Here is a 113,919-nt window from a genome sequence, read left to right on the forward strand (position 1 = left end):
CCGGCCGCGGCTGGAAGTGAACGACACCCCGAACGTGCGCTCGATCTCGGCCCAATCGATCAACTCGGCCAGCTTGACCAGCGGGTGTTTCATGTTGATCTGCTCGTCCAGCCGTGGACGGAACAGCTCTGCCGTTTGCGGTTGCGAAGGGTTCGGGGCCATCGGACTCCTCGGAGGAATTTGCAAGAAAACAGGTACTGACAAAACCATACCTTGCAAATCCGGCGCCCATCAATCAGCAAAACTGCGCACCAGATCAATGACTTGCGGGTTGTTCAGGGCGGACTCCATAAGATCGTCGTTCAATTGGCTCACCAACCGTCGCAGCACGCTCTGCTCAATGCGCAGATTCCTAGCGATGTGCGACCATCGCCCCAGGCTTTTTGACCAGCCTCACCGCCTCCCGCTTGAACTCGTCCGTAACCGTTCTGCTTCTCCTTGGCATGTCCGTCTCCTAAACACATCATGTCATTCGATGTATGCGGGAGGCACACCACCCCAGCAGATGAACAGAACCGAGCGCAGGTGCCAAGCTTTGCAAAGCAATACAAAGACTACGGTTCATCCGGTGGACACGACGGCTTTAGCGTAAGCGTCTTCTCAGTACCCTCTGTTTTTGCTGAGGGCTGATGTGCAGGATCGGTGGTCCATGTACGCTGCGATGGTGTGCATGAAGAACCGCTAATGCACATCAATGAACGATCAAGACACCCCGAGCAAGCGCCGTCGGCGCGAGCACAGCCCGATGTTCAAGCGCGAGCTGGTCGCACGAAGCCTGGTGCCCGGCGCGTCAGTGGCCGCCGTCGCGCTGGAGGCCGGCATCGAACCTGCTGTTCGCATGGCGCCGGATGCACCTGAGCACGCAAGAGCAGCCCAGACGCCAGCGCCGCCGCAGCCCTCGCCGATGTTGCTGCCCGTCACCATCGAAGCTGCTCCGGTTGCGCCATGCCCTTCACCCACGGCGGCGGCGCCTCGTCAGCCTGGCGGGATCATCGAGATCGATGTCGGCGGGGCGAGGGTGCGATTGCGCGGTGCAGTCGACGGAGCCAGCATGCGCCATGTCCTGCAGACGCTCAAGGCGCTGGCGTGATCGGCCTTCCCACGAGCACCCGCGTCTGGATCGTTGCCGACCACACCGACATGAGGAAGGGCTTCAACGGCCTGTCTGCGATGGTGCAGACGGCGCTGGCGGCCAACCCCTTCTGCGGTCACGTCTTCGTCTTCCGCGGCCGGCGCGGCGACATGCTCAAGGTGCTGTGGTTGGATGGCCAGGGATTGCTTCTGCTGGCCAAGCGCCTGGAGCGCGGCCGATTCGTCTGGCCGCAGGCGCAAGGCGGCAAGGTCTCGCTCACGCCAGCACAGCTCTCGATGCTGCTCTAAGGCATCGACTGGCGCATGCCGATGCGCACAGATCAGCCTGCGCTCGCAGCTTGAACTGGGCTCAAGAATTCGTCTTCTGAACGCGCTGGTCGCGGTCGATTCCGGGTAGGTCCGATGGCATAGTAGCGGGCGTGCCGAACACCGCCAACGCACCCCACACCGTCGACTCGCTGCTGCGTGTCGTGCAGGCCCGTGACGCGGAAGTCGCCCTGCTCAAACTGCTCGTCGACAAGCTCAAGGTGCAGTTGCTGCGCCAGGTCCGCGCCCGCTTCGGCGTCTCCAGCGAGCAGTTGGACGATCCGCAGATCGCATTGATCGAAGGTCTGCCGCTGCATGAACTCGCACCGGTCGGCAAGACACCGAAGGCGCAAGCGGCCAACAGCGAAGGCTTCGACCGCAGCCTGCCCACACACCTGCCGCGGGAGAACCATCTGTACCGGCCCGAGACATCGGATGCGCGGCGCGATGCCGCCGGCCAGACCTGCGGCTGCAGCGCATGTGGTGGTCGGCTGCGGCAGATCGGCCAGGACGTCTCGGAACAACTGGAGTACGTGCCCTCGCGCTTCAAGGTGATCCGCCACGTGCGCCCCAAGCTCGCCTGCATGGCGTGCGAAACGATCTTCCAGGCGCCAGCGCCCAGCCGGCCTATCGCACGCGGCGTGGCCGGCCCCGGGCTGCTGGCCCACGTGCTGGTCGCCAAGTATTGCGACCACCAACCGCTGTACCGCCAGAGCCGGATCTACGCACGCGAGGGCGTCCTGATCGAGCGCTCCACGATGGCTGGCTGGGTCGGCCAGAGCGAGGAGCTCTTGCACTCACTGGTCGCAGCGCTCGGGCGCTACGTGCTGGCGGGCTCCAAGCTTCACGCCGACGACACGCCAGTGGCGGTGCTCTCGCCCGGGCGGGGCAAGACCAAGACCGGGCGGCTCTGGGTCTACGTGCGTGACGATCGGTCATCTGCGAGTGCAGACGCGCCCGCGGCGTGGTTGCGTTACTCGCCCGACCGCAAGGGTGAACATCCTCAGGCGCACCTGAAGAACTTCAAGGGCGTGTTGCAGGCCGATGCGTATGCCGGCTTCGCCAAGCTCTATGCAAACGGCAACGTCATCGAGGCTTCGTGCTGGGCGCATGCGCGCAGACCATTCTGGGATCTGCACGAGAGCCAGGGGCGGGCGCAGGGCTCGGTTGCAGAACAGGCCCTTCGGCGCATCGGTGCGCTGTATGCGATCGAATCCGACATCCGCGGCCGCCCACCGGATGAGCGCTGCCGGGAGCGGCAGGCGCGAGCCGGGCCGTTGCTCGAGGAACTGTTCGCCTGGTTGCGAGGGATGCTCGGGCAGGTGTCTGCCAAGTCGGAACTCGCACGCGCCATCGGCTACACGCTCACACGGCTCCGGTCGTTGACGCGCTACCGTGACGACGGTCGCATCGAGATCGACAACAACGCCGCCGAGCGCGCGCTGCGCGGCGTGAGCCTGGGCCGCAAGAACTTCATGTTCATGGGCTCGGACGCTGGGGGCGAGCGCGCCGCGGCCATCTACAGCCTGGTGGAGACGGCCAAGCTGAACGGGCTCGACCCCGAGGCTTACCTGCGCGATGTGCTCGGGCGCATTGCGGACCATCCGATCAATCGCATCGACGAGTTGCTGCCGTGGAACATCGGCCGACACGCCGAAGACCAACGACAAGCAGCTTGAGCATGGCGAGCAAGGTCCAACGGATCAAGGCACCAGCGGCGATCCTGCAACTGCACATTGAATTGCGCGGCACCAAGCCCAAGGTCTGGCGCCGCGTCCTGGTGCCAGAGACGATCACCCTGGCCAAGTTGCATCTTGTGATCCAGGCTGCCTTCGGCTGGGGCCACTCGCATCTGCACGAGTTCATCGCTGGCGACGGCGAGCGCTATGGCACGCCAGACCCGATACACGACGAGCCTGGCTCGATCACCAGCGAAAGCACGCGACTGACCACTGCCCTGAACCGGTCGACGCTGAGCTACGTCTACGACTTCGGGGACTACTGGGACCACCGCATCAAGGTCGAGAAGAAGATCGCACCGATGCCGGAGTTCGTGCTCCCGTTCTGTGCCGGCGGTGCCTGTGCAACGCCGCCGGAGGATTGCGGAGGCGCACCGGGCTATGCGGAGTTCGTGCGGGCCATGGCGAACCCTGACGATCCCGAGCATGACAACCTGGTCGAATGGATCGGTGCCGATACCTGGGACCCGTTGGCCTTCGACAGCATCGAGATCAACGACCGCCTCGCCGCGATCAAGGTCTGAGCGACGATGTCTCGGACGAACTACATCGAGGCCCTGATCGAGGACGGCGGCGACATCACGATCGGTGCGCTGCCACCGCACGAGTGCGTCGCCACGGCCGCCAGTGGCAGCAACTGCCTGGCCATGCTCGTGCGTCGCGACGGTGAGAGCCTCAACGTCCTGCTCAAACGCTTGAACAAGGCCATCGGCCTGGCTTGGTCAAACGACACGTTCGTTGACGAGGTCAACGACGGCGAGAGCGACCTGCTGTAGTTCTTCCGTCGATCCCGCGTCAAGAGGGGTGCTGAGACGGCGCTTACGCTTTAGCAGACCAAAACTATAGCAGAGCAAGCGCGATAGGCAGCTGAGAGCAGGGGCATCGATCTGCAATCGTAAAGCTGCCTGAGGCGAAAAAAGGGCCAGCGCTGTTAACTCGGCACTGGGTTGTGAAGCGAAGCTTCAGTTTGTTGGCGATTTCGCCGTGTATCGCGAAACTATGAACGCCTAAACGAAGTAGTGAGCGGCCTGCATTTCCTAAAGCGGGTTATGAACTTTGCTCATTGAGAGCAAAGCCGCGATTAGAGTTTGCGCATGCCCCGCAAGCTCTGCCGAACGGACGTCAGCGATGAAGAGTGGAGCTTCGCTGCCCCCTATCTGACCCTAATGGACCGGCGCGCTCCCGCGAGAGCACGATCTGCGGGAAGTCTCAACGCCCTGCGCTGGCTGGTGCGCTCGGGAGCGCCATGGCGGATGCTTCCCAATTATCTGCCGCCCTGGTAGGCGGTCTTTATGTTTGAACCTGAACTATCACCAATTATAAACGCCACTTATCCATTAATTTCTCAGGACTCAAGTTGTCATAGCCTTCGAAAGGCTGATGAATCCAAGGATTCGTTGCTAAGAATTCAACAGAATAATCACATGTGAATTGGGAAATTGCTTTTGTCCAAATTACGGCACTACGCAACTCCGTGATAGGAGCGTATTGGCTCTTCAACAAGGAAATAACAGCATTTAGCGTGTAACCGGAATCCGCCAAATCGTCAACCAAAAGCACTTTTCCGGCGATCTCACCCTTTGGAGTAGTGATAAATCGAGCTATATCCAAATGCCCCTGCACCGTCCCTGCCTCTGCGCGGTAGGAACTCGTCGACATTATTGCGAGCGGCTTACCGAAAATTCTGCTTAGAATATCTCCTGGACGCAATCCTCCACGCGCCAAGCAAAGAATAGTATCAAATTCCCAACCTGACTGATGGATTTTCAGGGCCAGCTTCTCAATGAGACTATGATACTCATCATAACTCACATATAAATGTTTACCGTCTTCTGTCAGCATACAAAACTCCTGATACCAAACAACACCCCCATAACAAGAAACGTAAAAATCTACGCCAAATAAGGATGTCGTATGGTTATCGTGTGGTCACGATCAGGGCTAGTTGAAATCATGGCTATGGGAACTCCAGTTACCTCTTCAATTCGCTCCAAATATTTTCTTGCGTTGGTTGGCAATTTTTCATAACTTGTTATACCAACCGTAGCATCAGACCATCCTGGAATTGATTCATAGATTGGAACGCATCGAGCAATCTCTTCAGCCCCCATTGGCAGAATGTCAATTTTTGCGCCATCGAGTTCATATCCCGTGCACAGGAGTAATTCCGAAAGGCCATCTAGTACGTCAAGCTTTGTTATGCAAAGTCCAGACAATCCATTGACCTGCGCGCTCCGCTTTAGTAAAGCTGCGTCAAACCAACCGCAGCGTCTGCTGCGACCAGTAGTAACGCCCTTTTCAGCACCAACCGTACTCATGTGATAGCCCGGTGTATTCGGGACCTCCCAATCCAGCTCCGTGGGAAACGGGCCCCCTCCAACACGTGTACAGTAAGCCTTTGTGATTCCTAAAATATAGTGAAGCAATCCTGGGCCAACGCCAGATCCAGCGGCGGCGTTCCCTGCTACACAATTACTGGATGTGACATAGGGATAAGTTCCATGATCGACATCCAGAAGCGTGCCTTGTGCACCTTCAAAAAGTAAATTCAAACCCTCCTGATGCGCCAAATTCAATTCACTCGACACATCAGCAATCATGGGCAGAAGCAATTTCGCATGGTTCATTGCTTCGTCATATACTTTATCAAACTGCACTTCTCCATTAACCAAATAAGGAGCAAGCAAGTCACCAAACACAAAACTATCGGACCCCAAAAATGTTTTTAGAACATGGTTATGCAGAGACAATAACTCCTGCAGCTTTTCGGCGAATCTCTCTGGATATTTCAAATCCTGAACACGAAGAGCCCGTCGAGCGATTTTGTCTTCATAGGCCGGTCCGATACCACGCCCGGTCGTTCCAATTTTTTCGCTACCTTTATCCTGTCTGGCTGCTTCTCGAGCCACATCAAGTGCGACATGAAAGGGCAAAATAAGTGGGCATGCTTCGCTGACGCGCAGACGCGATCTCACTTCAACGCCTGCTTTTTCCAAACCTTCAATTTCTTCAAAGAGCTTAGGAACTGACAATACAACCCCATTGCCGATATAGCATTTAACCCCGGGGCGCATTATTCCACTCGGAATCAGATGCAATGCTGTTTTCACACCATTAATGACTAATGTATGACCTGCATTGTGTCCACCTTGAAACCTGACAACCCCCTGGGCACTCTCGGTAAGCCAATCCACCAGCTTGCCCTTACCTTCATCACCCCACTGGGTTCCCACAACGACAACGTTTCGACCTTTAGTTGCTTTCATTTCAAACCCGATTCAATGTATCTAATGGTTCAGATTGCTTGCACGACCCAATGGCCGGCAACCTTGGTCAATTCACGATCACAACGAAATTCATCGACTTCGCTTTCATGACCAGGCAGTACACAAATAACCGTCTCGCCCTGACTCCGCAACGTTGCAATAGCGGTACTAACCTCAGGATCTTGTTGCCAAGGTGCCCGAATAGCCGCCTTCAAAACCCGGGGCGAGGCTAAGCCGACCAGCTGTTTGATGTCTAGGCTAAAGCCAGCGGCTGGACGATTACGCCCAAAAACAGCTCCGACTTCGTCATACCGTCCTCCACGAACCACAGCATCGCTGGCCCCCTTCACATAAATCGTGAATCGAGCACCACTGTAGTACGCGTACCCTCTCAAATCTGCAAGATCAAAAGTCGCCTTGGCCTCTGATAAATGCGATGCTAAAAGCCGCAGATTCGACAATATTTCTTCTACGCCTGGCACATCACTCAGCACTTTGCGCGCTTCGTCCAGTACGGAAACGTCACCATATAGCTGCAGCAGCGCTTGCAAGCCTTCGCGGGAAGCCTTCGGAAATGAATGGGTGACACGCGCCAATTCGCTGGCATCTTTTGCAGCTAGCGCGGCATTCACTTTACGAGTGGTCTGCAGATCTAGAGGCAAGCCGGCGAGAAGACGACGCACAATACGCACATCAGTCAAGTCCACACTGATGTCATGAACCTCCGACACATTTAAGCATTGCAGCGCCAACAAAGCCGCCTCCAAATCTGCCTCAATGCCCGCGTGGCCATAGATTTCCGCGCCGAATTGAAGAGGCTCTCGCGTAGCGTGAGGTCGGTCTGGTTTCGTATGAAGAACAGGACCGCAATAGCAAAGCCGAGTAACCCCTTTGCGGTTTAAAAGATGGGCATCGATGCGAGCGACTTGCTGAGTCATGTCAGCGCGAAGTCCCATCGACCGTCCCGACAATTGATCGACCAGTTTGAAAGTTTGCAGATCAAGCGCTTCTCCAGCGCCTGTCAACAAAGACTCCAAATGCTCCATCAAGGGAGGCATCACAAGCTCATAGCCGTAGCTCTGAGCTTTGTCGATCAGCCTACGGCGCAATTCTTCGATATGCCGAGCCTCAGAGGGCAAGACATCGGCAATGTGATCCGGCAGGACCCAGGCAGACATGAGAAAGTAGGAGGCTGTTAAAAACGCGATTCTACCGGCACGGCTGTCTTGTACAGAGCCATTGACGCTGAAGAAGGGAAGAGGGACTCATTGAAAAGACAAGCAATCAAAACTGAGCACCTCTCGCCCACCACAGCCCTATCAAGGTGAACTTTCCTGCTTATGCAAGCAAAGCAGTTCACGCGCTCACGTTACTTGCGAACTGCAGAGGAAGGAGCAATCGTAGAGCTGCTACCGCTACTACCGCGGAAAGCTTTGAAAAACTCAGTGGTCGAGGGATCAACCAACATCACGTCACTCTTCTTATTGAAACTCGCCTTGTAAGCCTCAAGACTGCGATAAAACTGGGCAAACTGGGGGTCTCTTCCGAAGGCCTCTGCGTAAATTCGCGCAGCTTCGGCATCTCCTTCACCCTTGATCTTCTGGGCATCGCGATACGCATTGGCAATCGCTACTTCACGCTGGCGATCAGCATCCGCGCGGATCTTTTCACCTTCGGCAGCGCCGGTCGAGCGCAACTCATTCGCGACCCGCTTACGTTCAGCCTCCATACGTCGATAAACCGATTCGGTGATGGCTTCTACATAGTCGACTCGGGTGATGCGGACGTCAACAACATCAACGCCCCACGGCTTACCGCCTTGGACAACCTCCAAGACCTCCCGCTTGACATCAGACATCAGGGCGTCACGTTTGAGAGAGAGAAGCTCCTTCACGGTCCTTTTGTTGACTTCTTCTTGAAAGGCGTTGCGCACAACGCGATTCAACTGCAATGCCCCAGCATTCTCATCAAGACCAACATTGCGGATGTACGCTGACGGATCAGAAATTCTCCAGCGCACATACCAGTCGATCACAACGCGCTGCTTCTCTGCGGTGAGCATCGACTCGGTGTCTGTACTGTCCAGCGTGAGCAAGCGCTTATCGATATAACGGACGTTCTGGAATGGAGGCGGCATCTTGAAGTTCAACCCAGGTTCGGTGATCACATCTTTGATTTGACCCAACTGATACACCACACCAAACTGACGTTGGTCCACCACAAACAACGTCGAACTCAACAATGCAAGCACCACTAGTACGGTGGAAACAATAAATCCAACTCTATTCACAAAGGTCTCCTAGCGTGACTCGCGCTCACGCGTACGGCTGGAATCCCTAGCGCGGGAATCAGCAGGAAATGTCGAAGCGGTTCCAACTGGAGGAACAGCGGAGGATGTGGTGGGAGGCAATGCATCTGGTCCAGCAGATACGCCGCCTTGCGCGACCCCTTGCATGATCTTGTCCAATGGCAAGTACAGCAGATTCGAGCCCTGCCGTGACTCCACGAGCACCTTGGTAACGCTGGTGTAGATCTGCTGCATAGATTCGATATACAAGCGATCGCGGGTCACTTGAGGTGCCTTCTGGTACTCAGCAAGTAACGAGTTGAAGCGCTGAGCATCACCTTGCGACTGCGCAACAATTCTCGATTTGTAGGCGGCTGCCTCCTCGGCAAGACGGGATGCAGAGCCCACTGCCCGGGGAATAACATCATTGGCGTAGGCTTGAGCTTCGTTCTTTGCGCGCTCGCGCTCCTGACCAGCTTTCAAAACATCATCAAAAGCCGATTGAACCTGCTCAGGAGGCCGTACTCCTCCTTGTTGCAGGTTGATGCCGACCACTTCAACACCAACCTTATAGCGGTCGAGGATTGTCTGCATCAAGGTGCGCACCCTCGGTGCAATCTGATCACGCTCTTCAGCCAGAGCGGTGTCCATACGCATCTTGCCAACAATTTCCCTGACGGCAGTTTCCGCAGCCTGAACCACTGCATCTGCAGGATTTCTGCTCTCAAACAACCACGCTCGCGCATCATTGAGACGATATTGCACAGCGAATTTGATTTCTACAATATTTTCGTCTTCAGTCAGCATCGCCGACTCGCGCAGGCCAGTGCTCTTGATCACGACATCACGCCCCACATCGGCGGATCGGATCTGCGTGACAAAAACTAGCTCATGGCGCTGTATCGGATAAGGCAAACGCCAGTTGAAACCAGCATTCACCGTACTCTTGTACTTGCCGAATTGAGTGATGACGGCTTGCTGTCCTTCTTGGACGATGAAAAATCCTGTACCCAACCAGATCAGCACCGCGATAGCAGCGATGAGTCCAACGCCAAAACCGGCATTCTTCATGTCCGGCTGAAAACCGCCACCCGCAGGCGGACGTCCCCCTCCCTGCTTTCCCCCAAACAGTCCCCCCAGCTTACGGTTGAGATCACGCCAAAGTTCATCCAAATCCGGAGGTTGCCCAGAGGCATTTTTGTCGCGGCCCCTATTGCCTGCAGGAGGGTTGGCAGAGGGTCGATCAGGCTCTGAACCAGACCCGTCGCTTTTGTCTTCGCCGCGGCCCCAGCGAGGGTCATTCAGATTGAACATTCCCCGGATGCGCTCAGGCAACGCGGCCCAGCGCGAGGTACGACTGTGAGGATTCATTCGCAAAATCTCTGTTTCTCTGAATACGTGGACGAAGCGGCATTGTGCCCAATCAGACACCGTCCGACGGCAATTCAGCATCGTCCGCTAGGGGCATGGATGATGACTGTACCCTCGGCACTAAGCTTGATAAAGCTTGCCGCAGAGATGCCAAACCTTCGCCAGATCTAGCACTCAGAAAGAATCGTTGAACGGGGGTGCCGGCGAGATCGTAAATGTCCTGCAGAACGAGAGGCCGCTGCTCTGACGCCACCATATCCAGCTTATTGAAAACCAATAGTTGCGGCACATCAGAAGCTCCAATTTCTGCAAGAACTCGCTGGACCTCTGCAATTTGCTCGGGAAAGCTGGGGTTCGAGGCATCCACAACGTGCAGCAGTAAATCCGCATCTACAGCCTCTTGCAGCGTCGCTTGAAAAGCATCGATCAATCCGTGAGGAAGATCGCGGATGAAGCCTACAGTGTCTGACAGGGAAACAGACCTCCCCGCTTCAGCCAGATAAAGCTGCCGCGTCGTCGTATCCAATGTCGCAAACAACTGATCTGCAGCATAAGCCCTCGCCTTAACCAAGGCGTTGAACAGGGTAGATTTTCCGGCATTGGTGTATCCCACCAACGAGATATTGAAAGTATCGCGCCGCTCGCGTTGCCTTCGCTGCGTGGACCTTTGACGCTTGACCTTCGTGAGCCTCTCACGGGTACGCTTGATAGACTCGCCAATCATTCGGCGGTCAAGTTCGATCTGAGTTTCACCAGGCCCCCCGCGGGCACCGATCCCGCCACGCTGCCGCTCCAAGTGAGACCACCTTCGCACAAGGCGTGTACTCAGGTACTGCAGTCTTGCCAATTCAACCTGCAGCTTACCTTCATGACTTCTTGCGCGTTGCGCGAAAATTTCAAGAATTAGAAGTGTGCGATCGTTGACGGGCAAATCCAAATGCCGCTCTAAGTTGCGCTGCTGAGCGGGACTTAAGGCTTGGTCGAACAAAACCTCGACTGCATGGTGCATTTGCGCCAGAGTACGGATTTCATCAGCCTTGCCGCTCCCCACGAACAGAGCAGCGTCCGGAGCCTTGCGTTTGCAAGTGATTCGAGCAACGGGGTTTAACCCAGCAGTCTGCGCGAGCAAACCGAGCTCTTCCAACTCTGCATCGAAATGCGGCAATCCAAAATCAACACCCACCAAGATCACAGGTGTTGCAGACAGCCCGGCCGTATCATGCGTGCTCAAGACAGGCTGCCTATCGGCATGTAATGCACATGCCCAAAAGGCACTTCACCCGTGATCAAGAATTGCCGGCCTCAGCTTCTGGGGCTTCAGCTGTAGAAAAATTGACCGCACGGCCTGGAACAATAGTAGAGATGGCGTGTTTGTAGACCATCTGAGTGACTGTGTTGCGCAAGAGAACCACGTACTGGTCGAAGGACTCAATTTGCCCCTGAAGCTTGATGCCGTTTACGAGATAAATCGATACGGGTACATGCTCGCGACGAAGCGCGTTCAGGAACGGATCTTGAAGAAGTTGGCCTTTGTTGCTCACGATATTCTCCGTGTTCAGGAATATTGTTGTAAAGCTGCACCTTACCACAGGCTGCAGTGGTACCGACATAAAACCCAGGAAAGCCCTGCCAAGGCAGGCTAGTGATCGCTCTTGTCCGAAAAGGGATTGTGAGACGTCTTCAGTTCGATGCGAAGAGGCGTTCCAACCAGATCGAACTCCTTGCGGAACCGACCTTCCAGGAACCGCTTGTACGATTCCGTGACGTGCTCCAGGGAATTGCCATGGATCACGATGACAGGAGGATTCATGCCCCCCTGGTGCGCGTACCGCAATTTGGGCCTGAACATGCCCGAACGCTTTGGCGTCTGGAACTGAACCGCTTCCAGCAGCAATCGTGTCAACACAGGCGTAGACATTTTGCACATTGCCGCTTTGTGCGCTTGAACGATAGAGCTCCAAAGAGGCCCCAAGCCTTGGCGTTTTTTTGCGGAAATGAAGTGCAGAGACGCAAATTTAAGGAACGACAAGCGCGTTTCGATGGAGCGTTCCAACAGCTGACGTCCGTAGTCATCAATAGCGTCCCATTTATTGATCGCTAAGACAACGGCACGGCCGCTTTCAAGGATGTACCCCGCAATGTGCGCATCTTGATCGGTCACGCCTTGCGTGGCATCCAAGAGAAGCAATACGACATTGGCGGATTCAATGGCCTGCAGCGTCTTCACAACCGAGAACTTCTCGATGGCTTCAAATACTTTGCCTTTGCGGCGCAGACCTGCCGTGTCTACCAATTCGAAGCGCTGACCATTGCGTTCAAACGGCACAGAGATGGCGTCACGCGTAGTTCCCGGCATGTCGAACGCGACGAGGCGCTCTTCACCCAGCCAAGTGTTGATGAGCGTAGACTTGCCGACATTGGGCCTTCCAGCGACTGCCAATTTGATGACGCTCTTGTCTTCGGCATCAGCATCTTCGTCGGGATCGGGCAGGTTCAGCGGCTCCAACGCCAATTCGACCAAGCTGCGAATACCCTGTCCGTGTGCCGCCGAAATGGGGTAAATCTCACCGAGCCCCAACTCGTAGAACTCGACCAACTGCACGCCTTCACGCATTCCTTCGGCTTTATTGCCGACCAGAAGGCAAGGCTTGCCTAGACGCCGCAAGTAATTGGCGATGTCGTGGTCCTGTGCAGAGAGCCCTGCTCGGGCGTCGACCACAAATATGACAACGTCGGCCTCAGCGACTGCTTGTTGCGTCTGTTTGGCCATTTCGCGGTAAATCCCGCTAGCGGCATCCGGCTCAAACCCTCCAGTGTCGATCACGATGTACTCGTGCTTACCCTGCTTCCCGTTTCCGTAATGCCGATCCCGCGTCAATCCGGCGAAGTCGGCAACGATCGCATCTCTCGATTTCGTGAGCCGGTTGAAGAGCGTGGACTTGCCCACATTCGGGCGGCCGACCAAAGCAATGACAGGTTTCATCCAGATCGACCCATCAATCCGGACGGAAGCCGTACACGCCGCCATTGCGCGTGACGACCACCAAGGTATCTCCCGCAGCCACGGGGGCTGCAGCAATACCAGAACCATCAGTCGCCATGCGATTCAACGGGGCCCCGTCCTCTCGTGAAAGTAAGTGGACCAAGCCAGTATCGTCGCCCACGACGACAGAGCGGCCCAGCAGCAACGGCGCCGTCAACCTGCGGTATTGCAACCGGTCCGACGACCAGGCACGAGAGCCGTCGGTACGGCGCCAAGCCATAACCACTCCATTGCTTTCAGTACCAAAAATGGTCATGTCATCGCCATGGATGCCCTCGGTCCCGTTGGCCGGCTGCGTCCATGCCACAGAGCCGCGGACCGTGTTCACGCATCCCACAGTCGATACGAAAGCGCGGGCGCAGACATTCTCACCCTCGCGGCTCGTGCGCCCTACCAGCTCGACCAGGCGCTCGACATCGTTGGTTCCTCTCGGACTGGCCAGTGGGGCCTCCCACCGAACTGTTCCGTTGTCGGGATTGAAACCCACCATCCGTCCCGACAAGCCCGCAACCAGGGTATCGCCCACTGCCGTCAACACCCCTGACTGGCGCAACACCAGTGGCTCACCCGGGCGAGGCTGATTCCACAACCGAAGTCCCGTTGCGGCATCGAAAGCGGAGACAGAACGATCTGCAGCCAGTACGAATATTCGGTTTCCCGCCACCAAAGGCGCTGTGTAAGCCTGCGCCGAGAGAGGTTTGCGCCAGATTTCGCGACCATCAGACAAGGCGATCAACTGGTTGTCGACCGAGACCACTGCAGCCCATTTACCGTCGCTACCGACTCCGGCAGACAAAGGAGTTCCTAGACTCGCGCGCCAGACATCACCGCCGGTGCGCGCATCCACTGCAGCGACGACACCATCTGCTGACGCCAGAGTCACCGTGCTGCCATTCACATGAATGTCCAATGGCAACCGACCAATATTGCCAACCTTGGATGTCCACGCCTGGCGCACGCCAAGCACTGGCACATTCGCGCCCAATTCGGCCGGCTTGGGTTTTGACGGGCCGCTCCAGAGGGAGCAACCGGTCAAAAGAGAGCAGGCGATTGCTGCGGCAACCGCCAAAGCACGCGGCGCACTCAAGCTGGTAGTTGAAAAACGCATCAAAACCCGACTCATTTGGCTTCTCCCGCCGCAGAGGCCGATGCCACGAGTTGGGGTTGCACGCCCAAGGCATTCAGCTTCACTTCCACCAACCTGCGGTACTCGATTCCCTCTTCAAGAGATTTATAGGCACGCTGATACTCAGCGATAGCCTCCTGCTTTTTATCCAGCAATGCCAGCGCATCGCCCTTGCGATCGGCGACCACCGCATCGAACTCTGCGGGGAAACTTCCTGACAATTGCTTCAGCGCATCGTCATACGACTTCTGATCCATCAGCAGTCCTGCCAGCCTGAGTTTCGCTAACGCCTTGTATCCCTCGTCCGATGCATTCTCGGCAACCCAGGTCAGCGCAGCTTTTGCGCCATCGGCATTTCCCGCTTCAGCCAGACTCTTGGCAACCAGCAAACCCGCCTGTCCCGCTTTGGTGGTGCTGCCATATCGCGACTTTAGGTCGCCGAAGGCCTGTTCCAGGCGCGCGGTGTCCTTGGCTTGAGCGGCTGTTTCGACCGCATCGGAAAGCGCTGCGGCCTGTGCCGCCTGCCGGTTCTGCCAATATTGGTAGCCGTTCCAAGCTGCGAATGCACCAAAAACCAGGACCAGCAGTCCGGTGATCAGCGTGCCCCAGGTGTTCCAGAAATGCTTGAGTTGGTCAAGCTGCTCTTGTTCTTCAAGATCGAGATGATTTGCCATGTAGGGTCCGTGTTAGCGGGGGGATTGTAGAGTGGCTGCCCAGTCGGACAGCGCATCCAGAGAGCGCTCAGCCTGTTCTGCACCGCTTTCTCGCAGTGGTTTGATGGTCACCGCAGAGCGGGCCAGCTCGTCGGCTCCAAAGATCAGTGCATATCTGCACCCGCTGGCATCGGCCTTCTTGAACTGAGATTTCATGCTGCCCAGGCCCTCCCCCGCCACCGAGGGACTGTGCATCTGCACGCTGACGCCAAGCGAACGCAGCTGCTGCAGCACGGCCATGACCGTGGGCAAAGAGGCGGCATCAGGAATCACCGCATAGGCATCGGCCACTAAAACAGGCGCTGCTGCCTCCTGCTCCTTCACGAGTTCGAGCACTCGCTCGACTCCCAGCGCCCAGCCCACAGCGGCCGCAGGCTTGCCGCCAATTTGCTCGAAGAGATAGTCGTAACGCCCGCCACCACAGATCGTGCCCTGCGAGCCAAGTTGATCGGTGACGAACTCGAAGACCGTCAGGTTGTAATAGTCCATTCCGCGGACCAGACGTGGGTTGACCGTCCAATTGACGCCGTTCGCATCGAGGATGGCTTTCACGCTGTCGAAATGGCGCTTGGATTCTTCCCCAAGGTAATCAAGGAGCCGAGGGGCGCCCTCCACCAAGCCTTGCATGGCCGGATTCTTGGTATCCAGAATGCGCAAAGGATTGCTATGCAAACGGCGGCGAGCGTCCTCATCCAGAAGGTCCGCTTGCTCTTCCAGATAGGCAATCAGCGCAGCGCGATGCGCCTTGCGCTCTTCAGGCTGACCGAGACTATTGAACTCCAGCCGGATATTTTTGAGCCCCAGCTCTTTCCATAACGCGTCGGCCAGCAAAATCAACTCGGCATCCACTTCAGGGCCGTGAAAGCCCATGGCCTCGGCTCCGATTTGGTGGAATTGCCGGTAGCGTCCTCGTTGTGGCCGCTCATGCCGGAACATCGGACCCATGTAATACAAGCGCTTGCCGCCGTCATACAGCATCGAATGCTCGGCTGCTGCGCGAACGACGCCCGCAGTGGCCTCGGGCCGCAAAGTCAAATGCTCTCCATTGAGCCGATCTTCGAAGGAATACATCTCCTTCTCGACGATATCCGTCACCTCACCCAGGCCCCGCACGAACAACGCAGTGGGCTCCACGATAGGGGTGCGGATGTTGCGATATGCATACCGGGCCATGAGCCCTCGCACCTTGTCTTCCAGCCACTCCCAGCGCGCCGAATCTGGTGGAAGAATGTCATTCATCCCTTTGACGGCCACGAGTTTGCCGGTCTTGGGCTGCAGATTGATTGTCTTGTTGCTCACGGAATGCATCGATAGGTTGAATGGCTGGACAGGGCACAAACGGCTCGTGCCCGGTGCAGCCCGAAAAGGGTTTCGATTTGGATCAGGAAACGGCGAGTGCCGTGCTGAAGCGATCGGCGATGTACTTCTCCACGAGCTGCTGGAACTCCTGCGCGATATTGTCCCCGCGCAAGGTCATGGCTTTTTCCCCGTCGATGAACACGGGCGCGGCAGGGGCTTCGCCGGTGCCGGGCAGGCTGATACCGATGTCGGCATGCTTGCTTTCACCGGGGCCATTCACGATGCAGCCCATGACTGCCACCTTGATCTTTTCGACGCCAGGGTACTTGAGCCGCCAGACTGGCATCTGCGACCGCAAGAAATCATCGATCTGCTTCGCCAACTCCTGGAAAGTGGTGCTGGTCGTGCGTCCGCAACCCGGGCACGCCGTCACACTGGGAACGAACATGCGCAATCCCAGGGCCTGGAGAATTTCCGAAGCCACCACGACCTCCTGAGTACGTGCCTCTCCTGGCTGAGGGGTTAGAGAGACACGAATGGTGTCGCCGATACCTTCCTGCAAAAGAATGGACAGCGCGGTGGTGGATGCCACGGTGCCTTTGGTTCCCATTCCCGCTTCGGTCAGGCCCAGATGCAATGCATAGTCACAACGCTTTGCCAGTTCGCGGTAAACCGAGACCAAGTCCTGCACGCCACTGACCTTGCACGACAGGATGATCTGGTCGCCATTCAAGCCCATTTCTTCAGCGCGTTTGGCCGACTCAATGGCCGAAGTGATCAGCGCTTCGTACATCACTTGCCGCGCATCCCAAGGAGAAGGCCGGCGGCTATTGGCATCCATCAACTCGGCCAGCAGTTCCTGATCGAGGCTGCCCCAATTGACGCCAATGCGCACGGCCTTGTCCCAACGCATCGCAGCGTCGATCATCTGACCGAATTGGCGATCACGTTTGTCGCCTTTACCGACATTGCCCGGATTGATGCGGTACTTGGAGAGCGCCTTGGCACACTCCGGATAGTCGGTGAGCAACCGATGGCCGTTGTAATGAAAGTCTCCCACCAGGGGGACGGTCTCCCCCATGCGGTCCAGCTGCTCGCGGATATATGGAACCGCGGCAGCCGCCTCGGGCGTATTCACGGTGATGCGGACGAACTCCGAACCCGCCTGGGCCAGCTCCTTGACCTGGATGGCCGTACCGATGGCATCCACGGTATCGGTGTTGGTCATGGACTGAACACGCACTGGCGCGTCGCCGCCCACAGTGACCACACGCGAGCCCCAAGCAATGCGTGCCTGTCGGGAACGGCGGGGCTGGGGAAATGCCATCGCAATGGGTTGCTCAGCTGTGGAAAAGATATTCACGGTTTCACCTCAAATCGGGCAACGTTCTCACGCGATACGGTTTTGAGTTCCAACGGCTTCCCATGCACCGTCACCTCAGTGACATCGGCTTTGCCGATGACCACGGACCAAGGCGGCGTGCCAGGAACGGTGACCGTTTCGCCAGCGGCCAGAACACGCTGCAACACGGTCGATCCGGCCGCGCCACGCACCTGCACCCAGGATTCGCCCCGGGTCCGGATCACCAGCGCGGCGTTTGTTGAATCGCCGATGGGCGAAGACGCTGCACTGCCTGGCACCGCCGTGGCCGCATTCGTGACGGGTGCCACACCCGCTGCAGCGCTAGAGGCACCGGACATGGACGCCGACGGTACGGAAGTGATGGATGCCGACGGAGACAGAGTAGGCGATGCACCGGCTGTGGGCTCATCGGCAACTTTTTCACTGCCTCCTGACGTCTCTACCGAAGTGCCTTTTATCGAAGCACTGTCGTCACCCGCCATGCCAGCGGGCCGATGCGGCCATAGCAGCAGCGCCGCGGCGGCCACCAACAAGACGACCACCGCCGCGACAGCCATGCGAGAACCCGATGCGCCGGACGAAGAGGCCGATTGACCGCTGCCCGGCTTGAACGACGCATTGATGCCACGGTGAGCCGACAGAGCCGGTGGACGGTTTTGTGGCAACAGTGCCAGCACCGGCGCAGGATCGACCTTCAGGGTCCTGCACATGCTGGATGCAAGGGCACGCACGAAAACCACATCCGGAAAGACATCAAAGTACCCCGCTTCCAATGCCTCCAGCTTGTGCACGGGCACCTTGAGGGCCACGGCCAGAGCCGCGATGTGAACACCAGCCGACTCACGGGCCTGCCGGAGCATCATCCCTGCAGCCACGCTGTCCTGCGTAGGACCACCTTCATCGTTCACGGGTTGCGCGTCGTGCGACACCGGCTCATTCATTGAACGCCCCTCGGTCATAGGCCATTACTTCCTTGGAATCAGGAAAACGCTTGCGAAGTTGCTCCGCCAGTTGCCGCATCGCCACGGTGTCTCCCAACGCACGCTCAATCTTCACGCCCAACCAGAGCGATTCCGCATTGGCAAATTCACCGTTGTTGAGCCTTCGAATATAGAACTGCGAACGCTTGATCTCACCACGGCGAAACATGAGCGACGACAGGTTGTATCCGACCACAGGATTGCCCGCGTCCAATTCGTACGCCTTGAGCAAGGTCTGCTCGGCCTCTGCAATCTGTCCCGCGCGCTCCTGGCAAAGGCCTTGGGCCATCAGTGTCTTGCTGCGGGCGTTGTAGGTACGACTGGCGAGCGCTCGCTCGAAGTATTGATAGCTCTCCGGGTACTTCTGCTGCTGGCACAGAAGCCAGCCATAGTTATGCAGAAGATTGGGTTCGGAGGGGTGGTAGCTCAAGGCTCGGCGAAAGCTGTCCTCCGCAAGCGGCAAGTCACCCAGGCGCAAATAAATCAATCCACGCAGGTTATAGGCGTCGCCATAGGAAGGATCCGTGGCCAGAGATTGCCGCACTTCATCCAAGGCCACCGTGGTCTGGCCCATTTCCAGATAATTGGCAGCCAACTCCAAGCGGAGTCTGGCACGGCGGCGAATTTCCGTTTCCTCGGAAGGCGTGGCGTACTCGGCGCTTCCAGAGGTCGCATTCACGCCGCCAGGCCCAGCGCATCCGGCAAGACCTACCGCACCCAACGCAGCGACACACAGGGCCAAAGCCAGCTGGGCATGCCGCTGAAAAACCGCCACCGATCTCGTCATGTAGATCCTCCTGCGCAAGGGCAAAGCGGCGATGCGCCGGATTCAGAATAAGGGGGGTTGACCATCCTGTCGCACAAAACAAACCAGGGTGCTTTGTCCATCACACAGCCACTCCTCAATGCTTTGCTCCTGGCACCGCCAGCGCAGCAGGACTTGCCGGAGCGCTCACAACTACTACAGGAAAAATCACGTCACTGGCTTGAGCACGATGGTTCGCTGCTTGGCCATGCGCTCAGCAGCCCGGGTGCGGTCTTTCACATCGCCCGCCAACTGGCCGCACGCAGCGTCGATATCGTCGCCACGGGTTTTGCGCACGGTCGTAACGATACCCGCATCAACCAGCAACTTGGCGAAAACCGCGACTTGCTGAGGGGACGATCGGTGCAGGCCGGATGCAGGAAAAGGATTGAAGGGAATCAAATTGAACTTGCAACGCACGCCCTGCCCGTTGCGTGGCCGCACCAGTTCGATCAGTTGCCGCGCATGCTCTGCCTGATCGTTCACGCCGTCCAGCATGCAGTACTCGAAGGTGATGAAATCACGCGGTGCATGGGCCAGATAACGTTGGCATGCATCCAGCAATTCCTGCAATGGGTATTTGCGATTCAAAGGGACCAGGTTGTCACGCAGCGGATCGTTCGGCGCGTGCAGCGAGACCGCCAGCGCGACAGGGCAATCCTGCGCCAGCCTGTCCATCATGGGCACGACGCCCGATGTGGATACCGTCACGCGGCGGCGCGACAGGCCATAGCCATGGTCGTCCAGCATCGCGCGCAATGCAGGCACCAAGGCCGTGTAATTCTGCAAGGGCTCGCCCATGCCCATCATGACCACGTTGGAGATCACGCGCTCTTCGCTGCCGAGTCTTCGGCGCAGTGCGTGCTCCGCAAACCATAACTGGGCAATGATTTCACCAGTGGTCAGGTTGCGGCTGAAGCCTTGGTGCCCCGTCGAACAGAAGCGGCACCCAACAGCGCACCCCGCTTGCGAGGAAACGCACAGGGTGCCCCGGTCGTCTTCTGGAATGAACACGGTTTCAACGGCATTGCCGTCGCCCACGTCGAACAACCATTTTACGGTGCCGTCGGACGATACGTGCTCGCTGACGACTGGCAGGGCCTGCACATGGGCGCAGGACTTGAGTTTCTCGCGCAGCGACTTGGCCAGATCGCTCATCTGGTCGAAATCGTGCGCGCCTCGCTGGTGGATCCAGCGAAACAATTGGGTCGCCCGAAAACGCTTCTCCCCCAGCCGCTCACAAAAAGCGGCCAGACCGTCGAGGTCGAAATCAAGGAGGTTTGTGGTCATCGGAGCGAGGGCTGTTCACGTCGATCACCGCCCCCTGCGCAGGGGGCGCGGCCTGGGCAGCGCTCCGGCGCAAGGGTGGATCGCATATCAGCGCGAGTAGATGTTGAGGCCGGGGAAGAAGAAAGCCACTTCAGCCTGGGCGGTTTCGGTAGCGTCGGAACCGTGCACTGCGTTGGCATCGATGCTGTCGGCGAAATCGGCGCGAATGGTGCCGGCTTCTGCCTTCTTGGGGTCGGTGGCGCCCATCAGTTCACGGTTCTTCAGGATGGCGTTCTCGCCTTCCAGGGCCTGGATCATCACAGGACCGGAGATCATGAAGTCCACCAGGTCCTTGAAGAAAGGACGCTCTTTGTGGACTGCGTAGAACTGCTCGGCTTCCAGGCGCGACAGATGGGCCATGCGGGCTGCGACCACTTTCAGGCCGGCAGCTTCGAAACGGGCGTAGATCTGGCCGATGACGTTTTTGGCGACTGCGTCGGGCTTAATGATGGAGAGAGTGCGTTCGATAGCCATGTTGATTTTCCTGGAGAGTGGTTGATCTGATTTTTTGCCCTGCGGACAAAGCCCTCGATTCTAACTGGGGCCATTTATCCTCAATGCACGAACGTTCTAGCGACCGCCGCGGCGGGGGGGGCCGTTGCGCTTTTGATCCTGGCGGTAACGCGACAGGCTGTCGGTTCCGATATAGCCCACCGATGTCTTCATCGGATCCGGCTGGCTGCTCGCTCCGCCGCCTCCACCCTGGCGATTGCCGGGTGCGCCATCCTTGCCACGTCCCGCGCTTTGGCCGTAGCCTGGTTTGCGCGCGGGCGGCGATGATGCATCGCGTGGCCCGCCACCTGCATTGCGGCCGCGCGGCCCACCCCTGCGCAGACCGCTCTTGCGGTCGGCGGCGCTTCCCGCCGGCGCTTCGCGGGGCTCTCGTGGAGCCTTGTTGGCTCCCACCGCCTGCATGAGCGCACGAATGTCACTCTCGTCCAGCTCCAGCCACGCGCCACGCTTGAGCCCCCTGGGAAGCATCATGGCTCCGTAACGGATGCGGATCAGGCGGCTCACGGCATGGCCCACAGCCTCGAGCATGCGGCGAACTTCGCGGTTCCGCCCTTCGGAGATGGTCACGCGATACCAGCAATTGGAGCCTTCGCCACCGCCGTCCTCGATGGAGCCGAAGGCGGCCATGCCGTCGTCGAGTTGCACACCATCCAGCAAGCGCTGCTTTTCCTCGTTGCTGAGTGCGCCGAGCACCCGCACGGCATATTCGCGCTCCAGGCCGAAGCGAGGATGCATCAGTTGATTCGCCAGTTCGCCCGAACTCGTAAAGAGCAGCAGGCCTTCGGTGTTCAGATCCAGCCGTCCTACGGATTGCCATTTGCCATGGACCAGCCGTGGCAGCTTGCGAAACACGGTGGGCCGGTTTTGCGGATCGTCATGCGTCACCACCTCCCCGGCTGGCTTGTGGTAGGCGATCACCCGTGCCGGAGGAGGATCGATCCGATAGCGAATGGGCCGGCCATTCACCTTCACCTGGTCGCCGAACTGCACCCGCTGTCCGATGTGCGCTGGCTCGTTGTTGACCGAAATGCGGCCTTCCAGAATCAATTGCTCCATCTCGAGGCGGGATCCGAGACCTGCTTGCGCCAGCACCTTGTGCAGCTTGGGCGTTTCAACCTGAGGCAACAAGACGCGCCGGGCTGGAGCAGCATCAGCCACGGCCTCGTCTTCATCGAGTTGGCCGGACACCACGTCGGAAAATTGATATCCCGGGGTGGTCCGTCCGCCTGGAGTACGGGTTTCCGGCTTGCGCGAAGGCTGAGGGGCCGCTGGCACCGCAGGTTCTGCTTTGGCAGACTCGCCATCCAGGGCCGCTTCTTCGCTCTCATTGGCCTCGGATGACTGCGAGTCTGCAGAAACCTCTTCCGGCACAGGCTCGACAGCCGCAACAGCTTCGGACGCCTGGGGGGCCTTCTTGCGGGGCGGCTTGCGGACCGCGGGCTTCTTCGCGCCGGCCTCCTGATCGACAGGCGTTGCAGGCTGGTCGTCAGCGGGGTCGGAAATAGGATCGTTCATGGGAGGCTCTCTGGTGTGCCGTTAGCGGCGTCTTGTGGTTTCTCGTGCGGGGATGCCGGCACGTCTTCCCTTGTCGGGGGCTGGGGCGCCGCAATGTCTGGCGGCAATGCTGTCGCAGGATCGGAGTCGGCATCTTCCGGCGAAGGCGGAGCATCCACTGCCGACCCCCTCCCTTCGTCCTCACCGGCCGCGGCCTCGTCGGGCAGCAACGACCCTGCGGACCCTAGCGCTTCGAAAACGCTGGCCTGAGCGGCCGGATTTTCCATCACGGGCAACTGGTCCAGCGATTGCAGGCCCAGATCGTCCAGGAACTGCCGGGTGGTCGCGAACAGCGCAGGCCGGCCCACGGTTTCGCGGTGTCCGATGACTTCCACCCAGCCACGGTCTTCCAGTTGCTTGATGATCAAACTATTCACGGTCACGCCGCGAATGTCTTCGATGTCGCCCCGCGTCACCGGCTGGCGATACGCGATGATGGCCAGCGTTTCCATGGTGGCTCGGGTGTACCGCGGAGGCTTCTCGGGGTGGAGCCGATCGAGGTATTCGCGCATTTCGGGGCGGCTCTGAAACCGCCAGCCCGTCGCGACCTGGACCAGTTCCACGCCGCGCAATGCCCAATCCTGCTGGAGCTCCAGCAGGATGGTTTTCAGGGTATCGGTTCCCAGAGCGTCGTTGAACAGCGTGCGCAACTCGCGCAGGGTTGCCGGTTGCGGAGCGCAGATCAGCGCGGTTTCAAGGACCCGTTTGGCGTCCACCGTATTCATGGTTCAGCAATTGCGGGGAAAGGGCGCCGCGTGCAGCAACGGGCGCCGGGCCTGTAAAAGGGATCGTTCAGCGGGACGGCACGCAAAGACCTTGGTGTCGCTCCCAGCCCTGCAGTGTGCACATGCGGGCGAGTCGGCTGGTACAGCCGCTAGGCGGGATTGTAGCGCAGGCCCCAAAAATTCAGCGCGTTTTGCATGTCCTCCGGCAGGGGCGCATGGAACTGCAGGGGCTCCCCCGTTACCGGGTGAGTGAAGGCCAGCCGGTAGGCATGCAGCGCCTGCCGGGTCAGGCCCGCTGCCGCCTCGCCGCCGTACACCGCATCCGCCACGAGAGGATGGCGCAGCGAGGCCATGTGCACCCGTATCTGGTGAGTGCGCCCCGTGTGCAGCGTGCAGCGCACGAAGCAAGCTGCTTCGGCACTGTCGATCAAGGCGATGTCGGTGCGAGACGGCTTGCCGGATTGAGTGGCCAGATCCACGACGGCCATGCGCAGGCGGTTGCGGGGGTCGCGGCCGATGCCGCCCTCGACCACGCGCTGCTCCGGACCGCTCCAGGGGCGGTGGCCAATGGCCAGGTATTGCCGGCTGACCTCGCGGGCAGCGATCATTCGCACCAGCGCATCCATCACGCCCCGCTCGCGCGCCACGACCATCAGGCCGCTGGTGTCCTTGTCGAGCCGATGGACGATGCCGGCCCGCGGCACCAGCAGCGCTTTCGGGTCGCGAGCCAGCAGGCCGTTGAGCAGCGTGCCGCTCCAGTTACCGGGCGCCGGATGCACGACAAGCCCAGCGGGCTTGTGAATGACCAGCAAATGCGCGTCCTCGAACACCACATCGATGGGCATCGGCTCGGGGCGGAACGCCTGGCTCTGCTGGGTCGGCTGCATTTCCACGGCGACCACATCGCCCGCCTTGACGCGGGAGGCAGGCTTGCCGGCGGGCTGGCCGTTGAGCGAGACGCTGCCCTGCGCCAGCAATTGCTGAAGGTAGCTGCGCGAGAACTCCGGCACCTGATCGGCCAGGGCACGGTCCAGGCGCACGCCGTGCTGCGCTTCGCCGATGGAGAACTGGCGGATCTCCGCTGCAGCGTCGGCCGCGCCTTCTTCCAGTTCGTCGGTACCGGCGTCACCCTCCAGGGATGCGCCGGTGCCAGTGGGCTGCGTGATCAACGCGCAGGCAGGTAGCGGGACGGATCGACCGGCTTGCCCTGGCGGCGGATTTCGAAGTGCAGCTTGACCCGGTCGGTGTCGGAGCTGCCCATTTCGGCGATCTTCTGGCCGCGGCGCACCGTCTGGTCTTCCTTCACCAGCAGGGTCTGGTTGTGGGCATAGGCCGTCAGGTAGGTGTTGTTGTGCTTGAGGATGACGAGGTTGCCGTAGCCGCGCAGGCCTGCGCCGGCATAGACCACGCGGCCATCCGCAGATGCGAGCACCGGGTCGCCAGCCTTGCCGCCGATGTCGTAACCCTTGTTGCGCGCTTCATCGAAGCCTGCCACCAGCGAACCCGACGAAGGCCAGATGAAGGCCATGTCGTCCTCGCCGCCGCCCGTGGCGGGAGCAGGACTGGGAGTTGGCGCCGGCGCAGCGGCGACGGCCGGTGCAGAGGCTCCGGGCTTGGCACCGCTGGCAGGGGTGGCCGGCGCAATGGCCGACGACGTGACCGGGCGCGTGACCACGCCGGTGTCGCTGGCGACCGACGGTGCAGGCGTCGCCGATGGCGCGACCACCCGCAGCACCTGGCCGACCTCGATGAGGTTGGCATTGTCCAGGCTGTTCCAGCGGGCGATGTCTTTCCAGCTTTGGCCGCTTTCGAGGCCGATGCGAATCAGGGTATCCCCAGGCTTGACCGTGTAGTAGCCGGGCTTGCCGGCGTTTTCAGCACCGGGCAAAGGCTTGGCCGCAGGAGCGACCACCATGCCGGGCTGGGAGGCGGATGTGGAAGCCGACGTACCGCGATCTTCCACCGGTGCCCTGTTGACGCGGGTGCCGCAACCGGCAAGCACCAAAGCCGCCAGCGCCATCGAACCCCAACCAACAAGACCACGCGTAACCAACATAAGCAATCCCTTCAGGCAATCCCCGATTTTAGGGGGACAAAATGAACGGCCTCCAAAACGTTCTGTTTCAACCCGTGCATCGTTTTGTCGATGACGAGCAACACCTGGTGGCCGCCGGCACCCACCATGGGCGCCACGAGGCGGCCACCCACGGCGAGCTGCTCGATCCAAGCCTGGGGAAGGGTCTCGCCGCCTGCCGCGGCGATGATGGCCGCATAAGGCGCGCCTTTCGCATAGCCCACCGTGCCGTCGCCGAAGATAAGATGCACGTTCGCGAGGCGCCAGGGGCGCAGGTTGTCGCGCGCCTTTTCGTGCAACGCGCGCAAGCGTTCGATGGTGTACACCTCCCGGGCGACGCGGCCCAGCACGGCAGCCTGGTAGCCGCAGCCGGTGCCGATCTCAAGCACCCGCCCCAGCCCACCCGCCCGCGCGCCTTCCGCGCCCAGCAGCAGTTCGGTCATGCGCGCCACGATGCTGGGTTTGGAAATGGTCTGCCCGAGACCGATCGGCAGGCTGGTGTCTTCATAGGCCTGGTTGACCAGCGCGGTGTCCACGAACCGGTGGCGCTCCACCGATCCCATGGCCTGCAGCACCACCGGGGACGCAATGCCGGACGTCGCCAGGCGCTGCACCATGCGCGCCCGCACGGCCGCCGAGTCCAGCCCCACGCCCTGCGGCATGGGGGCGTCGCGGCGCGGCGCGGGCTGCGACGCTGGCCGGGGCGCAGCCCCTGGAGGGCGATCGATGCGGGCCGGAAAGCCGGGGCGGCGCTGGGTCATCGGGCTTCGGCCGCCTCGGGTGCGGAGGGCTCGGGCGGCTCGGCGGGCACCAGGCGCGCAGCGGTCTGCGCCCAGTAACCGAGGCTTTCATGGTCGGTCAGATCCACCTTCAATGGCGTGACGGCGACGTGCCCCTGCGCCGTGGCATGGAAATCGGTGCCCTCGGCATCGTCCTTGGCCGCGCCAGCGCCGCCGATCCAGTACATGACTTCGCCGCGCGGGCTCTGCTGCTCGATGACGCGCTCGGCGGCATGCCGGCGTCCGAGCCGGCACAGCCGCAGGGGCCGCAGTGCATCGAACGGCAGGTTGGGAATGTTCACGTTGAGAAGCCAAGGCGCCTCGCCCACCAGGTTTTGCGCCTGCATCTGCTCGACGATCTCGCGGGCCTTTCGGGCGGCGGATTCGATCTCGCCCCAGCCCTTGTCCACCTGCGAAAACGCGATGGCCGGGATGCCGAACAGGTAGCCCTCCATGGCCGCGCCCACGGTGCCGGAATAGATGGTGTCGTCGCCCATGTTGGCGCCGTTGTTGATGCCCGACACCACCAGGTCGGGCCGGTAGCCCAGCAGGCCGGTGAGCGCGATGTGCACACAGTCGGCCGGCGTGCCGTTCACGTACCGAAAGCCGTTGGCGGCCTGGTGGACGTACAGCGGCGAATGCAGCGTGAGCGCATTGGACTTGGCGCTGTTGTTGTGCTCAGGGGCCACCACCTCGACGTCCGCGATGGTCTTGAGCGCATCGTGCAAGGCCACGATGCCGGGCGCCTGGTAACCGTCGTCGTTGGATATGAGGATCTTCATGGGTGGCAGGAAGCAAGGTGCGCGCGATTGTAGGCCGCGTCCGACATGCCCCGGGCGCTCCGTTCACCACCCGCGCGCGGCGCTGCGGGCCGCCGTCGCTCCTGGGACTCGCAGCGCCATCGCTCGCGCCTATCATGCGGCCACACCGACAGGAGACTTCCCCATGCACGCTTGGCTTTGCACCAACCCGACGGGCGTCGACGCCCTGGCCTGGACCGAACTGCCCACTCCCGCGCCGAAGGCCGGCGAGGTGCTGATCGCGATCAAGGCCGCCAGCCTGAACTTTCCCGATCTGCTCATCGTGCAGAACAAATACCAGATGAAGCCTCCCCTGCCCTTCGTGCCGGGCTCGGAATACGCCGGCGTGGTGGAAGCTGTGGGCGAAGGCGTGACGCATCTGCGCCCCGGGCAGAGCGTGGCCTGCCTGACCGGCACCGGCGGCTTCGGCACGCATGCCATCGCGCCCGCAGCGCTTTGCATGCCGCTGCCCGAAGGCTTCTCGCACGTCGATGCGGCCGCGTTCATCATGATCTACGCCACCTCGCACCACGCACTCGTGGACCGTGCGCAACTCAAGGCCGGCGAGACGGTGCTGGTGCTCGGGGCGGCCGGCGGCGTGGGCACGGCCGCCATCCAGATCGCCAAGAAGATGGGCGCCCGCGTGATCGCTGCGGCCTCCACCGAAGAGAAATGCAAGCTGTGCCTCTCGGTGGGCGCCGATGCCGTCATCAACTACACCGAAGAAAACCTGCGCGAGGCGATCAAATCGTTGACCGACGGCAAAGGGCCGGACGTCATCTATGACCCGGTGGGTGGCGATTTCACCGAGCCGGCCTTCCGCTCGATCGCCTGGCGCGGCCGCTATCTGGTGGTGGGCTTCGCTTCGGGGCCCATTCCCGCACTGCCCCTGAACCTCGCGCTGCTCAAGGGCGCCTCGATCGTGGGCGTGTTCTGGGGCGAGTTCTCCAAGCGCGAGCGGCAGGCCAACGCCGCCATGATGGCGGAGCTGGCCGCCTGGTACGCCGAGGGCGCGATCAAGCCGGTGATCGACCGCACCATGCCGATGGCGCAGCTGCCCGCCGCCTATGCGCACATGGGATCGCGCGGCGTGATGGGCAAGCTCGTGATGGTGAACTGACCGGCCGGCCCGTGTGCGCGGGCCTTGCACGGGCCGGGCGCGACTCGTGGCTGGTAAGGGTGCCGGCCAGCGCCTGTTCAAGCGGTGCGCCGTCTGTCACACTCGCGCATCTTTGCCCTTCCGTGCACGCCAGATGGCCGAACGCCCCCCTTCCGAACTCGCGCGAGAAACCCTCAAGCAACTGGCTGCGCGCCGTTTGCCGCCAACGCCTGACAACTACCAGGCGCTCTACGACGAAATCGCTGGCAACCCCAGCGCCGCTCCTTTTCCGCAGGGGCCGCTGCGCCACATCCTGCGCGTGCTGCCCGGCCAGACGCCGGGGCAGAAGCGGTTGCTGGGCCAACTGGAATCGGCCATCGAAAACAGCGACTGGACCCAGCTGCAAAGCGTGTTCGTGGGCTATGCGAACCTGGGGCTGGCCAGCATCGCGGCCACGCCGTTGGCCGCAGCCTCTGCCGAACCCGTGACCGCCACGCACCTGCCCGAGGAACTGACCGAGCAGCTGGCCCGCCTCATCGACAACACCCTGCCCGCCCTGGGCGAAGACGATGCGCGGGTGCTCGAACTGGCGGCGCAGCTCACCAATTTCCTGCGCCAGCCTTCGCCGCCGATCTCCACCTTCGGGCTGATGCTGAACAACTTCAGCTACCGGGTGTCGTTCGCCACCGAAGACCAGGCCGCCATCCGCTCCAGCCTGCTCGAACTGCTGCACATGCTGTTCGAGAACATCGCCGTGCTCAGCCAGGACGACCGCTGGCTGCAAGGCCAGGTCGAGGCGCTGATGGCCGCATCCACGCCGCCGCTCACGCTGCGCCGACTCGATGAAGTGCAGCGGCGCCTGAAGGACGTGATCTTCAAGCAGACCGAGGCCAAGGAACGCACCGTGCAGGCGCAGGAGCAGATGAAGGAGCTGCTGGCCACCTTCATCGAGCGGCTGGTGCAGATCACCGCCTCCAGCAGCACCTACCACGACAAGATGGAGCACTGCGCCGAGCGTATCGGCCAGGCCACCAGCCTGCAGGAAATCACGCCGCTGCTCGAAGAAGTGATGAGCGCCACGCGCGCCATGGCGCTGGACAGCCGGGTCGCCCGCGACGAGTTGCAGGACCTGCGCGAGCGCTCCGACGCGCGCCACGCCGAAATCGCCAAGCTGCAGGAAGAACTGGACCGCGCCAGTGCCCAGGCCCGCCACGACCCGCTGACCGGATCGCTCAACCGCAAGGGGCTGGACGAGGTGATGGAGCGTGAAATCGCCCGCGCCGTGCGCAACGGCTCGCCCCTGTGCGTGGCACTCCTGGACGTGGACAACTTCAAGCTCATCAACGACCGCCTGGGCCACACGGCCGGCGACGAGGCCCTGGTGCACCTGGCCGGCGTCACGCGCGAGGTGATGCGGCCGCAGGACATGCTGGCGCGCTACGGCGGCGAAGAGTTCGTGCTGGTGCTGCCCGACACCGCACTGCACCAGGGCGTGGAAGCCATGACGCGGCTGCAGCGCGAACTGACCACGCGCTACTTCCTCAAGGACCGCGAAAAGGTGCTCATCACCTTCAGCGCCGGCGTGGCCCAACTGGCCGAGCAGGAAAGCAGCACCGAGGCGATCCGCCGCGCCGACCAGGGCATGTACCTGGCCAAGCGCGCGGGCAAGAACCGGGTCATGGCCTCCTGAACCGGGGCGGCCGCGGGCCGCAACGCGGCCTTCGCTTTCGTCTTCGCTTTCGTCTTTGCCTTGGCCTTTTTCCGCGTCTTGCGCTTCTTCCGCGCCCTTTCTCCTTCCCCTCCCCTTCCCTTTTTCATGACGCATCCGTCCCCGCTGTCTCGCCGGGCCCTGCTGCAGCGGGCTGCCTGGGCAGCCAGTGCCGCGGCCTGGCCGCGATGGACCCTGGCCGCGCAAGGCAATGCCCGACACGACCCTTTCACCCTGGGCGTGGCCAGCGGCGACCCTTCGCCCGACGGCATGGTCTTGTGGACCCGCCTGGTGCCCGCCGAGCCCGGCGCCTGGAGCCGCCCGATCGCCGTTCGGTGGGAGGTGGCGCACGACGATGCGTTCCGCCGCATCGTGCAGCGCGGCACGGCCAACGCCCTGCCGGAGTTCGCGCACAGCGTGCATGTCGAGCTGCAGGGCCTGGCCCCGGGGCGCTGGTACCACTACCGGTTTCTGCTGGGCGATGCCGTCAGCGCCACCGGCCGCACGCGCACCGCCCCCGCGCCGGGCGAGATGGAATCGCGCCTGCGCATCGCCTTCGCGTCGTGCCAGCGCTGGGAGCACGGCCACTACGCCGCGTGGAACGACGTGTGCCGCCATGCGCCGGACCTGGTGCTGTTCCTGGGCGACTACATGTACGAATACGCGAGCCCCAAGGACCCGGCCGGACTGGCGCGCGTGCACGGCCTGCGCCTGGCGCAGACGCTCGCCGACTATCGCGACCGGTACGCGCTGCACAAGAGCGACCCCGCCCTGCAGGCCGCCCACGCGGTCTGCCCCTGGGCCAGCACCTGGGACGACCACGAGGTGCAGAACGACTACGCGGGCACCCACGGCCGGGGCGATGCGGCCGACTTCCTCGCGATGCGCACCGCGGGTTGGCAGGCCTTCTACGAACACACGCCGCTGCGGGCCGCGAGCCTGGCCGCCAGCGGCTTCGGCACGCTGCAGGTGTACCGCGCGCTGCCCTGGGGGCGGCTGGCGAACATCCACCTGCTGGACGCCCGTCAGTTCCGCGACCGCCAGGCCTGCCGGGCCGAAGGCAGCAGCGGCGCGGGCGCCGTGCGGCCGGCCGACTGCGCTGAGCTGCAGGCGCCGCAGCGCAGTTTTCTGGGCGCCGCACAGGAGCGCTGGCTGGACGCGGGCCTGGCGGCGGATGCCCGCGGCAGCGCCGAGGGCAGCGCCGGCAACGGCAGCGGCACCCGGTGGAGCGTGATCGCGCAGCAGACCCTGTTCTCGCCGCGCCACTACCCCTCGGGCGTGCAATCGACCGACAGTTGGGACGGCTACCCCGCCGCGCGCCAGCGGCTGCTGCAGTCGGTGGCCCGGCATGCGCCCCGCAATGCGGTGCTGCTGGGGGGCGACATCCACCAGAACTATGTGTGCAACGTGCTCGCGCCGTCCGACGGGGCGGAACCGGCATCGTCCCCTGCTGCCCAGTCCCCGAGCGCGCCCCGCATCCTGGCCAGCGAGTTCTGCGGCACCTCCATCAGTTCGCGCTCCGGCACCACGCAGGACAAGGTGGACGCTATCGCCCGCCACAACCCGCACGTGCTGCTGGCGCGCTGCGACCTGCGCGGTTGGGGGCTGGCCGATGTCACGCCCGGCCGGTGGACGACGACCCTGCGCACGGTGGACGACCCGCTGCGCGCCGACAGCGGCGCCTCCACGCTGGCCCGCTTCGTGGTGGAAGACGGCCGCGCGGGGCCCGTGCGGGACAGCTGAGCCAGCGGAGCAGCGAGCCAGCCATCCAGCGGATTGCATTGCTACTTAATTAATAGCAATACACCGGCGTATTCATTGCGCTGGAGCCCTGAAACGCTCTGACCCTTCTCTCGTGCTCCGCCGCAAGCCGTACACCCGGCCATCGGGTAGCGGGGTGTAACACCGGCGCTCCAAAGCCGGGGCAGCGCATTACGATGGCGCCCACTACACACAGGGAGACCCCATGAGCAAGAAGCACCTGCCTGCCGCACGGCTGGCCCTCCTGGCTGCCGCTGCCCTCCTCGCCGCCTGCGGCACCGGCCCCCGCCTGAACTACACGCTGCCCGACCAGCCCGAGGGCGCGTCCGGCTACACCGAGAAGCCAGGCTGGGCCACGCAGAAGTTCGCCGTGGCGGCGGCCAACCCGCTGGCGACCGATGCGGGCTACCAGGTGCTGAAAGCGGGCGGCTCGGCGATCGACGCCGCCATCGCGGTGCAGATGGTGCTCACGCTGGTGGAGCCGCAATCGAGCGGCATCGGGGGCGGCGCTTTCCTGCTGCACTCTGCCGGCAGCAAGGTCGAGGCCTACGACGGCCGCGAAACGGCCCCGGCCGCCGCCAATGAAAACCTGTTCCTCGGCGCCGACGGCAAGCCCGTCGCGTTCTACGACGGCGTTGTCGGCGGCCGCTCGGTGGGCACGCCCGGCGTGGTGCGCATGCTGGAAATGGCGCACAAGGAACATGGCAAGCTGCCTTGGGCAACGCTGTTCCAGCCCGCCATTCAACTGGCGGAAACCGGCTTCAAGGTGAGCCCGCGCCTGAACACGCTGCTGGCCAACGAAAAGTACCTTGCCCAGGACCCGGCAGCGCGCGCCTACTTCTTCGACGCCGCCGGCAAGCCCTGGCCCGTGGGCCACGTGCTGAAGAACCCCGAACTGGCGGCCGTGCTCAAGGACATCGCGCGCAACGGCTCCAAGGCGCTGCTGGAAGGCGAAGTGGCACAGGCCATCGTCGCCAAGGTGCAGGGCCACCCGACCAACCCCGGCCGGCTGGCGCTGGCGGACCTGGCCGGCTACAAGCCCAAGAAGCGCGAGGCGCTGTGCTCGGACTATCAGGTGGCTTCCAAGGACTTTCGCATGTGCGGTTTTCCACCGCCCAGCTCCGGCGCCATCGCCGTGGGCCAGATCCTCGGCATCCTGAAGAACACTGATGCCGCCACGATGGCGCTGCAGGAAGGCCCCAAGGGCCCGGCCGACAGGGTGCCCGGCGCCGACTGGCTCTACCTGTACAACGAGGCCTCGCGGCTGGCCTTCGCCGACCGCGGCCTGTACGTGGCCGACCCCGACTTCGTGAAGCCGCCGGGCGGCAGCTGGAGCAGCCTGCTCGATCCCGCCTACCTCGCCCAGCGCGCCAGGCTGATCGGGCCGCAGAGCATGAAGGTCGCCCAGCCCGGCAACCCCGGTGCGGTCAAGACCAGCTACGCGCCCATGCCCGACCAGATCGAGCACGGCACAAGCCACATCAGCATCGTCGATGCGTTCGGCAACGCCGTGGCGATGACCACCACCATCGAAGACCAGTTCGGCTCGCGCCAGATGGTCAAGGGCTTCCTGCTGAACAACGAGCTGACCGACTTCAGCTTCGCGCCCAAGGACGCCCAGGGCCAGCCCATCGCCAACCGCGTGGAGCCCGGCAAGCGCCCACGCTCGTCGATGGCGCCCACGCTGGTGTTCGACAAGCAGACCGGCCAGATGGTGATGAGCGGCGGCAGCCCCGGCGGCGCGCTCATCATCCATTACACGGCCAAGACGCTCTACGGCATCTTCAACTGGGGTTTGATGCCGCAGCAGGCGATCAACCTGCCCAACTTCGGCTCGCTCAACGGCCCGACGATGCTGGAGGAAAAGCGCTTCCCACCGGCCACCGTACAAGCCCTGCGCGCCCGGGGCGCCGAAGTGCGCGAGATGGACATGACCAGCGGCCTGCAGGCCCTCACCCGCGCCGAAGTGCACGGCCAGCCCATGTGGCTGGGCGGCGCCGACCCGCGCCGCGAAGGCGTCGTGATGGGGGATTGAAAGCCGCCGCCGCCGCGGCCAAAACGCACCGCGAATGTCCCCTGAATGCGGCGTGGCCGCGCCATGATGGCGCCATGACCGCGCCATGAAAAAAGAGCACCCGGTGGGTGCTCTTTTGCATTGCGGCTGCTGCAGGCACGGTCGCCGCGCAGCCACTGCTGCGGCGAAGAACGCCTATTGCTCGGCGATCACGTCCAGGAACACCAGCGGCTCGGTGCCGGTGTTGGTCAGCCCGTGCGATTCGCCCTTGCGCACGATGGTCACGTCGCCGGGCTTCACGGGCACGTCCACGCCGTCCTTGTCCTTGAAGGTGCCGCGGCCGGAGACGATGACGTAGGTGTCCTCGTTGCTGGTGTGCTTGTGGTAGCCGATGGAGTCGCCCGGCTGCAGCGTGAGCCAGCTGATCTCCTTGATGGCCTGGTCCTTGAGCGCCTTGTCGCGCGTGAAGGCGTATTCGCCCACCAGCGTGCCCTTGCCGCCACCGGCCGATTCCTTGTTGGCTTTGAGCAGCGATTCCTTGGGGTACACCTCGGCCGATGCGGTGGATGCGGCACCGGCCAGGGCCAAGGCGGCCAGCAGGCAGAACGTTTTATTCATGGTTTGTCTCCTCATGTCGGTGGAACGGCAGCGGGCCGGCACAGGATGCGCCGGGCCTCTTTTTTCTGCCGAAGCGATCTTATGCCCGGCTTGGAGACATCTGCGGCGCGGCGCCCCAGCCGCCATTCATGCTGGGCGCGAGGTTCCACCGCTCAAGCGCGCCCGCAGCGGCGGCGCAAGACGCATCAAACGCCACGGCAATCAAGACCAAATCGGCCTCCAGCGCAATCAAAACGCCGGTGGTTAGCTATCAAAACAATAGCAAACCAACCCATCACTCAACCGGGCGCCTGCGCTGGGGCCACGGACGCTCCCTGGATGCCGTGCCGTTGCAACGCCTGCTGAACGAACCCGCTGGCCTTGGCCTCTTCCACGAAAGCGTGCAGCACGCCTGCCGCAGCCGCGCCCCGCCCCTTTGGCAGCCCCATGGCCTGCTGGATGACCATGAAGCGGCCCGGCAGCAGGCGCAGCCCGACACCGGCACGGGCAGCGTCGGCCTGCAGTTGCTGCTTGACGCCCGCGGCCACGTCGGCGCCTTCGGCCAGGAAGGTTTCCACCACCGCCGGCGAGGTGGGCGCGCGCACCAGGGTGGCGGCTTTCAGTTCACGGGTCAGGTACAGGTCGTAGGCGCTGCCCTTGCCGACCACGATCCGCCGCCCGGGCTGGTCCACGGCTTCATTGGCCTGCAGGGGCGAATCCTCGCGCACCAGATAGCAGCCTTCGATCAGCACATACGGCGCCGTGAACGCGATGCCGGCGCCGCGCAGCGGGTCCACCGCGAAGAAGCCGATGTCGGCCTGCTCCTGCGTGACCGCCTCCACCGACTTGCCGGCCGCATCGAACACGGCGAACGCGATCGGCACGCCCAGCCGCTCGGCGAACGCGCGGGCCAGATCGACCGACACGCCGGACGGGTCCGCGCCCGGTGCGCCGGCTTTGGCCAGGATGGGATTGCCCAGGTTGATGGAGGCGCGCAACACGCCGGTGGGCGCGAAGGCCTGGAGAACGGCAGGATCGAGGGTCATGCGGCAAAGGCGTTGGGTGGAACGAACGCCGAGCATCTTGCAAGCGGCGCGCCCTGTAAACCCCTTGCCGGGCGCCGCAGCGGCGAGGTCAGCCGGCGGGCTCTTCCGCGTCCGGCCACTGCACCTCTGCCAGGCGCTCCAGCGCCGGCCGCGCGAACAGATAGCCCTGGAACAGGTGAATGCCCAGCTCGCGCAGGGTCTGCAGTTCCCCGGCGGTTTCCACGCCCTCGGCCAGGGCCTGCACATGGAGGGCTTCGCACAGCCCCGCGATGCTGCGCACGATGGCCTGCCGCACCGGATCGCCGTCGATGCCGCGCACCAGGGCCATGTCGATCTTGAGCAGGTCGGGCTGGAAGTCGGCCAGCAGGTTGAGGCCGGAGTAGCCGGCGCCGAAGTCGTCGATGGCGGTCAGAAAGCCATGGCGGCGGTAGGCGCGCAGGATGTTCTGCAGATGCGCCTTGTCCAGCAGGTTTTCGCGCTCGGCGATCTCGAAGATGATGCGCTCGGTCGGAAAGCCGCAGCGCTGCGCGGCCCGCAGCGTGGTGCGGATGCAGGCCTCGGGCTGGTAGACCGCGTTGGGCAAAAAATTGATGCTGAGGCGGCAGGACATGCCCAGCGATGCCGCCAGTTCCACCGCCTTCACGCGGCAGGCCTGGTCGAAGGCATAGAGGTTCTGCTCGGTCACCTGGTCCAGGATGCTCTGGGCCGAACTGCCGTCCAGGCCGCGCACCAGCGCTTCGTAGGCGTACACGCTGCGGTCGCGCACATCGACGATCGGCTGGAAAGCCATCGTGAACTCGAAATCCAGCGCTTGGCCATCTTGGCAAGCGGTGCAGGCGGAAGTGGGGGAGGATGGCAACTTCATGGCGGCACGGGAGCGGTCGAACGCGTAGCTTACGCCCATTCGGCGCCCTCGCAATGCCCCTGCTCGACCGTAGGGCCGAGGGGATCGAACCTTTTCTCAAAAACGGTTTCAGGCTGCTGGGGCCCGATGCACCGCACCGGGCCCCGCCGCGCTCTTCGCTTCTTCTCCCCTCTCTCTCTCTCTCTCTCTTTGTGTCGGTTGTCGATTCGTTTCGGGTGGCGTCAGGCGACCACGTGCACCAGCTGCATCATTCCGAGGTCTTCATGGTCGAGCGCGTGGCAGTGCCACACGAACTGGCCGTGAAAGTCGGTGAACCGCATGCGGAAGGTGATGTTGCCCTTCGGTGGCACGGGCAGCGTGTCGGCCCAGTAGGGCTCGACCGCCTGGCCGTTGACACGGACCACATAGCTGTCGTTGACGTGGATGTGGAACGGGTGCGGATAGTCGTTCAGGTTCTGGATGGTCCACTCCTCCACCGCGCCCAATGCGACGGTCTGCGTGGCCGTGAGGGAAGACTGGAACGGCGACAGCCGGGCCTGCGGCGACGCATCGCCCGACGAGAACACCGTGTCTGCGAAGCCATCGACCCCGTCGGACAGCGGAATGAACCAGCCTTCGCCGGCCGGAATGGGCTGGGCCAGGCGATCGCTGGTCTTGGGCAGCACGGCAAGCACCAGGCTGCGCTGCTTGCCGCCGTGGCTGGCCAGCTCTTCGTCGGTGATGGGGGCGTGCTCGGCATAGCGCGGCAGGCGCGCAGGTTGGGGCAGCGGCGTGGACAGCGGTGTGCCCTCCACGACGATGCGCGCGACGATCTCTTCCTGTGCTTCGCTCGACGGCGCCCTGACCGACCGCAGGTAGTACGTGCCGGGCACGTCGCTCGCCTTCACCACGACCGAGTGGCGGTTGCCGGGGTACAGCGCATTGCCGGGCCAGTGCGCGTTGTCGAACTGATTTGCCGTAGCCGCGTTGATGGGCTTGAAGCGGCGGTTGAACACATTGCCGTCCTTGGCATAGGCCCACAGCGTGTGGCCGTCCAGCACGGGATTGAACGGGTAGAACGACGCCGTATTGATGAGGTGCCACTGCTGCACTTCGCCCGGCCGCATGATGATGGTCGGCTGGTAGGCGCCATTGAGCAGAAAGCCCGATGTGGGGGTACGGATGGAGTCGTAGAACGATTCTGTCTTGCCATCGCCGGTCAGGTTGACCTTGTGCACGTGGATCGCCCGCTCGCGAATGTCCGGCGTGTCGATGAAGGTGTCCTTGGGATCGTGGATGAGGATCGCACCGAACATGCCGCTGGACACCTGCACGTTGGACGAGCCGTGCAAATGGGGGTGGTACCAGTAGATGCCGTTGGTGTGGTCGGCGGGAATGGCCACCTCGTGCTGGCGGCTGGCGCCGGGCAGCACGCCGGCCTCGGCCATGTCCACCACATAGTCGCCGAACACGCCGGGCCGGATCTCGCGCGGATCGACGTGCAGGCCGTGGAAATGCAGGTTCGTGCTGTTCTGATGGTTGAGGTAGTCGAGCGACGACTGCCCCTTCACGTTCGCCGGCAGTTCATTGACCAGCCGGACGCGCAGCGTGTCGCCCGGCTGCAGGTGCAGCGTGGGCGCCATGTACTGGCCGTTGAAGCTGCGCAGCGCGGTCTGCACGGTTTTGGCGATGCCGGGATAGGCCGGCGGCTGCGAGTTCGCGATGCGCATCGGCTGCGATCCATAGCGCGCGAACAGGTCCAGGCTGAGCTGCCCGCCGGAGGACGATAGCGCCACCGGCTCGGGCAGCGTGTCTGCAGTGGGGCCTGCCGAACTGCCACCGCAGCCGGCCAGTGGTGCCATCACGGTGCCCAGCGAGAGGCCGAACATCCACTGCAGGCTGCCGCGCCGCGTGGGCTCCGTGGTCGATAAGGTATCGGTCATGGCGGCTTTCAAGCGAAGACGATGGGATGGGGCCGCGCCTGCACGGCGACAGACGGGAAGGCGCCGCAGGCGGACGAGCGGTTGTCGCCCCAGGCGAACAGGCCGGTGTCAGTGCGTGCCAGCACATGGCCCGTGCCTGCAGCCAGTTGCAAGACGCCGCGCAACCCTTGCACGCGCAGCGGCCTGGCCGAGAAAGCAGTGCTGTCTTGCGCCAACTGCCCCATGCCGTTCCACCCCCAGGCGAACACATCGCCCTGGCGAGAAAGCGCCACCGTGTAGAACATGCCCGCATCTACCTGCGCCACCGCGAAACCGGTGCGCACCCGGACGGGCCTGGCGAAGTAACGCGCGGCTCCATCGCCTGCCTGTCCGTATTGATTGGAGCCCCAAGCCCACAGACGGCCCTGCGCATCCACCGCGAAGCTGTGCGTGTCGCCAGCGGCAACCTGCACGGCGCGCGCGGGCAGCGCCACCCGCACCGGAACGGCGGACTCTTTCAGCCCGCCATTGCCCAGTTGCCCGGCCGCATTCGCTCCCCAGGCCCAGACCTGGCCTGCGCGGTCCAGCGCAAGCACATGGGCATGGCCTGCCGCCAGGTGCTCCACGGCGCCCAGGCCCTCGATGGCCTGCGGTCCGGACTCGCGCGATGCCACCACACGGCCCAGTTGTCCGTAAGCCGCCATGCCCCAGGACCACACCGTGCCATCGGCCTGCAGAGCGAACGCCGCGGCCTCCGTCTGCGCCACCCGAATGGCCGACGCGGGCACGCCCGAGACGCCCAGGCGGTCGGCACCGTGTTCCGGCGACACCACGGGCCGGCAGGCCACCACCGCACCGCCGGCGCGCACGGCCAGCGTGTGTGCATGGCCGTCATGCAGCGCAGTGAACGGCAGGCCCGGGTTCAGCCATTGAGGCTGCGGCTGGGCATAGCGGTTGTGGCCGATTTCCGTGGGGCTGGAGGTGCACAGGTCACCGGGATAGCCCGGCGGCAACTGCGCGCCGAGGCGCTTGACGCCACCCCAGCCGTAGGCCGCACCGTCGGAGGCCAGCGCGATCGACCGGTCGCGCCCGGCGCTGAGGGTGACGAATTTCATGGGCGGCGCCCTTCGCTGCCAATTTGCAATCGCGGATCGAAAGCGCTGTCGATGGAATGCATGGCTTGTCTTTCGGCACGGCCGGTCCATTGATGGAGCGCATGGTTTTTTATGCGCAGCAAACGGTGATGACTCGACCGTTGCACCCATGAATCGTGACGCGTCGCCCCGTGCGTATCAACCGGGAAGGATCATGGTTGTTGCACGTGGCTTCGGCCAGTTGTGGTTCGATGCGAGGGATATGAGACGCGCCGCCGTGTATCGCTACCGCCCCTGAGACGGCGGGCCGATTCGAAGCCCCAGCTTGGTGCTGGGGTTTTTATTCGCGGCTGTCGTGCCTGCACTACATTTCGTGTGGAAACACACAGAAAGCAACAGACCATCGAAGGGAATTCATGGCCAACGAGGTCCGCCTGTCTCCGGTTCCCGGCCAGCGCCGCCACAGCGCGCTCGGCAGCCTGCAAGCCTCCGGCACCCTGTTGGATGTGGCCACGGACGCCATCCCACGGCGCGAACGGCTGGATTTCTGGCGTGAATCGGTGCTCAGCCGCATGCGGCCTGTGTCCGCGGCATCGGACGGGGCGGCGTTCGGCGGGCGGTTGCGGCGCATCGCGGGCAACGGGGCCGATCTGGTCGAGCACGCCAGCGAAGCCATGCATGCCGTGCGCACCGAAGCGATGTGCCGGCAGGACGGCACGGACGACTTCGCCTTGTCGCTGATGGCCGAGTGCGACTGGGCCACGCAAGACAACCACGGAACCCAGAAGATTTCGGCCGGAATGCTCTACCTGGTGGACTATGCGCGGCCGGTGGAGGTCCGCCGCTCACGACATCGGGACCTGTCCATCATCCTGTCGCGCAAGACCGTCCATGACGCCCTGGGCACGGGGTTCGTCCTGCCACAGCAACTGCCGCAGCGTCCCGGCCTGGGCAGCGTGCTCCAAACGATGATGGCCGCCACATGGCGCGAGGCGCCACGCATGGGCACCGGCGAACGCGCCGTGGCCATCAAGGCCTGCGCCGACATGGCGCTGGCCCTGCTGCAGACATCGCAGGGCGTCGGCATCGAACCGGACGCGGGCCGGTTCGACGACAGCCTGCACCATGCTGCCTGGGGGCTCATCCGGCGCCATTGCGGCGACCGGGATTTCGGCGCCGACCAACTCGCCGTCCTGCTGGAGTGCTCGCGCGCCTCGCTGTACCGCCTTTTCGCGCGCCACGGCGAGGGCGTGGCCGCCGCGATCTGGACGGCCCGGCTGGATGCGGCCTGGCAGCAGGTGACGGCGAATGAGGGTACGGGGCCCGCCGCGGCCCGGGCCAGCCTGTCGGAAATCGCGCTGCGCTGCGGGTTTTCCGACCCATCGACCTTTCAGCGGATGTTCAAGCGCCGCTTCGGTCTCAGCCCGCGGGAGGCACGCGCCCAAGGGCGATGAGCGGCCGGCCGGCGGCCATGCCGGCACCTTGGGGGACAATCGCCGGGTGTCCATCCCCCAGTCGTTCATCCAGGAATTGCTCGCCCGCGTCGATGTGGTCGACATCGTCGGCCGCTACGTGCAGCTCAAGAAGGGCGGCGCCAACTTCATGGGGCTGTGCCCCTTCCACGGCGAAAAGTCGCCCTCGTTCAGCGTCAGTCCGTCCAAACAGTTCTATCACTGCTTCGGCTGCGGCAAGAACGGCAACGCGATCGGCTTCCTCATGGACCACGCGGGCATGGGCTTCGTGGAAGCGGTTCAGGACCTGGCCCAGCAGGTGGGCCTGCAAGTGCCGCAAGACGATGTGTCTCCCCAGGAGCGCGAGCGCGCCGCCGCCCAGCGCCAAAAACAGGCCACGCTGACGGATGTGCTCGAAAAAGCGGGGGAGTCGTTTCGCAAGCACCTCAAGGATTCGCCACGGGCCGTGGGCTACTTCAAGGGACGCGGCGTCTCCGGCACGGTGGCCAAGCGCTACGGGCTGGGCTATGCGCCCGAAGGCTGGCGCAACCTGGCCAGCGTGTTCCCCGAATACGACAGCCCTTTGCTGGCCGAAAGCGGCCTGGTGATCGTCAACGAGGAAGACGGCAAGCGCTACGACCGTTTCCGGGACCGCGTGATGTTCCCGATCCGCAACGTGAAGGGCGAATGCATCGGTTTCGGCGGGCGCGTGCTGGGCGACGACAAGCCCAAGTACCTCAACTCCCCTGAAACCCCGGTTTTCCACAAGGGCCGCGAACTCTATGGCCTGTTCGAGGCGCGCACGGCCATCCGCGAGCACGGCTATGCCCTGGTCACCGAGGGCTACATGGACGTCGTCGCGCTGGCGCAGCTGGGGTTTCCCAACGCGGTGGCCACGCTGGGCACGGCCTGCACGGCCGACCATGTGCACAAGCTGTTTCGCTTCACCGACACCGTGGTGTTCAGCTTCGATGGCGACACTGCGGGCCGGCGCGCAGCGCGCAAGGCGCTCGACGGCGCCCTGCCCTATGCCAGCGACACGCGCAGCGTGAAGTTTTTGTTTTTGCCGGCAGAGCACGACCCCGACAGCTTCATCCGCGAGCACGGCACCGATGCCTTCGCGCGCCATGTGGGCGAAGCGCTGCCGCTCAGCCGCTTCCTGATCGAAGCCGCGCGGGAAAACTGCGACCTGGGCACCGCCGAGGGCCGGGCGCACATGGTGAGCAATGCCCGGCCGCTGTGGTCTGCCCTGCCCGATGGCGCGCTCAAGCGGCAGTTGCTGACCGAACTGGCCGAGCTGGGCCAATTGGGCGCAAGGGACCTGTCCGACTTGTGGAACCAGGCCGCCGCGCAGGACGCCAGCCGCCAGGGCGGCGGCGGAACGCACCGCGCTGCCGGCGGGGGCCAGGCGCCATCGGCCTACGCCGACGAGCCGCCGTGGGGCAACGCACCGCAGGACGCGGGCTGGGCGCCGGCCGGTGAACCGTCCACCGGCTATGGCTACACCGCCAAACCGTTTCGCAAGAACAACGGGGACTGGAAAGGCAAGGGCCGCTGGAACAAGGAAGACGAGCGCCCCATCCAGCCGCGGCTTCCGCGCACCCCGGCCGCAAGCCGCACGGACCACGCGGTGCGGCTTTTGCTGTCGCACATGGAGTTTCTGGAAGAGCTCGCGCATGAGGACCATGCCGTGCTGTGCGCCCAGCCGGCGCCGCACGGGCCGCTCTTCACCTGGCTGGAGGGCCAGTTGCACGAGCACGGCCCGCTGGCCTGGGCGGTGCTGCGCGAAAGCCTGCGCGGGCACGACTGCGAAACGCTGGCGGAACGGGTGATGACCGGCTCGCACGCGCAGACCGAGGGCGACGTGCAAGAGCTGCGTGCGGAGCTGCGCGACCTGCTCGACCGCATGCTCATCGAAGAACTCAAGCGCCAGCAGAACGAACTCATCCTTCTTGCCGCGCGCGACCCGGCGGCGCTGGCGCAGTACCAGGCGCTGGAGCAGCGGCTCAAGGCTTTGCGCGGAATTTCGCTCAAACCGGCTTGAAATCCGGCACGCCGCTATAATGTAGGGTTCATCGGCAAGAGCGACAGCAGCACCTCCGGGCCGGGCAACAGTGACACACACGCACGACCGCCCTTCACACCGCAAGGACTGCACACCAAATGTTCGCCCACACATCTTGCCCCTGAGGGTCGCTCCCTCGAACCGCGAAGGCTCCGGCCTTTGCCGTGCCACCCGCGCCGGGAACCATGGCGCTTGCGTTTTCTTTGTGTCCGTTTTTGATCCCGAGGTGCCCATGCCTGCTCAAAAGTCCGCGAAGTCGCCCAAGTCCGCCCCAGGCACCGCCGCCAAGGCCGCTTCCAAACCTGCTGCCAAAGCCGCAGCGACCGAGCCAAAGAAGGCTCTGGCCGCCGCTGCTCCAGCCGCCAAGAAAGTCAACACCGTGCCCGTGAACAAGTCCTCTGACAAGGCCGAAGCCTCCGAAGAACTCAAGAAGCCCGCCCGCGCCAAGGCCGCAGCGGCCCCCGCCGACGACGATGCGCCCAAAAAGCGCCCTGGCCGCCCAGCCAAGGCTGCTGGCGCCGCTGCCGACAAGACGCCCGCCAAGCGCGGCCGCAAACCCAAGGCTGGCGCAGACGATGACGCGGCAGGCGACGATGCCGACCTGTCGGACATCGAAGCCGACCTCGAAGGCGAACCCGAAGCCGAAGCGGCGACCCCTGCCGCGGCCACGGTCGAGAAGGTCAAGCCCCTGCGCATGAAGATCAGCAAGGCGAAAGAACGCGCCTTGATGAAGGAGTTCGGCCTCGACGAGACCGTGCTGTCCGAGGAAGACCTGGCCAAGCGCCGCTCGCGCCTCAAGACCCTGATCACGCTGGGCAAGACGCGCGGCTACCTGACGCAGGTCGAAATCTCCGATCACTTGCCCGACAAGCTGGTCGATGCCGAGACGATGGAAGTCGTCGTCACGATGCTCAACGACATGGGTGTGGCCGTGTACGAGCAGACGCCCGACGCCGAAACGCTCTTCCAGAACAACGTGACGCCCACCGCGGCGACCGTCGAAGAAGCCGAGGAAGAAGCCGAAGCCGCCCTCTCCACCGTGGACAGCGAATTCGGCCGCACGACCGACCCGGTCCGCATGTACATGCGCGAAATGGGCACGGTCGAGCTGCTGACCCGCGAAGGCGAAATCGAAATCGCCAAGCGCATCGAAGGCGGTCTGCAGGCCATGATGGAGGCGATCAGCGCATCGCCCGCCACCATCGCCGAGATCCTGAACATGGGCGAAGAGATTCGCGAAGGCAAGGTGGTCATCTCCACCATCGTGGACGGGTTCTCCAACCCCAACGAAGCCGATGACTATGTGGCCGAAGAAGACTTCGACGAATTCGACGAAGAAGACGACGACGACGGCAAGGGCGGCTCCAAGGCGCTGACCAAGAAGCTGGAAGAGCTCAAGCGCGAAGCCCTGTCCCGCTTCGACACCATGCGCGACCTGTTCGAGAAGGTCCACAAGATCTACGACAAGGAAGGCTACGGCACGCCCGCGTACATGAAGGCCCAGCAGGCCCTGTCGGCCGAGCTGATGACCATCCGCTTCACCGCCAAGACCATCGAAAAGCTGTGCGACATGGTGCGCGGCCAGGTGGACGACGTGCGCAAGAAAGAGCGCGAACTGCGCCGCATCATCGTGGACAAGTGCGGCATGCCGCAGGAAATCTTCATCAAGGAATTCCCGCCGAACCTGCTGAACCTGAAGTGGGTGGAAAAGCAGGCTGCCTCCGGCAAGCCGTGGAGCACCGTGCTGCAGCGCAACATTCCGCCCGTGCAGGAACTGCAGCAGCGCCTGATGGACCTGCAAGCGCGCGTGGTGGTGCCGCTGCCTCAGCTCAAGGACATCAACAAGCGCATGAACGAGGGCGAATCGTCCTCGCGCGATGCCAAGAAGGAAATGATCGAGGCCAACCTGCGCCTCGTGATCTCCATCGCCAAGAAGTACACGAACCGCGGCCTGCAGTTCCTGGATCTGATCCAGGAAGGCAACATCGGCCTGATGAAGGCCGTGGACAAGTTCGAATACCGTCGCGGCTACAAATTCTCGACGTACGCCACGTGGTGGATTCGCCAGGCCATCACGCGCTCGATCGCCGATCAGGCACGCACCATCCGTATCCCGGTGCACATGATCGAGACGATCAACAAGATGAACCGCATCAGCCGCCAGCATTTGCAGGAGTTCGGCTTTGAGCCCGATGCGTCCATCCTGGCGGCCAAGATGGAGATTCCGGAAGACAAGATCCGCAAGATCATGAAGATCGCCAAGGAGCCGATCTCCATGGAAACGCCGATCGGCGACGATGACGACAGCCACCTGGGCGACTTCATCGAAGACGGCGCCAACACCGCCCCGATCGACGCCGCCATGCAGGCCGGCCTGCGCGATGTGGTGAAGGACATCCTGGACGGCCTGACGCCGCGCGAAGCCAAGGTGCTGCGCATGCGCTTCGGCATCGAGATGTCCACCGACCACACGCTGGAAGAAGTCGGCAAGCAGTTCGACGTGACCCGCGAGCGCATTCGCCAAATAGAAGCCAAGGCGCTGCGCAAGCTCAAGCACCCGAGCCGTTCCGACAAGCTGCGCAGCTTCATCGACTCGCTGTAATCAGCCCGGCCCTTGCGGCCGACGCTGTCAGAAAGCCTGCCTCCGCATGACGTGGAGGCAGGCTTTTTTCATGGCTGGACGTTTTCTCGAAAGCACCCCCGGGGCCGCGCCGGAAAGAGCCCCACCACCCGCCGAAAGATGGCGGGCCGCCACATTCGGCGTTTGGCCATACAGATGAGATTGGCGCGCGTTGCTTTCCAAAAGTTCCCTTTTGGTTTAAAACCTTGAAACATAAGTTTACGAATGACGTTGCACTGCAGCAAGTTTCCACGCAGATGGAACGACGGGGAAGGTAGAAGCCGAAGCGGCTGACCCATGGAGCGAACCGCAAGCGGCCACCAGACGAAGTGGAGCGCGCACCACTGACAGCCCGTCAAAAAGCGGCTTGCTATTTTTTCCTGCTGCCCAGAAAGAAAGAGCCACTTCCATGACCCACCGTTTTTTTGGAAACCTCCGCATCGGCCCTCGCATCACGCTGGCGTTTCTGGCGACGATCGTGCTGCTGATGTTGGTGTCCGGTATCGCCATGTCGTCGCTCAGCAACGTCAACCGGGCCTTGACGTTGGTGACCAAGGACTATTACGCCAAGGTGCGATTGCTCAACGAAATCTCCGACGAGGTCGATCAACAAGCCCGCTACGTGCGCAATCTGGTGATCTTCGACAACGCCGAGCAGCGTGCCCAGGAGATAAAAAGCATCGAAGGCAGCCGCGAGCTCATTAACAGCAAGTACGCGACGCTGACCCCCACCGTGCAAAGCGACACCGGCAAGAAGCTGCTGGCAGACACCCTGGAACAGCGCGTCGTCTATCGGAAAGACATCGACGCGTTTTTAAGCCTGGTGCGCGCCAACCAGACGGACGAAGCGAAGGCCCTGCTGGCCAACACACTGCGACGCAATCAGCTGGCGTACATGGCGACGCTGGACAAGTTGTCCGAAAGCCAACAGGCCCTGATGGACAAGGCCAGCGACGGTGCGGACCACCAGGTGAAATCAGGCTTTGAGCTGATCATCGGCATCACCTGCGTGGCGGTGGCGGTGGCAGCGGTGCTGGGCTGGCTGATCACCCGCTCCATCACCCGGCCGATCGGGCGCGCGGTGCAGATCGCCGAAACCGTGGCGGCCGGCGACCTGACGTCGAGCATCGAAGTGAACGGCAAGGACGAGGTGGGCCAACTGCTGAATGCCCTGCAGCGCATGAATGCCAGCCTGGTGCAGATCGTGGGCAACGTGCGCACGAGCGCCGACTCCATCGCCACTGGCTCGGTGCAGATCGCCAACGGCAATTCCGACCTCAGCCAGCGCACCGAAGAGCAGGCCAGCAACCTGGAAGAGACGGCGGCGTCGATGGAAGAGCTGACCTCCACCGTGCAGCAGAACGCCGACTCCGCACGGCGCGCCCACCAGTTGGCCTCGGGCGCGTCGTCCGTGGCGACGCAGGGCGGTACGGTGGTGGGCAACGTGGTGTCCACCATGCAGGACATTCAGCAGAACTCCGGCCGCATGGCGGAGATCATCGGGGTGATCGACGGCATCGCGTTCCAGACCAACATCCTCGCGCTCAATGCCGCGGTCGAAGCGGCCCGTGCCGGCGAGCAGGGACGGGGCTTTGCCGTGGTGGCCAGCGAAGTGCGTTCGCTGGCGGGGCGCTCGGCAGAGGCGGCCAAGGAGATCAAAGCCATGATCGAAGCCAGCGTTTCGCGCGTGAGCACGGGCGCAGACCTCGTGGCCCAGGCGGGCCGCACGATGGACGATGTGGTGGCGCAGGTCACGCAGGTGTCCACGCTGCTGTCGGAGATCAGTTCGGCCAGCGCCGAACAGTCCAGCGGCATCAACCAGGTGGGCGACGCCGTTCAACAACTGGACCAGGTCACGCAGCAGAACGCCGCACTGGTGGAAGAAAGCGCCGCCGCGGCCGACAGCCTCAAGTTCCAGGCGGAGTCGCTGTCGCGCATGGTCGCGCAGTTCCGGCTGCCGGGGGACTCCGGCACCAGCGCACCGGTCACGCAAGCCGGCAAATCGGGAGCGGGAGCGCTGCCACCACCGTCACGGCGCCTGATCGCTTCGTCAGCCACGTACTGAACCACGGAGGATGCCGGCACCGCGCAGTGCGGTATGCCTTGTGCATCAAAATGCCATCCAGCGCTTATTCAACAAGCGCTGGACGCTCATTTATTGATATCAAACCCTCGTCGCCCCGCTTCAAGAAGCCAGCGCACGCATTTCCGCGATCAGGTCAGATTTGCCTTCGAACCCGATGCCCGGCAGCGGCGGCAGCGTGACGTAGCCGTTCTCCACTTTCACCCCGTCGGGGAAGCCGCCATAGGGCTGGAACAGGTCCGGATAGCTTTCGTTGCCGCCCAGGCCCAGGCCGGCCGCGATGGCCAGCGACATCTGGTGGCCGCCGTGCGGGATGCAGCGGCTGGGTGACCAGCCGTGGTCCTTGAGCATGCCGAGCGTGCGCAGGTATTCGACCAGGCCGTAGCTCAAAGCGCAGTCGAACTGCAGCCAGTCGCGGTCCTTGTGCATGCCGCCGTGGCGGATGAGGTTGCGCGCGTCCTGCATCGAAAACAGGTTTTCGCCCGTGGCCATCGGGCCCTGGTACACCTCGCCCAGCCGGGCCTGCAGTTCGTAGTCGAGCGGATCGCCCGCTTCCTCGTACCAAAACAGCGGGTACTGCGACAGCGCCCGGCCATAGTCGATGGCGGTCTTCAGATCGAAGCGGCCGTTGGCGTCCACCGCCAGTTGCTGGCCCGGGCCGAGGATCTTGAGCACCGATTCGATGCGCTCGCAGTCGTCGGCCAACGACGCGCCGCCGATCTTCATCTTGACCACCGAGTAGCCCCGCGCGAGGTAGATTTCCATCTCCTTGCGCAGGCCATCCAGGCCCTTGCCGGGGTAGTAGTAGCCGCCCGCGGCATACACGAACACGCGCGGGTTGGGCGTGCCGTTGCCGTAGCGCTCAGCCAGCAGCTGGTAAAGCGGCTTGCCCGCGATCTTGGCCACGGCGTCCCACACGGCCATGTCGATGGTGCCCACGGCCACCGAGCGCTCGCCATGGCCGCCGGGCTTCTCGTTGATCATCATGCGGGCCCAGACCTTGTGCGGGTCGAGGTTCTCGCCGGTGTCATCCACCAGCGTGGCGGGGTCGGCTTCGAGCACGCGCGGGATGAAGCGGTCGCGCATCAGCGCGCCCTGGCCGTAGCGGCCGTTGGAGTTGAAGCCGTAGCCGATGACGGGCCTGCCATCGCGGACCACGTCGGTGACCACCGCCACCAGGCTCAGGGTCATCTTCGAGAAATCGATGTAGGCGTTGCGGATGTCCGACTTGATCGGGCGGGTGGATTCGACGATATCGACGATTTTCATGAAGGGCTCTTGCGAAGGAGTGGAAGGAAAAAAAGGCTCAGCGCGGCAGCGACGAACCGCCGCAGATGGCGATGTCCTGCCCCGTGATGGCCGCCGCCGAGGGCGACAGCAGGTAGCCCACCAGCGCGGCGATTTCTGCGGGCTCGATGAGGCGGCCGATGGGCGGCAGGCGCGGTGCGCTGCCAGCGCGGGCCGGGTCGTTCAGCATGCCGGTCGCCGTGGCGGCGGGCGAGACGACGTTCACCGTCACGCCCTGCCCCGCCACCTCGGCCGCCCAACTGCGGGCGAGCGCGATCAGCGCCGCCTTGGTGGCGGCGTACTGGCCGCGCCCCGGCATGCCCTGCGCCACCCGGCTGCCGATGAACACCACCCGGCCCTGCCCGCGCGCGGCCATGGCGGGCACGATGGCATCGGCCAGGCGCGTGGCGGCATCGACATGCAGGCGCCACATCAGCTCGCCGCCCGCGTGGTCCAGCTGGCCCAGCGGGCCCACGCGCAGCACGCCGGCCGCATGCACCAGGGCATCGACCGCGGGCAGCATCGCGGCGGCGCGGGCGATGTCCGCACCGTCGGCCAGGTCCACCGGCAAGGGCGTAAAACCCGCCTGCACGATGGCCGGCTGGGCCACGTCCAGCCCGCTCACCTGCCAGCCGGCCGCCAGCAGCGATTCGGCGATGGCCCGGCCGATGCCGCTGCTGCTGCCGGTCACCACGGCATGCCCGAGCGGCGCGGGCGCCGCGTCATTCCGCACGGATGTTGCCCTCGGTCACGATCTTCTGGGAGCGCTCCATGTCGGCGCGCTGGAACTTGGCGAAGTCTTCCACGCTGCCCGGCGTGACGAGCAGGCCCTGGTCCTTGAGCTTCTGGCTCATGTCGCCGGCGAGGGCCTTGTTCACCTCGGCATTGAGGCGCTGCACCAGCGCGGGCGGCGTCTTGGCCGGAGCCCACAGGCCATACCAGCTGTAGAACTCGAAGCCGGGAATGGTCTCGGCCACGGTGGGCACGTCCGGCAGGTTGGGCACGCGCTGGGCCGAGGTGACCGCCACCACCTTCAGCATGCCGCTCTTGTGGTACTGCAGCGAGCCGAGGATGGGGTCGATGAAGCCGTCGATCTGCCCGCCGATCAGGTCCTGAAAGGCCGGCGCCGTGCCTTTGTACGGCACGACGAGGTAGTCGATCTTGCCCGCCCGCTTGAGCAGTTCGGTCGACAGATGCCCGGCGGAACCGATCGAGCCCACAGCGAAAGTCATCTTGCCGGGACGGGCCTGGGCATACGACAGCAGCGACTTGATGTCGGTCACCGGCAGGTCTTTGTTGATCGCCACCGACAGCGGCGCCTTGGCCACCAGCGCCACGGGCAGGAAGTCCTGCGTGACGTTGTAGGGCACCGATTTGAGCGTCATCGGCGCGGTGGTGAACGTCGAGGCGCTGAACAGCAGCGTGTAGCCGTCCGCCGCCGCCTTGGACACCGTGTCGCCACCGATCACGCCGCTGCCGCCGGGCTTGTTGTCGATCACGAAGGTCTGCCCCATCTGCTCGCCGAGCTTTTGCGCCAGCATGCGACCGACCGCATCGAGCGTGCCGCCGGGCGGGAACGGAATCACCACGCGCACCGGCTTGGCAGGATAGGTCTGCGCGAAGCCGCTGGCGGCCGCGGCGAGCGCGGCGGCGCCGAGCATGGCGCGAAGGAAGGTCTGGCGTTGCATGGCTTGTCTCCTGTCGTTATGGATTTTTTTGGGTCAGCGCTGCAGCAGTCCGGCCTGCTTGACTGCGGCGCGCAGCGCCTCGACCTCGTGCGCGTTGGGCGCCTCGGTGGGCGGGCGCACGGTGGCGTCGTCGATCACGCCGGCCAGGTACATGCCGCCCTTCATGCGCGCGTGGGCCTCGCCGGTGGGCTCGCCGCCGCCGTACACCGCATCCTTGAGCGGGGTGATGACGGCTTGCACGGCCATCGCCTTCTTCAGGTCGCCGGCCTTCACGGCGTTCCACAGGTCGATGATGAGTTGAGGAATGAAGGTGGCGAAGCCCACCAGCGCTCCATCGACGCCCTGCACCATCGAGGCCAGCAGGTACTCGTCGTGGCAGGTCAGGATGGCCTTGGTGGGGTCGGCCTCGCGGATCGCCTGAATGTCGCGGGCGTACTTGTTCATGTCGCGCTGGCCCACCTTGAAGGCCTGCAGGTACGGCAGCCTGGCGAGTTCGGCCAGCAGTTGCGACGAGTACGAAGCCCGCGTCCAGGCCGGGTACACGTGACACACCAGATCCAGGCCCGGCGCGGCCTTGTGAATGGCCCCGAAATACTGCAGCGCATGGCCGGGCGTGAAGCCGAAGCGCAGCCAGTGGTGGGGCGGCATCACATCCAGCGCCACGGCGCCGGCGGCCTGTGCGGCACGGGCATGCTCGGCGGCTTCGGCGAGGCCCTCGCACACGATGGAGGAGATGACGGGCGTGCGCCCTTTCAGTTCGTCAGCCACGATGCGCGTGACCTCGGCGCGCTCCGCGGGGGTGAGGGAAAACACTTCGCCCGTGTGCCCGTTGGTCATGATGGCCACCACGCCCTCATGGCCCGCCAGCCAGGACGCGAGCTTGCGCAAGGCAGGCTCGTCGATGCGGTGGTCGGGGGTGAACGGGCACGAGATGGCGGGGATGATCCCGCGATAATTCGCGATGGCAGACATGCAGAGTCTCCGTGATGGAATAAGAAGTTGGCCGATGAACAACGGAGCGGATCATCAAACGGCCTGCACCGCTGCGTCCAATACCCGAATCGCATACATCTATCTGCACGGAACAAGAACCCCATGGGACCTGGCAACCGCCCCCTCGATCTGGAGTGGCTGGAAGACTTTCTGGCGTTGGCCGAGTGCGGCAATTTTTCGCGGGCGGCCGAGGCCCGCGCCATTGCCCAGCCCGCGTTCAGCCGCCACATCCGCGCGCTGGAGGAATGGGTGGGCGTGGAGCTGTTCGACCGCAGCGCCCACCCGGCGGCGCTCACGCCGGCGGGGCTGCGCTTTCTGCCGCTGATGGAAACGCTGCTCGCCAACCTGGAGGCCGCGCGCATCAAGGCGCGGGCCGCGCACGACACCGCGGCGGCCAGCCTGCGCTTCGCGGCCACGCACGTCCTCTCGCTCACCTTCTTTCCGCGCTGGCTGGGCGACCTGGAAGCGCAGCTGCGCCTGGGGCCGATCCAGACCATGTCGGACAGCTCGCGCGCCTGCGAGGATCTGGCCCTGCAACGGCGCGTGCAGTTCGTGCTGTGCCACGGGCATGCCGAGGTGCCCGGCCGGCTGGACGATGCCCAGTACCCCATGCTGCGCCTGTCGGACGACGTGCTGCAGCCTGTGAGCGGCGCCGGCCCGGAGGGTCAGCCCTTGCACGCCATCGGGCAGGGCGGCGCGCCCCTGCCCTTGCTCGCCTACAGCGACGCCTCGGGCCTGGGGCGGATCATGCGGGCGCGAAAGCGGGGCCTGCACGGGGACGGTGGGGAATCCGCCGTGCCGGGCGGCGTGGCCGTGGTGTTCACCGCGCACCATGCGGTGCTGCTCAAGACCATGGCGCTGGAGGGTCGCGGCGTGGCCTGGCTGCCGCGCAGCCTGATCGCCGACGAACTGCGGGCGGGCACGCTGGTGGCCGCCGGTGATGCCGCGTGGGACGTTCCGGTGGAGATCCGCCTGTACCGCCAGCGCGCCGAAATGTCGCCGGTGGCCGAGTCGCTGTGGGCGCTGGCCGGCGGCCAGCCGATTCAAGCCGAATAAGCTCCCTGCCGCCGTATTCATTGCCTTGATTGCTATTAATTCAATAGCATTCGATGGGCGCATCCGGCCCCGGCACATAATGCAGGCCCTTCGCCCTCCGACGGCCCCATGTACCGCGCAAGACTCTCCCTGGCTTTCGCCGCCCTCGTGGCCCTGGTGTGCATCCAGGCCGCCTTCGTGTACTGGGGCACGCACCGCGTCAACGACTACACCCAGCACAGCCGGCTGGCGAGCGACATACTCTCCGAGCTGCTGGACCTGTCGGCCAACAAGCAACGGCTGCGCGTGTGGGCCACCCAGCGCCTGATGAACGCCAACGCGGTGCCCGAGGTGCGCGCACGCCTGCTGGAGCGCATGCATGCCAGTGCCGCCAATCTCGCTGAACTGTCGAGGCGCGACCTGGCCCTGTGGACGGAAATGGCCCATCGCGACGGCACGGCCGTCCCTCAGGAGGTGCCGCAACTGGTGAACATGACCGAGCTGCTGGAGGACAACATCCTCGCCGTGGAGTCGCGCCTGTCGCAGTTGCGGCCGCTGGAGCCGGACGCGGACTTCCCGGCCGTGTGGGAAGAGTTGAACGCCACGTTCGACATGGCGCGCGGGCTCGATCTGCGCGAGTTGATCAACGGCGCCATCGAGCGCCAGCGCAGCGTGGTACCGGTGGCGCGCGCCGCCACCGAGCGGGGGCTGGACGTGCTGCGGCAGCAGGCGATCACGATGGCCATCGTCACGCTGGCTGTGGCCGCCATGCTGGCCCTGCACCTGAACCGCCGGCTGCAGCGCCCGCTGGACCGCCTGCTGGCCGGCACGCGCGCCCTGCAGGCCGGGGAGCTCGATCACCGCGTGGCCACCGAATCGAAAGACGAGTTCGATCGCGTGGCCCAGCACTTCAACGCCATGGCCGCCGAACTGCAACAGCACCGCGCCCACGCCGACGCGGCGCGCCGCGAACTGGAAGACGCCGTGGAGGCCCGCACCCACGAACTGAGCGTGGCGCACGACACCCTGCAGCGCGTGGACCAGCGCCGGCGCCAGTTGTTCGCCGACCTGGGCCACGAACTGCGCACGCCGGCCACCGCGATCCGCGGCGAGGCCGAGATCGCGATGCGCGGCGGCGACCGGCCGGCGCAGGACTATCGCCAGACGCTGGAGCGCATCGTGGGCGGCGTGGACCAGCTCACCAAGGTGATCCACGACCTGCTGCTGATCGCCAAATCCGAGGCCGACCAGCTGGTGATGCACCCGCGCCCCATCGACCTGCAGGCCCTGGCGGCCGATGCGGCCGAACAGGCTGCGGCACTGGGCGGCATGCATGGCGTGGCCGTGCAGTCGCTGCCCGCTTCACCCGGCGGACCGCTGGTGGTGAACGCCGACGCCGACCGCCTGCGCCAGGCCCTGATGATCGCGCTCGACAACGCGGTGCGCTATTCGCAGCGGGGTGGCACCGTGCGCATCGGCTGCCAGCCCGGCCCGGACGGCGAAGCCCACGTGCTGGTGAGCGACGAAGGCATCGGCATTGCGCCCGAGGAACTGCCCGAGGTCTTTCAGCGCTTCGTGCGCGGCCAGCGGGCGCGCGCACACCGGGCCGACGGCACGGGCATCGGGCTGTCGATCGCGCAGTCCATCGTGCAGGCGCACCACGGGCGCATCGACATCGACAGCACTCCCGGCGTGGGCACCACGGTGCTCATCGCGGTGCCGCTGGCCCACTCTCCCGCATCCCTGTGTCCCGAGGAAGCTGCATGAACATTCTGGTGGTCGAAGACGATCCGCGCGTGGCGGACTTTCTGCTGCGCGGCCTCAAGGCCGAGGGCTACAGCGTGGAGCTGGCCCGCAACGGCCCCGACGGCCTGGCCCTGGCACGCAGCGGCGACCCGGGCCTGCTGCTGCTCGATCTCATGCTGCCGGGCCTGAGCGGGCTGGAGTTGTGCCAGACGCTGCGCTCCGAGGGGCGGCATGTGCCGGTGCTGATGCTCAGCGCGCTGAGCAACACCGAAGACAAGGTCAACGGCCTGCGTCTGGGCGCCGACGATTACCTGACCAAGCCCTTCGCCTTCGAAGAGCTGCTGGCCCGCATCGAGGCGCTGATGCGCCGCGGCCGCGAGCAAAGGCAGCGCGCCAGCACGCTGCAGGTGGCCGACCTGGTGCTCGACCTCGATCGCATGGAGGCCAGCCGCGCCGGCCAGCCCATCGCGCTGACGGCCAAGGAACTGGCCTTTCTGGAACTGCTGATGAGCGCGCCCGGCCGGGTGTACAGCCGCGAGCGCATCCTCTCCAACGTGTGGGGCACCAACGAGGACCCGCTGACGAACGTGGTCGATGTCTACGTGCGCCGCCTGCGCACGAAAATCGACGAAGGCCATGCCATCGCGCTTCTGAAAACGGTGCGCGGCTTCGGGTATCGGCTGGACGCGGCACCCGATTGAAACGCGGGCCGCAGCGGTTCATCTGCGGTTCATGTTTGCGTCATGTTTCCTTCATTGGACGGCAAAGGCCGCGTTCATGCGCCTGCCAAAGAATAGGTCCTGTATCGCACTGAGCGATGCAGCAGCGGCAAAAGCCGGTGCTCGAACCTCACTCTAGAAGGATCCCATGAAGACGCTTCACACCGCCCTCTCCGCCACCGCTCTGGCCCTGATCACCCTGTCTGCCCCGGCCTTCGCGCAGGGCAAGGGCGAGCCAGTCTGCATGCCGGTCAACGAAAAGGAAATCTCCGCGCTGTTCGACCGCTGGAACGATTCGCTGCGCACGCTGGACCCGGACAAGGTCACCGCCAACTATGCGCAGGACGGCGTGCTGCTGCCCACCGTGTCGAACCAGCCCCGCACGACGCCGCTGGAAATTCGCGATTACTTCGTGAAGTTCCTGCAGTCCGAACCGCAGGGCAAGATCGACAGCCGCTCGATCCGCATCGGCTGCAACGTGGCGCAGGACGTGGGCACCTACACCTTCCGCTTCAAGGACGGCAAGACGGTGCAGGCCCGCTACACCTATGTGTACGAACGCGTGAACGGCCAATGGCTGATCGCGCACCACCACTCGTCGGCCATGCCCGAAACCATCGCGGCCAAAACCACGAAGTAAGCGGCAGACCCCGCGCCATGCTCGCTCTTTGGCGTGCACCGTGCGGGACGCCATGAACGAGGCCGGCACACATGCCGGCCTTTTTTTCGTGCAACGGGCCGCCCAGCTCAATCCATCGATACGTTCGCGTTCTTCACGACCTGCGCCATGCGCGCCAGTTCGCTGCGAAAGAACGCGGCCGAGGCATCGGGCGGCGTGAGCTTGATCTCATACCCCTGCGCGATCAGCGCATCGCGGGCTTCCGGCATGTCGAGCGCGGCCTTGAAGCCCTGGTACAGGCGATCGACCTCGGCCTTGGGCAGGCCCGCGGGGCCGACGGCGGCGACCCAGCCTTCGAGCTCATAGGCCGGCAGGCCCTGCTCCGCCAGCGTGGGCACGCCGGGCAGCGCCTTCACCCGCGTGGCGGTGGTCACGCCGATGGCGCGCAGCGCGCCGGACTTGATGTGCGGCGCCGCCGGGGCCACCGCCACCACGCCCAGCTGCACATGGCCGCCCAGAATGTCGTTCATCAACGGGCCCATGCCCCGGTAGGGAATGTGCTTGATGTCCAGTTTGGCCTGGTCCACGAACATCGCCGCGCCCAGGTGCAGGATGGTGCCGTTGCCGGACGATCCGTAGTTCAACGTGCCCGGCTTGGCCTTGGCGAGCGCGATCAGTTCCTTGACGTTCTTCGCCTCCACCGACGGATGGGCCACCAGCACGAAAGGCGTGGCGCCGATCACGGTGATGGGCGTGATGTCCTGCAGCGAGTCGAACGGAATGTTCTTATACACGCTGGGATTCACCACATGGTTGTTGGACACCACGCCGATCACCGAACCGTCCTTGGCGGCGCGCACGAGCTGCGTCGTACCGGTGATGCCGCCCGCGCCGGGCAGGTTCTCGATCACCACGGGATGGCCCAGCGCCTTCGACAGGCTGTTGCTCATGGCGCGGATGGCGCCGTCCGCGCCCGAGCCGGCCGACAGCGGCAGGATTACGCGCAGCGGCTTATCGCCCGGCTGCGCGCGCACCAGCCCCGGTGCGGCCAGCACTGCGGCACCGAGGGCCAGCGCGCCACGGCGGGTGAGCGAAAGGGTGTGCGCCGGCAGCGCGCGGGTCGTTGGAAGCGATGGCATGGTTTGTCTCCGTGATCGTCGTTGGGATGGAAAGCGGCGCGGTCTTTGCCGCGCTCGGAGGTGCCGGGTATGCAGTGCAGTGGCGGCGCCGTGCTCAGGCCACGGCGGTGGCCTCGTGCAGTGCCGCGATGGCTTCGGGCGTATAGCCCAGGCTGGCGAGCAGCTCCTGCGTGTGCTCGCCCAGTTGCGGCGGGTCCAGCCGCACGCCCATGCGCTGGCCGTCCAGCCGCAGCGGCAGCAAGGTGACGCGCGCGGTGCTGCCCGCCCGTTCGCCATCGGGCAGCGTGACCTCGGCCAGGCCACCCGTGGCGTTCAGGTGCGGGTCGTCGAACAGTTGCTCCGGGCGAAGGATGGGCGCGAACGGCAGCCCATGCTGCTCGAAGATGGCCGACAGGGCCTCGGCCGTGTGCTCGGCCAGGCGACGGCGCAGTTCCGGCAGCAGCGTGGCGCGGGCGCGCACGCGGTCGTTGTTCAGAGCCAGGGCTGGGTCGGCTTTTAGGTCGGCATAGCCCATGGCATCGCAGAACGTCACCCATTGCGCATCGCTCACGGCGGCCAGAAAGATCTGCCCGCCGTCCTTCACGCTGAACACGTCGTACACCGCCCACGACGAGATGCGGTCGGGCATGGGGGCTGCGGGCTGGCCCGTGACGGCGTATTGCATCATGTGCTGGCCGACGAGGAACACGTTGTTCTCGAACAGGGCCGAGTCCACCTCCTGCCCCCGGCCCGTCTGGGCGCGCTGCATCAGCGCGGCCATGGCACCGATGGCGCCGAACATGCCGCCCATGATGTCGTTCACGCTGGTGCCGGCCCGCAGCGGATCGCCCGGGCGGCCCGTCATGTAGGCCAGGCCGCCCATCATCTGCACCACCTCGTCGAGCGCGGTGCGGTGCTCGTAAGGGCCGGGCAGGAACCCGGCATGGTTCACATACACCAGCCGCTCGTTCAGCCGCGACAACGCCGCGTAGTCGAGGCCGTACTTGGCCATCACGCCGGGCTTGAAGTTCTGCGCGACCACGTCGGCGGACGAGGCCAGGCGGATCGCCACCTCCAGCCCTTCGGGCTTGCGCAGGTCCAGCGCGATGCTTTTCTTGTTGCGGTTGAACATGGGAAAGAAGCCCGCGCCCGCGCCCAGCAGGTGCCGCGTGCGGTCGCCGTCCACCGGCTCGACCTTGATAACCTCGGCCCCCAGGTCGGCCAGCACCATGCCGCAAGTAGGGCCCATGACCATGTGGGTGAACTCCACCACGCGCAGGCCCGCGAGGGGCAGCTTTGCAGGCTCGGTGGACGGGGAGGGATTCAGAGGTGCATTCATGGGCGCAACGATAAAGGTTCAGGCGAGGGCGGCCGCGGTGGCCATCGCAGGCATCACGGGCATCACGGACACGTGGGCCGGGGCGGTCTTGGGCAGCCCGGCCTGCCAGAGCGTGCCGTGCAGCGTTTCGCCCGCCAGCCAGCCGGCCACCCCCTGGCGCAGCGCCAGCAGCGCTGGCACGTCGAGTCCGGTGTCCACACCCATGCGCTCCAGCATGAAGGCCAGGTCTTCGGTGCTGACGTTGCCGCTGGCGCCGGGCGCATGCGGGCAGCCGCCGATGCCGGCCAGGCACGCATCGAAGCGGGTGATGCCGGTCTGCCAGGCGGCGTAGGCATTGGCCAGGCCCATGCCACGCGTGTCGTGAAAGTGGGCGCAGGCCAGCCGCTCGCCGACGAGGGCATGGGCCTTTTCGAAAAGGCGCTGCACGCTGGCGGGGTCGGCATAGCCCACGGTATCGGCCAGGCTCACGCGGTCGGCCCCTGCGTCGAGCAGGGCCTGCATCAGGCGGAGCACCTCGCTCTCAGCCACCTCGCCCTGAATCGTGCAGCCGAACGCCGTGCCCACCCCGCCCTCGATCAAGGTGCGGCTGCCCGCCGCATCGCGCGCCGCGCGGATGCGGGCCACTTCGGCCACGACCTCATCGGGCGTCTTGCGCAGGTTGGCCAGGCTGTGCGCATGGCTGGCCGACAAGGGCACGACCATCAGATCCGCCTGGCACTCGATGGCGCGCTCGGCCCCCCGCAGGTTCGGCACCAGCACCGAGGCCACCAGGCCAGGCAGCGTGCGGGCATGGGCGAGCACCTCGGCGGTGTCGGCCAGTTGCGGCAGCAGCCGCGCCGGCACGAAGGAGCCGACTTCGATCTCCCGCTGGCCGGTCGCGTAGGCCGCATTCACCCACTCGATCTTCTGGGCGGTGGGCACAACGGTGGCGACGCTCTGGAGGCCATCGCGCAGGCCCACCTCGCGGACGATGGCACGGGGGTTCTGACGGGCTTTCAGAGGGGAATCGGCTTCGGGGTGGTCAGGCGTGGGATTCACTGCGTCTCCTGTTTTTTATGGCGGCCTGCCAATTCTAGAAATTCCCTTCCATCAATTCATGCCAATTTTGGAACGCCTAAGATTCCGCTTCAGAACATCTAATTCACTTCGTTTTGGGTCCCATGCGACTGCCCGATCTTCAAACCCTCAAGCTCTTCGTGTCCGTTTGCGAGCACCGCAACATCGCCCGCGCGGCCGAGCAGGAAGCCATCGTCGGCTCGGCGGTGAGCAAGCGGCTGGCGCAACTCGAAGACACGCTGGGCACGCGGCTTCTCGTGCGCAAGCGGCATGGCGTGGTGCCCACCGCGGCCGGCGAAACCCTGCTGGAACATGCCCGCACCATGCTTGCCAGCGTGGACCGCATCGAGCGCGACATGGCGGCGTTCGCCACCGGCATCCGCGGGCACGTGCGCATGCTGGTCACGGCGTCGGTCATGGCGGAATCGCTGGCCGACGATGTCGCCGCATTCCTGCAAAACCCCGCGCACCGCGACATCCAGGTGAGCATGGAAGAACGCGTGAGCCCGGAGGTGGTGCGCGGCATCCGCGAGGGCAGCGCGTCCATCGGCATCTGCTGGGATGCGGCCGACCTGCAGGGACTGGAAACGCGCAGCTACCGCCACGACCATCTGGCCATCGTCGCCCACCCTTCGCACCCGGTCGCCAGCCGCGACAGCGTGCGGTTTGCCGACGTGCTGGGCTACGAGTTCGTGAGCATGCCGGCACTCAGCGCCGTGCACGTGCTGCTGGCGCGTGCCGCTGCGGTGGAGGGCCGCACGCTGGTGCACCGGGTGCTGGTCTCCAACTTCGACGCGGCGCTGCGCGTGGTGCGCGCCAATCTGGCCATCAGCGTGGTGCCGGCCGAAGTGGCGGCGCCGTTCGCGGCGGCCACCGGGGTGCGCATCGTGCCGCTCAGCGACGCCTGGGCGCGGCGCCGTTTCGCGCTGTGTTTTCGCGGCGCGCCGGGCCTGGCGCCCGCTGCGCAACTGCTGGTGGAGCACCTCGTCTCAGCGGGCGCACCGGCGGCGTGAAGGGCTTTGCGGGCGTCCGTGGCAAGAGTGCAACAATCCTGTAACACCTGAGTATTTTTACCCTACAGCGCACGTCTGGTGCAGCTCTTGAGCTATTAAACTTGTAGCAAAATCGGTTCCACGCTATATTCACAGCGTTCCGGCCGCAGGGTCTCGCCCGCTGCCGGATTTCAATCTTTCTATCGCGCAAGGAGAAGCTTCCATGAGCTCCAAGGAAAACGCCGCCATCAACCAGCTGTTCGAAAAGCTCGAATGCCGCTATGCGTTGCGTGTGCTCTGGGCCCTTCGCGACGGCCACCCCCAGACCTTCCGTTTGCTGCAAGACAGCGTGGGCGGCATCACGCCCAACACGCTGAACACCCGCATCAAGGAACTGCGCGAAGCCGGCCTGCTGGACCACGGCAACGACGGCTACACGGTCACCCCTTCGGGCGTGGACCTGCTCAAGCGCCTTTCCGACGTGCAGGCGTTCGCTACCCGCTGGGTCGCGGCCCGGGTCAAGAAATAACCCTGAGACGGCGCAAGGCCCGCAGCCTGCGCCAACCTCCTCTCACCCGCGCGCTGCGCGGGTTTTGGCCTTTTAGGGCTGCAGCGCAATAAGCACTAGGGCACTTAGCTATCAATTTAATAGCAATTGATTGATGGCACTTTTACAAGGAATTCCCATGGCATTCACCACCACCCCCTCCGGCCTGCAGTACGAAGACTCCGTCGTGGGCGAAGGCGCCGAAGCCACGCGCGGCAACCATGTCAGCGTGCATTACACCGGCTGGCTCTACAACAACGGCGAGCAAGGCGCCAAGTTCGACTCCAGCCGCGACCGCAACGATCCGTTCGAATTCGGCCTGGGCGCCGGCATGGTGATCAAGGGCTGGGACGAAGGCGTCCAGGGCATGAAGGTCGGCGGCCAGCGCACGCTGATCATCCCTGCAGCGCTCGGCTACGGCGCACGGGGCGCAGGCGGCGTGATCCCTCCGAACGCCACCCTGAAGTTCGACGTGGAACTGCTCGGCGTGGGCCGCTGATCGGACCGACCTCTTTTCTCAGGCCCGGCTCCTTTCTGTGAGCCGGGCCGCCTTGAGGGCCGTGCTTCGAAAGAGGCACGGCCCTTCTTCATTGGCGCGCACATGCCGGTCATCCCGGTCATACCGGCCGTGCCCACATGCCTCGCTTCGGATTTCTTTCGCCGCCCCCACAACCTTTACCCGCCCCTTGCGCACTCACGACCGCAGAAAAATGACTGCGATCTTCCAATTGGAGCGAACTTGAAAATTTCAAAAATTCTGTGGGGTGCGGTGCCGGCGACGGCGTTGGTGTTGGCGGGCTGCGGCGGTAGCGACTCTCCTCCGACCGTGACCTCGTTCACGGCCAAAGCGGTGGTGTCGGACGGGAGCATCGCGGGCACGCAGACCGATGCCAATCTGAAGAACGGCTGGGGCATCGCTTTCAATCCCACCGGCTTCGTCTGGGTCACGGCCACCGGCACGCAAAAGTCCACTCTGTACGACGGCAACGGTACGCCTCAGACCCTGGTGGTCACCGTGCCCCCGGCCGGCAGCGCCCCGGCCAACCCCACCGGCATCATCTTCAGCGGCAACAGCAGCTTTCCGGTCACCAAGAACGGCGTGACGGGCCCCAGCCGCTTCGTGTTCTCCAGCGAAGACGGCAGCCTCTCCGGCTGGAGCCCTGCCGCCGACCTGGCCAATTCGATCGTCACGTACCGCGACGGCGCAGGCGCCGTGTACAAAGGCCTGGCCGTGGCCACCCGGGGAAGCGCCGACTTCCTCTACGCCACCGACTTTCGCAACAACAAGGTCGACGTGTTCGACACGACGTTCCAGAAGGTCCAGCTGGCGGGCAACTTCGCAGACCCGCAGCTGCCGGCGAACTACGCGCCTTACGGCATCCAGACCGTCGGCTCGCGGATCTACGTGACCTATGCCCAGCAGGACAGCAACCGCCGCAACGCCGTGGCCGGCGCCGGCTTGGGTGCGCTGAACGCCTTCAACACCGATGGCACGCTGGCCCAGCGCATCGTCGCGCCCGGCGCCCAGCTCAACGCGCCCTGGGGCATCGCCCAGGCCCCTGGCGATTTCTCCGGCGCCAGCAGCCGCCTGATCATCGCCAATGAAGGCGACGGCACGCTGCAGGCGTTCGACCCTGCAACGGGCGAATGGAAAGGCCCATTGGCACAGAAGGACGGAACGGCACTGCAGGTGGACGGCGTGCGCGGCATCGCGTTCGGCAACGGCCTGAATCAGCAACCGCTGAACACGCTGTTCTACGTGGCGGGTCCTAACAAGGGCGTGAACGGCGCGTACGGCCGGGTCGACATCCAGCCTTGACCGAAAGGGCCCCGCCCGCAACGGGATCGCCGTTGCGGGCGGGCTTGTGAAGACGGCACGCAGCGTGCCGATCAGCACCCCCGCTCCCACGTTCAGGGCGGGGCCTGGGACCGGTCAGCCGAACAGTGCCCGGTCCAGACGGCGGTATTTTTCATCGCCCACGAGTTCGCGGATCTTCGGGGCCAGCACCACCAGGTCGTCGAAGCTCTGCGCCCCCTCCACCGCCAGATTCAAACGGAATCCGCGCAGGCCCAGGCTCGCGGTGATTTCCGTGGCGATGGGATAGGCGGCCTGGTAACGCTCGGTGGGCGACAGGCCCGAATTGGCCGGCAGGCCTGCAGCACCTTCGCCAGCGCCAGATGAACCCTGCGCCACGGCACCCGAGAGGTCGGGCGCAGTGCCATCGGGCAACGCCAGCAGGCCCTGCCCGACCATCGCCTGCACGTCGTCCAGAGTGATTCCCATCACGGCGGTGGCCGACAGCACCTGTGCCAGCGTGCGCTTGCCGTCGAAGAGGATGAAGGCCGAACGCTGCCGGGACGTGAGCGTCCCATGGCGGTCTTTGAGGGCCAGATGGCCTGCAGGTGTCTTGACGAGTAGCACGGTTCCCCCTGATGGTCTCGGCGGCGGTTGGGGGCATGCGCCCGGGCCGATGTCAGCGCAGCGTCGCACGCAGTGGCGGCTTTGTGAATCCGGGTTTATCCATAACCCTTCGCCGGCCCGCCAATGCCTTCGGTGTGCGGCGAAATCACAGCCCTGGCGAATGCGATGGCACTGCTGGTGCAGGGCCTGCCGTGCGCGTGAACAGGCTCACCAGCCATGCCGCCACCAGCCCCACCGGCACGCCGAACACGCCCGCCGAGATCGGCTGGATGCCGAACCACAGCCCGTTGGCCAGCAGCGCCGCCGGCACCACAGCCCGCACCGCCTCCACGTGCGAGAGCAGGTAGTACACCGTCACGCCCAGCCCGCTCAGCATGCCCGCCACCGCACCCTGCCGCGTGGCGCCTCGCCAGAAGATGCCCAGCACCATCGCAGGCACGAAAGCAGAAGCTGCCAGCGAGAACGACGCCGACACCATGGGCAGGATTTCCGATCGCTTGAGCGCCGCCACGAACGCGGCGAACAGCGCGACGGCCAGCAGTGCGAACTTGGACAGAATCACCCGCTGCTCGGGCGAGGCCTTGCGGCCGCTTTCCTGAAAGTACAGGTCGCGCACCAGCGCATTGCTGATGGTGAGCAGCAGCCCGTCGGCCGTGGAAAGCGCTGCCGCAAGCCCCCCGGCCGCCACCAGCCCCGAGATCACATAGGGCAGCCCGCCGAGTTCGGGCGTGGCCAGCATGATCAGGTCGGCCCCGAACCGGATCTCGCCGAACTGCACGATGCCGTCGCGGTTCACGTCCTCCACCGACAGCAGCGCCGTGTCCACCCGCGCCCACTGCCCGATCCAGTTGGGCAAGGCATCGAACGGGCTGCCGACCAGGTTGCTCATGACCTCGAACTTCACCAGCACCGCCAGCGCCGGCGCGCTGAGGTAGAGCAGCGCGATGAAAAACAGCGACCACGCCACGGACGACCGCGCCGCGGCCACTGAGGGCACGGTGTAGTAGCGCGTGAGCAGGTGCGGCAGCCCCGCCGTGCCCACCATGAGGCAGAACATCAGCGCGAGAAAGTTGCGCCGCGTGTCTTCGTACGCCCGCTGCGCCTCGGGCGAGCCCTGGGGGTCTCCCCCATAGGGCTGGCTGTGCGGCGGCAGGCCGCCCAGCGGGCGGGCGCGCTCGTCGCTTTCGCGCATCTCGCGGCTCCAGCGCTCGCGGGCCGCCTCTTCGTCGCGCGGCATGGTGGCCAGCTCGCGGCTGGCCGCCACGATCAGGCCGACATCGGCGTTCTGGTCGCGCAACTGGCGGATGCGCTGGCGCGCCGCTTCGCGCTCGTGCTCCAGCGCCGCACCCACGTCCTGCAGGCGGGCTTGCAGGTCCTTGGCGCGGGCCTGGTAGGCGGCCAGCACCTGGCGCTCGGCGGGGTCTTCCAGCAGCCTGGCTTCCATGCTGGCGATCTTGCCGATCTGGGTGCCGTACACCAGCGGTGCCAAGGGATTGCCCAACTGCTTGTAGGCCAGCCACGAGACGGGAATCAGGAACGCCAGCAGCACCATCACGTACTGCGCCACCTGCGTCCAGGTGATGGCACGCATGCCGCCCAGAAAGGAGCACAGCAGCACGCCGCCCAGGCCCAGCATGATGCCGATCTCGAACTGCACGCCCGTGAGGCGCGAGGCGATCAGGCCCACACCATAGATCTGCGCCACCACATAGGTGAACGAGCACAGCACCGCAGCGAGCGCCGCGATCACGCGCGGCCAGCGCCCGCCGAACCGCACCTGGAAGAACTCCGGGATGGTGTAGAGGTTCATGGCCCGCAGGTGCGGGGCGATGAGCAGCGCCACGAGGCAGAACCCGCCCGTCCAGCCGAGCAGGTAGGCCAGCCCGCCGGCCTGCCCCGGCACGCCCGAGAACCCCTGCAGATAGAGCGCGCCCGACAGGCTGATGAACGACGCCGCGCTCATCCAGTCGGCGGCCGCCGCCATGCCGTTGTACACGGGCGGAATGCGCCGCCCGGCGACGTAGTACTCGTCGGCATCGGTGGTGCGCCCATACACGCCGATGGCCGCATAGACCATGACGGACAGGAACAGAAAGATAGGCCCGATCCAGTGCCGCGACAGACCACGCTGCTCGGCCCAGGCCATGATGGCCAGGAACGCGATCACCCCGGCCACGTAGAGCCCAAGAATGCGGCGCAGCCGCCGGCCGTAGGCAGCCTGCGACGCCGAGGCCCCGGAGCGGTCAGCCACGCCTGTCGGCTCCGTGGGCCGCCGAGGATGTGTTCAAGGCGGTGAGCGCATCGGCATCGGGATTGAAACCGGCACCGGGATCGGCCACCGTTGCCGCATGGGCGTTGGCCGCATCCTGCCGCTCGAAGTGGTTCATCGCCGCGCAGTAGATCGCCACGATGCCGATGAACACCAGCACCGCGCCCTGCGACGCGATCCAGTACCCCAGCGGCCAGTCGCCGACCATGACCTGCAGGTCACGGGCGAAATAACAGGCCCCGAAGGACACCGCCGCCCACACCAGCAGCAGGCCCGCCTTCAGCCAGAGGTGGCGGGCGTCGTGCAGATCGGGCGGAAACAGATGCCCGGCCCCTTGCTCCTCGGTCGCCGGTGGGCGCGTGGGCATGGTGGCCGGACCGGGGCCGTCAGCGGGCCAGTTGCTGCCAGGTGGCGATCACGCTGTCGGGGTTGAGCGAGATCGACGAGATGCCTTCCTTGGCCAGCCACTCGGCGAAGTCCGGGTGGTCGCTGGGGCCCTGGCCGCAGATGCCCACGTACTTGCCCTGCGCCTTGCAGGCCGCGATGGCGCGCGAGAGCAGCGCCAGCACGGCGGGGTCGCGTTCGTCGAAGTCCTGCGCGAGCAGTTCGAGACCCGAATCGCGGTCCAGACCCAGGGTGAGCTGAGTCAGGTCGTTGGAGCCGACCGAGAAGCCGTCGAAATACTGCAAAAACTCGTCGGCCAGCACGGCGTTGCTGGGCACCTCGCACATCATGATGACCTTGAGGTCGTCCTTGCCGCGCTGCAGGCCATGCTTGGCCAGCAACTGGGTGACCTTGTCGGCCTGGCCCAGCGTGCGCACGAAGGGCACCATCACCTGCACATTGGTAAGGCCCATCTCGCCGCGCACGCGCTTGATGGCGTCGCACTCCATCGCGAAGGCCTCGCCGAAGTCGGCGCTGATGTAGCGCGCCGCGCCGCGGAAACCCAGCATCGGGTTTTCTTCTTCGGGCTCGTAGCGGCTGCCGCCGATGAGCTTGCGGTACTCGTTGCTCTTGAAGTCCGACAGGCGCACGATCACCGGCTTTGGCCAGAAGGCCGCGGCGATGGTGGCCACGCCTTCGGCGACCTTGTCCACGTAGAACGCACGGGGCGAGGCATGGCCGCGCGCCACCGATTCGACGGCCTTCTTCAGGTCGGCATCGACGGCGGGGTAGTCCAGGATGGCCTTGGGGTGCACGCCGATGTTGTTGTTGATGATGAACTCCAGCCGGGCCAGGCCCACGCCGTCATTGGGCAACTGGCAGAAGTCGAAGGCCAATTGCGGGTTGCCCACGTTCATCATGATCTTGGTGCTGATCTTGGGCATTTCGCCGCGCTGCACTTCGGTCACTTCGGTTTCCAGCAGGCCGTCGTAGATCTTGCCGGTGTCGCCCTCGGCGCAGCTCACGGTCACCAGGGTGCCGTCTTTCAGCAGGCTGGTGGCATCGCCGCAGCCCACCACGGCCGGAATGCCAAGTTCACGCGCGATGATGGCCGCGTGGCAGGTGCGTCCGCCGCGGTTGGTGACGATGGCGCTGGCGCGCTTCATCACGGGCTCCCAGTTGGGGTCGGTCATGTCGGTCACCAGCACGTCGCCGGGCTGGACCTTGTCCATCTCGGCAATGTCGTTCACCAGGCGCACGGGGCCCGTACCGATCTTCTGGCCGATGGCGCGGCCCTCGGCCAGCACGGTGCCCGTGCCTTTGAGCTTGAAGCGCTGCTCGGCCTGGCCCTTGGACTGGCTCTTCACCGTCTCGGGGCGAGCCTGCAGGATGTAGAGCAGGCCGTCGGTGCCGTCCCTGCCCCACTCGATGTCCATGGGGCGGCCGTAATGCTGCTCGATCACCAGCGCGTAGTGGGCGAGTTGCTCCACGTCGGCATCGGAGAGCGAGAAGCGGTTGCGCTGCTCGGTCGCCACGTCCACCGTCTTGACGAGCTTGCCCGTGGCAGCCTTTTCCTCGGCCGAGGCGAACACCATCTGCACCAGCTTGGAGCCCAGGTTGCGGCGGATTACGGCCTTGTTGCCGGCCTGCAGCATGGGCTTGTGCACGTAGAACTCGTCGGGGTTCACGGCGCCCTGCACCACCGTCTCGCCCAGGCCGTAGCTGCTGGTGATGAAAACCACCTGGTCAAAGCCGGACTCGGTATCGATGGTGAACATCACGCCGGCCGCGCCGAGGTCGGAGCGCACCATGCGCTGAACGCCGGCCGACAGGGCGACCACGTCGTGCGCGAAGCCCTTGTGCACGCGGTAGCTGATGGCGCGGTCGTTGTACAGGGAGGCGAACACCTCCTTCATCTTGTGCAGCACGTCGTCGATGCCGACCACGTTGAGGAAGGTTTCCTGCTGGCCGGCAAACGAGGCGTCGGGCAGGTCTTCCGCCGTGGCGGACGAACGCACGGCGAAGCTGGCTTGGGGATTGCCTTCGGACAGTGTGGCGAAGGCTTCAGCGATGGCCTGCTGCAGGTCTGCCGGGAAAGGCTGGGCCTCGACCATGGCGCGGATTTCGGCACCGGCGGCGGCCAGGGCGCGCACGTCTTCGGTATCGAGCGCGGCCAGGCGCTTGCTGATTTTGTCCGCCAGTCCGTCATGCGCCAGGAACTGCCGGAAGGCGTGCGCCGTGGTGGCGAAGCCCGTGGGAACGCGAACGCCCTGGGGCAGTTGGGAGATCATCTCGCCGAGGGAGGCGTTCTTGCCGCCTACCGACTCGACATCGGTCATTCTCAGGTTTTCAAACGGAACGACCAGGGCGGTCGCGTTGAAGAGTGCAGACATGGGATAGCTCCAGAAGTTGAAACTGGGTCTGCGCCTGCGCTCCAGAAGAGCAATCGCGGGCGAGCGCCCATGCACGGCGTTTGGCTTGGTTGTTGTGGTTGTGGGCCGCCGGGGGTGTGCATGGTGGGAATTTGGATAATGGGCGCCATTGTAGGCTCGCCCTGCGCGGCCGCGCTGGCAGCCGGCTGACGGCCTTCTTCCACTTTTCGGAAACCCCTGCCCATGCACACGCGCACCGTTTTCTTCATCTCCGACGGCACCGGCATCACGGCTGAAACCTTCGGCAACGCCATCCTGGCCCAGTTCGACATGAAGCCGCGCCACGTGCGCCTGCCCTTCATCGACACCGAGGACAAAGCCCACCAGGCCGTGCGCCAGATCAACCACACGGCCGAGGTCGAGGGGAAAAAACCCATCGTCTTCACCACGCTGGTAAACATGGGCGTGCTGCGCGTGATCCAGGAAGGCTGCAAGGGCATGCTGCTGGACATGTTCGGCACCTTCATCCGCCCGCTGGAGACCGAACTGGGCACCAAATCGCACCACCGGGTGGGCCGTTTTTCGGACGTGAGCCTGAGCAAGGAATACACCGACCGCATCGAGGCGATCAACTTCAGCCTGGACCACGACGACGGCCAGAGCCACCGCGACCTGGCCGGCGCGGACGTGATCCTGGTGGGCGTGTCGCGCAGCGGCAAGACGCCGACCAGCCTGTACCTGGCCATGCAATGCGGCTTGAAAGTGGCCAACTACCCGTTGATCCCCGAAGACTTCGAACGGCGCCAGCTGCCCCCTGCACTGGAGCCGCACCGCAAGAAGATCTTCGGACTGACCATCCAGCCCGAGCGGCTCTCGCAGATCCGCAACGAGCGGCGCCCCAATTCCAAGTACGCCGCGCTGGACAACTGCCGCAATGAGGTGTCCGAGGCCGAGGCGATGATGCGGCGTGCGGGCATCCGCTGGCTGTCCACGACCACCAAGAGCATCGAAGAGATCGCCACCACGATCCTGCAAGAGGTGCGGCCGGAGCGGCTGGTTTATTAATTGAAAAGCCCCGCCGAACGCCATATTCGACTGGGCCAACAATAGCGTCCCGTTATTATTCGCCGATCATCCGCCGCAGTTTTTATGAAACTGCCGCGTGACTGGCTTATAAAAAAGGGAGAGCCATGGCTGATATCGAGTGCCGCACATCAAATAATTCCCCCACCTGGGGTCTGATTGATCTATTCGCATGGAAACTGATTCCGGACCGCATCGGTGGTGGGCGGCAATACATTCAGAATTTCAAGGACGCCTGGGTTCGCCACAACAAGCAAAATATTTTGGAAGCCGCCACGAAACATCGGCTCCCGGCCCCATTGCTGGCTGGCGTCTGCTGGATCGAAGTGGGCGGCGATCCCAATTTCATAGATCGCATTGCCTTTGAAGTCCGTTCGTTTGATTGGAGCGGACCTCCGGCCATCGATAAGTTGGCGATCACACGCCATCCCAACAAAACATCATTTGGCTCGGTCAGCATTCAAATCCGCACGGCTGGCGAGACGATGGGAATTCCGGCTTCCGATATGTCAGTTACCCAATCCAGGGGCTTGGCGAATTGCCTCCAACGGGATGTTTTCAATATCGACGTCGTGGCGCAGCACTTGAGGCAACTGGCCGATCATGACCAATACGCCTTTCCCCTGGATATGGAACAGGTCCGCGTCATCGGAGCTCGCTACAACAGAGGCATGGGCTTATCTCTCGAACAGATAAAACAAAACACCAGTTACGGAAATTTCATCGTCAATTTCTGGCCTCGATTCAGCAGCCTGATGGAATGAGCGGTTCACCAATCATGAATAAATTATTTCGCATCGCTATTCACGCAGGGTCCATCTTCGGCTTGTTGGTGATGGCGCTACTACCTGGGGACAAATATGGTTTCATGCAGGAAATGGACCCCTCAATTCCCGCCAATGCCATCGAAAATGGAACAGGCAATTCCACGGTAGCCGCCAGCGCGATTTTTGCTCTCGTTGCCATTGCGCAGATAGCTATAGCGGTCAAATCGTCCAAGCCGAGCGGCCGTGTTCTGCCCGCGGTACTCATTCTTCTCGGCCTTGCACTCCTGGCGCTCAAGATCCTCGGATGAGTTGAATGAGGCTGTAGCCCGCTTTAAACAGTCGCACCAGCCCCTCCATGCGACGCATCCACTACTGTGGAATGGATGGAATATCTCCTGCGGCATCCAACACCCAGGTCACTGCACCGCCTCTGGCGCCGTGTGCCAAAGGGATTCAGGACGAGGCTTGATGTCACGGTTCTCCGCTGTCGTCGCATGCCGTTCCGCTTTCGGCGCCCAGTGCGTCTGCAGCCCACGCAGCATCGTGCGGAAGTGCTCCGTGAGCCCAGGCATCTGCGAAAGCGCCTGCAGATTCACGATGATCTTGCGCGCCATGGCATCGCGGTAGGGCGCCTCGGCCGTGTGCGCGTGGCCCGTCATGAGCGCCATCGTGCTGGCCAGCAGCGCCTCGGTGCAAGGCAGGCGGTATTCCTCGTCGCTATGGGTTTCGGCGTCGGGGCGGGATGTGTCGGCAGCCATGGGTCAACCTCCTTCGGATTGCGAGAGACCAGGCTGGCATCGAACACGCCGCATGCCCTGGAGCAGCAGCCGCTCAGTCCGCGACTGCCACACGACGAGCGCGCGGAGGCGGGTACGCCATGCGAAATCACGCAGGCCTGGATCGGAAAGAAACGAAAGGGCTGGCTCGTCGCGCCGGACCCGGTGGGGCTGGCGCATAGCTGGCTAAAGGCGCAGTATATGAGAACAATTCTCAAGCAGGCCGTGTCGATCCAACGCCTTCGGTCGAGCACTTAGACTGGCGCCCATGTTTCTGGACTACGACCCCGACGACCTGGACGTCACCATTTAGGAATTGCTGGTCGCTACCAGCGACTCCGCAGATCCGGACCTGCCCGCTGCCGTCCCGGAAGTCCTGAAGCTGCTGCGCACGCGCCTGGGCATGGACGTCGCCTTCGTCTCGCAGATCGCCAACGGCCGCCGCACCTTCATGGCGGTGGACAACGCGCCCGACTTCACGCTGCTGCAGGCCGGCATGTCCGACCCGGTGGAAGAAAGCTGGTGCCAGCGGGTGGTCGAAGGCCGCTTGCCGGAGCGGATGCAAGATGCCGCGGCCTACATCGCGTCCGGCAAAGCGCCGGACCCCGGCTTCCCCATCGGCACGCACCTGAGCACGCCCGTTCGCCTGTCGGGAGGCGCGATCTACGGCACGCTGTGCTGCTTCAGCCGCAGCATTTGCGTGGACGCGGACATCGACCGCCTGCGCTACACGGCCAGCTTGCTGGCCGCGAGGCTGGCGCCGACCGATTTGGGGCACTAGCCGCAAGCTACCGCGCACGAACTCTCGGCGAAGGCGTGATCCGCTGGCAGGGTTTCAGACAGCTGCCGCCACGGCGTGCATCTGCAGCAGGCGCTGGCGCAAGGCATCCGCCACCGGGCTCAATTCGCGGGACCGGCGCTGCAGCAGCCCCAGGGTGCGCCACAGCTCGGGATCGGTCAGCGGCACGCCGCAGACCTGGGGATGTTCGGGCGGCAGCGCCAGTTGCGGCAGCGCTGCCAGCCCCAGCCCTTCGCCCACCAGCGCCAGTGCGCCAGTGACGTGGTTGCATTCGTACCAGGCAACGGGCGGGTGCTTGAGTTCGGCCATGGCCTGATCGAGCAGCAGGCGGTTGCTGCTGCGGCTGGACACGGACACCAGACGCTGCCCCGCCAACTCTTCCCAGCGCACTTCGGTACGTGCCGCCCAGGCATGGCTGCGGGGCATGGCAAGCACATACCGCTCGCGCGTGAGGGGCTGGAACTGCAAAGCGGATTCCTGCGTCCCCGTGAAGCTCAGGCCGAAATCGGCCTCGCCCCGGGCGACCGCCTCCAGGACCTGCTGGGCGTTTTCATCGATCACATGCACCTGCACGTCGGGCAGCGCCTGCGCGAAGGCTTTGAGCACGCGCGGCAAAAGGTGGTTGGCCACCGAAGGCACGCAGGCGATGGTCACGCGCCCTCCACGCAACTGCACCTGGTCGCTGAAACGCTGGACCGCTTCGTCCAGCCCATTCAAAGCCATACGAGCCTCGCACAGGAATTCCTGGCCTGCCGCCGTCAATTCGACGCGCCGAGTGGTGCGCTCCAGAAGCCGCGCGCCCAGTGCGGCTTCGAGCCGCTCGATCCGGCGGCTCAAGGCCGGGGCCGACAGGCACAGGATCTGGGCGGCTTGGCGAAAGCTGGAATGGTCCGCAGTCACCACGAAAGCCTGCAGCTCCTTCAAGTCGAATTTGATGCTTTGCATGCAATAGTCGATTCATAAATTGCAATTTACGAATTATTGCGTGCCGCCTAGGATGGCGCCCTGATCGCTGGGCAACGACCCGGCGGCCCAACCAGAGACAAACGACACATGCAACGACGCCCCCTCCTCGCGGCCACTTTCCTCGCCGCCGCCCTCCCCCTTGCCAGCACCGCCCAGACCCCGGACTTCCCGCCCAAGAAGCCAGTGACGCTGGTGGTCGGCTTCGCGGCGGGAGGCTCGGCCGACATCGCGGCCCGCATCATCGCCAAGAAGCTGGGCGAGAACATCGGCCAGAGCGTGGTGGTGGACAACAAGCCCGGCGCTGGCGGCAACCTGGCCCATGCCCAGGTGGCGAACGGTCCGGCCGACGGGTCGATGCTGTTGTTCGGCTCGATCGGGCCGCTGAGCATTTCGCCCCACTTCATGAAGGTGTCGTACGACCCGCTCAAGGATCTGGCGCCGATCACCATGGGCGTGACCTTTCCCAACGTGCTGGTGGTGCCCACCGAAACCGGCATCAAGACGCTCGCCGATTTCGTGGCCAAGGCCAAGCGGGAGCCCGGCAAGCTGGACTACGCCTCCACCGGCCCCGGCTCTGCCGCGCACCTGGCGGGCGAGTTGCTCAACGACGTGGCCAAGATCGACACCCTGCACGTGCCCTACAAGGGCGGCGCGCCGGCCCTGCAGGACGTGCTGGGCGGCCGGGTCACCGCGTTCTATGCGGCCCCGCCTTCGGCCCTGCCGCACATCGAATCGGGCAAGCTCATTCCACTGGCCACCACGGGGCTGACGCGTCCGGCCTACCTGCCCAACGTGCCCACCGTGGCCGAGACCTACCCGGGCTTCAACGCCACCAACTGGTATGCGTTCGTCGCTTCGGCCAAGACACCCAAGCCGATCCTGGACCGCTGGAACACGGAGATCGTCAAGGTGCTCAACACGCCGGAAGTGCGCGACAACCTGCTCAAGCACGGCCAGACCGCCAGCCCCACGGGCCGGGAAGAACTCGGCAAGTTCATCGCCACCGAACACGCCAAGTGGGGCCGCATCATCCGCGAACGCAAGATCACCGCCGACTGAGGCGGACTGAGACGGACTGAAGCGAACCGAGGCGGACCGAGGCGCCAGCCCGGTCGCCTCCCCATAAAAAAGCAGGAGCTAAAGCACATGCCACTCGAAACACCGTTCACGGCGGCGCCCAAGGCTGCCCGGCGCAGCCTGCTGCGCGCGCTGCTGGGCACCGCACTGGGCCTGGGACTGGCGCTCGGAGGCGCCACGCCGCCCGGCGCGCAGGCCGCGGAGATCCGTGTCGTCACTTCGGGCGGCTTCTCGGCCGCCTACGACCAGTTGATCCCGCTGTACGAGCAGGCGACCGGCCACACGGTGGTCACGGCGCGTGGCGCTTCGCTGGGCAACGCGCCGGACTCGATTCCCAGCCGCATGGCGCGGGGCGAGCAGTTCGACATCGTCATCCTGGCGGATTCGGGGCTGGACGATCTGACGGCGCAGGGCAAGGTGCAGCCGGGCAGCCGCGTGGACCTGGCCCGCTCCATGATCGGCATGAGCGTGCGCAAAGGCACCCCGAAGCCGGACATCAGCAGCGTGGCGGCGCTCAAGCAGACGCTGCTGGACGCCAAGTCAATCGCCTATTCCGCCAGCGCCAGCGGCACCTATCTGTCCAACGAGCTTTTCCCGCGCCTGGGCGTGGCCGAAGCGATGAAGGGCAAGGCCACCAAGATCTACAGCGAACGTGTCGGCGCGGTGGTGCTGCGGGGCGATGCCGAACTGGGGTTTCAGCAAGTCAGCGAACTGCTGCCCTTCAAGGACCTGGAATTCGTCGGCCCGCTGCCCGACGAGGTGCAGCAGCGCGTTTTCTTCGCGGCGGGCGTGGCCGTGGGTGCGCACAACCCCGATGCGGCGCGCCACCTGATCCGCTTCCTGGCGGCACCGGCCGCGGCCCCGATCGTGCGGAGCACGGGCATGGAGCCTGCGGGCGCTCGCTGAGCGGGCGATCCGTGGAGGATCGCGCACACCCGATCAGCATCAAATCGGCCTCCAGCGCAATCAATACGCCGGTGTATGGCTATTAATTTAATAGCAAAAGCCGAACTGCGCTTTGAACCGCGCAGGCTCTGCCACCGTCCCGGCAGAGCCAGCGCAAGCACTCCGGCCGGTCAGCGGCCGCCCTGCCCTATGGCCGGGTCGCTCATGCCGTCGCGGCCGGTCTCCACCCGCCCGGCGAAGCGGCGGACAAAGCCCGGCAGCGCGCTGCAAGTGACCTGAAAGTCGTACCAGTGAGCGCTGCCGCCCAGGTCCCATTGCAGGTCCTGCGTTTGCCCCGGCGCGACCGTGGCGGTCCAGGGGCCGTCCTTGCGATAGGCCAAGGGTTCCACGCGCAGCACGGCATCGGCCGCGCCCGTGTTCATCACCGTCAGGTGCACATTGCCGCTGGCGATGTCGTAGCACACGCGAACCTCGGGCTGCGGCACACCGGGCGCGCGCAGCGCATTGAGCTGGCCGGCGAAGCTGCGGTGGAAACCGTTGGGTCCCAGCACCCAGAGGTCGTACGCGCCGGCATCGTCGGTGCCCGCGTTCCAGCGGTCGTCGAGCTGCTTGCCGGCCTCCACCACGTAGCGGCGGGGGGCGCGGTCCAGGTGCAGCCGGTCGTACACATGGAAGACGGCCGCACCGGCCCCGGTGTTCGAGAAAAGCAATTGCACCGTTCCGGCGGCCGGCTCCGCCCGGGCGCTGGTGTGCAGTTCGTAAGGCAGCGCGCGCGAAGGGCGTGCCTGCGCCGCCTGCTGCGGCAGTGCCTGGGGCGTGGGCACGGCGATCTGCGGCAGTGCGCCCTGGGCGGCGCGCAGGGCGTCGGCATCGTCCCGCGTGCGGCGTCCGGCCAGCGTGGCGAGCGGCCCGTCGTTGGGCGTCGCGAAGTTGAAGGCCGTGGTGAGGTCGCCGAACACCGCGCGGCGATACGGGCTGATCTGCGGCTCCTGCACACCGAAGCGGGCTTCCAGAAAACGCAGCACGGAGGTGTGATCGAAGTTCTGCGAATTCACCCAGCCGCCGCGGCTCCAGGGCGAGATGACCCACATCGGCACGCGCGGCCCCGGGCCGTAGCAATCGCCGTCGGGCGGCGGCATGCCGGTACCGGGGACCGGGGTGTGCGTGTAGTACTCGTAGGCCATGTCGCGGTCGCTCAGCGTGGACTTGCCGATCTTGTTGCCGCTGGCATCGAGCGAGGGCGCGCACGGCGGCGGCAGGTGGTCGAAATAGCCGTCGTTCTCGTCGAAGTTGATGAGCAGCACCGTCTTGCTCCATACCTCGGGGTTGGCGGTCAGCGCATCGAGCACCTCTTGCACGTACCAGCCGCCCTGCACCGGGCTGGACGGGCCGGGGTGCTCGGAATAGGTGGCGGGCGGCACGACCCACGACACCTGCGGCAGCGACCCGTTGAGCACGGCCTGCCGGAAGGTGCCGAGAAAGCCGCCGTCAGGCATGGTGTTGGCGATGCCCTTGTAGAGCGGGTTGCCCGTGTTGTCGCTGGCCGGGTCGTAGGCGGGGTTCACGTCGCGGTCGTGGTAGACCGGCTTGCCCGAGGCGAGGTTGGCCTGGCGGTATTGGGTGAAGCCGAAGAGCGGGTTGTCGGTGAAGTTGTCGGGCATGTTCTGGTAGACCATCCACGAGACGCCGGCCTTTTGCAGCCGCTCGGGGTAGGTGGTCCAGTCGTAGCCGCCGGTGCGGATGTCGGTGTCCGAATCCAGCTCGTCCCAGGCGTTGTTCACCACGACGCGGCCCGACGGACCCGTGGCGCCGTTGGTGCCGGTCCAGTGGAAGAGCCGGTTGGAATTGGTGCCGCCGTGCAGCGAACAGAAATACGCATCGCACACCGTGAAGGCCTCGGCCAGTGCGAACTGGAACGGTGCCTCCTGCTGCGTGTAGTAGCCCATGGACTGGGGCTGCTTGTAGCGCGCCCATTCCTGCATGCGGCCACGGTCCCAGGCATTGCGCGCATCGACCCAGCTGTGGGGCGTGCCGCTCACGCGCTGCGCGTTGCCGGCCTTCTGGTCCAGGTGGTAGGGCAGCACGGGGGCGCCGTTCTTGTCCAGCTGCTGCCACACGTTGCGCGCGCCCGCCACCGGAATGGTGAACCGGTCGCCGAAGCCGCGCACGCCGGGCAGCGTGCCGAAGTAGTGGTCGAAGGAGCGGTTTTCCTGCATGACGATCACGACGTGCTCGACGTCATTGATCGTGCCCGTGCGGTGGTTGGCCGGAATGGCCAGCGCACGGCGGATGCTGGGCGGAAACAGGCTCAGGGCGGCGGCGGAGGCCGTGGTACCGGCGGCGGCCTGGAGGAACTTGCGCTTTCGGGTATCGATGGTCATGGCGTTCTTTGCGTGGGTTCGACGGGAGACGCGGGCGCTCAAGGGGCGCAGCGCAACTGGGGCTTCTCGGCGCCGGGGGCGCCAGGGGCGTCGGTGGAGGCGCCGCCCCCACCGCTTCCGCCGCAGCCCGCCAGGGCCAGCGCCAACGCCGAACCGGCCAGGAGCACAAGGAACTGCCGCGCCCAGCGGGGGCGCGATGAAAGGGCTGCATCGGTGAGGGTCATGGGGCGTTCTCGCGGGTCGAGGGGGTGATCTGAAACGGGTCGGCCTGCGCCGAGGCCCGAAACCCCGGCAATCAGTCCATTTACAGAAAAGTGCAAAAAAGCACGAATCCGCAACCCGAATGATCTGCCTGCTCCATGTCAGCCGGATGACGGCGGCGCCCGCTGGTCGATGCCAGAAAGCACAAAGCGGCCTCGAAGGGCCGCTTTGCGTGGGAAGGGGCGCAGACGCCGGAAAAACCTGCGCCGCGCGCTTTGACTTATGCCGGTGCCGTGGACCGGATCAGGTGGTCGAAGGCGCCCAGCGCCGCCTTGGCGCCCTCGCCGGCCGCGATGATGATCTGCTTGTACGGCACCGTGGTCACGTCGCCTGCAGCGAACACGCCGGGCACGTTGGTGCGGCCATGCGAGTCCACCACGATTTCGCCGAACTTCGACAGCTCCACCGTGCCTTGCAGCCACTGCGTGTTGGGCAGCAGGCCGATCTGCACGAAGATGCCTTCCAGCGCCAGTTGCCTGGCTTCGCCGCTCGCACGGTCCTGGTAGGCCAGGCCGGTCACGCGGTTGCCGTCGCCCAGCACTTCGGTGGTCTGCGCCTGGGTGATCACGGTGACGTTGGGCAGGCTGAGCAGCTTGCGCTGCAGCACGGCATCGGCCTTCAGCTCGGCCGCGAATTCGAGCAGCGTGACATGCGCCACCACGCCCGACAGGTCGATGGCCGCTTCCACGCCGGAGTTGCCGCCGCCGATCACCGCCACGCGCTTGCCCTTGAACAGCGGGCCGTCGCAATGGGGGCAGTAGGTCACGCCCTTGGTGCGGTACTTGTCTTCACCGGGCACGTTCATGTTGCGCCACCGCGCGCCGGTGGTGATGATCACCGTGCGCGACCGCAGCGTGCCACCGTTTTCCAGCTCGACCTCGATCAGGCCGCCTTCGGATTCGGCGGGCTTGAGCGCCTTGGCGCGCTGCAGGTTCATCAGGTCGACTTCGTAGTCGCGCACGTGCTGCTCCAGCGACGTGGCGAACTTGGGGCCGTCCGTCTTGCTGATGGAGATGTAGTTCTCGATGTCCAGCGTATCGTTGACCTGGCCGCCGAAGCGCTCGGCCGCCACACCCGTGCGAATGCCCTTGCGCGATGCATACACCGCGGCGGCTGCGCCAGCGGGGCCTCCGCCGACCACCAGCACGTCGAACGCTTCCTTGGCCGACAGCTTCGTGGCCTCCCGCGCCGCAGCGCCGGTGTCGAGCTTGCCGACGATCTCTTCCACGGTCATGCGGCCCGAGCCGAACACTTTGCCGTTCATGAACACCATGGGCACGGCCATGATTTCGCGGTCGGTCACTTCCTGCTGGAAGGCGCCGCCTTCGATCACGGTGGTCTTGATGCGCGGGTTGAGGATCGCCATCAGCGACAGGGCCTGAACGACGTCCGGGCAGTTGTGGCAGGTCAGGCTCATGTAGACGTCGAACTCGAAGTCGCCGTCGATCCCCTGAATCTGTTCGATCACTTCCTGCTCGACCTTCGGAGGATGGCCGCCGGTCCACAGCAGCGCGAGCACCAGCGACGTGAATTCATGGCCGAGGGGCAGGCCGGCAAAGCGCAGGTGCGTCTGGGTGCCGGCGCGCTGCAGCGTGAACGAGGGCTTGCGCGCATCGGTGCCGTCGGTGCGCAAGGTGATCTTGTCGCTGCGCAGGCCCTGGATGGTTTCCAGCAGTTCGCGGGTCTGGGTGGAGACCTCGCTGTCGTCCAGCGACGCCACGATCTCGAACGATTGCGTCACGCGCTCCAGGTAAGCCGAAAGTTGGGATTTGAGTTGGTCGTCGAGCATGGTGGTGTCCTTTGCAATTTCGAGTTGTGGGTGCGGGCGGTGTGTCAGGCCATCAGGCAGGTTCGGCAGGTACCACAGGTGCCGGTCGCGGATCGATGCCGGCCAGCGATAAAAACAATGAAAACGGGCGAAAAAAAGCCGGACGGCATGGCGCGCACGCCATGCTGCTGTCCGGCCCGGGGACGCCGAAGCGCCCCGCTCCTGCCAAAGCCGTGGAGCTTAGATCTTGCCGACCAGATCCAGGGAAGGCGTCAGCGTCTTGGCGCCTTCCTTCCACTTGGCGGGGCACACCTGGCCGGGGTTGGCGGCGGTGAACTGGGCAGCCTTCAGCTTGCGCAGGGTTTCCGACACGTCGCGGGCGATTTCGTTGGAGTGGATTTCCATCGTCTTGATCACGCCATCGGGGTTGATCACGAACGTGCCGCGCAGTGCCAGGCCTTCTTCAGGGATGTGCACGCCGAAAGCGTTGGTCAGTTGGTGCGTCGGGTCGCCGACCAGGGGAAACTTGGCCTTGCCGACGGCGTCGGAGGTTTCGTGCCACACCTTGTGCGAGAAGTGCGTGTCGGTCGTCACGATGTAGACCTCGGCGCCGGCCTTCTGGAACTCGGCATAGTTGTCGGCCGCGTCTTCGATTTCGGTGGGGCAGTTGAAGGTGAAAGCTGCCGGCATGAAGATCAGAACCGACCACTTGCCCTTCAGGTTGGCTTCCGTCACTTCAATGAACTCGCCCTTGCCGTCGCGGTTCACGAATGCGTTGGTCTTGAAGGGCTGGACTTGGGTATTGATCAGGGACATTGCTTCTTCCTTGGGTTGATGGCTGAACACGAAAAGCTGAAGTCTAGGCCCTTCCAAACCATCAATCCAATTAATTGACTTCATCAAGTCAATTGTCAAACGCTATAGAAATCAATGGCTCGTGCGCGGAGGCGTGGCGCAAGGGCCCGACCCGTTCCCGCCATCTGGGAGAAGGGAGTTGAGATAAACCCCGTGCCTGCATTGCGATAAATCGGGATTTAGGGGACCAGATGGGATTTACCGAGTCGGCTGGTTGAAATCAGATTGCAATCGCTGCAACGCCTGTTTCCAGTTGGCAGGGTCGCTTGTAAGTTTAGCGAAAGCGCCACCACGGCTAATCCCAGGGGCCGGCAGGGAGGCCGGTACGCTCTCAGCATATTGCGGAGTGGCGTCACCAAAATAAAAGCCGGGACCAATGGCCGATAACTCACTGACTTGCCGCCGCGAGGGCTGCAACACACCCGTCCAGATATCCGATGCCGGCACCATTAACCGCCTGATGCTCAAGCTGCGGCAACTCTACGTGCAATCCACGCAGGCGGCCGATGAGGCCGCTCAATACTGGGCAGACGTCGCCACCACATCGCAAAGCCCTTTGGCGCCGTTGGCCCACGTGCCCGGCGTATTTGCCGCGCTATGGACCCCTGACGTTGCACCAACTACGGCAACGGTACTTGGCACTGCTGGATATGGCTTTGCAGCGCTGCCGAAGAGCCTGATCCACTTTACGACGAAGGCAGGGGCAGCAGGCATCGCACGCACCGCCGTCATCAACTCCAGCAAATTTGGCCTGCATGGGTTTTTCGGGCCCGGCGTGTACATGGCCCGATTCGGCCGCCCTCTGAACATGATGATCAAAGAAGCGGCGACGATTCCGATCCACCTTTCGACCCCAGCCGGCACCGTCCGTATCCTTCCTTACCTTGTTTACGTCCGGTGGGGATTCAACGGTGTGAAGATGCTCTGATGAAACGCCATCGCCTCTCTACCGTCTTTGGCTGGTGTGCCGTCCTCTTCGGCTGGGCCTGCTGGGTGATGGCTTACGTGCAGGGCAATTGGTGGTGGGTGATAGCTTCCGTCGTTCCGTATGTGATTTACCAAGCGTTCTTCAACAAAGACGGGCAAGAGGACGGCGGCTGAGCTATTCGAACAGGTCGGACTGCGGTCCACGCGCCATCTTGGCCTGGATGCGTTTGATGAGCTTACGGATGCCGCTGGTGGTCATATCGTACTGGCGGGCCAGGGTGTCGTAGTTGTCGCCCTGGAAGCGCTCGTAGATTTCGATCTCCAGGCGTGTGAGTTCGCGGCGATGGTCCTTCGGGAAGGAACCGACCTAGCCGCCCCAGTGCAGCGCGAAGTGGTCGGCCAAGCCATTCGCCACCACCGATGCCATATTGGCGGAGGCGCCGTTATCTGGGGACGGCCAACGCGAACACAACTCAGCATCAAACGCAGCCATACCGCATGGGCAGGGAGATTGCCTTGCGCCGGGCGGCCTGGGTCATGACAATCGCACCCCAAACCACACAAGGAGAATCTCCATGCAAGGCGACGCACAGGTCATTTCGCATCTGCAGGCCCAGCTCAAGAACGAACTGACGGCCATCAACCAGTATTTCCTGCACTACCGGATGCTCAAGCACTGGGGCTTCGACAAGCTGGCGAAGAAGGAATACGAAGAGTCGATCGGCGAGATGAAGCATGCCGACAAGCTCATGGACCGCATCTTCATGCTGGACGGCCTGCCCAACCTGCAGGACCTGGCCAAGCTGCAGGTCGGCGAGGACGTCCCCGAGATCCTCGAATGCGACCTGCGCTCCGAGCGCGGCGCCCAGGCCACCATCAAGGACGGCATCGCCCACTGCGAAACGGTGCGCGACTATGTCTCGCGCGATCTGCTCCAGGGCATCCTGGACGACACGGAAGAGCACATCGACTTCCTGGAAACGCAGATCGATCTGCTCGCCAAGGTCGGGCTGCAGAACTACCTGCAATCGCAGATGGGCGAGATCGAATAAGCGATCCGCCACGCCGAACGGGCGCCAATCCCGGCGGCGCCCCCGTTCTCAAACCGGCCTTCGGGCCGGTTTTTCGTTTCCGGAACGCCGCCACTTTGCGCAAATGTGGTGCGCACGCATCGATTCGGCGGCAATCCATGGCCGATTTCGTACGAAGTTTCTGCTGTTTGTTGCGATTGCACACAACGGAATGCGAACGATTCTCATAAAAACTAGAATACCGGCCTAGCCAGCCAGTCAGTTCGCCCGGGCCCCGCGCCCCGCCTGCAGCCAGCGCCCCACCCTGCATGGAGCTTTTCGATGCTGCTACGTCCTGCGCGCGCGACGGCCAAGCCTTTAGCCACCCCACTGTTTTCCGATCATCCGCTCCGGGCGGCTTCCGCACGGCCATGAAGGCGGTCCGGCTCGACTGGCGCTACCGCCTGGCCGTCACCTCCCGCGCGCTGGCTGCGGGCGTGGGCGGCTATGCGCTGACGGCTGCGTTCACGGCCGCGCTCACGCTGGGCCTGATGCCTTTCATGCCCCGGGTTGAAGCGGTGCTCACGGCCACGTTGCTGGCATGGCTGGTGTACGCCCTGGCGGTGGCCTGGGCTTTCTATGCGCGCACGGCCTGGAGCGCCTGGGGCGCCATCGGGATGCCCGCGCTGGCGCTGGGCGCCGTGGCGATGGCGCCGCGCTGGCTGGGGGGCGCATGATGGCCAAACCGTCCACCGAACGCGAGGGATTTCGCCAGGCGATGGCATGGTTGCACACCTGGTCGGGCCTGGTGCTGGGCTGGCTGCTGTTCGCCATCTTCTTCACCGGCACGCTGAGCTTTTTCAAGACCGAACTCAACCTCTGGATGCGGCCCGAACTGCACGGGCTGCCCGCCGCCAGCGCCGACGTGGCCGAGCGCGCGCAGCAGGCGCTGCACCGCAAGGTGCCGGACGTGGCGCAGTGGTTCATGCGGCTGCCGGACGAGCGCCAGCCCGGCGTCACCATCCTGTGGCGCGGCAAGGAGGGCGGGCGCTTCAAGACGCTGTTGATGAACCCGCAGACCGGCGAGGCCATCGAAACGCGCGACACCATGGGCGGCGAGTTCTTCTACCGCTTCCACTTCGAACTGCGCACCGCGCAAAAGGGCCGCTGGACGCTGGAGGGCCGCTGGGTGGTGGGCGTGGCCACGCTGCTGATGTTCATCGCGCTGCTGTCCGGCATCGTCACGCATCGGCGCATCTTCAAGGACTTCTTCACCTTCCGGCCCACCAAGGGCGGGCAGCGCGCCTGGCTCGACGCACACAGCGTGTCCGGCGTGCTGGTGCTGCCGTTCTATCTGATGATCACCTTCAGCGGGCTGATGATCTTTCATTCGATGTACATGCCCTCGGGCATCGCCGCCGCCTACCCGGGGCCGAAGGGCACGGATTCGCAGGCGTACTTCGCCGAGCTGCAGGGCGACACGCCCACGGCCCGCGGCGCACGGCGCTCGCCCACCGAGACCGCGCAGTCGCTGCCCACCTTCGACCTGGCGCCGATGCTGGCCAGCGCGCACCGCACCTGGGGCGATGCGCGCATCGGCGGCGTCAGCGCCCGCAGCGACGGTGAACGCACGGTGGTGGAGATCACCCGCCACGATGGCGACCGCCTGCAATACGGACCGGCCCGCCTGCGCTTCGACGGCGCCACGGGCGAGACGCTCGCGCTGCTCGACCCCGACTCGCCCGCCCTGCGCACCTACCGCGTGATCTACGGCCTGCACCTGGCCCATTTCGCCGGGCCCGGCATGCGCTGGGGCCTGTTCGGCTTCGGCGTGCTGGGCAGCCTGATGATCGCCACCGGCATGGTGCTGTGGAGCGTCAAGCGCCGCCAGCAGGCGCAGCGCAAGGGAGCCGCAGCGCCGCCGTTGAAGCGCGGCGAGCGCCTGGTGGCCAGCCTCAACGTGGCGCTGCTCGGCGGCCTGCCGCTGGCCACGGGCGTGTTTCTCGCATCCAACCGGCTGGTGCCGCTGGACGTGGCGGGCCGCGCCGACACCGAGCTGGCGTGGTTCTTCGGCGCCTGGGGACTGGGCCTGCTGATCGGCGTGGTGCGGCCGGACCGCTGGGGCTGGAGCGTGGTGCTCGGCCTGGCGGGCGCGGTGTTCGCCGCCCTGCCGGTGCTGAATGCCTTCACCACGCAGACGCACCTGGGCGTGACGCTGCCGGCCGCCGACTGGACGTGGGCGGGCATGGACCTGTCCTTCCTCGCCACTGGCGTGCTGCTGGGATGGATGGCCTGGCGCCTGCGCCCGGCGCGCAGCGCGAAGGCCGCCGCCGCAGGCCGCGCTGCCCCCGGCAAGAACGCCGGTGCGCCTTCCAACCCATCGACGCCTTCCACCCCCGCTGCCGGAGCCTGACCGCCATGTTCGAATTCTTTCTCTGCTTTGCCGGCTGGTCGGGTCTGGCCCTGGGCATGGACCGCCACCACGCAGACGCCTGGAACCGCGACGGCGGCGAGCGCCAGATGCGCACGCTGCGGCGCATCGGCTGGGCGCTGCTGGCGCTGTCGCTCGCGCATGCCGTCGGCTGGCCGGGCGATATGACGGCCCCGCTCAGCGTGACGTGGTGGACCATGGCGCTGTCGCTGGCCGCCGTGTGCGCCACCGCCGTCGCGACCTGGCAGCCGCGCCGCCTGCCCCTGCTGGGCGTGGTCGCGGTGGCCGCGGCCCTGCTGGCGCTGGCGCTTTAAGCGGGCCGGCCGCTGCCCTGCCAGCCCGCGCTTTCATTTTTTTGCAGCCACCTGCCCGCCGGCCCGGCGCGCGGGAAGCCAATGTCTCCACGTTGTTTCTCCGACCGCCAGAAAGCCTTTCATGCGACTGCCTCCCTTGAACGCCATCACCACGGCCGCGCTGCTGGCTGCGGCCACCGCACACGCCCAGACGGCTGCGCCCGCCACCGCCACCGTGGCCCTGCCCGAGGTCAAGGTGACCGATGCTCCGCAGGGCGAGGCCACCGAAGGCTCCGGCCAGTACATCGCCCGTGAGATCAGCGTGGGCAAGATGGTGCAGTCGCCGCGCGAGACGCCGCAGTCGGTCAGCGTGATCACGCGGCAGCGCCTGGACGACCTGAACCTCACCAAGCTGGAAGACGCCGTCAAGCAGACCACGGGCGTCAACGTGACGCGCCTGGACGGCGCGGGCAACTACAACACCATCCAGTCGCGCGGCTTCGACATCGGCGCGGTGCTGCTCGACGGCGTGCCGATTCCGCAAGGCGCCAACTTCGCCACCGCGATGGACACCGCCATCTACGACCGCATCGAAGTGCTGCGCGGCCCGTCCGGCCTGCTGCAGGGCGCGAGCGAGCCGGGCGGCACCATCAACCTGGTGCGCAAGCGCGCGCAATCGGCCCTGGGCCTGAACGCCAACGTGTCCGCCGGCTCGTGGGGCATGCGCCGCGGCGACGTGGACCTGACCGGCGCCTTGAATGCCGCCGGCACGCTGCGCGGCCGCGTGGTCGCCGTGAAGGACGACCGTGACAGCTACGTCGATACGCTCAAGAACGACAAGACGCTTGGCTACGGCACGCTGGAGTTGGACATCAATGCGGCCACCACGCTGTCGGTCGGCCACACGCGCCAGAAGATCCGCGCCACGGTGGACCAGGGCCTGCCGTCGTATGCCGACGGGCGCCTGCCCGACGTGCCGCGCTCCACCTTCGCCGGCCTGGCCGCCAATCGCCAGGACCTGGACAGCACCGACACCTTCGCCGAGCTGGAGCACCGGCTGGCGGGCGGCGGCCTGGTCAAGTTCGCGGCGCGCGACGTGCACCGCGAATCGCTCTACCAGTCGGCACGCGCCAACTCGGCCCTCGCAGCCAACGGCAACTACCAGTTGCAGACCGTCAACTTCCAACAGGACGTGCAGGACCGCAACTACGACCTGTACGTGACCTCGCCGCTGTCGGCGCTGGGCCGCACGCACCGCGTGCTGCTGGGCATGAGCCACACGACCAGCGAAAGCCTGGACGGCAATTCGGCCTTCGGCGCACCCAGCATCGCCAACCTGTTCAACCCGCAATACAACCTGCCCTACCCGTCCATCGCGCTGCCGGGCTACCAGACGGCCACGCGGCGCACCGAGAACGCGCTGTATGGCCAGGCGCAGATCAGCGCGGCCGAGCGCCTGAAGGTGCTGGTGGGCGGGCGGATGTCGTGGGCCAAAGCCGAAACGCGCACGCTGAGCACGGGCCAGACCACGGCCACGGCCGACCCGGGGCGGCAGTTCATTCCGTCCGTGGCGGCGATCTACGAGCTGAACGAGAACCTGTCGGCCTACACGAGCTATGCCGAAACCTTCGTGGTGCAGTCCAACCTGGACCGCGCCGGCCAGTTGCTCACGCCGCGCTCGGGCTCGCAGATCGAGGCGGGCGTGAAGGGTGAATTCCTCAACAAGCGCCTGCAGACGCACTTCGCCGTCTTCCGCATCCTGGACAAGGACCGGGCCGTGGCCGACCCGAGCGTGCCCACGGCTTCGGTGGCGGGCGGCAAGGTGCGCGCGCAAGGCTTCGAGACCGAGGTGAGCGGGCAGGTCGCGCCCGGCTGGGACGTGCTGGCCGGCTACGCCTTCACCGCCACCAAGTACCTGCAGGCGCCGGTGTCGCAACTGGGCCAGGTTTTCAGCCCCATCACGCCGCGCCACAGCGTGAACCTGTCCACCCGCTACGCCTTTCGCAGCCCCGCGCTGCAGGGCGTGAGCGTGGGCGGCGGCATGAGCTACCGCAGCGAGTTCTTCGCGCAAAGCGGCGCGCTGCGCGTGACCTCGGGCGACTACGCGCTGTTCAACGCCCAGGTGGCCTACCAGATCAACGACAAGCTCTCGGTGAACCTGAACGTGGACAACCTGTTCGACAAGACCTACTACGAGAAGGTCGGCAGCCTGGGCCGCCAGAACTTCTACGGCGAGCCGCGCCGCGTGACGGTGGCGCTCAAGGCGCGCTACTGAGCGCAGCGCCGGTGCGCAAAGGCCCCTCGGGCCTTCTTAGCCAAATCGGCCTTCAGCGCACGTCCTTATTGCGCAAGCAGCTATTAAATCAATAGCAAACCGTTTTTCCAACCTCTGTTTTTTACAGGAGCCTTTCGATGTCATCCTCGTTCAAGCCCATCACCCTTGCCTTGCTGTCCACCCTGGCGGCCACGGCGGCGCAGGCCCATCAGGTCTGGATCGAAACCAGCGGCAACCAGGCCCGCGTGCAGTACGGTGAATACGCCGACGGCCTGCTGGAGAAGTCGCCCGGCGCGCTCGACAAGTTCAAGGGCGTGCCGGTGCTGGAGCAGCAGCGCGGCGGCGAGGCCAAGCGCATCGAAGGCCAGCGCACGGCCACTGCGTTCACCTACGCCCTGCCCGCCCCGGCCGACACGCTGTTCGCCGAGGCACCGTACCCGCTCATCGACCGCACCAAGGCCGGCCTGCCGCCGCTGCTGTGGCGCCCCGCGGCACGCTGGGTGGCCAGCCTGGCGCAGCCCGTGACGGCCACGGCGCCGCTGGATGTGGTGCCCACCGGCAAGGCCGGCGAATTGCGCGTCGTGTTCAACGGCAAGCCGCTGCCCAAGGCGCAGGTGATGCTGGTGTCGCCCTCGGGCTGGGCACGCGAAGCCGCCACCAATGCCGAGGGCACGGTGCATTTCGATCTGCCCTGGAAGGGCCAGTACGTGGCCGAGGTCAAGCACAGCGACAAGCAGCCCGGCGAGCACGCGGGTGACAAGTACGGCGAAGCCAGCTACCTGACCACGCTGACCTTCGTGCAAGCGACCGGCATGGAATCGCCCGCGCTGCCGGCCCCCGCCGCGCACTAACCACGGCACCTGGCCTGCGCTGGCAGGCCACACCGAACCGAAGACCGGTCGCTGCCAGCGCGCAGCGACCGCTGCGGAGCCCTGCGCGCCGCATTTTCAGACCAAGCAGCCTTCCTGCCGCCGTATTCATTGCCTGGATAGCTATCAAATGAGTAGCAAAATGCCTTCACACTCCTACCTTCCGCGTGCCCATGGCACCCTCTGCCGCCCCCTGCCGCGGGCCACCGCCCTGCACACCGCCATCGCACTGCTGTGCGGCATGGCAGCAGCAACCGCACAGGCCCAGCCAACCGCCGCACCCGTGGCGGAAACCACGCTCGCCCCAGTCACGGTCAAGGCCGGCACCGAGCAGGAAAACCCGACCGCGCCCGTCAGCGGATTCGTCGCCAAGCGTGCGCTCTCAGCCACCAAGACCGACACCCCGCTCATCGAAACGCCGCAGGCCATCAGCGTGGTCACGCGCGACCAGATCGAAGCCCAGGGCGCGCAGACCCTGCGCCAGACCACGGCCTACACCGCCGGCATGGTCTCGAACTACTTCGACAGCCGGGTGGACAGTTTTTCGTCCCGCGGCGGCAATGTGACGCAGTACCAGGACGGCCTGCTGCGCACCTACGGCACCTACAACAACACGAAGGCCGAGCCCTACCTGCTGGAACGCGTGGAGTTTCTGCGCGGCCCGTCGTCCGTGCTGTACGGCCAGGGCAGCGTGGGCGGTGTGCTCAACCTCACCAGCAAACGTCCGCAGGCCGAGCCCCTGCGCGAAGTGCAGGTGCAACTGGGCAACTACGCACGCAAGCAGATCGCCGCCGACATGACCGGCCCGCTCACGCAGGACGGCGAATGGCTGTACCGCCTGGTGGCCGTGGGCCGCGACAGCGACTCGCAGGTCAACCACGTGAGCGACGACCGCTTGATCCTCGCGCCCTCGCTCACCTGGAAGCCCAACGCCGCCACGTCGCTCACGCTGCAGTTCACGCACCAGAAGGACAAGAGCGGCTCGCTGATCGGGTTCTTCCCGTGGCAGGGCACGCGGCTGTCCAGCCCGTACGGCCAGATCCCCACCTCGACCTTCATCAGCGAGCCGGGCTGGGACGCCTTCGACACCGAAAACAATTCCTGGGGCTACCTGTTCAGCCACCGCCTGAACGACACGTGGACGGTGCGCCAGAACCTGCGCCGCACGGTGAGCGAAGTGGACTACCGCAGCATCTACACCAGCTTCGCCGCCAACCGCGCCACCGGCCGCCCGGCGCGCCCGGTGTTCGAGGCCGACAACCGCACGCTGCTGCGCGATGCCTCGTGGCAGGTGAACTCCAGCCGCCTGCTGCTGGTGGACACGCAACTCGAAGGCAAGGTACAGGCCGGTGCCATCGAGCACACGCTGCTCGCCGGCATGGACGCGCAGCGCAACGAAACCAGCCAGTCCTCGTGGTTCCAGACCATCTCGGGCATCGACGCCTATGCGCCGGTGTATGGCAACTTCACCGCGCCTTCGGCCTCGGCGCTGGTGCGCCAGCCCAACGTCACGCAGCGCCAACTGGGCTTTTACGCCCAGGACCAGATCCGCTGGGGCCGCTGGACCGCCACGCTCGGCCTGCGCCATGACAGCGCCAAGACCGAAACCGTGGGCCGCCCCGCTGCCGCCGTGGACGACACCGCCTGGACCAAGCGCATCGGCGCGACCTACCAGGCCGATGGCGGCTGGGCGCCATACGTGGGGTATTCCGAATCGTTCCAGCCGCTGGGCGGCGTGGACTTCTTCGGCACGCCTTTCAAGCCGCAGCGCGGCGAGCAATGGGAAGCCGGCGTGAAGTGGCAGCCCGAAGGCCGGGGCATCAGCGCCTACGCCGCCGTGTACCAGTTGCGCGAAAAGAACCGCAAGACCAACGACCCCTCCAACCCGCTCAACAGCCTGCAGATCGGCGAGGTGAAGGTCAAGGGCTTCGAGACCGAGATGACCGCCAGCCTGGCCCGCAACTGGGACTGGACGGTGGGCTACGCCTACACCGACGCCGTCATCTCGCGCAGCAACGCCGGCGACCAGGGCCTGCCGGTGGCCGGCGTGCCCAAGCACACGGCATCCAGCTGGCTCATGCACCGCTTCGCCGCCGAAGGGCGCGGTGGCTGGACGGTGGGCGCGGGCGTGCGATACACCGGCTCGCAGTGGACCGGCACCACCGCCATCACCACGCCATCGGTCGCCGTCGCCGACGCCATGGCCGCCTATGACGCCGGCAGCTGGCGCCTGGCGTTCAACGTGTCCAACCTGGCGGACAAGGTGCAGATCACCCAGTGCCTGGCCCGGGGCGATTGCTTCTACGGCCAGCGCCGTACGTATTCGATGACGGGTACATACCGGTTCTGAAGGGACGGACTGGCCTGGGTGCGCGCGGGCCTTTACCGGCCCGCGATCATCTTGAGGCCCAGCCCCACGAACACCGTGCCGGCCACCCGGTCCAGCCACAGGCCTGCGCGCGGCCGGCGGTTCAGCCAGGCGCCGATGGCGCCGGCAAAGTACCCGAGCAGCCCGAACAGCACGGCCGCCTGCAGCGTGAATACCAGCCCCAGCAGGCCGAGCTGCAGGGCCACGTTGCCTTGCGCCGGCACCACGAACTGCGGCAGGAACGACAGGAAAAACAGCACCACCTTCGGGTTGATCGCATTGGCGACCATGCCCTTGAAGAACAGGCTTTGGAGCGACTGTGCCGGGGCACCCGACGCATCCACGCGGCCGGCGCCAGGGCTGCGCAGCGCCTGAATGCCCAGCCAGATCAGGTAAGCGCCACCCACCCAGCGCAGCGCCGTGAAGGCGACGGGCGACGCGGCGATCAACGCGCTCACGCCCACCACCGCCAGCAGCGTGTGGCTCAGGCAGCCCAGCGCACAGCCCAGGCCGAACACGATGCCCTGCCAACGTCCCTTGGACATTCCCATGCCCAGCACCAACAGGTTGTCGGGGCCGGGCGTGGCCGTGATGAGCAAGGCGGTGAGAAGGAACGCGAGCAGTTGGGCGAATGTGAGCATCGGGCGATGATATTCGCGCGACGGACACCCTCGACGAGGGCCGCGTGCTTGGCCCGGCCAAAAAAAAGGCCGCGCTGTGCAGCGCGGCCCTTTCACCTGCCGGTGGCGATCACACGTTCATGATCGACACGAGGCGCGTGTTCAGGTGGGCTTCCACCGCTTCGGAACCGCCTTCGGAGCCGTAGCCCGAATCCTTCAGGCCGCCGAAAGGCAGCTCGGCCGCAGGCGCGGCGGGCTGGTTGATCCACAGCATGCCGACTTCCAGGCGTTGCGACAGCAAGTGGGCGTTCTTGAGCGAGCGCGTGAAGGCATAGCCCGCCAGGCCAAAAGGCAGGCGGTTGGCTTCGGCGATGGCGTCTTCGATCTTCTCGAAGCCGCGCACCGCGGCCACGGGGCCGAAGGGCTCTTCGTTGAAGATGCGGGCCGACAGCGGCACGTCGTTCAGCACCGTGGGCTGGAAGAAGTTGCCTTCGGTGCCGATGCGCTCGCCGCCGGTGGCCAGTTGCGCGCCCTGCTGCACGGCGTCGGCCATCAGGTCGGCCATGGCGGTGATGCGGCGGGGGTTGGCCAGCGGGCCCATCTGCGTGCCTTCGGCCATGCCGTTGCCGACCTTCAGGCCCTGTGCGTGGCGCGACAGCGCGGCCACGAACTCGGCGCGAATGCTTTCATGCACCAGGAACCGCGTGGGCGAAATGCACACCTGGCCCGCGTTGCGGAACTTGGCGCCGCCCGCGGCCTTGATGGCCAGCTCGACATCGGCGTCTTCCGCCACGATCACCGGTGCGTGGCCACCCAGCTCCATCGTCACGCGCTTCATGTGCTTGCCGGCAAGTGCGGCCAGTTGCTTGCCCACGGGCGTGGAACCGGTGAAGGTCACCTTGCGGATGATCGGGTGCGGAATGAGGTAGTTGGAGATCTCGGCCGGATCGCCGTAGACCAGGCCCACCGTGCCGGCCGGCACGCCGGCATCGGCGAAGGCGCGGATCAGTTCGGCCGGGCTGGCTGGGGTTTCTTCAGGCGCTTTCACGAGGATGGAGCAGCCGGCCGACAAGGCAGCGGCCATCTTGCGCACCACCTGGTTGATGGGGAAGTTCCAGGGCGTGAATGCCGCCACGGGCCCCACGGGGTCTTTCACGACCATCTGGCGCGCGGCCAGGTTGCGGGACGGCACGATGCGGCCATACACGCGCTGCGATTCGTCGGCGAACCATTCGATGATGTCGGCGGAGGCCATGGTTTCCACGCGGGCCTCGGCCAGGGGCTTGCCCTGCTCCTGCACCATGATCGCGGCGATGGCGTCGGCGCGCTCGCGCATCAGGGCGGCGGCGCGGCGCATGGTCTTGGCACGGTCCACCGCGGGAATGTCGCGCCAGGCTTCGAAGCCCTTCTGCGCGGCTTCCAGCGCACGGTCCAGGTCGGCCTTGCCAGCATGTGCGACGCGGCCGATTTCCTTGCCGGTGGCGGGGTTGTGCACGGCGATGGACTTGCCGTCGGCGGCGTCTTGCCATTGGCCTGCGATGAAAAGGCGGGTGCTGGGGTAACTCATTGTGTGAATGCTCCTGCTGACTGGATGGGTGAAAAGAAGGGGGCGAGCCCTGCCGCGGGCGCCGGGGCCGCGCGGCAGCAACGGGCAACTATAGGCCCGTTCGCCAGGGCGCGCAGCCCGCCGGGCGACAGCCTCGATGGCCGTGTGGGAGACGCCCTCGCCAGCCGCCGCCGCAGCGGCGCACCGGTCAGGGCCGTGCGGCAGCCACCTGCGCCGGGGCATCGCCCCAGCCACCGCCCAGCGCGCGGACGAGCCCCACCGTCGCCGTGTACTGCGCGGTGCGCACCTGCAGCGCCTGGCGGCGGTTGCGCAGTTCGCTGCGGCGCGCGTCCAGCAGTTCGAGCTGGCTCACCAGGCCGTTGCGGTAGCGCGAGTCCGACAGTTGCGTGGCGCGTGCGGCCGACTGCACGGCGCGGCCCTGGGCCTCGGCCTGGCCGGCCAGCAGGCGCAGCGCGCCCAGCTGGTCCTCGACCTCGCGGAACGCCGTGAGCACCTGCCCGCGGTGTGCTGCCAGCGCGCCTTCCAATCGGGCGCGGGCGCCCTCTTCCTGCGCGGCACGCTGGCCGCCATCGAAGATCGGCAGCGACAGCAGCGCACCGATGCCCCACGACCGGGCCGACCACTTGAACAGGTCGCCCAGCTCAGGCGAGGCATAGCCGCCGTTGCCGGTCAGCGTGACCGCCGGAAACCACGCTGCCTGGGCCACGCCCACGCGCGCCTGCGCCGCCAGCACCGAGGCCTGCGCCGCCGACACGTCGGGACGGCGAGCGAGCACCGTGCCGGGCACGCCCGCGGGAATCACGGGCAGCACGGCTTCGGCGGCAGGGCCGCCATTGGCAGCGGGCGCCACGGTGAAACCGCTCGCCACATCGCCCACCAGCACCGCCAGCGCATTGTTCAGCAGCACCTGCTGGCGCTCCAGCGCGAGCGCCTCGGATTCGGTCGCGGCCACTTCGGTCTGCACGCGTGCCAGGTCCAGCTCGGCCACGTCGCCGGCCTGGTAGCGGCGCTGCGTGAGGCGCAGGGTGTCGCGGTAGGCCGCAAGGCTTTCTTCGACCAGTGCGCGCTCGGACTGCACCGACCGCCATTGCAGATAGGTCTGCGCCACATCGGCCTGCACCATGAGCCGGGTGCTCTGCAGCAGCGCGTCGCGCGCCTGCGCATCGAGCCGCGCTGCATCGCTGGCCTGCGAAAGGCGGCCGAACAGATCGAGCTCGTAAGACACGTTCAGGCCGGCGGTAGCGAGCGTCGCCGGCACCGGTCCGCCCGTGGCGGTGTTGGCGCCCGCCTGGCGCGACACACCGGTGGACACGCCCAGCTGCGGGGCGCGGTTGGCATCGGCCGAGCGCAGCAGCGCACGCGCCTCGGCCAGCCGCGCGGCGGCTTCCTGCACGGTGGTGTTGCCGCGGCCCGCCCGCTCCACCAGGCCGTTCAGCACCGGGTCCTGAAAGCCCAGCCACCACTCGCCGCGCGGCTGCGCTTCGGCGGGGGGCGCCGTGGTCCAGGACCGCGCACCGTCGGCCTCGCTGAAGGTGGCCGGCACGGCCACGCCGCCATGCTCGGGTGCGGGGGCGACCGGGCTGCTCATGCAGCCGGCCAGCACCAGGGCCGCCGCCAGCGGCACGAGGCGCGACCAGGACAGCAGATCAATCGACTTCAAGGGGGCAGTCATTGCAAAACTCCTTCGCTCACTCATTCGTCATGCCCGCGTGGCGATGCCAGCACGGGGTGGGCCACGGCACCAGGGCCGTTACCGGTGCCGGCATCGGCCAGCGGCGGCGTGTGGCTGCCATGCTGCTGCAGCGGCCGGTTGCCGGCCATGCGGCGCAGCGCCACATAGAACACCGGCGTCAGGAACAGGCCGAATGCCGTCACCCCGATCATTCCGGCGAACACCGCCACGCCCATCGCGCTGCGCATCTCGGCGCCGGCGCCGGTGGAGAGCACCAGGGGCAGCACGCCCATCACGAACGCCAGCGACGTCATCAGGATGGGGCGCAGCCGCAGGCGGCTCGCCTCGATGGCGGCTTGCACGGGGGTGCGCCCGGCAAACTCCAACTCGCGGGCGAACTCCACGATCAGGATGGCGTTCTTCGCCGACAGCCCCACCAGCACGATGAGCCCGATCTGCGTGAACACGTTGTTGTCCCCGCCGCTGAGCCACACGCCCGTCATGGCGGCCAGCAGGCCCATGGGGACGATCAGGATGATGGCGATCGGCAGCGTCAGGCTTTCGTACTGCGCGGCCAGCACCAGGAACACCAGCAGGATCGCGATGGGGAACACCAGCACGGCGGAATTGCCAGCCAGGATTTCCTGGTAGGTCAGCTCGGTCCATTCGAAGCCGATGCCCTGCGGCAGCGTCTCGGCAGCGATGCGTTCGATGGCGGCCTGCGCCTGGCCCGAAGAGAAGCCGGGCGCGGGCCCGCCATTCACGTCGGCCGACAGAAAGCCGTTGTAGCGCATCGCACGCTCAGGCCCGAAGCTGGGTTCGAGCTTCATCAGCGCCGACAGAGGCACCATCTCGCCGGTGGTCGAGCGCACCTTCAGCAAGCCCACGTCTTCAGCCCGAGCACGGTAGGCCGCATCGGCCTGCACCCGCACGCTGTACGTGCGGCCGAACTGGTTGAAGTCGTTGGCGTACAGGCTGCCCAGGTAGATCTGCAGCGTCTCGAAGATGTCGGTCACCGGCACGCCCAGCTGCCGCGCCTTGGTGCGGTCGATGTTGGCGTACAGCTGCGGCACGTTGACCTGCCAGCTGGTGAAGAGGCCCGCGAGTTCCGGCGTCTGGTACGCCTTGGCCATGAAGGCTTTCACGGCGGCGTCCATGGCTTCGTAGCCCAGCGAGGCCCGGTCTTCGATCTGCAGCTTGAAGCCGCCGGTGGTGCCCAGGCCCGCCACGGGAGGCGGCGGGAACATGGCGATGAACGCGTCCTGGATGCTGCCGAACGCCTGGTTCAACTGGCCCGCCACGGCGCCGCCGCTCTGGTCGGCCCGGCCGCGCTCGGCGAAGGGCTTCAACGTGACGAACACGATGCCGGAGTTGGAGCTGTTGGTGAAGCCGTTGATCGACAGGCCCGGGAAGGCGATGGCGTCTTCCACATTGGGGTTCTTCTTGACGATCTCGCCCATGCGGCGGATCACGTCTTCGGTGCGGTCCAGCGTGGCGCCGTCGGGCAACTGCGCGAAGCCCACCAGGTACTGCTTGTCCTGCGCGGGCACGAAGCCGCCCGGCACGATCTTGAACAGGCCCCAGGTGGCCGCCACCAGCGCGGCGTAGATCACCAGCATCAGTGCCTTGCGGCCGATGACGCGCTTGACGCCGCCGCTATAAGCCTCGGAGCCGCGGTGGAACACGCTGTTGAAGCGGCGGAAGAACCCGCCCAATACGCGGTCCATGCCGCGCGTCAGGGCGTCCTTGGGCTCGTGGTGGCCCTTGAGCAGCAAGGCGCTGAGCGCGGGCGACAAGGTGAGCGAGTTGATCGCCGAGATCACCGTCGAGATGGCGATGGTCACCGCGAACTGGCGGTAGAACTGGCCCGTCAAGCCGCTGATGAACGCGAGCGGCACGAATACGGCCACCAGCACCAGCGCGATGGCGATGATGGGGCCGGACACTTCGCGCATGGCGCGGTAGGTGGCCTCGCGCGGGGTGAGCCCCGCCTCGATGTTGCGCTCCACGTTCTCCACCACCACGATGGCATCGTCCACCACGATGCCGATGGCCAGCACGAGGCCGAACAGCGACAGCGCGTTGATCGAAAAGCCCAGCAGGTGCAGCACCGCGAACGTGCCCACCACCGACACCGGCACCGCCAGCAGCGGAATGATGGACGCGCGCCACGTCTGCAGGAACAGGATCACCACGATCACGACCAGCGCCACGGCTTCCAAAAGCGTCTGGATCACGGACTTGATGGAAGCGCGCACGAACTGCGTCGGGTCGTAGGCGATGCGGAACTCCACACCCTCGGGCATGTTCTTTTGCAGCTCGGCCATCGTCTTGCGCACGTTCGAGGAGATGTCGAGCGCGTTGGAGCCTGGCGCCTGGAACACGCCCATGCCGACAGCCGGATCGTTGTTGAGCAGCGAGCGCAGCGAGTAGTCGGCCGCGCCCAGCTCCAGCCGGGCCACGTCGCGCAGGCGCGTCACCGCGCCGTCGCTGCCGGTCTTGACGATGATGTCGCCGAACTCTTCTTCGGTCTGCAGGCGCCCCTGCGCGTTGATCGACAGCTGCATGTCCACGCCGGGCAGGCCGGGTGACTGGCCCACCACGCCGGCGGCGGCCTGCACGTTCTGCCCGCGGATGGCAGACACCACGTCGGCGGCCGACAGGCCGCGCTGCGCGACCTTCTGCGGGTCGAGCCAGGCGCGCATCGAATAGTCGCCACCGCCGAAGATCTGCACCTGGCCCACGCCGGGAATGCGGGCGAGCCGGTCCTTCACGTTGAGCACGGCGTAGTTGCGCAGGTAGTCGATGCCGTAGCGGCCGTTGGGCGACACCATGTGCACGACCATTGTGAGGTCCGGCGCGCTCTTGATGGTGGTGATGCCCAGGCGGCGCACTTCCTCGGGCAGGCGCGGCTCGGCCTGCGAGACGCGGTTTTGCACCAGTTGCTGCGCCTTGTCGGGGTCGGTGCCCAGCTGGAAGGTGACGGTGAGGGTCATCACGCCGTCGGTGGTCGCCTGGCTGCCCATGTAGAGCATGCCTTCCACTCCGTTGATGGATTCCTCCAGCGGCGTGGCCACGGTTTCGGCGATCACCTTCGGGTTGGCGCCCGGATACTGGGCGCGCACCACCACGGAAGGCGGCGCGACCTCGGGATATTCCGAGATCGGCAGCGCGCGCAGCGCGATCAGGCCGGACAGGAAGATGAGCACCGACAGCACCCCGGCGAAGATGGGGCGGTCGATGAAAAAGCGGGAGAGATTCATGGCGTTCTTTCTTGGCGCTCCGCAATCACGCTGCGGGCTGCTTGGCGGCGGTGCGGGCCTGCTGCGCCGCCTCGCCACCCAGTTCGGCCTTGGCCGTCATGGGCACGTCCTGCGGGGCGACCTGGGCACCGGGGCGCACGCGCTGCAGGCCGTTGACGACGATGCGCTCGCCGGCCTTCAGGCCCGAGGTGACGACGCGCAGGCCGTTCACCGGCGCGCCCAGCTGCACTTCGCGGTACTCGGCCTTGTTGCCTTCGCCCACCACCATCACGTACTTCTTGTTTTGATCAGTGCCCACGGCGCGCTCGTTGATGAGCACGGCCTGCGTGTTCTTGACCTGCCCCATGCGAATGCGAGCGAACTGGCCGGGCATGAGCACGCCGTCGGCGTTGTCGAACACTGCGCGCACGCGCACCGTGCCGCTGCGGGCATCGACCTGGTTGTCGATCAGCTGCAGGTGGCCGGTGTGCGGCGTGCCGCCCGCCGTACCGGTGCCCATCTGCACGGGAATGCTCTCGATGAGCGTGCGGGCGCTCTTGCCCGAGCGCAGGCCTTCCAGCGCCTTCGCCACGATCTGCTCGTCGGTGTCGAAGCTCGCGTAGATCGGGCTGACCGACACCAGGGTCGTCAAGATCGGCGCGCCGGCGCCGGCGGCCACCAGGTTGCCCACCGTCACTTCGATGCGGCCCACGCGGCCGGAGACCGGAGCGCGCACTTGCGTGTAGCCCAGGTTCAGGCGCGCGGTCTGCAGTGCGGCTTGCGCGGCGCGCAGGTTGGCGTCGGCTTCGCGCTGGGCGTTCACGCGCTCGTCGTGCTCGCGCTGGGCGATGGCTCGTTCTTCCCACAGGCGGGTGGCGCGCTCCATTTCGCTGCGGGTGTAGGACACGCGGGCCTGTGCGGCGACGACCTGCGCCTCGGCGCGGTCCACTTCAGCGGCATACGGCGCGGGGTCCACGGTGACGAGCAGGTCGCCCTGCTTCACCAGCGAGCCTTCGCGAAAGTGCACGGCCTGCACGGCGCCGCCCACGCGGGGGCGGATGTCCACGCGCTGCACCGCTTCGAGGCGGCCCGAGAACTCGTCCCACAGCGCGATCTCCTGCTGCAGCACGGCCGCCACCGACACCGGCACGGCAGGCGGCGCGGCCTGGGGATTGGGGGATTCGGCGTGCGAGGTCTGCAAGCCGAAGACGGCACCGCCTGCGGCGGCAATGGCAGCTGCAGCGCCGGCGGCAGCCCACCAGCGGCGACGGGAAGGCATGGGTTGTTGCGGGTTCATGGTGGAAGTCCTCCGGGTGTGTTCAAACAGCAAAAAACGTGAAATCGATCGGGCAAAGCACGCCCCTTCCGGCACGCAATGGCCAGAAAAAGCAGGAAACAACGGGGTGCCGCTTCGAACGGCGGTGCGCAGTATCGAACCTCAACCACCGTTGAAGTCAACGCACACCGCGGTCAGCGGTCAGTGGGCAATCAGTGGGGTGTCAGGATGGGGCGGTACATCGGGTGGCCTCGAAGAAAAGGCGGAACTGCGCCTGAACCTCGAGCGCACAGGGGCACTGACCAATGCCGGACTGCAGCAGCGCGTCGGGCCATTGGTTTGCCTTGGCAAACATGTGCCGCGTGACCTCCAGCCCCGCCGCCTGCAATCGGGCGGCATAGGCCAGGGCTTCGTCACGCATGGGATCGTCATCGCCCACCAGCACCAGGGTGTGCGGCAGGCCCGCCAGGCGCTGGGCCATTGCGGGCACGGCATAGGGGTGCTCGGCATCGCGGGTGCAGCGCAGGAACTGCAGCCAGCCGTCGGCCCACTTGCAGGCCGTCGATTCGCCCATGGCGGCGCGAACCGAAGGCGTGCCACCGCAGGGATCGAGCATGGGCGACAGAAGAATCTGCCCCGCCAGCGGCGGATGGGCCTGGTCGCGCGCCATCAGCGCCACGCCGGCGGCCAGGTTGCCGCCCGCCTCTTCGCCAGCCACATACACGCTGGCGCCAGGACCCGCCAGGCGGGTACGGTGCTTATGCACCCACTTGAGCACGGCGTATCCTGCATCCACCGGTTGGGGAAACGGATGGTCGGGCGAAAGCGGGTATGCGACCGAAACCACGAGCGCGCCGGCGCGCTCCAGCAGTTGGCCTACCGTGCAGCCGTTGTCCAGATCGCCCGCCACGAAAGCGCCGCCATGAAAATGCACCACCAGTGGCAGTGTTTCTTTCGGCTTCTTGCGGCCATACATGCGCACGGCCACTTCCTGCCCCTTGGCCACCTCAATGGTGGTGTCGGTGCAGGTGGACAATGAGGACGATGTAGGTTGGGTGCTGGACATGGCGGTGACCGGACAAGACCGGGTGATGTGAAATGTAGCGACGCGAACGCCCACAATAAACCAGCCAAACGCCACAGCTCTGTTTCCGATTGCACAACAATCGCCGGCCTTTGCCCGTGTGAGAATTCCCTGGCCCCATTCGGGGCCAGAGAGAGAAGGAGAACCCATGGACCAGATCCAGGCCATGCGGATATTCGCGAGGGTGGTGGAGGCCGGCACCTTCACGCGCGCTGCCGATTCATTGCAATTGCCCAAGGCCACCATCACCAAGCACGTGCAGGCGCTGGAGGCGCGGCTGCGCGTGAAGCTGCTCAATCGCACCACGCGCCGCGTGACGGTCACCGCCGACGGCGCGGCCTACTACGACCGCACCGTGCGCCTGCTGGCCGACTTCGACGACATCGAGGCCAGCATGACGCACGCGCGCGCCACGCCGAGCGGCCGGCTGCGGGTGGACGTGGGCTCGTCGGTGGCGCGGCTGCTCATCATTCCGCGGCTCGAAGAGTTCCAGGCGCGCTTTCCTGACATCCAGATCGACCTGGGCGTGAGCGACCGGCCGGTGGACCTGATCGGCGACAACGTCGATTGCGTGATCCGTGGCGGAGAGCTGACCGACCAGTCGCTGGTGGCGCGCCGCATCGGCAACCTGGAGTTCGTGACCGTCGCCTCGCCCTCGTACCTCGAACGCCACGGCATGCCCAATCACCCGCTGGACCTGGAGACGGACCACAAGAGCGTGATCTATTTCTCGCCCCTGTCCACGCGCCGCTACCCGCTGGAGTTCGTGCGCGACGGAAAGATGATCGAGATCACCGGCCCGTCGCAACTGGCGGTGAACGAATCCAACGCCTATTCGGCGGCCCTGGTGGCCGGGCGCGGCGTGGGCCAGATCACGATGTTCCAGGCCGCCCACCTGATGGAGCGCGGCAGCCTCGTGCGGCTGCTGCCCGACTGGTACATACCGCCCATACCGGTCTATGTGGTGTACCCGCCCAACCGGCACCTGAGCGCCAAGGTGCGCGCCTTCGTGGACTGGGCAGCTGAGCTGTTCGCGGGTGAAAAGCACATGCAGATATGACGGCCGCCCTTTTCGGTTTTGATCGATTGCTATATTTTTAATAGCACACTACCCTAGTGAAATATGCGCTGGAGCCTTTTTTCATGCCGATACCTGCAGCGCCGTGCCAGGCCGGCCACACGGGCCGTATGCTCCTGCCATGACTGAACCCGAAGTCCCCGAATCCGGCCAGCCCGGCGCATCCCGCGAAACCCCGCCATCCCCCGCCGCGCCGTCCCAGCAGTCCGCTCAGCAACCGCGCAACCCGCTGCACGGCCTCACCCTCGAAGCCATCGTGGTCGCGCTGCACGACTACTACGGCTGGGCGGGGCTGGCCGACCGCGTGGCGCTGCGCTGCTTTCAAAGCGACCCTAGCGTAGCGTCAAGCCTGAAATTCCTGCGCAAGACGCCGTGGGCGCGGGAGAAGGTCGAGAGCCTGTACCTCTTCATGCTGCGCGAGCAAAAGCGCCAGCGCGGCGGCTAATGGCTCCGAACCGTTTTCCTGCCAAACCGCCTGTGTGATGGTTCGGCTTGCCAGACTCAACGCCTGAGGCCCATCACGTCATGTTGGGCAAGGCGGTTGAAATGCGCCTGCGCTCCAGGGCCGCATTGCGTATATGAGATTTCTCTGTTTCAAATCACGCGTTTCCACATAGCGCCCCCTTAACGACCCTCACGACATGTACGCGCACATTCAGATCGGCGTTCGAGACCTCCGGGCGATGGTTGCGTTCTACGACGTGGTGCTCGCAGAGCTTGGCCTGTCTCGAACGACTGATTTGGAGGACATCGGCCCAGCGGGCGTGATATGGCGCAGGCCGGATACACGATGGCCACAGTTCGTCGTGAATGAGCCCATCAACGGCGAACCGTCGAGCACAGCCAATGGTTCGCAGGTGAGTTTTCTGTGTGCTTCACCGACCGTCGTAGATGCTGCTTGGACGGTGGCACTCTCCAATTCAGCGACGGATCTCGGTGCGCCCGGAATACGACCTCGGTACGCAGCTGACTTCTATGCCGCCTACTGCTTGGACCCAGAGGGCCACAAACTGTGCTTTGTCCACACTGATAATTGAAGCGAACTGCAGGGGTTCAAGCTTGACGTCGCTTGAGCACCTGCACTCACAAACTCAAGCGCTGTGCGCTCCAGGTTCAGGATCTGCGTCTCTGCCAGTGAGCCCTGGAAAGCAGCGCGCAATGTATTGGCATAAGCCACGCCATTGGTCATCCGCTGTAAGGATGGGTTAGTTCCCATGACTGTCAGTGCCTTTGGCGACAAATGCTGCAATGGATTTCGACCTGTTCAGCAAAACAAAGCCAGCAACGAACCAAATGGGCCCGGAAAGCAGGCCTTGCGCCGTGTAGCCCCAGATAGCTGATGTCATCCAGTCGGGAGCGCCGCCGAGTGAGATCGCGACGGCACTAAGAAGGGTTACCAGCCAAAGCGAACCAAAAAGTAGCGCTATAAGGCCGAGAAAACGGACCAGAAGCATTGCGGCGCTGGCTGAACTCATTTGTTATTCCTAATGTTCGCTCATGTGATGGGCCCAGCAGGGCCTGCGAAATACCTGGACCATGGGAGTATCTGGCCCTGCCTGATGGCGCCTCACCGTTTTTGCCCAATTCGGCGTGAATTTCCTGACGGCTTAATGAACCCACAGCACTTCAAACTGCTGCCGGGCTGAAGCGACTTTTAACGACACATCATCGCCCACGCATTTACCCAGCATGGCCCTGCCCAAGGGGGCATCGCTGCTGATGACCTGAACCGACTGAGCGCCGCAGTCCAACGTCATGCTGCCCCCATCGGGACCGAGAAAGAGACGTTGCTGCTTGTCGTCGACATCAACAAGGCAGACCAGCGCGCCAAGCCGTATACCGTTGCTTGCGTCGTAGGGGCGCGGGTGGAATTGACGCCAACTCGCCATCGCTTGGCGGATGGCTTCGGCGCGCCGAGCTTGGCCGGCGGCCAGGTAGGCGGCTTCGAGTCCCAGTGTGTCGTATTTGTTTTCGGCGACGTTTTCTTCGTGGGTCGCGGTTTCATGGGCCGACCGCACTGCCTGTTCGGCTTGGTGCAGATCTTGGCCGAGTCTTTCTAGCACCTGCTGCTGCAGCAAGAATTTATCCATCATGGAGAGTAGGCATATCGAACAGCCGGGGCGGTTTTTTGTTGTGAAGGCTCCACCGCAGAAACCGAGTGGCTTTCAGGATTCCGCCCCAGTGTGCGGGCTGAACCTTGCCCATGAAGCATAACTATCCACGCCGTCGCGTCCGTGCAAGCCCAAACATTGCCACTAGCGACGTCAGAAGCACGACGCTCCATTCCGAGAGGGTCGGAATGCTGGCCGGGGCGCCAGGAGTGGCAGGCGTGATGGGGACTGCGGCAACTGCAAAGGTCTGCTGCACCTGCGGCGCGGCAGAGAAAGACCCATCGCCGCCCTGGTCGGCGTTGAGAGTGCAAGTGCCTGCACTGATCAGCGTCACCACCCCGCTCGGGCTGACCGTACACACAGTTGCCGTGGCCGTGCTGAAGCTGACAGGCAAGCCTGATGAGGCGGTTGCGGTCACCGTAAGGCTCGAGCCAGCACTTGAGCGCCTGGGGCCGTGAAGGTGATCGACTGTGGCTGCAGCGGAGGGGCCGTACCGATTAACACCGTGAAGCTGTCGCTGGTAGGTCCGGCGCCCCAACTGTACGTGTATGTGCCCGGGTTCAAACCCATGCTCGCAAGGCTTCGCCCATTCCACCGGCTGGAGTTTTGCAAAGGAGTCCCAGAGACGTAGCCCGTGGGGAGGCGAATCGTACTGTTCGACCCAAATACTCCGATAAAAGGACCCGTGTTGTTCGTGCTGCTGAACCCGACGGCAGGCCCTCCGAAATTTGTAGGCCCACTGATGCCTTGCCACAGCGCGGAAGAGCCAGTGCCGACGGTAAGGCGCGCAGTATTCGCCCACACATCGGCGACGAAATTCCCAGGGCTCCCGAGCAGGGTGAGGCCTGCGGTGTTGACAGCTCCACTTCCCTGCGTGACGACATCGCCCGCTGATTCGTAGACGTACAGGGTGTAAGTGGCGTGTGCGCTGGCTGTGGCGCAGAGTGCGGCTGCGACAAGCAGCTTGCGCACCACGGTCCAACCGTTGATGGAATGCATGACAAAAGCAGATGGTTTTTGAGCGACGAAGATTCTAAGCAGTCTGTCGCGGCTGAGTCATCGAACATGCGCTGCCTCGCACTGACGCTGGCCCCCAGAATCCGTCTCAAGCAGACTTTTCGACCTTGTCTAGATGAATCCCACCACCCAAAAAATTTGCTTCGTGTACGCGGCTTGCCGGGTATAGCAATGCGCAAACCCAAACAGGAGCGGACGGCACAATCTCCTGAACTTCGTAAGGAGCAGGTATGCAAATTCGCAGCATTGTTGCTCCCGATTTCGAGTCGGTCCGCCACTTGTTGATGACCAGCGGATGGGCCCATCGAATCGGTAGCGCCCCCGAATTCAGCCGTTTGATTTCGGCCTCACAGCGAGCAATGGTCGCGGTGGAAGATGAGCAAATCGTGGGCTTCGCGCGTGCGATCACCGACGAAATCTCTAACGGGTACGTGTCGATGGTCGTGGTCGCGGAGCAGTATCGGCGGCGGGGTGTCGGCCAGGCGTTTGTTGAAAGCCTGATCGCATCTGCACCAGACATCACTTGGGTGCTTCGGGCCGGGCGACCGGGCGCTGCAGAATTTTTTGCGAAGCTTGGCTTCAATGCTTCATCAACGGCTATGGAGCGCTCACGACGATGACATCGCTACAGCTGCTAATCAAAAATCGACTTACCCGACGTTGTCAGCAGGGATAGCCGATGCAGATTCGCCGAGCGCGTGCTAGAACGCGGCGCCGTAGAGTTTCACCGCTAGCTCAAGCTCTTTCGCTTTCGCTCCCATTGCTGCGAGCACTTCTTGCATATTGCTTGTTGCACTGGCGTAAAACCAATCGATCGTGAAACGAAGGGTCGAGCCCAGTTGTTTTCGATCGCCGGCGATTGGAGGAAGGCCAATCGAGCGAATCTGCATGTTCGATCCCCCGCTCGATTGGTCCCTTACCCACCACGAGAGAAACTCCAACGCCTTCAGTCCCGCTTCATTTCTTTCTATCCTAAAGTTGATGGAAAGAAGTTGTTCTTCTGGAAGCGCACCTTTTGAGCGGCGGAGCATTGCGATCGGCAGGTCTGCATATGCACCAGGCAGAGAAAGATCTGACACCTGTACTTCTGGAAGGTAGGTTTTGTCGACTTCAACCTCTGTCGTCCCGATCACGGATGAGACGGCGGAGATCAGCCGCGAGACCTCGGGCGGCATTCCTTGTGCTTGGCTGGTCGCGGTCATTGGCGATGAATAGAAAGGTAAGGAGGAGCTTTCGCTCCGATTCTGACCATGATCGCACCACCGCGGCGACTGATGTGGCGACCCACCTAAAGGGAGGCCAGCGCGTCAATGCAGCCGGGGATGGCACCCATGGATCCCACCCAGCCGCAGTCATATGGCATTCATTCACGCCGTAAGGCAGCAGTTCACGCGCCTCGGCGGCGCATTCGTCGCAATCGGGTCGCGGCAAAAAGCCCGGGTGGGCACATTGGAGGCACGGAAGGCAGAACGCCGTTCCGACCCTTTCCAAACTGCCCCAAGGAGCCTTCCATGCCGACCCTTTTCACCCGCTCAGGCCTGACCCCATTCCGCACGGCCGTCGCCCTTTACGCGCTCTGTTCTCTTGCCGCCGCTTCCGCAGCGATGGCGCAGATCCAGCCTTCGCCAGAGGCCGGCGCCCATGTCACCGCCGCTGCTGCTGCGCCCCTGCAGATGGCCGTTGCCGCCGACGCCACCCCAGTCCGCACGCGGGCCGAGGTGGTGGCCGAACTGCTCTGCGCCCGCGCGTCGGGCGAGATGGAGTCCATGTCCATGCAGTCCCATGGCTTGCCGAGTGCTCCCGTGAACCGCGCCGTGCCCGAGTGCAAGCCCCAGGCACGAACGTCCGTGGCCGGCGGTGCCGCTGCGGGTGCTGCGCCTTGACGCGGCGCGGCGGTCAGCGCACGCCGCGCCAGCGCTGCGGCTGCGCTGGCTTCAGGCCGGCACCGGCACCAGGAAGTCGCGGCTGATGCCCGCGCCCAGCTCGTTCACCCGGTCCAGGAACTGCGTCAGGTACGCGTGCAGTCCGGTGGACAGGATTTCGTCGATGCGGCCATAGCGCAGGTCGGCCAGCAGCCGGCCTGCCTTGCGCTGCGTTTCGGACGATTGGTCGTTGGCGACCACCGCCAGGTTCTCGCCCACCTCGTGCAGGCTGGCGTGCAGGGAGCGCGGCATGTCGCGGCGCAGGATGAGCAGGTCGGCCACGCGCTCGGGCGTGATGACGTCGCGGTACACGCGGCGGTACACCTCGAAGGCCGACACGCTGCGCAAAATAGCGCTCCAGTGATAGAAGTCGAACTCCTGCGGCGCGGCCCGGCTGCGGTCGCGCGTCACCGAGCCGTGGAAGTCGCTCTGCACTGCGTGGAACTTCACGTCCAGCAGCCGCGCCGTGTTGTCCGAACGCTCGAGGAACGTACCCAGCCGCAGAAAGTGAAACGCTTCGTCTTGCAGCATGGTGCCCAGCGTCACGCCCCGCGACAGGTGCGAGCGGTACTTGACCCATTCGAAGAATTGGCCCGGATCGCGCTCGAACAACGTGCCTTCCAGTTGGCGATGCAACTCCAGCCAGGTCTGGTTCTGCGTCTCCCACACTTCGGTAGTGAGCGAGCCGCGCACGGCACGGGCATTCTCGCGGGCCGCGCGCAGGCACGAAAGGATGGACGACGGGTTGTCTCCATCGCGCACCATGAACTCCAGCACCCCTTCGCGCGTCACCTCGCCATGCCGCGCGGTGTAGGCCGGAATGAGCTCGCTGATCGACAGCAGGCCCAGCCAGCTTTCCTGCGCCACGGCGGCGGACTGTGGCAGCAGCGACGTCTCGTAGCTCACGTTGAGCATGCGTGCGGTGTTTTCCGCGCGCTCGGTGTAGCGGGACATCCAGAACAGATGATCGGCGGTGCGGCTCAGCATGCGTTCTCCCAACCAGAAACTTCACGAACCACCTGCAAATGCGTGCAATGGCGCAATGCACAGAAATATCGAAGGGCATGCGTCTTCATGCAACGCTCCCTTCTTCCCCGAGCACCCAGGTGTCCTTGGTGCCCCCGCCCTGCGATGAATTCACGACGAGCGATCCTTCCTTGAGAGCCACGCGGGTCAGGCCGCCGGCGGCCATCTGCACCTTCTGCCCGCTCAGCACGAACGGGCGCAGATCGATGTGGCGCGGGGCGATGCCCGATTCCACATACGTCGGGCAGCTCGATAGCGACAGCGTGGGCTGAGCGATGTAGCCCGACGGGTTGGCCAGCACCGCGGCGCGGAAGTCTTCGATCTCCGCCTTGGTGGCGGCCGGGCCGATGAGCATGCCGTAGCCGCCAGCGCCGTGCACTTCCTTCACGACGAGCTCGTGCAGGTGATCGAGCACGTACGCCAGGTCGTCAGGTTTGCGGCAAACCCAGGTGGGCACGTTGGCAAGAATGGGCTCTTCGCCCAGGTAGAAACGGATCATGTCGGGCACATAGGGGTAGACCGACTTGTCGTCGGCAATGCCCGTGCCCACGGCGTTGCAGATCGTCACGTTGCCCGCGCGGTAGGCGTTCATGAGGCCCGCGCAACCCAGCGTGGACGTGGAGCGGAACACCTTGGGGTCGAGAAAATCGTCGTCCACGCGGCGGTAGATCACGTCCACGCGCTGAAAGCCGCGCGTGGTGCGCATGTAGACGAAGTTGTCCTTGACCACCAGGTCCTGCCCTTCGACCAGTTCCACGCCCATCTGCTGGGCCAGGAAGGCGTGTTCGAAGTAGGCGCTGTTGTACATGCCGGGCGTGAGCACCACCACCGTCGGCTGCGCCGTGGCGGCCGGGGCGCTGGCACGCAGGGTGTCCAGCAGCAGATCGGGATAGTGGGCGACGGGCGCCACACGGTGCGTGCGGAACAGATCGGGAAACAGCCGCATCATCATCTTGCGGTTTTCCAGCATGTACGACACGCCCGACGGCACGCGCAGGTTGTCTTCGAGCACGTAGTAAATGCCGTTGCCGCTGGCGTCGGGGGCCCGCACGATGTCGATGCCCGCGATGTGCGCGTACAGGTCGCGCGGCACGTCGACGCCGGCCATCTCGGGCCGGTACTGGGCGTTCTTCAGGATCAGATCGGAGGGAACGATGCCCGCGTGCAGGATGTCCTGGCCGTGGTAGACGTCGTGGATGAAGCGGTTCAGCGCCGTCACGCGCTGCACCAGCCCCTGCTGCATGCGTGCCCACTCGTGCGCGGGAATGATGCGGGGAATGAGGTCGAAGGGAATGAGCCGCTCGGTGCCCGCGCCGTCCTCGTCCTTGGCGCCGTACACCGCGAAGGTGATGCCCACGCGGCGGAAAATCATCTCGGCTTCGGCGCGCCGCGCCTGCATGGCCTCGGCCGGCTGGCCTGACAACCACTGGCCGTAGCGCTTGTAGTGGGGGCGCACGTCGCTGCCGTCGAACGGCAGCATCGTGTACATCTCATCGAACTTCTGCATAACTGGTGCCTCCTGTAACCAGCATAGCAAGTTGTGAGCCGGGTTCAGGCGACTTTCGCGACTCCGCCATCGGCCGCGAAGAACAGAGATGAAAGACACGGAGCGCCCGCATACCGTGGCCCCTCCATCCGGCCCGCCGCTACGGCAAAGGAGCGGGTGTGTGGTGCCAGTAGCGGCGCGCCGCTTCGCGCTCGCATCGCCACTGGCCCGGCGCCTCCGATGCCCACCTCGCGGCGCCGCAGCGTGGCGAATCGAGCAGCACCGTGCCCCGCTCGCGATACCGCGCCACCACCTCGGGTGCCGGATGGCCGAAGCGGTTGCGGTAGCCGGCCTGCACCAGCGCGGTGCAGGGACGGGCCGCATCCAGGAATGCCGCGCTCGACGAGGTCTTGCTGCCATGGTGGGGCACCAGCAGCACATCGACCGGCGCCACCAGGCCGCGTGCCAGCAAGGCCGCTTCCTGCGCATGCTCGATATCGCCCACCAGCAGCGCCGAAGCGGCCTTGCCCTGCGGCGGCGCGGCGGACGTGATCCGCAGCACGCAGCTCAGCGTGTTGGGCCGCACGGCGGCACGCGGCCCGGCGGCGGGCAGGGAAAGGAATGCGGGCACATCGGGCGCCTGGGCCTCATGCGGATGCAGCACTTCGAACAGCACACCATCCCACGACCAGCGCTGGCCTTCCACGCAGGGCACGGCCGGGCGAAGCTGCTGCAGGGCGTGTTCGTTTTCGATCGACCCCATGAACCCCGCCTGCGGCTGCTGCGCCAGCACAGCTGCCGCACCGCCGGTGTGGTCGGTGTCGCGGTGGCTCAGCATCAGCAGATCGATGCGCTCTCCCAGGGCACGCAGCAGCGGCACGAGCACGCGGTCGCCGGCATCGCTCTCCAGCCCGTAGCGTGGGCCTGCGTCGTACAGCATGGCGTGATTAGCCGTGCGCACCAGCACCGCCTGGCCCTGTCCCACGTCGGCAGCCAGCAATTCGAACTGGCCCGGCGGCGGGCGCTGCGGTTGCCACAACAGCACAGGAACCAGCAGCGGCAGGCCCAGCGTGCGCAACGGCCAGGGGCCACGCAAAGCCAGCAGCGTGCCGCCCGCCACGCCGGCCACACCCGCCCACACAGGCGCTGCCGGCAACGACAGCGACGCCCAGGGCAACGCGGCCAACCACTGCAGCAGCGCGGCGAACGGCTGCACCGACCACGCCGCGGCGGACCACAACGGCGACCACACGGTGCCGCCCAGCGCCAGCGGCGTGACCACGAGCGTGATCCATGGAATCGCCACCAGATTGGCCAGCAGGCCCACCACCGACACCTGCCCGAACAGCAGCAGCGTGAGCGGCGTGAGGGCCAGCGTGACCACCCACTGCTCGCGCAACATCGATACAAATCGGCCCGCTGCCGGCGTATTCATTGCCTCCCTTGCTATCGAATCAGAAGCAAACAGCACCGCCACCGCCACGAAGCTGAGCCAGAAGCCCGCCTGCAACAGCGCCCAGGGATCGAACAGCACGACGACCGCACAGGCCAGCAGCCAGACCTGCGGCCACGGCCAGCGCCGGCCGGACAGCCTCAGCAGCGCCACGGCCGCCAGCATGCACACGGTGCGCTGCGCGGGCACGCCCCAGCCGCTGAACACGGCGTACGCCCAGGCCAGCAGCACGCCGCCCGCCAGCGCCGCCGTGGGTGCCGGCAGCGCAAGGCACAGCCGCGGAACCCGCCGCCACAGCGCGCCCACCACAGCGGCGGCCAGCCAGGCGAACAAGGTGATGTGCAGCCCCGAAATGCTGACCAGGTGCGCCACGCCCGTGGCCCGGAACACGTCCCAGTCCGCCCGGTCGATCGCGCGCTGGTCCCCGGTGACGAGGGCCGCCACCACGCCCGCAGCGCGGGCGCGCGCCATCCCGCCCCCATCGTCCTCCCCGGCGCTGGCACCAACCGGCGCGAGGTGCGCCAGGATCGCATCGCGCACCCGCTGGCGGGCGCGTTGCACCGGGTAGCGCCATGTGGCCTCGATGCGCCGTGGCGGCTCGTCGCGCAGGCCGTTGCGCACGTAGCCCGTGGCCTGCACGCCCTGCTCCCACCACGACAGTTCCGCATCGAACCCGTGTGGATTGCGCAGGCCGTGGGGCGCTTTCAGGCGCACCGTCATGCTCCAGCGCTCGCCCGCACGCACCTCGGCGGACAGGCGCCGCACATCGGCCACGCCCGCCGCCTCACCGAAGGCGCCCGTGTACCAGGCCACGTCGATCAACGGAGGCACGGCGACGGCGCTGCCCTCCAGCACCGCCGACTCCACGGCCATGCGCAGCCGCACGCCGGTATCGGCCGCCTGGGGCATGGCGGCCACCACGCCCACGATGTGGAGGTCGCGCCCTTCCAGCGCCTCTGGCAATGCGCCTTGCAAGAACAACATCGCCCGCAGACCCGTGACGCCGACCATGGCCAGCAGCCCGGCAGCGAACATGAAGCCGCGCGAGCGGCACCACCTGGGCAGCAGCCTGCCGGGAAGGGTTGCCGCAGCCAGTGCCGCGAAGACCCCGCCCATCGCCGCCACCGCATACGCAGCCATGGGCCACAACACCGCCTGCGTGAGTTGCAAAACCGCGCCGACCAGGATGCCGCAAAGCCACCACGGCAGCCGCCAGGGGCGGTCGGCGGAAGGCGACCCTGCAGTGTCAGGGCCAGTGGTTGAAAGCGGCATGCGCGGATGCTAAAGGCCGGGGACGCACCTTTCGGAAGTTGCATCCGAAAGGCGACACGAAAAAGCCGCAAGGATAGAAATCTAAAAAAGCCGAGCTGACGTACAGAGCTTTGCATCGACTCTTCCCCGGCCGCACAAAGGAGGGGCATCGCCGTTTCCACCTGACGGCATCTCCTTCCCGATAGGAACCATTGATCGGTTTCGACTTTACTTTTACAAAATGCGACGTATCATTTACATCATATTTATCACTTTATCGTTTCGAGGAGTTTTTCCATGTCCGTTCGAAATCTCACCGTCCGAGCGCAACTGACGCTCTCCTTTGGCGTGCTGGCCCTGCTGGTGCTGCTGGCGTCCAGCGTGGCGGTGTGGGGATTGAACGGCGCCAGCGAAAACTTCAATGACTACGTGCACGGCGTCAACATGCGGGCCAAGTTGGCGGAGCAGGTCCGTACTGCGGTGGACAGCCGGGCCATCGCAGCCCGCAATCTGGTGCTGGTCACCACCCCTGCCGACATTGCCCTGGAGAAAGCAGCGGCGCTGGAAGCCCACAAGACGGTCCAGGAAAGCCTGGGCAAACTGAAAGAAACGGTGAGCCGCAGCGACGTGCCTCCCGCCGTCAAGAATCTGGTGACGGAGATCGACAAGGTGGAGCAGGCCTATGGAAAAGTGGCGCTGGACATCATCAACCTGGCGGTGTCGGGCCAGCGCGAGCAAGCCACCACCAAGATGAACGCGGAGTGCCGCCCCCTGCTGGCCGCATTGATCGCCAAGACGAACGAATACGCGGTGGCCACGGACAAGCGCGCTGCAGCCATGGTCAAGGAAGCGGAAGAGGAATTCCAGTGGCAGCGTTCTCTGCTGCTGGGCGCCTGCCTGCTGGCCTTCGCCGCCGCAGCCGCCGCCGGCGTGCTGATCACGCGCAGCCTGACCCGCGCCCTGGGTGCCGAGCCCGCCGAACTGAGCCTGGCCGCGCAGCGCGTGGCGGAAGGTGACCTGTCCGACATGCAAGGCCTGGCGAACGCCCGAGCCGGCAGCGTGCTCGCCTCGCTGGGCACCATGCAAAAGAGCCTGGTCGCCATCGTGGCCGAAGTGCGGCATGCCAGCGACTCCATCGCCACCGGCTCGATGGAAATCTCCACCGGCAACACCGACCTGAGCCAGCGCACCGAAGAGCAGGCCAGCTCGCTGGAGCAAGTGGCCTCGACCATGGAGGAATTCAGCACTACGGTGCGCAACAACGCCGACAACGCCAAGCAGGCCGACCAGCTGGCGCAGAACGCCGCGACGGTGGCCACCCATGGAGGCGGCGTGGTGACCCAGGTGGTGAAGACCATGAAGGACATCAACGACAGTTCGCGGCAGATCTCCGACATCATCGGCGTGATCGACAGCATCGCCTTCCAGACGAACATCCTGGCGCTGAACGCCGCGGTGGAAGCGGCCCGTGCGGGCGAACAGGGCCGCGGCTTTGCCGTGGTGGCCTCCGAAGTGCGCAATCTGGCTGGCCGTTCGGCCGAAGCCGCCAAGCAGATCAAGAGCCTGATCGGCACCAGCGTGGAGCGCGTGTCGCAGGGCACGGAACTGGTCGATCAGGCCGGCCGCACCATGCAAGAGGTGGTGAGCGCGATTCAGCGCGTGACGGAGATGGTGGCGCAGATTCGCGGCGCCAGCGCCGAACAGAGCACCGGAGTCGGGCAGATCAGCCAGGCCATCAGCCAGATCGACCAGACCACGCAGCAGAACGCCGCGCTGGTGGAGGAAAGCGCCGCCGCCGCCCAGAGCCTGGAGCAGCAGACGCGCCGGCTGGTGGACGCAGTGGCGATCTTCAAGCTCGACACCCATGCCGCCCTCCCCGCCGCCATTCCCACCGCGAGCCTTCCGCCCGCTGCGGGCCCGCGCGGCCCGGCCAAGGCCCTGCCGGCCTATGGCGCACGGCGCCCCGCCCTGGCCTGAACGCACTCGAACCGGGCCAACGGCCCGGGCATCGGCTGAACGGAGGTCGGCGGCGCAGGCCGAAACGCCAGACAGGTTGTGCAACACTTGCGCGCTGTGCCACGGGCTCCCTGCCCGTGGCATTTCGCCTTTTTGTTTTGCCATCCACCGTTGCCCCGAGGAACACCATGAGCGTTTACGACAAGCTGAAAGAACTCGACATCACCCTGCCCCCCGTCTCCGTGCCTGCCGCGGCCTACGTGCCTTATGTGCAGACCGGCAACCTGGTGTTCCTGAGCGGCCACATCGCCCGCAAGGACGGCAAGCCCTGGGTGGCGCAGTTCGGCCGCAGCATCACCACCGAAGAAGGGAAGGCTGCCGCCCGCGCCGTGGCGATCGACCTGCTGGGCACGCTGCACGCGGCCACCGGCGGCGACCTGAACCGCATCCAGCGCATCGTGAAGGTGATGAGCCTCGTGAATTCGACGGGCGATTTCACCGAGCAGCATCTGGTGACCAACGGCGCGAGCGAACTGTTCGGCCAGGTGTTCGGCGACAAGGGCATCCACGCCCGCAGCGCATTCGGCGTGGCGCAGATTCCGATGGGCGCCTGCGTCGAGATCGAACTGATCGCTGAACTGGGCTGATCCGGCACCGCTGGCCCCACGGGCCGGCACCGTGCGTCACCGAGGCAAGCGCTGGCCTCGGTTCCTGCGCCCTTTCCTTTGAGCGACGACGCGCCTGCAGTGCAGCAGGCCGCTCCGGCGCTGCCATGAAGGCGCCCGCACGCACCCGCCGCGCTGAAATTTTCAGCCGCGCGCGGGCCCCATCACTTTCTCAAAAAGACGTCCAGTCGTCATCGCCGCCGCTCTCTTTGGACCGCGCAGCGACCGCCGCCGGCTTGGCCAGCGCAGGTGCGCGAGCAGGCGCTGGCGCAGCGGACCGGGGGGCACCTGCGCCCGCGCCAGTGACACCGGCGCGACCGGTGCTGGGCTGCGAGGGGGCCGCAGCAGCCGCTGACCGAGCCGCAGCGCCCAATGCCGACGCAGCGCGGCCGGTCTTCGCCGCAGTAATGGTGGAGGACGGCGCGGAAGGTGCACGAGCTGGCATGCGCGCGCGAGCGACCGTGGCAGCTGGCCCACGGACTGCGGCCCCGCTGACCGGCGCCGCAGCCGGTGCGGCAGGCACCGCCCCCGGCTCGCCATCCACCCGGAACACCGACACCGTCTTGGCCAGGTGATCGGCCTGCTCGCGCAGGCTTTGCGCGGCCGCGGCACTCTCTTCCACCAGCG

Annotated in this window: 102 protein-coding genes and 5 pseudogenes (1 of these 107 only partly in view); 46 read left to right on the top strand and 61 right to left on the bottom strand. The window is 65.1% G+C overall.

The genetic code is table 11. The features are described 5' to 3' along the window. Together BLT03_RS24840 and BLT03_RS25150 are read right to left on the bottom strand one after the other, a co-directional pair. Positions 1–162, bottom strand: a pseudogene (locus BLT03_RS24840) (IS5/IS1182 family transposase); the annotation flags it as partial. A gap of 105 nt (positions 163–267) precedes the next feature. Beyond that, positions 268–445: pseudogene (locus tag BLT03_RS25150) on the bottom strand (transposase); the annotation flags it as partial. A 249-nt stretch (positions 446–694) separates the two neighbouring features. Here BLT03_RS25150 and BLT03_RS13365 point away from each other — a divergent pair. From BLT03_RS13365 to BLT03_RS13390, 7 genes and pseudogenes are all read left to right on the top strand, one after another. After that, positions 695–1,090 carry a hypothetical protein gene (locus tag BLT03_RS13365; protein WP_092744269.1) on the top strand — a complete coding sequence of 132 codons (396 nt, stop codon included), beginning with the start codon at positions 695–697 and terminating at the stop codon, positions 1,088–1,090. Further along, positions 1,087–1,380: an IS66 family insertion sequence element accessory protein TnpB gene (gene tnpB, locus BLT03_RS13370; protein WP_092744270.1), complete on the top strand. Its 294-nt coding sequence runs from the start codon at positions 1,087–1,089 to the stop codon at positions 1,378–1,380. Before BLT03_RS13365 ends, tnpB begins: the two co-directional genes overlap by 4 nt. A 131-nt stretch (positions 1,381–1,511) precedes the next feature. Next, a complete protein-coding gene (gene tnpC, locus BLT03_RS13375) occupies positions 1,512–3,077 on the top strand; it encodes an IS66 family transposase (protein ID WP_092744271.1) in 1,566 nt (521 codons plus the stop codon). Between the two features lie 2 nt (positions 3,078–3,079). Next, on the top strand, positions 3,080–3,661 hold the full coding sequence (locus BLT03_RS13380) for a plasmid pRiA4b ORF-3 family protein (protein WP_092744272.1): 582 nt from the start codon (positions 3,080–3,082) through the stop codon (positions 3,659–3,661). A gap of 6 nt (positions 3,662–3,667) precedes the next feature. After that, the gene (locus tag BLT03_RS13385; RefSeq protein WP_092744273.1) at positions 3,668–3,913 is read left to right on the top strand and encodes a hypothetical protein; all 246 of its coding nucleotides are present in this window, start codon (positions 3,668–3,670) and stop codon (positions 3,911–3,913) included. 87 nt (positions 3,914–4,000) lie between these two features. Further along, positions 4,001–4,204: pseudogene (locus tag BLT03_RS24845) on the top strand (hypothetical protein); the annotation flags it as partial. Between the two features lie 27 nt (positions 4,205–4,231). Next, a pseudogene (locus BLT03_RS13390) lies at positions 4,232–4,417 on the top strand (transposase); the annotation flags it as partial. Positions 4,418–4,454: 37 nt separating this feature from the next. Here BLT03_RS13390 and BLT03_RS13395 read toward each other — a convergent pair. From BLT03_RS13395 to surE, 22 genes are all read right to left on the bottom strand, one after another. Continuing rightward, positions 4,455–4,979: a phosphoribosyltransferase gene (locus BLT03_RS13395; RefSeq protein ID WP_092744274.1), complete on the bottom strand. Its 525-nt coding sequence runs from the start codon at positions 4,977–4,979 to the stop codon at positions 4,455–4,457. 50 nt (positions 4,980–5,029) lie between these two features. Then, entirely contained in the window at positions 5,030–6,403 is a 1,374-nt protein-coding gene (locus BLT03_RS13400; RefSeq protein ID WP_092744275.1) for an adenylosuccinate synthase, read from the bottom strand. 29 nt (positions 6,404–6,432) lie between these two features. Next, positions 6,433–7,581, bottom strand: coding sequence for an ATP phosphoribosyltransferase regulatory subunit (locus BLT03_RS13405; protein WP_092744276.1), 1,149 nt, complete (start codon positions 7,579–7,581; stop codon positions 6,433–6,435). A 191-nt stretch (positions 7,582–7,772) separates the two neighbouring features. Further along, positions 7,773–8,693 (bottom strand): protease modulator HflC, encoded by a 921-nt coding sequence (gene hflC, locus BLT03_RS13410; RefSeq protein ID WP_092744277.1) that lies wholly within the window; start codon positions 8,691–8,693, stop codon positions 7,773–7,775. 9 nt (positions 8,694–8,702) lie between these two features. Then, on the bottom strand, positions 8,703–10,061 hold the full coding sequence (gene hflK, locus BLT03_RS13415) for an FtsH protease activity modulator HflK (RefSeq protein WP_092744278.1): 1,359 nt from the start codon (positions 10,059–10,061) through the stop codon (positions 8,703–8,705). Between the two features lie 52 nt (positions 10,062–10,113). Next, positions 10,114–11,292 carry a GTPase HflX gene (gene hflX / locus BLT03_RS13420; RefSeq protein WP_092744279.1) on the bottom strand — a complete coding sequence of 393 codons (1,179 nt, stop codon included), beginning with the start codon at positions 11,290–11,292 and terminating at the stop codon, positions 10,114–10,116. Between the two features lie 55 nt (positions 11,293–11,347). Further along, positions 11,348–11,602, bottom strand: a complete 255-nt coding sequence (gene hfq, locus BLT03_RS13425) for an RNA chaperone Hfq (protein ID WP_092744441.1) — start codon at positions 11,600–11,602, stop codon at positions 11,348–11,350. A gap of 98 nt (positions 11,603–11,700) precedes the next feature. After that, complete coding sequence (gene der, locus BLT03_RS13430; protein WP_092744280.1) at positions 11,701–13,044, bottom strand: ribosome biogenesis GTPase Der; 1,344 nt, start codon at positions 13,042–13,044, stop codon at positions 11,701–11,703. Between the two features lie 13 nt (positions 13,045–13,057). Beyond that, positions 13,058–14,227, bottom strand: coding sequence for an outer membrane protein assembly factor BamB (bamB, locus tag BLT03_RS13435; protein ID WP_245711382.1), 1,170 nt, complete (start codon positions 14,225–14,227; stop codon positions 13,058–13,060). Then, positions 14,224–14,904 carry a YfgM family protein gene (locus BLT03_RS13440; protein ID WP_092744282.1) on the bottom strand — a complete coding sequence of 227 codons (681 nt, stop codon included), beginning with the start codon at positions 14,902–14,904 and terminating at the stop codon, positions 14,224–14,226. The genes bamB and BLT03_RS13440 overlap by 4 nt, the downstream gene beginning before the upstream one ends. Positions 14,905–14,916: 12 nt before the next feature. After that, complete coding sequence (gene hisS, locus BLT03_RS13445; RefSeq protein ID WP_245711394.1) at positions 14,917–16,182, bottom strand: histidine--tRNA ligase; 1,266 nt, start codon at positions 16,180–16,182, stop codon at positions 14,917–14,919. A gap of 142 nt (positions 16,183–16,324) precedes the next feature. Next, the gene (gene ispG, locus BLT03_RS13450) at positions 16,325–17,569 is read right to left on the bottom strand and encodes a flavodoxin-dependent (E)-4-hydroxy-3-methylbut-2-enyl-diphosphate synthase (RefSeq protein ID WP_175537758.1); all 1,245 of its coding nucleotides are present in this window, start codon (positions 17,567–17,569) and stop codon (positions 16,325–16,327) included. Between the two features lie 32 nt (positions 17,570–17,601). Continuing rightward, complete coding sequence (locus tag BLT03_RS13455) at positions 17,602–18,564, bottom strand: helix-turn-helix domain-containing protein (protein ID WP_245711383.1); 963 nt, start codon at positions 18,562–18,564, stop codon at positions 17,602–17,604. Beyond that, a complete protein-coding gene (gene pilW, locus BLT03_RS13460) occupies positions 18,539–19,372 on the bottom strand; it encodes a type IV pilus biogenesis/stability protein PilW (protein WP_092744286.1) in 834 nt (277 codons plus the stop codon). Before pilW ends, BLT03_RS13455 begins: the two co-directional genes overlap by 26 nt. Positions 19,373–19,558: 186 nt before the next feature. Then, entirely contained in the window at positions 19,559–20,680 is a 1,122-nt protein-coding gene (gene rlmN, locus BLT03_RS13465) for a dual-specificity RNA methyltransferase RlmN (RefSeq protein WP_092744287.1), read from the bottom strand. A gap of 87 nt (positions 20,681–20,767) precedes the next feature. After that, positions 20,768–21,193 (bottom strand): nucleoside-diphosphate kinase, encoded by a 426-nt coding sequence (ndk, locus tag BLT03_RS13470; RefSeq protein WP_092744288.1) that lies wholly within the window; start codon positions 21,191–21,193, stop codon positions 20,768–20,770. A 96-nt stretch (positions 21,194–21,289) separates the two neighbouring features. Beyond that, positions 21,290–22,747, bottom strand: a complete 1,458-nt coding sequence (locus BLT03_RS13475; protein WP_092744289.1) for a pseudouridine synthase — start codon at positions 22,745–22,747, stop codon at positions 21,290–21,292. Continuing rightward, entirely contained in the window at positions 22,744–23,511 is a 768-nt protein-coding gene (scpB, locus tag BLT03_RS13480) for an SMC-Scp complex subunit ScpB (protein WP_245711384.1), read from the bottom strand. The genes BLT03_RS13475 and scpB overlap by 4 nt, the downstream gene beginning before the upstream one ends. Positions 23,512–23,660: 149 nt before the next feature. Continuing rightward, positions 23,661–24,680, bottom strand: coding sequence for an RluA family pseudouridine synthase (locus tag BLT03_RS13485; protein WP_434802400.1), 1,020 nt, complete (start codon positions 24,678–24,680; stop codon positions 23,661–23,663). After that, positions 24,677–25,567, bottom strand: a complete 891-nt coding sequence (locus BLT03_RS13490; protein ID WP_092744290.1) for a peptidoglycan DD-metalloendopeptidase family protein — start codon at positions 25,565–25,567, stop codon at positions 24,677–24,679. The genes BLT03_RS13485 and BLT03_RS13490 overlap by 4 nt, the downstream gene beginning before the upstream one ends. 11 nt (positions 25,568–25,578) lie before the next feature. Then, positions 25,579–26,346, bottom strand: coding sequence for a protein-L-isoaspartate(D-aspartate) O-methyltransferase (locus BLT03_RS13495; protein ID WP_092744291.1), 768 nt, complete (start codon positions 26,344–26,346; stop codon positions 25,579–25,581). Next, entirely contained in the window at positions 26,343–27,146 is an 804-nt protein-coding gene (gene surE, locus BLT03_RS13500; RefSeq protein ID WP_092744292.1) for a 5'/3'-nucleotidase SurE, read from the bottom strand. Before surE ends, BLT03_RS13495 begins: the two co-directional genes overlap by 4 nt. A 163-nt stretch (positions 27,147–27,309) precedes the next feature. On the opposite strand from surE, the gene BLT03_RS13505 reads away from it, so the two are divergent. From BLT03_RS13505 to BLT03_RS13520, 4 genes are all read left to right on the top strand, one after another. Further along, entirely contained in the window at positions 27,310–28,284 is a 975-nt protein-coding gene (locus BLT03_RS13505; RefSeq protein WP_092744293.1) for an NADPH:quinone oxidoreductase family protein, read from the top strand. A gap of 133 nt (positions 28,285–28,417) precedes the next feature. Beyond that, a complete protein-coding gene (locus BLT03_RS13510; protein ID WP_092744294.1) occupies positions 28,418–29,953 on the top strand; it encodes a GGDEF domain-containing protein in 1,536 nt (511 codons plus the stop codon). 126 nt (positions 29,954–30,079) lie between these two features. Continuing rightward, positions 30,080–31,714, top strand: a complete 1,635-nt coding sequence (locus BLT03_RS13515) for an alkaline phosphatase D family protein (protein WP_092744295.1) — start codon at positions 30,080–30,082, stop codon at positions 31,712–31,714. 223 nt (positions 31,715–31,937) lie between these two features. Continuing rightward, positions 31,938–33,767, top strand: coding sequence for a gamma-glutamyltransferase family protein (locus BLT03_RS13520; RefSeq protein WP_092744296.1), 1,830 nt, complete (start codon positions 31,938–31,940; stop codon positions 33,765–33,767). 174 nt (positions 33,768–33,941) lie between these two features. Here the strand turns inward: BLT03_RS13520 and BLT03_RS13525 are convergent, their stop codons facing one another. From BLT03_RS13525 to BLT03_RS13545, 5 genes are all read right to left on the bottom strand, one after another. Then, positions 33,942–34,364 (bottom strand): cupin domain-containing protein, encoded by a 423-nt coding sequence (locus BLT03_RS13525; protein ID WP_245711385.1) that lies wholly within the window; start codon positions 34,362–34,364, stop codon positions 33,942–33,944. Between the two features lie 278 nt (positions 34,365–34,642). Continuing rightward, a complete protein-coding gene (locus BLT03_RS13530) occupies positions 34,643–35,389 on the bottom strand; it encodes an ABC transporter substrate-binding protein (protein WP_092744297.1) in 747 nt (248 codons plus the stop codon). An 88-nt stretch (positions 35,390–35,477) separates the two neighbouring features. Continuing rightward, entirely contained in the window at positions 35,478–36,254 is a 777-nt protein-coding gene (locus BLT03_RS13535; RefSeq protein WP_092744444.1) for an EAL domain-containing protein, read from the bottom strand. A 221-nt stretch (positions 36,255–36,475) separates the two neighbouring features. Further along, entirely contained in the window at positions 36,476–38,176 is a 1,701-nt protein-coding gene (locus BLT03_RS13540; RefSeq protein ID WP_245711386.1) for a multicopper oxidase family protein, read from the bottom strand. A gap of 8 nt (positions 38,177–38,184) precedes the next feature. Beyond that, complete coding sequence (locus BLT03_RS13545; RefSeq protein WP_175537755.1) at positions 38,185–39,270, bottom strand: RCC1 domain-containing protein; 1,086 nt, start codon at positions 39,268–39,270, stop codon at positions 38,185–38,187. A 1,025-nt stretch (positions 39,271–40,295) separates the two neighbouring features. Here BLT03_RS13545 and BLT03_RS25155 point away from each other — a divergent pair. The 4 genes from BLT03_RS25155 to BLT03_RS13565 all read left to right on the top strand — a co-directional run bounded on the left by BLT03_RS25155 (position 40,296) and on the right by BLT03_RS13565 (position 47,450). Then, the gene (locus tag BLT03_RS25155) at positions 40,296–40,703 is read left to right on the top strand and encodes a helix-turn-helix domain-containing protein (RefSeq protein ID WP_434802404.1); all 408 of its coding nucleotides are present in this window, start codon (positions 40,296–40,298) and stop codon (positions 40,701–40,703) included. Positions 40,704–40,749: 46 nt separating this feature from the next. Then, positions 40,750–42,744 carry a DNA primase gene (gene dnaG / locus BLT03_RS13555; RefSeq protein ID WP_092744300.1) on the top strand — a complete coding sequence of 665 codons (1,995 nt, stop codon included), beginning with the start codon at positions 40,750–40,752 and terminating at the stop codon, positions 42,742–42,744. A 253-nt stretch (positions 42,745–42,997) separates the two neighbouring features. Beyond that, positions 42,998–45,367: an RNA polymerase sigma factor RpoD gene (gene rpoD, locus BLT03_RS13560; protein WP_092744301.1), complete on the top strand. Its 2,370-nt coding sequence runs from the start codon at positions 42,998–43,000 to the stop codon at positions 45,365–45,367. Between the two features lie 427 nt (positions 45,368–45,794). After that, positions 45,795–47,450 carry a methyl-accepting chemotaxis protein gene (locus BLT03_RS13565; protein ID WP_092744302.1) on the top strand — a complete coding sequence of 552 codons (1,656 nt, stop codon included), beginning with the start codon at positions 45,795–45,797 and terminating at the stop codon, positions 47,448–47,450. A gap of 120 nt (positions 47,451–47,570) precedes the next feature. Here the strand turns inward: BLT03_RS13565 and BLT03_RS13570 are convergent, their stop codons facing one another. From BLT03_RS13570 to BLT03_RS13585, 4 genes are read right to left on the bottom strand one after another with little or no spacing between them, the layout of a single operon-like run. Beyond that, positions 47,571–48,737, bottom strand: a complete 1,167-nt coding sequence (locus BLT03_RS13570; protein ID WP_092744303.1) for a mandelate racemase/muconate lactonizing enzyme family protein — start codon at positions 48,735–48,737, stop codon at positions 47,571–47,573. Between the two features lie 37 nt (positions 48,738–48,774). Continuing rightward, positions 48,775–49,488 carry an SDR family NAD(P)-dependent oxidoreductase gene (locus BLT03_RS13575; RefSeq protein WP_092744304.1) on the bottom strand — a complete coding sequence of 238 codons (714 nt, stop codon included), beginning with the start codon at positions 49,486–49,488 and terminating at the stop codon, positions 48,775–48,777. Further along, positions 49,478–50,443 (bottom strand): Bug family tripartite tricarboxylate transporter substrate binding protein, encoded by a 966-nt coding sequence (locus BLT03_RS13580; RefSeq protein WP_092744305.1) that lies wholly within the window; start codon positions 50,441–50,443, stop codon positions 49,478–49,480. Before BLT03_RS13580 ends, BLT03_RS13575 begins: the two co-directional genes overlap by 11 nt. A 33-nt stretch (positions 50,444–50,476) precedes the next feature. Continuing rightward, the gene (locus tag BLT03_RS13585; protein WP_092744306.1) at positions 50,477–51,415 is read right to left on the bottom strand and encodes a dihydrodipicolinate synthase family protein; all 939 of its coding nucleotides are present in this window, start codon (positions 51,413–51,415) and stop codon (positions 50,477–50,479) included. A gap of 123 nt (positions 51,416–51,538) precedes the next feature. On the opposite strand from BLT03_RS13585, the gene BLT03_RS13590 reads away from it, so the two are divergent. The 4 genes from BLT03_RS13590 to BLT03_RS13605 all read left to right on the top strand — a co-directional run bounded on the left by BLT03_RS13590 (position 51,539) and on the right by BLT03_RS13605 (position 55,576). Beyond that, positions 51,539–52,492 (top strand): LysR family transcriptional regulator, encoded by a 954-nt coding sequence (locus BLT03_RS13590; RefSeq protein WP_092744307.1) that lies wholly within the window; start codon positions 51,539–51,541, stop codon positions 52,490–52,492. Positions 52,493–52,600: 108 nt separating this feature from the next. Further along, positions 52,601–54,238: a sensor histidine kinase gene (locus BLT03_RS13595; protein WP_092744308.1), complete on the top strand. Its 1,638-nt coding sequence runs from the start codon at positions 52,601–52,603 to the stop codon at positions 54,236–54,238. Beyond that, positions 54,235–54,918, top strand: a complete 684-nt coding sequence (locus tag BLT03_RS13600) for a response regulator transcription factor (protein ID WP_092744309.1) — start codon at positions 54,235–54,237, stop codon at positions 54,916–54,918. The genes BLT03_RS13595 and BLT03_RS13600 overlap by 4 nt, the downstream gene beginning before the upstream one ends. 166 nt (positions 54,919–55,084) lie before the next feature. Then, the gene (locus BLT03_RS13605; protein ID WP_092744310.1) at positions 55,085–55,576 is read left to right on the top strand and encodes an SgcJ/EcaC family oxidoreductase; all 492 of its coding nucleotides are present in this window, start codon (positions 55,085–55,087) and stop codon (positions 55,574–55,576) included. A gap of 107 nt (positions 55,577–55,683) precedes the next feature. On the opposite strand, the gene BLT03_RS13610 is transcribed toward BLT03_RS13605, so the two are convergent. The 3 genes from BLT03_RS13610 to BLT03_RS13620 all read right to left on the bottom strand — a co-directional run bounded on the left by BLT03_RS13610 (position 55,684) and on the right by BLT03_RS13620 (position 59,011). After that, the gene (locus tag BLT03_RS13610) at positions 55,684–56,694 is read right to left on the bottom strand and encodes a tripartite tricarboxylate transporter substrate binding protein (RefSeq protein ID WP_092744311.1); all 1,011 of its coding nucleotides are present in this window, start codon (positions 56,692–56,694) and stop codon (positions 55,684–55,686) included. Positions 56,695–56,788: 94 nt separating this feature from the next. Beyond that, positions 56,789–58,012 carry a CaiB/BaiF CoA transferase family protein gene (locus tag BLT03_RS13615; protein ID WP_092744312.1) on the bottom strand — a complete coding sequence of 408 codons (1,224 nt, stop codon included), beginning with the start codon at positions 58,010–58,012 and terminating at the stop codon, positions 56,789–56,791. 18 nt (positions 58,013–58,030) lie between these two features. Then, a complete protein-coding gene (locus tag BLT03_RS13620) occupies positions 58,031–59,011 on the bottom strand; it encodes a hydroxymethylglutaryl-CoA lyase (protein WP_092744446.1) in 981 nt (326 codons plus the stop codon). A gap of 161 nt (positions 59,012–59,172) precedes the next feature. Here BLT03_RS13620 and BLT03_RS13625 point away from each other — a divergent pair, with 161 nt between their 5' ends. The 4 genes from BLT03_RS13625 to BLT03_RS13640 all read left to right on the top strand — a co-directional run bounded on the left by BLT03_RS13625 (position 59,173) and on the right by BLT03_RS13640 (position 62,426). Continuing rightward, a complete protein-coding gene (locus BLT03_RS13625) occupies positions 59,173–60,081 on the top strand; it encodes a LysR family transcriptional regulator (RefSeq protein WP_092744313.1) in 909 nt (302 codons plus the stop codon). Positions 60,082–60,283: 202 nt separating this feature from the next. Further along, entirely contained in the window at positions 60,284–60,589 is a 306-nt protein-coding gene (locus BLT03_RS13630) for a winged helix-turn-helix transcriptional regulator (RefSeq protein WP_092744314.1), read from the top strand. A gap of 157 nt (positions 60,590–60,746) precedes the next feature. Continuing rightward, positions 60,747–61,106 (top strand): FKBP-type peptidyl-prolyl cis-trans isomerase, encoded by a 360-nt coding sequence (locus tag BLT03_RS13635; RefSeq protein ID WP_092744315.1) that lies wholly within the window; start codon positions 60,747–60,749, stop codon positions 61,104–61,106. 240 nt (positions 61,107–61,346) lie between these two features. Next, positions 61,347–62,426, top strand: coding sequence for a TIGR03118 family protein (locus tag BLT03_RS13640; protein ID WP_092744316.1), 1,080 nt, complete (start codon positions 61,347–61,349; stop codon positions 62,424–62,426). Positions 62,427–62,540: 114 nt separating this feature from the next. On the opposite strand, the gene BLT03_RS13645 is transcribed toward BLT03_RS13640, so the two are convergent. From BLT03_RS13645 to ppsA, 4 genes are all read right to left on the bottom strand, one after another. Then, positions 62,541–63,029, bottom strand: coding sequence for a hypothetical protein (locus BLT03_RS13645; RefSeq protein ID WP_092744317.1), 489 nt, complete (start codon positions 63,027–63,029; stop codon positions 62,541–62,543). A 145-nt stretch (positions 63,030–63,174) separates the two neighbouring features. Then, positions 63,175–65,280 carry a VC_2705 family sodium/solute symporter gene (locus tag BLT03_RS13650; RefSeq protein WP_092744318.1) on the bottom strand — a complete coding sequence of 702 codons (2,106 nt, stop codon included), beginning with the start codon at positions 65,278–65,280 and terminating at the stop codon, positions 63,175–63,177. Next, positions 65,273–65,665, bottom strand: a complete 393-nt coding sequence (locus BLT03_RS13655) for a DUF4212 domain-containing protein (protein ID WP_092744319.1) — start codon at positions 65,663–65,665, stop codon at positions 65,273–65,275. The genes BLT03_RS13650 and BLT03_RS13655 overlap by 8 nt, the downstream gene beginning before the upstream one ends. A 19-nt stretch (positions 65,666–65,684) precedes the next feature. Further along, positions 65,685–68,075: a phosphoenolpyruvate synthase gene (gene ppsA / locus BLT03_RS13660; RefSeq protein ID WP_092744320.1), complete on the bottom strand. Its 2,391-nt coding sequence runs from the start codon at positions 68,073–68,075 to the stop codon at positions 65,685–65,687. Positions 68,076–68,297: 222 nt separating this feature from the next. Between ppsA and ppsR the strand changes: the two genes are divergently transcribed. The 3 genes from ppsR (at position 68,298) to BLT03_RS13675 (ending at position 70,212) form a co-directional block, all read left to right on the top strand. Beyond that, a complete protein-coding gene (gene ppsR, locus BLT03_RS13665; protein ID WP_092744321.1) occupies positions 68,298–69,119 on the top strand; it encodes a posphoenolpyruvate synthetase regulatory kinase/phosphorylase PpsR in 822 nt (273 codons plus the stop codon). 125 nt (positions 69,120–69,244) lie between these two features. Then, positions 69,245–69,901: a hypothetical protein gene (locus BLT03_RS13670; protein WP_092744322.1), complete on the top strand. Its 657-nt coding sequence runs from the start codon at positions 69,245–69,247 to the stop codon at positions 69,899–69,901. Further along, complete coding sequence (locus tag BLT03_RS13675) at positions 69,898–70,212, top strand: hypothetical protein (RefSeq protein WP_139160395.1); 315 nt, start codon at positions 69,898–69,900, stop codon at positions 70,210–70,212. Before BLT03_RS13670 ends, BLT03_RS13675 begins: the two co-directional genes overlap by 4 nt. A 108-nt stretch (positions 70,213–70,320) precedes the next feature. Here the strand turns inward: BLT03_RS13675 and BLT03_RS13680 are convergent, their stop codons facing one another. After that, positions 70,321–70,662: a hypothetical protein gene (locus BLT03_RS13680; RefSeq protein ID WP_092744324.1), complete on the bottom strand. Its 342-nt coding sequence runs from the start codon at positions 70,660–70,662 to the stop codon at positions 70,321–70,323. Between the two features lie 334 nt (positions 70,663–70,996). Between BLT03_RS13680 and BLT03_RS13690 the strand changes: the two genes are divergently transcribed. Beyond that, positions 70,997–71,461, top strand: a complete 465-nt coding sequence (locus tag BLT03_RS13690) for a GAF domain-containing protein (RefSeq protein ID WP_245711387.1) — start codon at positions 70,997–70,999, stop codon at positions 71,459–71,461. A gap of 54 nt (positions 71,462–71,515) precedes the next feature. Here BLT03_RS13690 and BLT03_RS13695 read toward each other — a convergent pair whose 3' ends face one another. Continuing rightward, positions 71,516–72,424, bottom strand: a complete 909-nt coding sequence (locus BLT03_RS13695) for a LysR family transcriptional regulator (protein WP_092744326.1) — start codon at positions 72,422–72,424, stop codon at positions 71,516–71,518. Between the two features lie 108 nt (positions 72,425–72,532). Here BLT03_RS13695 and BLT03_RS13700 point away from each other — a divergent pair, with 108 nt between their 5' ends. Both BLT03_RS13700 and BLT03_RS13705 read left to right on the top strand, forming a co-directional pair. Beyond that, complete coding sequence (locus BLT03_RS13700) at positions 72,533–73,504, top strand: Bug family tripartite tricarboxylate transporter substrate binding protein (RefSeq protein ID WP_092744327.1); 972 nt, start codon at positions 72,533–72,535, stop codon at positions 73,502–73,504. Positions 73,505–73,591: 87 nt separating this feature from the next. Beyond that, a complete protein-coding gene (locus BLT03_RS13705; protein ID WP_092744328.1) occupies positions 73,592–74,428 on the top strand; it encodes a substrate-binding domain-containing protein in 837 nt (278 codons plus the stop codon). A 170-nt stretch (positions 74,429–74,598) separates the two neighbouring features. Here BLT03_RS13705 and BLT03_RS13710 read toward each other — a convergent pair whose 3' ends face one another. From BLT03_RS13710 to ahpC, 4 genes are all read right to left on the bottom strand, one after another. Continuing rightward, the gene (locus BLT03_RS13710) at positions 74,599–76,809 is read right to left on the bottom strand and encodes a phosphocholine-specific phospholipase C (RefSeq protein ID WP_092744329.1); all 2,211 of its coding nucleotides are present in this window, start codon (positions 76,807–76,809) and stop codon (positions 74,599–74,601) included. 38 nt (positions 76,810–76,847) lie between these two features. Beyond that, entirely contained in the window at positions 76,848–77,033 is a 186-nt protein-coding gene (locus tag BLT03_RS13715) for a hypothetical protein (protein ID WP_092744330.1), read from the bottom strand. Positions 77,034–77,290: 257 nt separating this feature from the next. Continuing rightward, positions 77,291–78,859 carry an alkyl hydroperoxide reductase subunit F gene (gene ahpF, locus BLT03_RS13720; RefSeq protein ID WP_092744331.1) on the bottom strand — a complete coding sequence of 523 codons (1,569 nt, stop codon included), beginning with the start codon at positions 78,857–78,859 and terminating at the stop codon, positions 77,291–77,293. 219 nt (positions 78,860–79,078) lie between these two features. After that, positions 79,079–79,654 (bottom strand): alkyl hydroperoxide reductase subunit C, encoded by a 576-nt coding sequence (gene ahpC, locus BLT03_RS13725; protein WP_092744332.1) that lies wholly within the window; start codon positions 79,652–79,654, stop codon positions 79,079–79,081. Between the two features lie 415 nt (positions 79,655–80,069). Between ahpC and BLT03_RS13730 the strand changes: the two genes are divergently transcribed. After that, positions 80,070–80,621 (top strand): hypothetical protein, encoded by a 552-nt coding sequence (locus BLT03_RS13730; protein WP_245711388.1) that lies wholly within the window; start codon positions 80,070–80,072, stop codon positions 80,619–80,621. Beyond that, positions 80,621–80,794: a hypothetical protein gene (locus tag BLT03_RS24485; protein ID WP_175537756.1), complete on the top strand. Its 174-nt coding sequence runs from the start codon at positions 80,621–80,623 to the stop codon at positions 80,792–80,794. Before BLT03_RS13730 ends, BLT03_RS24485 begins: the two co-directional genes overlap by 1 nt. 1 nt (position 80,795) lies before the next feature. Here the strand turns inward: BLT03_RS24485 and BLT03_RS25085 are convergent. Then, a pseudogene (locus tag BLT03_RS25085) lies at positions 80,796–80,969 on the bottom strand (Mor transcription activator family protein); the annotation flags it as partial. Positions 80,970–81,195: 226 nt separating this feature from the next. Between BLT03_RS25085 and bfr the strand changes: the two are divergent. The 7 genes from bfr to BLT03_RS13770 all read left to right on the top strand — a co-directional run bounded on the left by bfr (position 81,196) and on the right by BLT03_RS13770 (position 89,848). Continuing rightward, positions 81,196–81,672: a bacterioferritin gene (bfr, locus tag BLT03_RS13740; RefSeq protein WP_092744334.1), complete on the top strand. Its 477-nt coding sequence runs from the start codon at positions 81,196–81,198 to the stop codon at positions 81,670–81,672. A 389-nt stretch (positions 81,673–82,061) separates the two neighbouring features. Then, complete coding sequence (locus BLT03_RS13745) at positions 82,062–82,367, top strand: DUF3649 domain-containing protein (RefSeq protein WP_092744335.1); 306 nt, start codon at positions 82,062–82,064, stop codon at positions 82,365–82,367. Continuing rightward, positions 82,367–84,043, top strand: a complete 1,677-nt coding sequence (locus BLT03_RS13750) for a PepSY-associated TM helix domain-containing protein (protein WP_245711389.1) — start codon at positions 82,367–82,369, stop codon at positions 84,041–84,043. The genes BLT03_RS13745 and BLT03_RS13750 overlap by 1 nt, the downstream gene beginning before the upstream one ends. 5 nt (positions 84,044–84,048) lie before the next feature. Then, on the top strand, positions 84,049–84,375 hold the full coding sequence (locus tag BLT03_RS13755; RefSeq protein ID WP_092744337.1) for a DUF3325 domain-containing protein: 327 nt from the start codon (positions 84,049–84,051) through the stop codon (positions 84,373–84,375). Positions 84,376–84,496: 121 nt separating this feature from the next. Beyond that, positions 84,497–86,629: a TonB-dependent siderophore receptor gene (locus BLT03_RS13760; protein WP_092744338.1), complete on the top strand. Its 2,133-nt coding sequence runs from the start codon at positions 84,497–84,499 to the stop codon at positions 86,627–86,629. Between the two features lie 137 nt (positions 86,630–86,766). After that, on the top strand, positions 86,767–87,480 hold the full coding sequence (locus BLT03_RS13765; protein ID WP_092744339.1) for a DUF4198 domain-containing protein: 714 nt from the start codon (positions 86,767–86,769) through the stop codon (positions 87,478–87,480). A gap of 160 nt (positions 87,481–87,640) precedes the next feature. Then, entirely contained in the window at positions 87,641–89,848 is a 2,208-nt protein-coding gene (locus BLT03_RS13770) for a TonB-dependent siderophore receptor (RefSeq protein WP_434802401.1), read from the top strand. Between the two features lie 32 nt (positions 89,849–89,880). On the opposite strand, the gene BLT03_RS13775 is transcribed toward BLT03_RS13770, so the two are convergent. The 6 genes from BLT03_RS13775 to BLT03_RS13800 all read right to left on the bottom strand — a co-directional run bounded on the left by BLT03_RS13775 (position 89,881) and on the right by BLT03_RS13800 (position 99,309). Beyond that, the gene (locus tag BLT03_RS13775) at positions 89,881–90,507 is read right to left on the bottom strand and encodes a LysE family translocator (protein WP_092744340.1); all 627 of its coding nucleotides are present in this window, start codon (positions 90,505–90,507) and stop codon (positions 89,881–89,883) included. A gap of 109 nt (positions 90,508–90,616) precedes the next feature. After that, entirely contained in the window at positions 90,617–92,053 is a 1,437-nt protein-coding gene (locus BLT03_RS13780) for an NAD-dependent succinate-semialdehyde dehydrogenase (protein ID WP_092744341.1), read from the bottom strand. A 187-nt stretch (positions 92,054–92,240) separates the two neighbouring features. Continuing rightward, positions 92,241–93,725 carry an efflux transporter outer membrane subunit gene (locus BLT03_RS13785; protein WP_092744342.1) on the bottom strand — a complete coding sequence of 495 codons (1,485 nt, stop codon included), beginning with the start codon at positions 93,723–93,725 and terminating at the stop codon, positions 92,241–92,243. 20 nt (positions 93,726–93,745) lie between these two features. Further along, complete coding sequence (locus tag BLT03_RS13790; protein ID WP_092744343.1) at positions 93,746–96,988, bottom strand: efflux RND transporter permease subunit; 3,243 nt, start codon at positions 96,986–96,988, stop codon at positions 93,746–93,748. A gap of 25 nt (positions 96,989–97,013) precedes the next feature. Further along, positions 97,014–98,264: an efflux RND transporter periplasmic adaptor subunit gene (locus BLT03_RS13795; RefSeq protein ID WP_092744344.1), complete on the bottom strand. Its 1,251-nt coding sequence runs from the start codon at positions 98,262–98,264 to the stop codon at positions 97,014–97,016. 202 nt (positions 98,265–98,466) lie between these two features. Beyond that, positions 98,467–99,309, bottom strand: a complete 843-nt coding sequence (locus BLT03_RS13800; RefSeq protein WP_092744345.1) for an alpha/beta hydrolase — start codon at positions 99,307–99,309, stop codon at positions 98,467–98,469. A gap of 166 nt (positions 99,310–99,475) precedes the next feature. Here BLT03_RS13800 and BLT03_RS13805 point away from each other — a divergent pair, with 166 nt between their 5' ends. From BLT03_RS13805 to BLT03_RS13815, 3 genes are all read left to right on the top strand, one after another. After that, positions 99,476–100,387, top strand: coding sequence for a LysR family transcriptional regulator (locus BLT03_RS13805; protein WP_092744346.1), 912 nt, complete (start codon positions 99,476–99,478; stop codon positions 100,385–100,387). A gap of 139 nt (positions 100,388–100,526) precedes the next feature. Continuing rightward, positions 100,527–100,850, top strand: a complete 324-nt coding sequence (locus BLT03_RS13810; protein ID WP_092744347.1) for a VF530 family protein — start codon at positions 100,527–100,529, stop codon at positions 100,848–100,850. A gap of 196 nt (positions 100,851–101,046) precedes the next feature. After that, the gene (locus BLT03_RS13815) at positions 101,047–101,442 is read left to right on the top strand and encodes a VOC family protein (protein WP_092744348.1); all 396 of its coding nucleotides are present in this window, start codon (positions 101,047–101,049) and stop codon (positions 101,440–101,442) included. 168 nt (positions 101,443–101,610) lie between these two features. On the opposite strand, the gene BLT03_RS23965 is transcribed toward BLT03_RS13815, so the two are convergent. The 3 genes from BLT03_RS23965 to BLT03_RS25090 all read right to left on the bottom strand — a co-directional run bounded on the left by BLT03_RS23965 (position 101,611) and on the right by BLT03_RS25090 (position 102,877). Beyond that, positions 101,611–101,880, bottom strand: a complete 270-nt coding sequence (locus BLT03_RS23965) for a hypothetical protein (protein ID WP_139160396.1) — start codon at positions 101,878–101,880, stop codon at positions 101,611–101,613. Positions 101,881–102,012: 132 nt separating this feature from the next. Further along, positions 102,013–102,495, bottom strand: a complete 483-nt coding sequence (locus BLT03_RS13820) for a GreA/GreB family elongation factor (protein WP_092744449.1) — start codon at positions 102,493–102,495, stop codon at positions 102,013–102,015. Positions 102,496–102,619: 124 nt separating this feature from the next. Then, positions 102,620–102,877, bottom strand: a complete 258-nt coding sequence (locus BLT03_RS25090) for an IPTL-CTERM sorting domain-containing protein (RefSeq protein WP_353615280.1) — start codon at positions 102,875–102,877, stop codon at positions 102,620–102,622. On the opposite strand from BLT03_RS25090, the gene BLT03_RS24855 reads away from it, so the two are divergent. Both BLT03_RS24855 and BLT03_RS13830 read left to right on the top strand, forming a co-directional pair. Next, positions 102,828–102,974, top strand: a complete 147-nt coding sequence (locus BLT03_RS24855) for a hypothetical protein (RefSeq protein WP_245711399.1) — start codon at positions 102,828–102,830, stop codon at positions 102,972–102,974. The two genes, BLT03_RS25090 and BLT03_RS24855, sit on opposite strands and share 50 nt — an antisense overlap. Positions 102,975–103,763: 789 nt before the next feature. Next, on the top strand, positions 103,764–104,153 hold the full coding sequence (locus BLT03_RS13830) for a GNAT family N-acetyltransferase (protein WP_092744350.1): 390 nt from the start codon (positions 103,764–103,766) through the stop codon (positions 104,151–104,153). A gap of 81 nt (positions 104,154–104,234) precedes the next feature. Here BLT03_RS13830 and BLT03_RS13835 read toward each other — a convergent pair whose 3' ends face one another. Then, positions 104,235–104,735, bottom strand: coding sequence for a hypothetical protein (locus BLT03_RS13835; RefSeq protein ID WP_217640166.1), 501 nt, complete (start codon positions 104,733–104,735; stop codon positions 104,235–104,237). A 309-nt stretch (positions 104,736–105,044) separates the two neighbouring features. Here BLT03_RS13835 and BLT03_RS13840 point away from each other — a divergent pair, with 309 nt between their 5' ends. Then, the gene (locus tag BLT03_RS13840) at positions 105,045–105,416 is read left to right on the top strand and encodes a DUF4148 domain-containing protein (RefSeq protein WP_139160397.1); all 372 of its coding nucleotides are present in this window, start codon (positions 105,045–105,047) and stop codon (positions 105,414–105,416) included. A gap of 51 nt (positions 105,417–105,467) precedes the next feature. Here BLT03_RS13840 and BLT03_RS13845 read toward each other — a convergent pair whose 3' ends face one another. The 3 genes from BLT03_RS13845 to BLT03_RS13855 form a co-directional block, all read right to left on the bottom strand. Continuing rightward, on the bottom strand, positions 105,468–106,442 hold the full coding sequence (locus BLT03_RS13845) for an alpha-E domain-containing protein (protein WP_092744352.1): 975 nt from the start codon (positions 106,440–106,442) through the stop codon (positions 105,468–105,470). 85 nt (positions 106,443–106,527) lie between these two features. Continuing rightward, a complete protein-coding gene (locus tag BLT03_RS13850) occupies positions 106,528–107,988 on the bottom strand; it encodes a circularly permuted type 2 ATP-grasp protein (RefSeq protein ID WP_092744353.1) in 1,461 nt (486 codons plus the stop codon). 139 nt (positions 107,989–108,127) lie between these two features. Next, a complete protein-coding gene (locus tag BLT03_RS13855) occupies positions 108,128–110,692 on the bottom strand; it encodes a DNA internalization-related competence protein ComEC/Rec2 (protein ID WP_092744354.1) in 2,565 nt (854 codons plus the stop codon). A gap of 276 nt (positions 110,693–110,968) precedes the next feature. On the opposite strand from BLT03_RS13855, the gene BLT03_RS13860 reads away from it, so the two are divergent. Both BLT03_RS13860 and BLT03_RS13865 read left to right on the top strand, forming a co-directional pair. Beyond that, positions 110,969–112,648: a methyl-accepting chemotaxis protein gene (locus BLT03_RS13860; RefSeq protein WP_092744355.1), complete on the top strand. Its 1,680-nt coding sequence runs from the start codon at positions 110,969–110,971 to the stop codon at positions 112,646–112,648. A gap of 167 nt (positions 112,649–112,815) precedes the next feature. Beyond that, positions 112,816–113,274 (top strand): RidA family protein, encoded by a 459-nt coding sequence (locus tag BLT03_RS13865; protein ID WP_092744356.1) that lies wholly within the window; start codon positions 112,816–112,818, stop codon positions 113,272–113,274. Between the two features lie 190 nt (positions 113,275–113,464). On the opposite strand, the gene BLT03_RS13870 is transcribed toward BLT03_RS13865, so the two are convergent. Next, positions 113,465–113,919: the 3' portion of a methyl-accepting chemotaxis protein gene (locus BLT03_RS13870; RefSeq protein ID WP_092744357.1), read on the bottom strand. It continues 1,447 nt past the right edge of the window; only the last 455 of its 1,902 coding nucleotides appear in the window; its start codon lies off the right edge, out of view — the gene reads right to left on this strand; the stop codon is at positions 113,465–113,467.

It is taken from the genome of Paracidovorax valerianellae, assembly GCF_900102625.1.
GTDB classification, from domain to species: Bacteria; Pseudomonadota; Gammaproteobacteria; order Burkholderiales; family Burkholderiaceae_C; genus Paracidovorax; species Paracidovorax valerianellae.

Excerpts from the sequence above, each read along its gene's own strand:
- BLT03_RS13365 (WP_092744269.1), top strand. The coding sequence starts at position 695 with ATGAACGATCAAGACACCCCGAGCAAGCGCCGTCGGCGCGAGCACAGC.
- BLT03_RS13380 (WP_092744272.1), top strand. The coding sequence starts at position 3,080 with ATGGCGAGCAAGGTCCAACGGATCAAGGCACCAGCGGCGATCCTGCAA.
- BLT03_RS13385 (WP_092744273.1), top strand. The coding sequence starts at position 3,668 with ATGTCTCGGACGAACTACATCGAGGCCCTGATCGAGGACGGCGGCGAC.
- BLT03_RS13395 (WP_092744274.1), bottom strand. The coding sequence starts at position 4,979 with ATGCTGACAGAAGACGGTAAACATTTATATGTGAGTTATGATGAGTAT.
- BLT03_RS13400 (WP_092744275.1), bottom strand. The coding sequence starts at position 6,403 with ATGAAAGCAACTAAAGGTCGAAACGTTGTCGTTGTGGGAACCCAGTGG.
- BLT03_RS13405 (WP_092744276.1), bottom strand. The coding sequence starts at position 7,581 with ATGTCTGCCTGGGTCCTGCCGGATCACATTGCCGATGTCTTGCCCTCT.
- hflK (WP_092744278.1), bottom strand. The coding sequence starts at position 10,061 with ATGAATCCTCACAGTCGTACCTCGCGCTGGGCCGCGTTGCCTGAGCGC.
- der (WP_092744280.1), bottom strand. The coding sequence starts at position 13,044 with ATGAAACCTGTCATTGCTTTGGTCGGCCGCCCGAATGTGGGCAAGTCC.
- bamB (WP_245711382.1), bottom strand. The coding sequence starts at position 14,227 with ATGAGTCGGGTTTTGATGCGTTTTTCAACTACCAGCTTGAGTGCGCCG.
- BLT03_RS13440 (WP_092744282.1), bottom strand. The coding sequence starts at position 14,904 with ATGGCAAATCATCTCGATCTTGAAGAACAAGAGCAGCTTGACCAACTC.
- hisS (WP_245711394.1), bottom strand. The coding sequence starts at position 16,182 with ATGAATGACATTCTTCCACCAGATTCGGCGCGCTGGGAGTGGCTGGAA.
- ispG (WP_175537758.1), bottom strand. The coding sequence starts at position 17,569 with ATGGCATTTCCCCAGCCCCGCCGTTCCCGACAGGCACGCATTGCTTGG.
- BLT03_RS13455 (WP_245711383.1), bottom strand. The coding sequence starts at position 18,564 with ATGACCGAGGGGCGTTCAATGAATGAGCCGGTGTCGCACGACGCGCAA.
- pilW (WP_092744286.1), bottom strand. The coding sequence starts at position 19,372 with ATGACGAGATCGGTGGCGGTTTTTCAGCGGCATGCCCAGCTGGCTTTG.
- rlmN (WP_092744287.1), bottom strand. The coding sequence starts at position 20,680 with ATGACCACAAACCTCCTTGATTTCGACCTCGACGGTCTGGCCGCTTTT.
- ndk (WP_092744288.1), bottom strand. The coding sequence starts at position 21,193 with ATGGCTATCGAACGCACTCTCTCCATCATTAAGCCCGACGCAGTCGCC.
- BLT03_RS13475 (WP_092744289.1), bottom strand. The coding sequence starts at position 22,747 with ATGAACGATCCTATTTCCGACCCCGCTGACGACCAGCCTGCAACGCCT.
- scpB (WP_245711384.1), bottom strand. The coding sequence starts at position 23,511 with ATGAATACGGTGGACGCCAAACGGGTCCTTGAAACCGCGCTGATCTGC.
- BLT03_RS13490 (WP_092744290.1), bottom strand. The coding sequence starts at position 25,567 with ATGTTGGTTACGCGTGGTCTTGTTGGTTGGGGTTCGATGGCGCTGGCG.
- BLT03_RS13495 (WP_092744291.1), bottom strand. The coding sequence starts at position 26,346 with ATGACCCAGCGCCGCCCCGGCTTTCCGGCCCGCATCGATCGCCCTCCA.
- surE (WP_092744292.1), bottom strand. The coding sequence starts at position 27,146 with ATGAAGATCCTCATATCCAACGACGACGGTTACCAGGCGCCCGGCATC.
- BLT03_RS13505 (WP_092744293.1), top strand. The coding sequence starts at position 27,310 with ATGCACGCTTGGCTTTGCACCAACCCGACGGGCGTCGACGCCCTGGCC.
- BLT03_RS13510 (WP_092744294.1), top strand. The coding sequence starts at position 28,418 with ATGGCCGAACGCCCCCCTTCCGAACTCGCGCGAGAAACCCTCAAGCAA.
- BLT03_RS13515 (WP_092744295.1), top strand. The coding sequence starts at position 30,080 with ATGACGCATCCGTCCCCGCTGTCTCGCCGGGCCCTGCTGCAGCGGGCT.
- BLT03_RS13520 (WP_092744296.1), top strand. The coding sequence starts at position 31,938 with ATGAGCAAGAAGCACCTGCCTGCCGCACGGCTGGCCCTCCTGGCTGCC.
- BLT03_RS13525 (WP_245711385.1), bottom strand. The coding sequence starts at position 34,364 with ATGAATAAAACGTTCTGCCTGCTGGCCGCCTTGGCCCTGGCCGGTGCC.
- BLT03_RS13530 (WP_092744297.1), bottom strand. The coding sequence starts at position 35,389 with ATGACCCTCGATCCTGCCGTTCTCCAGGCCTTCGCGCCCACCGGCGTG.
- BLT03_RS13535 (WP_092744444.1), bottom strand. The coding sequence starts at position 36,254 with ATGAAGTTGCCATCCTCCCCCACTTCCGCCTGCACCGCTTGCCAAGAT.
- BLT03_RS13540 (WP_245711386.1), bottom strand. The coding sequence starts at position 38,176 with ATGACCGATACCTTATCGACCACGGAGCCCACGCGGCGCGGCAGCCTG.
- BLT03_RS13545 (WP_175537755.1), bottom strand. The coding sequence starts at position 39,270 with ATGAAATTCGTCACCCTCAGCGCCGGGCGCGACCGGTCGATCGCGCTG.
- BLT03_RS25155 (WP_434802404.1), top strand. The coding sequence starts at position 40,296 with ATGGCGCTGGCCCTGCTGCAGACATCGCAGGGCGTCGGCATCGAACCG.
- rpoD (WP_092744301.1), top strand. The coding sequence starts at position 42,998 with ATGCCTGCTCAAAAGTCCGCGAAGTCGCCCAAGTCCGCCCCAGGCACC.
- BLT03_RS13565 (WP_092744302.1), top strand. The coding sequence starts at position 45,795 with ATGACCCACCGTTTTTTTGGAAACCTCCGCATCGGCCCTCGCATCACG.
- BLT03_RS13570 (WP_092744303.1), bottom strand. The coding sequence starts at position 48,737 with ATGAAAATCGTCGATATCGTCGAATCCACCCGCCCGATCAAGTCGGAC.
- BLT03_RS13580 (WP_092744305.1), bottom strand. The coding sequence starts at position 50,443 with ATGCAACGCCAGACCTTCCTTCGCGCCATGCTCGGCGCCGCCGCGCTC.
- BLT03_RS13585 (WP_092744306.1), bottom strand. The coding sequence starts at position 51,415 with ATGTCTGCCATCGCGAATTATCGCGGGATCATCCCCGCCATCTCGTGC.
- BLT03_RS13590 (WP_092744307.1), top strand. The coding sequence starts at position 51,539 with ATGGGACCTGGCAACCGCCCCCTCGATCTGGAGTGGCTGGAAGACTTT.
- BLT03_RS13595 (WP_092744308.1), top strand. The coding sequence starts at position 52,601 with ATGTACCGCGCAAGACTCTCCCTGGCTTTCGCCGCCCTCGTGGCCCTG.
- BLT03_RS13600 (WP_092744309.1), top strand. The coding sequence starts at position 54,235 with ATGAACATTCTGGTGGTCGAAGACGATCCGCGCGTGGCGGACTTTCTG.
- BLT03_RS13605 (WP_092744310.1), top strand. The coding sequence starts at position 55,085 with ATGAAGACGCTTCACACCGCCCTCTCCGCCACCGCTCTGGCCCTGATC.
- BLT03_RS13610 (WP_092744311.1), bottom strand. The coding sequence starts at position 56,694 with ATGCCATCGCTTCCAACGACCCGCGCGCTGCCGGCGCACACCCTTTCG.
- BLT03_RS13615 (WP_092744312.1), bottom strand. The coding sequence starts at position 58,012 with ATGAATGCACCTCTGAATCCCTCCCCGTCCACCGAGCCTGCAAAGCTG.
- BLT03_RS13625 (WP_092744313.1), top strand. The coding sequence starts at position 59,173 with ATGCGACTGCCCGATCTTCAAACCCTCAAGCTCTTCGTGTCCGTTTGC.
- BLT03_RS13630 (WP_092744314.1), top strand. The coding sequence starts at position 60,284 with ATGAGCTCCAAGGAAAACGCCGCCATCAACCAGCTGTTCGAAAAGCTC.
- BLT03_RS13635 (WP_092744315.1), top strand. The coding sequence starts at position 60,747 with ATGGCATTCACCACCACCCCCTCCGGCCTGCAGTACGAAGACTCCGTC.
- BLT03_RS13655 (WP_092744319.1), bottom strand. The coding sequence starts at position 65,665 with ATGCCCACGCGCCCACCGGCGACCGAGGAGCAAGGGGCCGGGCATCTG.
- ppsA (WP_092744320.1), bottom strand. The coding sequence starts at position 68,075 with ATGTCTGCACTCTTCAACGCGACCGCCCTGGTCGTTCCGTTTGAAAAC.
- ppsR (WP_092744321.1), top strand. The coding sequence starts at position 68,298 with ATGCACACGCGCACCGTTTTCTTCATCTCCGACGGCACCGGCATCACG.
- BLT03_RS13670 (WP_092744322.1), top strand. The coding sequence starts at position 69,245 with ATGGCTGATATCGAGTGCCGCACATCAAATAATTCCCCCACCTGGGGT.
- BLT03_RS13675 (WP_139160395.1), top strand. The coding sequence starts at position 69,898 with ATGAGCGGTTCACCAATCATGAATAAATTATTTCGCATCGCTATTCAC.
- BLT03_RS13680 (WP_092744324.1), bottom strand. The coding sequence starts at position 70,662 with ATGGCTGCCGACACATCCCGCCCCGACGCCGAAACCCATAGCGACGAG.
- BLT03_RS13695 (WP_092744326.1), bottom strand. The coding sequence starts at position 72,424 with ATGCAAAGCATCAAATTCGACTTGAAGGAGCTGCAGGCTTTCGTGGTG.
- BLT03_RS13700 (WP_092744327.1), top strand. The coding sequence starts at position 72,533 with ATGCAACGACGCCCCCTCCTCGCGGCCACTTTCCTCGCCGCCGCCCTC.
- BLT03_RS13705 (WP_092744328.1), top strand. The coding sequence starts at position 73,592 with ATGCCACTCGAAACACCGTTCACGGCGGCGCCCAAGGCTGCCCGGCGC.
- BLT03_RS13710 (WP_092744329.1), bottom strand. The coding sequence starts at position 76,809 with ATGACCATCGATACCCGAAAGCGCAAGTTCCTCCAGGCCGCCGCCGGT.
- BLT03_RS13715 (WP_092744330.1), bottom strand. The coding sequence starts at position 77,033 with ATGACCCTCACCGATGCAGCCCTTTCATCGCGCCCCCGCTGGGCGCGG.
- ahpF (WP_092744331.1), bottom strand. The coding sequence starts at position 78,859 with ATGCTCGACGACCAACTCAAATCCCAACTTTCGGCTTACCTGGAGCGC.
- ahpC (WP_092744332.1), bottom strand. The coding sequence starts at position 79,654 with ATGTCCCTGATCAATACCCAAGTCCAGCCCTTCAAGACCAACGCATTC.
- BLT03_RS13730 (WP_245711388.1), top strand. The coding sequence starts at position 80,070 with ATGGCCGATAACTCACTGACTTGCCGCCGCGAGGGCTGCAACACACCC.
- BLT03_RS24485 (WP_175537756.1), top strand. The coding sequence starts at position 80,621 with ATGAAACGCCATCGCCTCTCTACCGTCTTTGGCTGGTGTGCCGTCCTC.
- bfr (WP_092744334.1), top strand. The coding sequence starts at position 81,196 with ATGCAAGGCGACGCACAGGTCATTTCGCATCTGCAGGCCCAGCTCAAG.
- BLT03_RS13745 (WP_092744335.1), top strand. The coding sequence starts at position 82,062 with ATGAAGGCGGTCCGGCTCGACTGGCGCTACCGCCTGGCCGTCACCTCC.
- BLT03_RS13750 (WP_245711389.1), top strand. The coding sequence starts at position 82,367 with ATGGCCAAACCGTCCACCGAACGCGAGGGATTTCGCCAGGCGATGGCA.
- BLT03_RS13755 (WP_092744337.1), top strand. The coding sequence starts at position 84,049 with ATGTTCGAATTCTTTCTCTGCTTTGCCGGCTGGTCGGGTCTGGCCCTG.
- BLT03_RS13760 (WP_092744338.1), top strand. The coding sequence starts at position 84,497 with ATGCGACTGCCTCCCTTGAACGCCATCACCACGGCCGCGCTGCTGGCT.
- BLT03_RS13765 (WP_092744339.1), top strand. The coding sequence starts at position 86,767 with ATGTCATCCTCGTTCAAGCCCATCACCCTTGCCTTGCTGTCCACCCTG.
- BLT03_RS13770 (WP_434802401.1), top strand. The coding sequence starts at position 87,641 with ATGCCTTCACACTCCTACCTTCCGCGTGCCCATGGCACCCTCTGCCGC.
- BLT03_RS13775 (WP_092744340.1), bottom strand. The coding sequence starts at position 90,507 with ATGCTCACATTCGCCCAACTGCTCGCGTTCCTTCTCACCGCCTTGCTC.
- BLT03_RS13780 (WP_092744341.1), bottom strand. The coding sequence starts at position 92,053 with ATGAGTTACCCCAGCACCCGCCTTTTCATCGCAGGCCAATGGCAAGAC.
- BLT03_RS13785 (WP_092744342.1), bottom strand. The coding sequence starts at position 93,725 with ATGACTGCCCCCTTGAAGTCGATTGATCTGCTGTCCTGGTCGCGCCTC.
- BLT03_RS13790 (WP_092744343.1), bottom strand. The coding sequence starts at position 96,988 with ATGAATCTCTCCCGCTTTTTCATCGACCGCCCCATCTTCGCCGGGGTG.
- BLT03_RS13795 (WP_092744344.1), bottom strand. The coding sequence starts at position 98,264 with ATGAACCCGCAACAACCCATGCCTTCCCGTCGCCGCTGGTGGGCTGCC.
- BLT03_RS13800 (WP_092744345.1), bottom strand. The coding sequence starts at position 99,309 with ATGTCCAGCACCCAACCTACATCGTCCTCATTGTCCACCTGCACCGAC.
- BLT03_RS13805 (WP_092744346.1), top strand. The coding sequence starts at position 99,476 with ATGGACCAGATCCAGGCCATGCGGATATTCGCGAGGGTGGTGGAGGCC.
- BLT03_RS13810 (WP_092744347.1), top strand. The coding sequence starts at position 100,527 with ATGACTGAACCCGAAGTCCCCGAATCCGGCCAGCCCGGCGCATCCCGC.
- BLT03_RS13815 (WP_092744348.1), top strand. The coding sequence starts at position 101,047 with ATGTACGCGCACATTCAGATCGGCGTTCGAGACCTCCGGGCGATGGTT.
- BLT03_RS23965 (WP_139160396.1), bottom strand. The coding sequence starts at position 101,880 with ATGAGTTCAGCCAGCGCCGCAATGCTTCTGGTCCGTTTTCTCGGCCTT.
- BLT03_RS13820 (WP_092744449.1), bottom strand. The coding sequence starts at position 102,495 with ATGGATAAATTCTTGCTGCAGCAGCAGGTGCTAGAAAGACTCGGCCAA.
- BLT03_RS13830 (WP_092744350.1), top strand. The coding sequence starts at position 103,764 with ATGCAAATTCGCAGCATTGTTGCTCCCGATTTCGAGTCGGTCCGCCAC.
- BLT03_RS13835 (WP_217640166.1), bottom strand. The coding sequence starts at position 104,735 with ATGACCGCGACCAGCCAAGCACAAGGAATGCCGCCCGAGGTCTCGCGG.
- BLT03_RS13840 (WP_139160397.1), top strand. The coding sequence starts at position 105,045 with ATGCCGACCCTTTTCACCCGCTCAGGCCTGACCCCATTCCGCACGGCC.
- BLT03_RS13845 (WP_092744352.1), bottom strand. The coding sequence starts at position 106,442 with ATGCTGAGCCGCACCGCCGATCATCTGTTCTGGATGTCCCGCTACACC.
- BLT03_RS13850 (WP_092744353.1), bottom strand. The coding sequence starts at position 107,988 with ATGCAGAAGTTCGATGAGATGTACACGATGCTGCCGTTCGACGGCAGC.
- BLT03_RS13855 (WP_092744354.1), bottom strand. The coding sequence starts at position 110,692 with ATGCCGCTTTCAACCACTGGCCCTGACACTGCAGGGTCGCCTTCCGCC.
- BLT03_RS13860 (WP_092744355.1), top strand. The coding sequence starts at position 110,969 with ATGTCCGTTCGAAATCTCACCGTCCGAGCGCAACTGACGCTCTCCTTT.
- BLT03_RS13865 (WP_092744356.1), top strand. The coding sequence starts at position 112,816 with ATGAGCGTTTACGACAAGCTGAAAGAACTCGACATCACCCTGCCCCCC.